The sequence below is a fragment of the Ulvibacter litoralis genome (assembly GCF_900102055.1).
In the GTDB taxonomy this organism is placed as follows: Bacteria; Bacteroidota; Bacteroidia; order Flavobacteriales; family Flavobacteriaceae; genus Ulvibacter; species Ulvibacter litoralis.
Map to the genome: position 1 here is coordinate 979,429 of NZ_FNBA01000001.1, position 115,343 is coordinate 1,094,771.

Sequence of the window (115,343 nt, forward strand, 5' to 3'; positions counted from 1 at the left end):
TCCAACGTATTTTGCCTGTCCTATGTTTTTTTGAACCTCGATAAATGTGAATTTTTTATCTTTCTGAAAGTTATTGCTACTAATCGAAAAAGGGTTGGTTTTATAATAGTCCCATTCACTTGCATACTTTCTCAGAAAAAGGGAGGCACTGTGTTTTTTGTCGGTAAAGAAATGGGTGTCGGTATCCCAATATACCTTTGTATTAGTTGTTTCAAGCAACTTCTGAAAGATGTGTTGCTCGGCATTATTTAAAGCGTTAAAACCAATAAAGATATGCTGCTTTTGGCCAAAATTCTGAATATAAGATTCCACATCATTTGCAGCTTTGCGATAGACCATCCCTTGATAGCCTAGTTTTTCTTTTAATAGATCGGTTTTTAATGTTTCATAAAAAGCATGTAAACTATTCCAAAACTTTAAATAGTTCTCAATAAGAGGTGTTTTTTGATCCTTAACATACCAATGGTTGATGTCTTGAATATTGCTTAGGTAGGTAAAAAAGGATTTCGGCTCAATTAAAAATCGGTCTATTTCATTAAAATCACCAATAAGCGTCGTTGCCCAAGTGGTGTATATTTCGAAGCTTTCTTTCTCTTGACTACTCTCTGTTTTTAAGTAGGCTTCGTAGCTTTTGAATAAAAGCTCGGTAGTATCTATAATTTTTAAGTCTGAAAGTTCTTCTATAAACTCTTCAATACTTATAATTTTTGGCGCGAAAAATGTTTTGGTCGCATTCTCCCGAAGTAAGTTTAATAAGAAGCTACCTGCACGTTTACTAGGTAGAATAAGTGTTAAAGAAGAAACATCGTCATGTTCTTTTTGAATGGATTGAATGGTTTCTTCTAGGAATGTTTGCATTCTATAAAAATAAAAAACGCCCCCATAAATGGAGGCGTTCTTCTTATTTATTTTTAGAGAATTATTATTTTCTCAAAGAAATTTCAACACGTCTGTTTTGTTGTCTTCCTGCTTTAGTAGCATTCGTTGCAATTGGTCTAGCTTCACCATATCCAATTGAAGATAATCTGCTACCACTCATACCGATTGTAGTTAAGTAAGTTCTAACTGAAGAAGCTCTACTGTCTGAAAGCTTTTGGTTAGTTGCGTCACTACCTTGGCTATCTGTATGTCCTTCGATTACGAAGTTAGCATTAGGATATTCTTTCATGATATCAGCGATATTTTGAAGAACAGCGTAAGACTCTTGACGGATAGTAGATTTTCCTAGGTCAAACAAGATTGTTTTAGAGTAATCATTTAATTGCTTAATGATTTCAACAGAAACTTCAGGACAACCTTTGTTCGCTACAGTTCCAGGAACTTCAGGACAAGCATCGTCTTTATCGAATACACCGTCACCGTCTTTATCAGACCATGGGCAACCTTTGTTTTCTTTAGGACCAGCTTCGTTAGGACAAGCATCGTCTGGATCGTTAACACCATCACCATCAGTATCTACGATAGGACAACCGTTGTTAGATTTTGGACCAGCTTCAGTTGGACAACCATCTTGAGCATCAGTGATTCCATCACCATCAGTATCAGGACAACCGTTGTACTCAGCAGTACCAGGAGTGTTAGGACAAGCATCGTTTCTATCTTCGATTCCGTCACCGTCAGTATCAGGACATCCGTTGAATTCTGGTAAACCAGGAGTTTCAGGACATTCGTCATCTTTATCATATATTCCGTCACCGTCAGTGTCTTTTCCACCAAACTTAAACATAATACCTGCAGAGTGTTGGAAGTGAGTACGACCGTAGTTGTCTTCGAAAGCGTGCTTGTAAGTAGATTGTAAATCAAGAGCTAAGTTTTCAGCTAACCAAAATTTGAAACTTACTAAACCGTTAGCAGTACCAAATCCGATATCGTCAACCCAAGTGTAACCCCCACCAAGACCAAGAGAAGGATCAAACCATCCACCTGGACCAGCAATAAGGTCTCTAAAGCTATATTTAATTTCACCATCTACACCGTAATAGGTAAGATCGTCAACTGGTACATCACCAATTGTTTCAATTCTGTTGATTGTTCCAACTGCAGCAAATGTAAATCCGCTACCTACATATCTACCAATAGATAATTTTGAAACTGAAGGAAGTATGTTCCAGTGGTCATCTACGTTAAAATACTCTTCAAAAAGGTCTCCTCTTAGTGGAGAACTATCTGCTTGACCGTCTGCAAGCCCAATTGGGAAAAGGTCAACAGCGTTTGCACCAACCTCGATTGCCCAAGGATTGTTTTCGTCTTGAGCATTTGCAACACCAACTGTTAAGAAGATAAGTGCAGCAACTAAAATACTGTTAAGATGTTTCATATTCGATTGTTTAATTTTTTTAAGTGTTAATTATGAGCAAAAGTAAGTTGTTAAAACTTATAAACAAAAGCAAATCTATTAAAATTTTTATAAATATCAAGCTATTTGCTTCCAAATAAATGTTCTTACGGTTTAATTATATCAAGTCGTTTACCAATTTTTATAAAAGCTTGAATGGCTTTGTCTAAATGTTCTTTTGTGTGAGCAGCAGAGAGTTGTACCCTAATTCGAGCTTTATCTTTTGGCACTACAGGGTAGAAAAAGCCAATTACGTAAATTCCTTCTTCCAATAATAAATCTGCCATCGTTTGCGAAAGCTTTGCATCATAGAGCATTACAGGTACAATCGCAGAGTCTCCATCTACAATGTCAAATCCAGCAGCTTTCATGCCTTGCTTGAAATAATTTGTGTTTTGCTCTAGCTTATCTCTCAAAGTAGTGTCGGTAGAGAGCATATCAAATACCTTAATAGATGCACCTACAATCGCTGGCGCTAATGAATTTGAAAATAAATAAGGTCTAGAACGTTGACGAAGAATTTCAATAATTTCTTTTTTTCCAGTGGTATAGCCACCCATGGCACCTCCTAAAGCTTTCCCTAACGTTCCAGTAATAATGTCAATTCTGCCCATTACTCCTTTTTCTTCTAAGGTTCCACGACCTGTTTCGCCTATAAAACCAGCAGCATGACATTCATCAATCATTACTAAGGCATCATATTTATCGGCCAAATCACAAATTTTATCTAATGGCGCTACAATACCGTCCATAGAGAAGACACCGTCGGTCACAATAATTTTAAAGCGTGCATTCTTTTCATTTGCAGCAATTAATTGTTGTTCCAAATCTGCCATGTCGCTATTTTGGTAGCGATAGCGAGCAGCTTTACACAGACGCACTCCATCAATTATAGATGCATGGTTTAATGAATCTGAAATAATCGCGTCTTCAGGACCTAGTAAAGGTTCAAAAACACCTCCGTTAGCATCAAAAGCGGCAGCGTACAAAATCGTATCTTCCGTTTGGTAGTAATCGGCAATTTTTTGTTCTAGTTCTTTATGAATATCTTGAGTTCCGCAGATAAAACGAACGGATGACATTCCGAAGCCATGTGTATCCATTGCATCTTTCGCTGCTTGAATAACTTCTTTATTTGAAGACAATCCTAAATAATTGTTTGCACAAAAATTAATTACCTCTTCTCCTGTTGAAATTTTAATCACAGCATCTTGTGGAGACGTAATAATGCGCTCTTTTTTATAGAGACCATTGTCTTTTATATCTTGAAGTTCTTGTTCTAAATGCTCTTTTATCTTTCCGTACATAATTTTTTATTCTAAGCGTTTTAAGGGACAAATTTATACTTTATTTATTACAATTTCTTGTTCGTGGGTGTAGACCACTATTTTTTCTGAAAGTTGCATGCCCATCTCCTCTAAAGCGTGTCCGTAACTATTTATTTGATCTTCGTGATGGTAATTGGGCGCCCCTGTTTTGTAATCGACGATGGTGACTAACGTATCAGAATGAAAATTTAATCGATCGGGACGAATTAGTTGCCCAGATTTTGTGATAATATCGCGTTCCATTTTTACATCATCCCCCTTCGAGAATAATTTTTTTAATTCTGGGTGCGAAGTAATGGCACGAACTCTTTTGTGAATTCGTTCAAGTTCTTCGGAAGTATAAATTGAGCGTTCTTTTAAGGCTTCAAAAACAGGGGTAATGTCTTCTTCTGAAGCGATTTCGGCCATTATATCATGAAGTAAGTTTCCTTCTGAAATGGCCAATTGCGTATCGGTATCCCACAACGCACTTTCTCTCGTTACTATTTTTAAATGATGGTCTGAAGGGGCAGTTGCTATAAATATGGGAACAGTTTGTGTTAACGTTTCTTCTTCAGAAGGACGGAGACTTCTTACTGCATTTCCAAATTCATAAAAAGGTTGTTCTGGATTCCAAGTTCCCGTTTGTTTCAGAAAAGCCGCAAAAAAATCATGGTAGGTAGACAGGCCTCCCGACTTCTTTTCCGAAGGGAATTCAGTAAAAACATACAATTGCTCCGCCGCACGCGTCAAACTAACATATAACAAATTGATATTATCGAGCGCCAACGTATTGTGGTGCTCATTATATAGGTGTTCGCCATTTTCTCCAAAATTGACTAACTCTTTGGAATAATTAATAGGTGTCTCTTTAAAATTTTTGCTCAATTCGTCCGGAACAGGAAACCAAACCGAGTCTCTTTTTCCATCGTACACATCAATGGTGGCAAAAGGAAAAATTACGACTGGAAATTCCAATCCTTTTGATTTGTGGATGGTCATAATTTGAACAGCTTCGGTCCCTTCATTTGCGGGAATCGATGCTTTGTCTTTCTGAACTTCCCACGTTTCTAAAAATGCTAATTTTGTCGCTTGCGGTTGTTGCTCAAACTCGAAAACAACATCCATAAAACTAAACAAATAAGCATCAGCTTTATCCTGAAGGTGAAGGCTTCGGACACAATACTCGCAGCTTTCATACAACGAAAGGGATTGCAGTGCTTGGAAACTAAAATCGACGTCAAAGTCTTTCAGCTTTGCTTCAAATTCTAATGTTGAAATTCCTAAAAACTGCGTAAAAAAGGTATGCTTCGCTTCCGTTACAGAAAGGTGTTTGTGTAGAAAGTCTAGTACATTAATTTTTGCTTCGTCGTTGTCTGGAAACAAACTCAATCTCAAAATAGCGACCAAGCATTGAACAAACGGCGACGATTGTAATAGTAACGTTTCCGAAGAAATTACACGGACTTCTTTTTCCATTAAATAACTCCCAATAAAAATACCGTCGTCTTTTTTCCGAGTTAGAATACAGATGTCTTTTTCCGAAAAACCACGCGTTTTTAGGTCGAGAATCGTTTCGTAAATACGTTGTGAATACACTTCGTTTTGATCTGCCTTCTTTTGCTTTTCAAGAAATTCTAATTTTACGTAACCTCCTTTTTTAGCATTGGTTTTTTGATGGTTTCCAGAAGTGTAAAGTGCTTTGTGAATAGGATCTTCAAAATGATCTGCCATAAAGGTGAAAAAGTCATTGTTAAAATTGATAACGGTTTCACAGCTTCTGTAATTTGTTTCGAGATTTAACACCTCTTTTTCGACACTTGGAAACGGATTTGTTGCGCCATACAACTCCATAAATTGCTCTGGCAACCCACCGCGCCACCTGTAAATAGATTGTTTGGCATCTCCCACAAGTAAAGCAGAACCTGTTTTTTGCTGCAAATCTTGTTGCGAAAGTGCATTTTCTACCAACGGAATAAGGTTTTCCCATTGCAGTTGTGAGGTATCTTGAAACTCGTCAATAAAAAAGTGCCTGTATTTTTCACCCAGACGTTCGTAAATAAAAGGTGCTGGCTGATCTTTAATTTCAGTATTTATCAAAGCGTTAAATTCTGAAATTGGAAGTGTGTTTTTTTCTTCGTTTATGTTTTTTATTTCTTGTGCCACCAAGTTGATCACAAATAAGGGTGTTAGGTTTTTAAGGATGGAAGAAATAAGTTTTAATTGAAAGATGATTTTTTTTGAAAGTTCAAAATTTTCAACAAAATATGGGGTGAGTCCGTCAATAGTTGCTGCAATTTCAGGACTTTTTTTAAGTGTGGTAGCCGTATAAAGGGGAGAAGTGCTAAAGTTGGTTTGCCAAGCAGTGTCAAATGATAGATTGGTTTCTCCTTGCTGAAGTTTTTGTAAATACTTCGGAAAAGAACTTCGGTTAAAATGATTGTCTTCGAGTCCAGCGTCTGCTATTTTTTGAATGGTTTCTGAAGCAATTTGAAGTAATTTTTCTGAAAGTGTTTTTTTCTTCTGAAGCAATTCAGACTTAAAAGTAGTAAAGTCGTCTAACGATTTTTCTTTCAATGCGGCCACGTGTGAAGCTTCATTTTCACGAAACAATAAGCTCGCAGCAGAAATAATGTCTTTGGAAATGTCCCACGATTTGTCGTCGTCGGTTTTTTCGAGTGCAAAATCTAAAAGCGTCCGTGTAATTTTTGGGTCTTCTCCCGCTTTGCTAATCAATTGATCTACTGCTTCGGCTAACATTTGAGAGGTGTCTAAAGTAACCTCAAAACTGGACGATAATTTTAAATCTCGTGCAAAAGTTCGAATCAGTCGATGGTTGAAGCGATCGATGGTTTCTACGCTAAAACTTGCATAATGGTGTAAAAGATGTTTTACAATTTTTTTGGATTGTTCATGAATATCCGAAACCGAGCGGTCTAGTTCTTTCGAAAGTTGCAAAAGCATTGCAGGCGGCTCGGTAAGCACTTTGGTTTCTGAAAAAGCAATTAAATTTTCCAAAATACGCTGCTTCATTTCGGCAACAGCTTTGTTGGTAAAGGTGATTGCTAATAAATGTTGGTAATAACTATCTGTTTTAGATTGAAGGATCTGACTAAGATATTCTTTTACTAAAGTGAATGTTTTTCCACTCCCAGCCGAAGCATTGTAAATTTTAAAAGGCACTGAATTTTCCAAAAAGACTTTTTTACTAAATTAATTAAAAGAAGCTTCTTATATCGCTATAATTAGAAATATCTATAGCATTATCAAAATCTTATAAATTTTATAACATATTAAAAGGGTGATATTGCGTAACTTTGGGCTAACAAAATACTAATTTTTAAAACACGTACTATGTCTTTTGAATTACCACAATTAAAATATGCGTTCGACGCATTAGAGCCAAATATAGATGCTAGAACCATGGAAATACACCACGGAAAGCATCATCAAGGATATACCAACAATTTAAATGCTGCAATTGAAGGAACCGATTTAGAAGGAAAATCAATTGAAAACATATTAATTAACCTTGATATGGACAACAAAGCTGTTCGTAACAATGGTGGTGGTTTTTACAACCACAGTTTGTTTTGGGAAGTAATGTCACCCAATGGTGGTGGAATGCCAACAGGACATTTAGCAGAAGCAATTAACGAGGCTTTTGGAAACTTTGATTCTTTTAAAGAAGCTTTTTCTACCGCGGCTAAAACTCAATTCGGTTCAGGTTGGGCTTGGTTGTGTGTTCATAAAGGTGGAAAAGTAGAAGTTTGTTCTACACCAAATCAAGACAATCCATTAATGCCAGGTGTAAACTGCGAAGGAACTCCAATTTTAGGATTGGATGTTTGGGAGCACGCTTACTACTTAAACTACCAAAACAGACGTCCAGATTACGTATCTTCATTCTTTAATGTAATTAACTGGGAAGAAGTTTCTGCTCGTTACGAGAAAAATAAATAGGACTTTATTCTAAGAATACGTCTTAACAAAAAAGCCTTTCACTGTTTTAGTGAAAGGCTTTTTTAATGGAATAAAACTAATGTGAGGTTAGTTTAAATAAAAAAAGGTAAACTGAAAGTCTACCTTTTTTTGCCCCAAATCTACCATGAACTTAACCTACTTATGCTATGGTATGATTCAAATATATGACATATTTAAGTTGCTATTTTCAACTTTTAGACAAAGCACCCGTTTTTTCGTTAAAAGGCGAATTTTCAGAATATTAACACTTTAGAAGGACCTTTTTTGGTCTAAAAAAGACCTTCAGAAAGGCATTTCAATGTTAACTTAATGTTACGTAAATGTAAAATTAAAGTATTTTTCATATCTTTGTACTTTAAAACGAATGAATTATGAAGAATGAAGAAAGTAAAGTATACTTATTAAAAGTAGAATATTCAGTCATTGATGTAAAGAAGAAAAAGAAAAAAGTGATCCAAAAAAATCAAAAGATGTTTATGGTTCGTGATCTAGAATCTTTAGACGATAAGTTTAAAGAGCTTCAAGGATCTTTGATTGAAGTAAATAAAGAAGGTAAGAGCACATTTATAGGACAGGTAGTGAATTCTCTTAAAAAATACGGAAGTAACTGTCATCAAACATATCTTTCAATTTTAAGAGCTTAATAGGTTAAGTTAGTTCTCTGACTTAAATTCTGCAATTTGATTTTCAAAAGTTCCACTATCCTTTAACGCACACAAATTTCCGTCTGGATCAAAAAATTTAGCGACGGTTCCCCAAGTGTGTTCTTGATAATCTACCTCAATTTTTTTTGAGATTAATTTTTCCGACATGAATTTTACATTCGGAACATTAAGTCGTAGGCACGTTTTTAAACGTTCAGACTCAACTTGTGTTCCACTGTATGAATCGTCTTTTTCGACCATTAGGTATGAAGCGCCAAAAGAAAAACAGGTTAACTGTTCATTTTCAAATAATTTGGTAAGTTCAAGTATGTTTTCATAAAAAGAAACACATTGCTCGTATTGGATTGTGTAGAGAATAATTCCTGTTCTGTCAAATTGCATCTTGAGTTTTTAGCGTCTTTACAAGTTCACACAAACTATTGTAAAATAAAAAAGGTAAACGTTAAGTTTACCTTTTTTGCCCCAAATCTACCATGAACTTAACCTACTTATGCTATGGTATGATTCAAATATAGTACTTAAGATACTATCTAAAGCGGATTTTTCCTACTTTTAGATAAAGTGATTGAATTCTCGATGAAAAGACCCTTTTTGTGCGTTTTATGTAAGATTAATACGCCCTTTCTGGATTTCCTTCAAAGAAATTAATGTATGCTCTATTCACCACACGATTTCCACCATTCGTAGGGTAGTTTCCTGTAAAATACCAATCTCCTAAATTGTCAGGACACGCTTTATGAAGATCATCTACCGATTGAAAAATTAATTTCACATCCGCTTTGATGCTTTCATCACTAATAATTAGTGCAATTTTATCTGAAAGCTCTTCATCTGTAAAAGGAGCGTATAATTCCTTAACGTGGTTTATTACTTCTGAATCTACCAATTCAATTTGCTTTTTACACTTATGATAGATTTCTTCTACAATAGCATAGGTGCCACGATCTTTATGAAGCTCAAGTGCTGCTTGGAAAGCAACAAGGTGCTCTAATCGTGCCATATCAATACCGTAACAATCTGGATAACGTATTTGTGGTGCCGATGAAACAACAACTATTTGTTTCGGATTTAACCTGTCAAGCATTTTTAAAATACTCTTTTTAAGCGTAGTTCCTCTTACAATACTGTCATCTATAATAACGAGGTTGTCTGTTGGTTTTACAACACCGTAAGTAACATCGTAAACGTGTGCAACAAGATCGTCTCTACTACTATCGTCAGAGATAAACGTACGTAGTTTTACATCTTTAATGGCGATTTTTTCCGTTCTAATCTTATGTGCCTGTATTTGCTGAAGACGTTCTACAGTTAACGAGTCTTTTTCTTTAAGAATGGCTTCGTTCTTTTGTTTGTTTAGCTCGTTTTGAGCCGCATCAAGCATTCCGTAGAAAGAAGTTTCCGCAGTATTAGGGATAAATGAAAACACTGCATTTTCAGTGTCATGATCGATCGCTTTTAAAACTTTCGGCATTACCAAACGCCCTAGCTCTTTACGTTCTTGATAGATTTCGGCATCACTTCCGCGAGAGAAATAAATACGTTCAAACGAACATGATTTGCGTTCTAGGGGTTCTAATATTTGCGAAACATTCATAGTTCCGTCTTTTTTCAGTAATAAGGCACTTCCCGGTTCTACTTCCTTCACTTTATCGAAAGGAACATTAAACACTGTTTGGATTACGGGTCTTTCCGAAGCAACAACAATAACCTCTTCATCTTGGTAATAATATGCAGGTCTAATTCCGGCAGGATCACGCATTACAAACGCGTCACCGTGTCCTAATAATCCAGCCATTGCATAGCCTCCATCCCAATCTTTAGCAGATCTTCGTAAGATTTTAGCAAGGTTTAGGTTTTTAGCAATATAAGGAGAAGCTTCTCTTTTGTTCATCCCTTCTGCTTTGGCTTTTTTGTATAATTTACGAACTGCATCGTCTAAGAAATGTCCAATTTTTTCCATTACGGTAATGGTGTCGGCTTTTTCTTTAGGATGCATTCCTAGCTTTACTAAGTTGTCGAAAAGCTGCGTAGTATTGGTCATATTGAAGTTTCCTGCAATAATTAAATTACGATGCATCCAATTATTTTGTCGAAGAAAAGGGTGGACTGTTTCGATGCTATTACCTCCAAAGGTTCCGTAACGTACGTGTCCTAAAAACAACTCTCCTAAATAAGGAATGTTTGTTTTTTGTGCCGCTACATCATTTTTAAGCTCTGGAAAAGCTTCAAATTCTTGATTGATTCGCTGATTGATTTGCGCAAAAATATCTTGTATGGGTTGCGCCGCATTGGATCGGACTCTACTAATGTAACGCTCACCTGGGTTTACGTCCAACTTTATACTTGCAAAACCAGCACCGTCTTGACCGCGATTGTGCTGTTTTTCCATCATTAAGTACATTTTATTTACACCGTAAAAGGCTGTACCGTATTTTTTTTTGTAGAATTCTAATGGTTTTAACAATCGTACCATTGCTATTCCGCACTCGTGTTTTAACGCGTCACTCATTGTGTTGCCATGTCGAAAAAATGTTCCCCGACCCAAGGGTTATTTTTTCTTTAATTTAATTATTATATCCTAATTTCTTTCCTCTTGGGTCAGGACTAAGAAATTAGCCAAACAAAAAGCGCCCATAAGGGCGCCTGTATTATTTTAATTCAATATCAAATTGAGTTAAACTCTTAAATTGCTGTAAACGTTGATGCACTTCTTTTTTGGAAAGTTGTGTCATTCGTTCCGTTCCAAATTTTTCTACACAAAATGAAGCCAGCGCCGATCCGTAGATAATCGCTGTTTTCATATTTTCAAAACTGAAATCTCCTGTTTTTGCTAAAAACCCAGAAAAACCTCCTGCAAATGTATCTCCAGCTCCCGTAGGATCAAACACTTCTGCTAATGGTAATGCGGGTGCATAAAACATATCATCTTTATGAAATAATAAAGCACCGTGCTCTCCTTTTTTAATAACAACAAACTTAGGTCCCATCTCCATAATCTTTTTAGAAGCATTTACCAAAGAGTATTCTCCCGATAATTGTCTTGCTTCTTCATCGTTAATGGTAATTACATCAACCTTAGCGATTACTTGCTTTAATTCGTCTAAAGCACAATCCATCCAAAAATTCATGGTGTCTAAAACAACCAGTTTTGGAGCTTTCATTTGATTAATCACACCTAGTTGGACGAGTGGATGTAAGTTTCCTAACATAACAACTTCGGCATCTTTATAGTCTTCTGGAACAACAGGGTTGAAATCTGCCAATACATTTAGCTCAGTTGCTAAGGTATCGCGCGTATTCATATCGTTGTGGTATTTTCCGCTCCAGAAAAAGGTTTTTCCGTCTTCCACAACTTCCAATCCTTCCACATTCATCCCTTTGTCTTCTAACATCGTGATGTATTCCTTTGGAAAATCGCCACCAACAACAGAAACAATGGCTCCGTCAACATTAAAGTTTGAAGCAGACAGTCCGATATAGGTTGCTGCGCCTCCTAAAATTTTATCAGTTTTTCCGAAGGGAGTTTCAATAGCATCAAATGCAACGGTTCCAACAATAACAAGCTTACTCATATTTTTTGCCCGCGTAGACGGGTATTTTTAAAAGTTAAATCTCAATTAATCGAATTCAATTTATTTTAAATTAGTTCAATTAATTGAGGGTGCAAAGATACTGTTTTGTAGAGATAAAAGCCAACTGTACGGAAGGGTTTATTTTCTTCCAAAATCGGCAGGAATTTCACCCCAGGCTTTGGTTTCCCATTTTACAATAGTAGTAGTGTAGGTGTTGGTTTTTAGCCAGGTTTCAGCACGTGCTAATAACTCGAAAACAGCTTTATTTTTCGCAGTCTGCTTCAGTTTGGTATTGCATTTTTTCTTTTTTATCCAACCCATGGCAATGCGAGAATCGGTATAAAGAATTCGGTCGCTTTGTTGTTTTTTCAGAAATGCGAGTCCGTGCACCAAGGCTAAAAATTCACCTATATTATTGGTTCCTTGTTGAAAAGGGCCTTGATGAAACAGTTGTTTATGCGTTTGAGTGTCTACGCCGCGATATTCCATAATCCCTGGATTCCCACTAGAAGCGGCATCTACCGCGATAGAATATAAGTTTGGTTCCCCAATTTTGGCTAAATCTACTGCTGAAAGTGTTTTTTTCTTCGGTCCTTTTCCTTTATAATCGGCATACTCTTTATTATATGCCGTTTTGGCTTGTGCAAATGTGGGAAACGACATGTATTGAGCACCTTTAACCCCTTTGATGGATTTTTGGCACTCTTTCCAGCTTTTAAAAATCCCGGGAGGATTTCCAAACCAAACCACATAAAATTTTCCGTTTTTTGCCATATCATGCCCGCGCAGGCGGGGAACTCATTAATTTATATCCGCGATGGCGGGTATTTTTTATTTCACCTATTAACTTGACCGTATTACTTCTTCTATCACCTTCGGAAAGTGTTCGTATTCTAACGCATGTATTTTTTTTGCGACTGTATCTGGCGTATCTTCTTCGGAAAGTGCCACGCTTTTCTGAAAAATGATCGCTCCTTCATCGTAATTTTCGTTTACATAATGAATGGTAATTCCAGTTTCAGCTTCTTTATTTGCGACAACAGCTTCGTGTACATGATGTCCATACATTCCTTTTCCGCCGTACTTCGGAAGCAGTGCTGGGTGTAAATTAATGACTTGGTTCGGAAACTCTTTCAGAATAAGTTCAGGAAATTTCAATAAAAAACCAGCGAGTACAATACAATCGACATGCGTATCTTTTAATACTTGTAGCACTCCTTCCGAAGAAAAAAGTGCTGTTTTGTCAAAATGTAATGATTTGATATTTAGGTTTTTAGCACGTTCTAAAACTTTGGCATCCTTCTTGTTTGAAAGCACAAGAACAACCTCAGCAAAATTACTTTGTTGAAAGTATTGAATTACGTTTTGAGTATTGGTACCGCTACCCGAAGCAAAAATAACTATACGCTTCTTCATTTTAGAGTTTCTTTGGAAGTTTACAGAAGTAATTAAAATAATAAATCACAAAAGTAAGGTAATAGAGTTTTACTTCGCTCAAAATTGTTTAAATTGAATAATCTTTAATAAAAAACTAAAATCTTCAAGAAAGATTGCGTGTATAAAGGAAACAAATCGTTTTGATTGTTATATTTATACCTCACAGTTCACATTTTGAATTTAAAGTAGTGTTTTCAATTAAAAAATTTTATTTTTGCCTCTTATAATTAAATTAAAAAACAAAATTATGTCAGACATTGCATCAAGAGTAAAAGCTATCATCGTTGATAAATTAGGTGTAGACGAAAACGAAGTTGTAAATGAAGCAAGCTTCACAAACGACCTAGGAGCAGACTCACTAGATACGGTAGAGCTTATTATGGAATTTGAAAAAGAATTTGATATTCAAATCCCAGACGATCAAGCTGAAAACATCGCTACAGTAGGTCAAGCAATCTCATATATCGAAGAAGCTAAAAAATAAACCATCTCTATGGAATTAAAGCGAGTTGTAGTTACAGGCCTTGGAGCCCTTACCCCTATTGGTAACAATATAAATGAATATTGGGACGGCTTAGTTAATGGGAAGAGTGGTTGCGCACCTATAACATATTTTGATGCTGAAAAGTTCAAAACAAAATTTGCTTGCGAAATTAAGAATTTCGATCCACTAGAGCATTTTGATAGGAAAGAAGCCCGAAAATTAGACCGATTTGCCCAATATGCACTTGTTTCTAGTGATGAAGCAATTATAGATGCAGGATTTGATCTTGATACGATAGACAAATTTCGCGTTGGTGTTATTTGGGGAGCAGGTATTGGAGGCTTAGAGACTTTTCAAGATGAAGTAATAAACTTTGCAGAAGGGGACGGAACACCGCGTTTCAACCCCTTCTTCATTCCTAAAATGATAGCCGATATTGCCCCTGGTAATATCTCTATCAAACATGGGTTTATGGGACCTAACTATACGACGGTTTCTGCCTGTGCTTCTTCTGCCAATGCAATGATCGATGCACTAAACTATATACGTTTAGGACATTGCGATATTATTGTAACAGGAGGAAGTGAAGCTGCTGTAACCAAAGCTGGTATGGGTGGTTTTAATGCCATGCACGCACTCTCAACACGAAACGATAGTCCAGAAACAGCGTCAAGACCTTTTGATGCGACTCGAGACGGTTTTGTATTAGGGGAAGGTGCTGGAGCGCTTATTTTAGAAGAATATGAGCACGCGAAAGCAAGAGGCGCAAAAATATACGCCGAAGTTGTAGGTGGCGGAATGTCAAGTGATGCCTACCATATGACCGCTCCACATCCTGACGGAATAGGAGTAGAACGCGTAATGATTAATTGTCTTGAAAACGCAGGATTAAAACCTGAAGATGTAGATACAATTAATACACACGGAACGTCTACACCTTTAGGAGATGTAGCCGAATTAAAGGCAATTACAAAAGTATTTGGCGATCATGCCAAAGACATTAATATCAACTCGACAAAATCGATGACGGGACACTTATTAGGAGCTGCAGGTGCTATTGAAGCCATTGCCTCTATCCTAGCCATGAAACATGGTATTGTGCCGCCAACAATTAACCATACCACAGTTGATGAAAATATTGACCCATCTTTAAACCTTACCTTAAATAAAGCTCAAAAGCGAGATATTAAAGTAGCGCTGAGTAATACCTTTGGGTTTGGAGGGCATAATGCTTGTGTTCTTTTTAAAAGACTGGACGAATAATTTAAATGGCATCCTTTAAAAACATATTTAATTCTCGTACTGAAAAGAACGGGGATTTTTTTTTCCATATAAAAAGAATTATAGGTTTTAAGCCAAAAGACATTACTTTTTATGAGGTTGCCTTTACACATCGCTCCACAAATGAAAAGAATAGTGCTGGAGAGCCTCAAAACTACGAACGTATGGAGTTTCTGGGCGATGCTATGTTGAGTAGTGTAATCGCAGCACACCTCTTTAAAAAAGTACCTGGCGGAAACGAAGGATACCTCACTAAAATGCGCTCTAAAGTAGTGAGTAGAGAACATTTAAATGAGTTAGGACGCGATCTTGAACTTATTAAATTGGTGAAAACAACCATTCCTATTGAACAATTTGGAGGAAACATTCACGGAAATGTGTTTGAATCACTCGTTGGGGCTATTTATTTAGACCGCGGCTATCCGTATTGTGAAAAGTTTATCAATAAACGGGTTATAAAACCCTATGTAGATATTGAAAAACTTGAAGGCAAAATTATTAGCTACAAGAGTCTTTTTATAGAATGGTGTCAAAAAAATAAAAAGAGCTTTAAGTTTTCTGTTTATGAAGACACTGGAAATGATGCATTAAAGCACTTTGCAGTTAAACTTATATTGGAAGATAAAACGGTAGGAAAAGCAAGAGCTACTTCAAAAAAGAAAGCAGAAGAAAGTGCAGCCAAACGTGCATATTATAAGCTTCAAACTGCTATAGACAAGGATTTTTAACGAAAACGTTTTCGTGAATATTCACATAGATTTTACATTCTGAACACTTAGAATACCAAAACAATCGCTATTTTTATTAATTCATTAAAAACCATGGCGACACACAAACTTTTGTTAGATTATGAAGAGAAAGAGAAGTACTCTTTACTTGCCATACATTGTAGCGAAGAAGCCTATAAAGTAGCCTATTTGCTAAATAAACACCTAGGGTTGCAATTAAAAAGAGAGGTTTTAGATCTGGACTATTCGAGAGAGAATATCGATATTTCTTATCCATTATTTAAGTTTGACGATAGTTTCGAATACACCACTTTTTATTTAGTAGCGAATAAATGTAAATCGATAGTTGCTGTTGAAGCGGTTACAACTAGCCTTTTTAGTGAAGATACTTCGGAAAAAACCGTCACTAATTACTTACTTCCGGAGTTTAAAAAAGTTGATTTCTTTCTGAAAATTCATTCTGAATATGACGTTTATCCACTGCAGGATATCATCGGAGAAATAAACAAAATAAAACAAATAATATCTGCTTATCACTTGGAAGCAGAATCAATAAAATCAAAAAATAATTTAATTTTCGACTAATGCCAAACCAGAAAAGAACAAAAATAGTAGCCACGTTAGGACCTGCAACAGCTGAGAGAGAAATCCTCAAAAAAATGATTCTGGAAGGAGTAGACGTCTTTAGAGTCAATTTTTCGCACGCCAATTACGATACGGTTATTAAAAACATAACAACCATTAGAGAGTTAGGAGTAGAACTAGATACCACTACAGCTATTTTAGGCGACTTACAAGGTCCTAAATTACGTGTAGGTGTGATGAAGGAAGAAGTGGTGGTAGAGCCTGGAGATTTAATTTCTTTTTGTACTGGAACCGAGTTTGAAGGAACTAGTAAGAAAGTGTATATGAATTACGATAACTTTCCGAAGGACGTAAAAAAAGGGGAACGCGTTTTATTAGACGACGGAAAACTGATGTTCGAAGTGGTTGAAACCAACGGAAAGGATGAAGTAAAAACAAAAGTGATTCAAGGTGGTCCGTTGCGCTCTAAAAAAGGAGTAAACTTACCTAATACCAATATATCACTACCTGCATTAACAACTAAAGATAAAGAAGATGCCATTTTTGCCATCTCACAAGATGTAGATTGGTTGGCTTTATCTTTTGTACGTCATGCTGAAGATTTAAAAGAACTTCGCGCTTTAATTGAAGCAAATTGTGACCATAAAATTCCAATTATCGCTAAAATTGAAAAGCCTGAAGCTGTCGCAAATATAGATTCTATTGTAGCACACTGTGACGGATTAATGGTCGCACGTGGTGATTTAGGAGTGGAAGTTCCGGCAGAAGAAGTTCCGTTAATTCAAAAAGAATTAGTGCGTACAGCAAAAAGAGCTCGAATCCCTGTAATTATTGCAACTCAAATGATGGAAACCATGATTTCATCACTTACGCCAACAAGGGCAGAGGTAAACGATGTTGCCAATTCGGTAATGGACGGAGCCGATGCTGTGATGCTATCTGGAGAAACTTCAGTAGGGAAATATCCTGTTGAGGTAATTCAAAAAATGGCTAATATTTTACGAAATGTTGAAAATTCACCATTAATACGAGTGCCACAACAACCGCCACACATCAAAACCAATCGATATATCACAAAATCTATTTGTTACCACGCTGCACATATGGCGAATGAAATTGAAGCAAAAGCAATTTGTACTCTTACCAATAGTGGATATACAGCTTTTCAAATTTCGGCTTGGCGTCCAGCAGCGCATATTTTAGTGTTTACATCGAATCGTAGAATACTATCTCGTTTAAACCTTTTATGGGGTGTACAAGCGTTTTATTACGATAAATATGTGAGTACAGACGAAACTGTAGAAGATGTAAATAAAATCGCTTGTGATCGTGGTTTTGTAGGTAAAGGAGAATATTTAATCAATCTTGCCGCAATGCCAATCGTTGATAAAGGGATGGTAAATACATTACGCGTTTCGCAGGTGTAATTTTTTAATTTCAATGTTGAAGATGATAGTATCTTCAAAATAAGATAAAGTAAAAAGGCTCGAACTACTTCGAGCCTTTTTTAATTGGTACCACCTCCATTTTGAACAGTAAGGAACATCCTCCAAAACCAAAAACTAATTTATAGTTTCAGACTGTATTGTTATCCATTAACAAAGGTTTGAAGAGGATGCCATTACTCATCAACTTGGTTAGTAGTTGTCGTTATCACGATCCTGTTTCCACTATAATGCGTTTGAAATCGTGTATAGTTTAAACGGAGTGGTATTGTTGTTATCACCATAGAGCACTTCTTTGGTATTCAAGTTTAATATAATTTTGACGCCTGCTCTGTTTAGGTCTGAAAGATATATTGCATTATTATCTCGTTTCATTTCTTGGTACATAAATCTTGAAGTACCATTATCATCATATTCTTCCCAAGTTCCGCTTTTGTTTGTGTAAAAACCGACTACAGTTCCGTTTTGGTCACAAAATTCTATTTCAGAGATGCTACCTAATCCAGAGTTAGGAGGAGAACTTTGTTGAGTCGTACTTGAGGTATCATCTCCAGGATTTGTGTTGCCTTGATTGCAATCGTTATTAAGAGAAATATTAGTAGTGGCACCTATACCCTTAGTCACTTTCAGTGTACCTGTAACAATTTTTGGTATTCCGCTAGGAACTGGATCACCTTTGCTATCCACTGGGATATAGTGTTTTTCTATTTTCCACACTTGTACTTCAGGAGTTGCTATTAGTGTAATTTTACCCTCACAGCCTTTAGGAACTGGTACTTCTCTTTTAATTTCCCAGCACTGTTGTTCTGTTACGGTCGTTGAATTCCCAGAGGTTAGGGTTGTTTCTAGTTTGGCTGCTAATTCGAATTCGATAGAAGCAGAGGCGACACCTTCCACCCCAACAGAAACGGATGATCTAACGGCTGTGCTTATTCCTATAGTAGTAGCCGCATCAAAACTTTGTGTTGCACTTGCTTCAAAACAACCACTAACGGTTCCTTCCATTTTTGGAGCTCCATTTACATTTGTATTGGTGCCAGTTGCAGCAACTGCGATTGTTTTTTCAACATCTTTACTTAATACTCTTGGGTTTTTTAAAACTGTTTTTGATAGCGCATATTTAAAATTTAAAATTTCTAACGAAGAAATATTATTATCTAAGCCCCAATCTACCAAATTGTAAGTGCCTTCTTTAAATGGATTATCTTCATTACTTCTACCTCCCCAATCTGCATGGTCATAAGCAATAACATTTAGAGAACCTATCACAATTAGTTTACTGAAACAATCATAACAAACCATACTATTGTTGTCAACTTTTTCAGCACCAAAACCCTGAAAAACTTGATTCGTGTATATATTCCCGGTATCGTTTAAAAAGTAAGCCACAGGTTCATCAAAAGGGATGGTTTCAATTTTTATGGCACTCGCTAAATCATTCCAACCATTTAGGTGAGAATAATTACCAGGATACAAGGTGATTTTTCTACCTTGGTACCCTTCAGTTTCATAAAGAATTACTTTCCTACCAAGGGGTACCGCAATTCCTGTAGTCCGATTATTCATGTTGCTTAAATTAGGCATGTTTTGGGTGATTACCTTTTTAGCACCATTAAAATATTCATTAAAATTGTCATGTTCAAAAAGCGTTACTTCTTTCAGGTTGTTATTGTGTGGATTACTGTTTAGAATAGGTCCGAAAATCGTTTTTTGAGCATTTACATTGCTAATTGATACTATGCAGAATAGAAATAACAAGAGCCCTTTTACGATTACATACGGAGGCGTTTCGGTTTTCTGATGTTTTTTTGCTAGAGTTTTCATAATTGAAAATTTAAGTTGTTAAATGGATATGTGTCTCTGTAAGACAGGGTCTAAATAACAACCAATCAAGCTTTTAAAAAACAGATATAGGACGAGTGGATGGGATTTCTGTCCGAAAGGGATAGAATTCTTTTCGAACGAAAAGACGTTAGATGGTTTGCAGTCTTTGCAATAATTTTTCTTTATAAGACTTACTTACAGGAATGACTTTTTTACCGATTACAATATGCGTAGTGCCTAATTCATCGATTTGAGATAGATTTATGATAAACGATCTATGAACCCGCATAAAATGTTTGTTTGGAAGTTTCAGTTCCATATCTTTTAATGTAATCACAAGGACATATTCTTTTTCTTCTGAAAAAATTCGGCAGTAATTACGCTCAGCTTCAATATAGCGTATGTCCTTGATTTCAACCTTTACCATGCTGTCATGATGCCGAACAAAAATAGAATCTGTTAAGACTTCTAAATCTTTTTCAATACGATCTGCCGCGACTTGTGTTGAAACATTCTTTTGACTTACCACCAAAGCAATGGTGCGTTGTAAATCTAATTTTCTAAAGGGTTTTGAAATAAAAGCAAAGGGATGTGTTTCTTTAGCCCTACTAAAATGAGCTTCGTCGCTATTGGCAGTTAAGTAAATAACGGGAATATTACAAAACGCTTGCATTCTCTTTACCGTTTCAATTCCATCAATCGAACCCTTAAGGTTGATATCCATTAACACAATATCGGGCGTGTTTTCTTTTATATGTATAAGAGCTTCCTCTCCTCTAGGAATAATGCCTGTAACCTCATATCCTAATTTGGTGAGTTCTAAAGAAATGTTCGCAGCGATAAGCATTTCATCTTCTACGATTAATAGTTTCGTTTTTTCTTGCATTAGGCAGCTTTGTTGCGTTTAAAATTAAAAACATACGATGTTCCGAGCGCTGAAGATTCTGTTAATTCTCCATTGAGTTGTTGTGTTAATAGGTGTATCAGCTGAGTGCCGAACCCAGAACCTTTTGGAGTATCGGTTTCTGTCTTCCCCACACCATTATCAGCAAATTTAAGTGTTAGTGAACCCGTTGTGGTTTTGAACAAGCTAATTACAATCTTCCCTTTTTTGTCCTTCGGAAAGGCATATTTTAACGAATTTGTCAATAATTCATTAACGATTAACCCAATGGGAACAGCAGTGTCAACATCAAGATCAATGCGTTCCATGTCACATTCAACTTGGATCTTATTTTCGGAGTCAAAACCATCTAAAACTTCTTCCACTAAACTAGTAAAATAATCTTTCATGTCAATACTGCCCAAATTCTTTCCTTGATATAGTTTTTGATGAATAATTCCCATGGATTGTACGCGATTTTGACTTGCGATCATAGCATCTTTTGAAGCAGAATCTTTCAGTTTTGACGATTGGAGCGCTAAAAGACTTTTTACCATTTCGAGGTTGTTCTTTACACGATGATGAATTTCTTTGAGAAGCAGTTCATTTTCGGCATTTTTTTGAGAAATTACTTCAGTGGCTTTTTTGTTCTTTCGATAAAAGAAAAAGAGGAGAAATAGGAGTATGGAAAGCAATGCTACAATCCCAATGATTAAGTTTTGAATATTGTTTTTTTGAACTAATAACAATTCTTGTGCAGCTATCGCTTCGTCTTTTTTCTCAGTTTCATATTTAATAATCATCTCAGACTTCAGAAGGTGAATTTTTTCTGAATCTTGTTTCGCTTTAATGTGCATAGCAGAGTCTCTCATGGCCAAAGAGAGATTGTATTCGCCTAGCATTTGGTAACATTTAGAAAGCGTTATATAGTATTCAGGTACTTTTTCTATTTCTGAATGCTCTTTCCCCTTTATTCCAGCAATGAGATGTGGCAAGGCTTCTTTGTACTTTTGTTGAAGAAACAACTCCCGACCAATATTATATCTAAAGTAATCGGTGTTTTCTTTTCCTCCTAATAAAATATTATCTTCCCAAGCTTTTTTGTAAAAATCCAGCGCTCGGTCGTGTAAATTTTGGTCCGAATAGATATCCCCTTTGGTCTCATACGCTGCTACCAATATGTCTTTGCTTTGACTAAAATCGTTGGTAGAGGCCATTTCGATAGATTGATCTATATACTGCATCGCCTTTTCATAATTTTCTAGCATGCGGTAGGCATCACTGGTATACCATAACACAGAACAAGCCACTAGATATTCACGATTTTTCAATAAAATAGGATAGCTTAATTCTGAATATTCAATTACTTTCTCTGGTTCTTTTGTGTATTTATACAATGCTGCAATTTGCGCGTACGACTCAGCCAACCAAGCGTCATTATTTGTTTCTTCAAAATATTTAATGGCTTTTAAAATAGCACGTTCCGCTTTATCGGGTTCCGCATTGTTAATATAATCCATAGAAATTCCGATATAGCCTTCATGAACGGACTGAAAATCTTTTGCATTTCTGAAGGCTTCAATCGCTCTCTCTTGATGAATTATAATAGAATCAGAATGATATAGGGTATTATTTAAATAGTGCCAATTTGAGATATAGGTGTGAATTTTCCCTAGTTTGTTGTAGTCTTTTTTTCTTTTAGCACGTCGTACTATTTTTTCTGAAATAGACACATAGCTCGTGTCACTTTCAAATCGATTTTGGTCAAGCCAGCTAATAGCCGAGTCGAGCGACACATTAGATAAATCATTTTCTTTTTCTTGTGCGAGGGTAGTGTATGTTTGAAAGAAAAGGAATAAAAAGAAACCAAGAACCGTTTTCATGCTCTGTTTTTTAGTCTACAAACACGTAGCGTTCAATTTTTAGTTTTTCTGAATCTGGTTTGGTAATTATAAAACCATGGCCAGAACCTTCCCCGCGAAAACGATAGGTAATCGTATCTAATTTATTGTTTGTTCGTTTAACAAGTAAGTCGCTAGTCCAAACCTCTTTTGGTTTTGTGGGCGCTTCTATTGTTTCTGAAGGAATGCCTTTCGGATTAGGAAAGGCTAAGCTTTTTGGAGTATCGAATAGGTTTTGAGCAATATAATATCCTTCGTGCCATTTTGCTGTGGGTAAAGTGATGGTTTCGCTATACCCTTCATGAAAATCAGGTCCATTTTCTTTTTGCTCGTAGTGTACCACATTGTTTTTCGCTTTTAATTGCGCCACATAATCGGCCACCGAAACTCCTTTTACAGGCATGGGATACCGAGATAAATAACCACTAAAACAATAGCCTTCGAGTCCGTTGAAGGTCACAGGTTGCATGGTTCCTTCAATATGTTCAACCGAAATAGTCGCTTGTGTGGTTTGAGGATGTACAGTAACCATACTTCCGTAAGGCATTACCGCCAATTTATCGCTAGTGGTGGTGTTTGCTTTCCGAAGTGATAATCCGCTGGCTGCCATGACGTAGAATTCGGTTTGGTTTTGTGAAGTTGCTTCGGAAACTGAAACTGTTTCAGATAGCTCGTTTGTTGCCTCTTTCGTAGGATTTTTACAGGCTCCAAGTATCATAAAAAAACTGGCTGCTACTCGTAAAAGAACTCTTTTTTTCATAACCTTTCATTTTATACCTAAGATACGGATCTTTCCGAAGAAAACATAAAACGACAAGATATCAATACTATAGAAATAAAAAAACCCGCAACATAACGTTACGGGTTTTCAATTAAGCGATAAAAGGACTATTCAATCGCTTCTGTTTTTTCAATTTTCATGCGATCCCCCTCTTGTGTAATGTGAACGGTTGTTGTGAAACCTTTTGTTTTATATACGTAGGCTATTTTTTGTAGCGTATTGTCTTTTCTAGACACTTGAAGCTCGCTGGTCCAAACGTCTTTTTCAGGTTTGCTATCTTTAATTACTTGCTCATCTTTCCCTTTTGGGTTTGGAAAGTCAAATTCTTTTGGGAAATCGAACAGGCGTTGCGCTACAAAGAAAGCTTCGTGCCATTGCTTCGTTGGAAGTACTAAGGTTTCTGTGTTGGAAGGTTTACTGGCGGTACCACCTACACTTTCAGTATAGGTCACCTCTGGGAATACAATCTGTAATTCTTCAGCATATCCTTTGGCTTTGCTATTTAATTCTGGAGGGAAAAACTTCGATAAGTACCCGTTAAATGCGAATCCTTTTTTGTGATTGAATTCGACCTCGTCCATACCGCCTTTAATTCCGGCAACATCCATGGTGGTGTTTTTTTCGGGAGTAACAATCTTGACTTTGGTTCCGTAGGGCATTTTAGCCAAACGTTCACTGTTTAGGTTGTTAAAGGCTCGTAAGCTTAGGCCACTAAAGGCAGTGACATATAAATACTCGGGGGTTTCAACGGTTTTAGAAGTGTCTGCTAATGCAAGATCATTCGTTGATTCAAGAGGTTTGGTTTCTGAAGTCTCATTTTTGCAAGAAGCAAATACAAAGGCAACGGCTAAGGCAATAAAAACTACTTTTTTCATAACGTAAAGGGTTTAGTTAATAATTAATACAAGTAGTTTTTTTACATATTTTTAAAAGTCAAATTTAAGTTGAACGTCAATAGTCTCTTTTGTAACAACGCTTTTTTTCTTCTTTTCGTTGTTGAGGTTCGATATAGAGATTCCCAATAAACGTACCGAATCTTTCATCTTTTCTTGAAATAACAATTCTTTAACAGTTTCAAGGATAAGCTCCTTGGACGATACATACAACGATAAGGTTTTGCTTCTAGTTTGTAACGTAAAATCACTATACTTAATTTTAAGGGTGATTGTTTTCCCTGCGATTTTACTTCGAAGCAGTCGTTTTTCTACTTCGGTGGCGATATCGTCAAGCCGTTCTAACATGTAAATTTCACTGGCGATATTCTCGTTAAATGTGCGCTCGGCAGCCAACGATTTTTGGGTTCTGCTAGGTTTCACAGCACTGTTATGAATCCCACGAACGATGTAATAATAGTAAGCACCACTTTTTCCGAAGTGCTCATTTAAATAGGCTTCAGTTTTGGTTTTTAAATCCTTTCCAGTAAAGATTCCCAAACGATACATTTTCTCTTTGGTGACTTTTCCAACGCCGTAAAACTTTTTGACATCTAAGCCTTCTAAAAAATCAATGACCTCTTCAGGATTAACGGTTTTTTGTCCGTTAGGCTTGTTAATATCGCTTGCGACTTTGGCAATGAATTTATTGATTGATATTCCTGCGGAAGCATTTAAGCCCGTCTTTTCTTTTATTTTCTGCCGAATTTCCTGCGCAATCATGGTGGCACTAGGATTCCCTTTTTTGTTTTGAGTTACATCCAAATAGGCTTCGTCTAACGAAAGGGGTTCGACCAGGTCTGTATATTCTAAAAAGATATTCCGAATTTTGGTAGAAACCTCTTTGTAGCGTTTAAAATCGGATTTCACAAAAATTAAGTGCGGACACAGCCGCTTGGCCATTGCACCACTCATGGCGCTTCTCACCCCAAATTTTCGAGCTTCATAACTAGCAGCACTTACCACGCCACGAATTTCACTGCCACCCACCGCAATTGCTTTATCGCGCAATTCGGGATTATCCAACTGCGCGACAGACGCGTAAAACGCATCCATATCGACATGAATAATTTTTCGAATGGGCAAATCGGTTTCCATCTTGTAAATTTAATACCTTTATGCTAAGATTTACTAGTTCGAGCACATTCAAATACTAGTTTCTGAAATCTATTTTAAAACGCATTTATGCCAAAAACAGCCATACTTTTAGGATCTACAGGGTTAACAGGAGGAATACTTCTAGAAAAACTACTTGCAGACAATCTATTTGAAAAGGTGATTCTCTTTTCTCGAAGCTCGGTAGGAGTTACACATCCTAAACTAGAAGAACACCTCATTGATTTGTTTCAGTTAGAAAAACACAGTTTCGACTTTAAAGCCGATGTTGTTTTTTGTTGCATCGGGACTACAAAATCTAAAACGCCGAACAAGGAAACCTATCGGAAGATAGATTACGGAATTCCTGTAACGGCTGCAACGCTTTGCAAACAGAACGGCATTGACCGATTTATTGTTATTTCTGCTATGGGTGCAGATGCCAATAGTTCGGTGTTTTATAATAAAGTAAAAGGTGAAATGCAACGCGATGTGCTTCAGCAAAACATACAACATACCTATATTTTGCAACCATCATTGCTTGGTGGAAAACGCTCTGAAAAACGTTTGGGGGAACGTATCGGACAACTATTTATGGGTGTTTTCGGATTTTTACTTCCGAAGAATTATAGCCTCATTGAACCAGAAACCATTGCTACAGCTATGCGTATTCTCGTTGAAAAAGAACATTCAGAAGCAATTATTACTTCCGCAAAAATCAAAGAAATAGCGAATGGTTGAAATAGAACGTAAATTTTTAGTGGCTTCGGAAGATTTTAAAGACCAAGCGTCAACGCAAACACGAATTGTACAAGGATTTTTAAACACAGATCCCGAGCGTACGGTACGCATTCGCATTAAAGGCGACAACGGGTTTATAACGGTAAAAGGAAAATCGAATGAAGCGGGAACCACACGTGTTGAATGGGAAAAGGAAATTCCTGTACACGAAGCGGAACAGCTCTTATTGTTATGTGAAGAGGGAATTATTGAAAAAATCCGCTATGAAATAAAAGCTGGAAATCATATTTTTGAGGTGGATGAATTCTTCGGAAACAATGCAGGATTAATTGTTGCTGAAGTGGAATTAACTACAGAAAACGAAGCATTTAATAAACCTAGTTGGTTGGCTGAAGAAGTAACGGGTGCGATACAGTATTACAACTCCCAATTGAGTAAACACCCCTATAAAAGCTGGTAATTTTAAATTTTAGAACGTATGAAATCAATTGTTTTTCTTCTTTTTGCACTAATTATAAGCAGTTGTGGAACAAAAGTACAGCGAGAATATATGATGGAACCCTGTCCTGAAAACGTAAAACCTTCCGCAGCAAAACTTAAAAAAGAACTCAACACCAAAGGCTTTCAAATTTTTGATTATGTAGATCAAAAAACGGGAGATACGGTACTGATGCAACAATATTTCATTGCTTTTCTGAAAAAAGGTCCGAATCGGTCACAAACAAAAACGGAAGCAGACAGTTTACAGGCTTTGCATTTAGCGCATTTAGGAAACATGTATGAAAAAGGATTTGCCGATATTTCTGGTCCTTTTGGAGACGATGGTGACATTCGAGGAATTACCATTTACAATGTTCCTACGCTACAAATGGCCGATAGCTTGGCACACCTCGATCCGATGGTGCAATCGGGACGTCTAGAGATAGAACTTCATCCTTGGTGGGCAGGAAAAGGATTTCCATTGCGGTAACGGTTATTTTAAAAGCGTTGGGTCTGTTAAGATGCCACGAAGATTGTTAATTACTAAATGACTTAATAGCTCTTGGGGAGCGTATTTGCTTTTAAAATCGTTGTCTTTAAGAAAGGAGTCTAATTTTAGAAGGTGCAGTTCACAAAACAAATTAAGGTTGACGTCTTTCCGTATTTCTCCTGCTTTTTGTGCTTCTTCTAAAAGGCCTAAAATTCGATTAAATACAATTTCTCGTCTTTTTTGTTCGTATTGTTTGTGCGATTGTACATGGTACTTTTTCAATTCGAAGAAAAACGCAGAATCATACGCAATAACTTGATTGATAGCGTATCTGTAAATTAAAATAACCTTTTCAATAGGTGTTTTCTCTTTAGCGATGATACGGTCAATTGTTTTAAAATGACCGTCAAAAATACTGTCAATAGTTTCTTTTACTAAACAGTTTTTGCTTTTAAAAAAGGTGTAGAGAGTTTTTTTAGAGATGTTTAAATCGGATGAAATATCATCCATTGAAACACTTTTTACACCAAAGTTTTTAAACAACTTTAGAACTCTAGTTAAGATGTAATTTTTATCGTTCGACATTTCTTTCTTTTAAAAGAATCCCCGTTTGCATTGCTGCAAAACAGGGATACTTATCAACATGAAAAATTATTTCCAACCACCACCAAGGGCTTCATAAAGAGTAACCACAGTGGTTAGTTGTTGTAATTTGCTATCAATTACATTAAGTTCTGCACTTAAGGCGCTTTGTCTTGCTGTTAAAAGATCTAAGTAGGTTGCAAAACCATTGTTAAGTAACTCTTCAGAATTGCTTTCAGCAGCACGTAAAGAGGCAACTTCTTGTTGACGGAAGGTGTATTTTTTAGTTTCCGAGGTATATGCATACAATGCATTTGAAACTTCGTTACCAGCAACTAACAAGGTCTTTTTAAAGTTTAATAAGGCTTGTTCTTGTTGTGCTTTCGCCACTTCAAACTGAGTTCTAATTTTTCGCTGATTAAAAATAGGTTGGGTTAAGCCACCTACTAAATTTGCGAACAACGAATTCGTGTTAAACCAATTGTCTAATGTTAAGCTTTGGAGTCCACCAGATGCGGTAAGCGTTAATGAAGGGTAGAAACTGCTTCTTGCGACGTTGGTTAATTCAAATGATTGCATTAAGTTGTATTCGGCAGCCATTACATCGGGTCTGTTGCCTACTAAAGAAGCAGGAAATCCAGTTTTAATGTCTTCAGAAATAACTTGTGCATCTAATTTGTTGCGTTCAAAATGCTGTGGCGATTTTCCTAATAGAATACTCAAGGTGTTTTCAGTTCTAAAAATAGCTGTTTCAATGTCTATTTCTAACGCTTTTGCATTGTTGTATTGCGCGATGTATTGGTCAACAGCTACTAGAGTTACTTGTCCTGCATCTTTCAATGCTTTAATCGTTTCCACACTTTTTTCGCGTGCCGCAATCGTTTCTCGTGTAATTTCTAATTGTGCATCTAAGGCTACTAATTGATAGTATGAAGCTGCAATGTTTGAAACTAAACTTGTTTTTACTGCCTGATGTGCCGCCACACTTTGTAAGTACGACGCTTGATTTGCACGTTTATTGCTTCTAATTTTTCCCCAAATGTCGGCTTCCCAGGACAAGGTTCCTGAAAGATCAAACTGATCGATATGGTCTTGCCCTAAGCTGCTAAGTAAAGCGCCTTGCTGTCCATTTTCAGAAAAATAAGAGCGAGAAGCAGATGCAGCACCTGTAAGTGTTGGGAAGTACCCAGCATTGGCTTGCTTAACATACGCTTGCGCAGCCGCTATTTGTTGGATTGCAATACGAATGTCGATATTGTTCTCCAATCCTTCTTCAATGTATTGTGTAAGGTACGAATCGTTAAATAAGTTTTTCCACGATACATTCGCGATAGATAAACTATCGGAAGGTAATTGATCGGTTCTATATAAATTTTGAGTTTCTACGACTGCTGGTCGAGTGTACTCTTTTGCTACAAAGCAACTTTGCATCGTCATTGAAATAACGATTACAAGAAGTAATCTAAATAACAGTCTATTTTTCGGTAGTGACTTCATATCTGTTTAGTCTTCTATAGTTTGAATTGCGGGTTTGCTAGAAACTTTTTCTTGCAACCACTGAAATAAGATAAATAAGATTGGAATGACAAAGACTCCTAATAAGGTTCCTATCAACATTCCTCCTGCAGCACCAGTACCAATAGAATTGTTCCCTTCTGCTCCAACTCCTTTAGCTAATACCAATGGCATTAATCCTAAGATAAAAGCGAACGATGTCATTAAAATTGGACGTAAACGTGCTTTTGCACCGTGAATAGCTGCATCAACAATGGTCTCTCCGTTTTTTCGCCGTTGTAGTGCAAATTCGACAATTAATATGGCGTTTTTGGCGAGCAGTCCGATAAGCATGATCAATGCAATTTGAAAGTAGATGTTGTTTTCCAATCCGAAAAATTTAGTACTTATATACGCTCCAAATACACCAAATGGAATGGAGAATACCACAGCAAACGGTAACAAATAACTTTCATACTGTGCACTTAATAAGAAGTACACAAATAAAATACTTAGTATAAAAATGAAGGTTGTTTGGTTTCCTGCACTTACTTCTTCTCGTGTTAATCCAGAATATGCAATGGTATAATTACTGGGTAATTTTGCAACTTCTTCTTCAATCACTCTAATGGCATCCCCTGTACTATATCCGTCGTTTGTAGCACCCGTTATTTTTGTTGAGTTAAATAAGTTGAAACGCGTTACCGATTGCGGTCCATACACTCGTTTTAACGTTACAAACTGTGTAATGGGCGACATTTCACCAGAATCGGTTCGAACATACATATTGTTTAATGCATTAGCATCTGCTCTATCGTCTGGTAACGATTGAATATACACCCTAAATTGTTTCCCAAATTTTGAGAAATCGGAAGCATACACCCCTCCAACATATCCTTGCAAGGTGGAGAAAATACTATTAATTGGCACTCCTTTTTCTTTCGCTAAAGGCACATTAATTTCCATTTCATATTGTGGATATTTTGTGTTGAAAGAAGATTGTGCATATTTAATTTCTGGATGACTCATTAATGCCATCGCAAACTCCTTATTCGCTTGGTCTAAATCTGTAAATTCGCCACCAAACTTATCTAATAAGTTTACTTCAAAACCTGCCGAGTTACCAAATCCACGAATACTTGGTGGTGAGAAAAAGATAATAGTAGCTTCAGGTATGGTCGATGCAACACCAAATAATTTACCTGTAATAGCTTGTGCCGAAAGGGATGGATCTTCACGTTCGTCCCAGTTTTTAAGCTTTATAATTCCGAAACTGTAATTACTACCAGCACCACTAATTAAACTACGCCCTTTAATAAAGTTTACGGCTACAATTCCGTCGATACCATTAATTTTACTGTATAAATCTCTTGAAACAGCATCTGTTCTATCTAACGAAGCACCTGCGGGTAATTCTATATTTGCAAAAATAATCCCTCTATCTTCATTTGGTACAAATCCTGTTGGCGTTGTTTTTGACGCGTAAAAAATTCCTATAACTGCCAAAACTAATAATAAGGCAGGTACCCATTTGCGTTTGTATAAAAACTGAAGTGATTTTCCGTAGCGCTCTACTGTAGCATTAAATCCGCGATTAAAAAGTGTATAAAAACGTTTTAATGGGCTTTTCCCTTTTAACTCTTCATCATCTTTATGTGCTTTTAATAATAGGGCACATAAGGCCGGACTTAAGGTCAAGGCATTTACTGCGGAAATTAAAATCGCAATAATTAAAGTAACTCCAAATTGCTCATAGAATACACCTGTTGGACCAGAGACAAAAGTAACCGGAATAAATACGGCTGCCATTACCAATGTAATAGATATAATAGCGCCAGAAATTTCGTTCATGGCTGTGAGCGTCGCTTTTTTAGGACTCTTTTCTCCTTCATCTAGTTTTGCATGGACGGCTTCTACCACCACAATAGCATCATCTACCACAATACCAATAGCCAGCACTAATGCGAATAGTGTTAACAGGTTAATGGAGTATCCAAAAACACTTAAGAAAAAGAACGTACCTATAATGGAAACTGGAACTGCAATGGCCGGAATCAAGGTAGATCGGAAATCCTGTAAGAAGAGAAATACCACTAAGAAAACCAATAAAAAGGCTTCTAATAAGGTGCTAATTACTTTTTCTATAGAGGCATTTAAAAACAAACTCGTATCGTAAGGAACAAAAACATCCAATCCTTCAGGAAGGTCTTTCTTTACCGATTCTAACGTAGTTTTGATGTTTTCAATAATTTCTCGCGCATTCGAACCTTTGGTTTGGAAAATCCCCATAAATACAGCAGGGTTTCCTTTACTCATAGCATTTGCCGAATACGATTGTGCATCAAGTTCAATGGTTGCAACATCGTTTAAGCGAAGAAACTCTCCGTTTCCTAATGCCTTAATAATAATGTCTCCATATTGTTTTACCTCTTTAAAACGACCACTATACGTTAATGTGTACGAAAATGCTTCTCCGTTATTTTGTCCTAACGATCCTGCAGCGGCTTCTAAGTTTTGCTCCTGTAGAGCGGCTGTAATGTCGGATGGAATTAAACCATAAGCGGCTAATTTCTCTGGCTTCAACCAAACGCGCATCGCATAGTCTTGTTGTGAGAATACACTAACATCTCCAACACCACTAATACGTTGCATTTCTGGAATTACGTTTATTTTTAAGTAATTCTGAATAAACGTAGCATCATACTCATCGTTTTCTGAATACATCGAGATAAACATCAACGCACTTGTTTCTTGCTTTTGAGTGGTTACCCCTGTCTGAATTACCTCTTGTGGCAATAATGGATTTGCTCTTGCAACACGGTTTTGAACGTTTACAGCAGCAATATCTGCATCTATTTCCTGATTAAAATAAACGGTGATTTCGGCAGTTCCGTTGTTAGAAGCTGTAGAAGTGATGTAGGTCATTCCTTCCACACCGTTAATTTGTTCCTCGATAGGAATAATAACACTTTCTAAAACGGTTTCTGCATTGGCTCCTGTATACGATGCCGACACCTTAATTGTAGGTGGAGCAATGTCTGGATACTCCTCTATGGGTAAACTTGATATACTGATAACACCAAGTACAACTATGATAATAGAGATTACTGTTGAAAGAACGGGTCTTTCAATAAATGTTTTTAACATAATGACTGGGTTCTAATTAGTTTTTAAATAATACTTTGATAGGCTTAACGATGCTATCATAGGCTACTTCTTGAGGTGTAATTGGCATCTCATTACGAAGTTTTGCAACCCCTGAAACAATAATTTTATCACCTTCAGCAATACCAGATTCAACAACGTATAAATTATCTACGGTTGCTTTCACTTTAATCATTGTTAAGGCTACTGTATTATTTTCTTTTAATTTGAAAGCCATGATGTTTCCTTGTTGTTCGTAAGTTGCTTGCTGCGGAATCACAATTGCATCTTCATATACCACAGGAATTTGAATTTTTCCACTATTCCCGTTCGTTAACAATTGGTTTGGATTGTCGAAGACAGCTCTGAAGCTTACGGTACCCGTATTTGAATTAATTTGTCCTGAAGAAGTTTCAATTTTTCCTTTTTCTGAATAGGTTTTTCCATTTGCAAGAATCAAGTTCACCTCAGGGTAATTTGCAATTTTTTCTTCTAGGTTTTTTCCTTCGGTATTTTGAAGAAAATCTAAATAATCAGACTCATTCAAAGTGAAAAAAGCATACACTTTTTGAATGTCACTTACAACCGTTAAAGGAGTTTGGTCGTTCGGACTTACCAATGAACCTTCTCTAAATTGAATCGCACCTACATATCCATTCACAGGACTTCGTACGGTTCCATACCCGATATTGGCAGCAACACTGTTATAACTAGCTTTACTTTGAGCTAAATTTGCTTTCGCCGTTTCTAACTGAACAGCACTAATAATGTTTTTTTCTACCAACGGAATCAATTTGTCAACTTCTACTTGAGCTGCATTTACTCGCGCTTTTGCAGCACCTGCATCCTGACTCAACGTTTGCGTTTCTAATTGGAATAAAACTTGTCCTTTGGTAACCTTCTCACCTTCATCTACCAATACTTTCTGAACGTATCCAGAAACTTTAGCCCTTACTTCACTGTTAATGATTCCTTCAACATTGGTAGGATAAGTATTGTATCCAGTTACAGTACTCTTTTGTATTTTGGATACAGGAATAGCGGGTGGTGGTGCTTGTTGCATGGCGGTAGCATTCCCTTCCTTGTTTCCACAACTCACAATAACTAAGAATAAGCTTAGTCCTAGGATAGTATATAATGTAGTGCGTTTCATTTTTTAATTTAATTTAGTAATTCGATTTATTGTCCGTTAATTTTGATCTTAATTCTTCTATGGAAGCACTTGCTTCATCTATAAACTTTATATAATTATCATGAAAATTTAATTCGAATTTTTCCTCTTCTGTTTCATGTGTATTAAAAGCCTCTTTGTAATTTTTAATTTCTAGATGTAAGGACTTTACTTCTTTCCATTCGTTTATCATCGTATCAATATGTTGAACTATCATATCACTATTAATGGTAAAGTATTTTTTACGATCTCCTGTCTTAGTGAAGTACACAATCTTTTTCAAATCTTGTAAATGATTAAGATGTGTGGAAATGGTACTTTTACTTGCACATAAAATAGTCACCATATCCTCAAATGTGGCTCCTTTTTTACCTGTAAGAATTATATAAGACAAAATGCGTGCGGCCACAGGAGCCAACTGCTCTCTGTTTTCTAAATGCACCCCTAGCTTTTCAACCAAGGCCATTTTTTCTTTACAATTATTGTTTTTCATTTTTAAATGATTTTATTAATAATTGGCACACTCAAATAGAGAAACCAATATAAATTCTCTGCAAAGATATTTTTTAGTTCTGAACAAACCGAACTAACCGAAGTTAAATTGATGTTAAATGAATTTAACGTAGATAAATGGTTAGGGTTTTACTTTGAAGCTTGTAGTATTTCCACCTGTTGTTTTACTTCATTTCCTTCCTCGTCGGTTGCTGTGAGTAGGTATATACCAGGTTTAGGCGCGAAAGTGATTTCATGAAAAGTTTCTGTGCTTCCCATGAAAGTAGTGTCTAAATACCAAAAAACAGTAGTTTCTGGAGTGCGGTGTGCAAGTTTAAAAACAACATCGTTCACATTTTCATCAAAAGTTTTCGGAAGTAATATGGTTTCATTTTTCTTCGGAAAGATAAATTCCATTTTACGTTCCCCTTCTTGTAAACATTCCGAAGCAAAACTTGGAAGTGTAATGTATTCAGGATGCAATGGAGCGTAATAGTATTCTAACACAGGAGGCAATGTAAACCAACTTTTCTGCTTCATTTCTGAAAGCGGATAACAGGAGGAGTTTACGCGTTTTTTTTCCGAAGCATTTAAAAAAACAGTTTGATGATACGGACAGCTACTTGTTTTAGTTCCTTCTTTCGGAATCCATTCTGAAGCAACATCTTCACAAAACACACCCGCCAAATAACCACTTTTTTTACACACATTCGCTTCAATAAGTTCGTCATAGGGTACGTCAAACCATTCGCTTTTCGGAAGCGCATCCAAAACATCGAATAAAATTGGTGCCGCAGCTTGTACTCCTGTTAATCCTGGACGCCCTTCTCCATCGGCATTTCCTACCCAAACGCCAATGGCATATTTTGGAGTAACTCCCACTGCCCAAGCATCTTTAAATCCGTAGCTGGTTCCTGTTTTCCAAGCAATGGGTTGCGAATTGCTAAAAAAGCTCCAATTTTCCTCTCCCGTTGGTCTGTTTACCTTTTGAAGTGCTTCTAAGGTATTATAAATAGCACCTGCATTAAATATCGGCGCTACGTTTTTCACGGTTCCAAAATCGCCCGTTTCCCCGTTTATATAAATAGGTTCGATAAACTCAGTTGCTCTATACTCGCTAGAAGACCTATTAAAATAATTTAATGTAGAAGCCATTCCCGCATAGGCTTTTGTGATGTCCCACAACGAACTTTCGGCACCTCCTAAAATGAGGGTCAATCCGTAATGATTCGCAGGCTTTTTTATTTGGCTGAAGTTTAATTCTTGCAGTCTATTATAAAAACGATCCAATCCGTACGACTGAAGCATCCGCACTGCCGGAATGTTCAACGACCGCGATAATGCCTCACTTGCCGGAACAGCGCCGTGAAATTGTTTGTCAAAATTTTCTGGACTGTACCCGTTAACCACGGTAGGAATATCGGCAATTAACGTATTTGGCAACAACTCGCCACTCGACAGTAGTGCCGAAAACAAAAATGGTTTTAAAACACTTCCCGTACTTCTAGATTTAGCGATAATATCTACATAGTTGTTGTTTTCACGCGTGGTAGGCGCATTTCCAACATAGGCCAAAACTTCTCTTGTGTTTACATCCAAAACAAGTACCGCAAGATTGTTAATTTGGTTTTGCCGCAATTGCTTGTGATGCGTTTTTGTAATGTTGTTTATTTTCTTCTGAAGGGAATACAGAACAGTCGTCTCTACACGTTTTCCTCTGTGTTCCTTCCGAATTTTTTCGGTTAAATGCGGTGCGATTTCAGGAAGCGGAAAAGGTTTTCCAGGAAGGTGTTCGTCCAATGCCAAATTGTATGTGGTCTGATCTATTTTTCCTTTCTGAAAAAGCTTCAGAAGCAAACGATCTCTTTTCTCTTTTAAGATAGCTTCATTCTTTCCAGGAAATATCAAAGAAGGTGCATTTGGTAACACCGCCAATGCAGCCGATTGTCCCCAACTTAATTCTGAAGCTGGAATCCCGAAGTACCGCCAAGAAGCCGTTTCAAGTCCAACCACATTTCCGCCGAAGGGCGCATAAGAAGCATAAAACCCAAGAATCTCTTCTTTTGAGTACCCAGCTTCTAAACGAGTTGCTTGCATAATTTCAATCAACTTTTCAGCATAATTCCGTTGTTTATTCTTTCGAGAAATCCGAATCACTTGTTGTGTCAAGGTACTTCCACCACGTCTTTTGTTGGTGGTCATGTTCTGCCATAACGCCTTCGAAATTGAAATCGGATTGAAGCCTGGGTGCCGATAAAAATATTCGTCTTCAAACAACAAAATAGACTGTTCAAAACGATAGGGAACCGAATCCATTTTAGGAAAACGCCACTGTCCGTCGTCGGCAATACGTGCGCCTAACATTACGCCTTCGCTACTTTCCACAACCGTAGCTGTCGGAACCTGAAACAATTCCGAAGGCAAACAAAACAACCATATCGCAAAAAGAATTCCCCCAAAACTAAGTTTGAGTTTGTGCTTTTTGAAGAATGTGGCACTTGTTTTTTTCATGTAGATGATGACTTACATCCTCGCGAAAGGATGTTTAAAATGTATGTTTTTTAGATAGTAAATAGGTCTCGACTGCGCTAACATCCCATCCATAGCTCCCCTTTGAAGGGGAGCTATGGATGGGATGTTTTTTTACTGTTCTACAGTAACCCACATTCCTTTGTTACGGGCATAATAAGTGTTGTCGTACATCGCTTCGGTTTGTGTTCCTGGCAAGTAGTACTTTCCTAAATAAGAAGCATTCAGTTTTACCATAAACACTTTCGTCTTTTTAGCGTCTAGATCGAAGTAGAAATTCACGCGATCGTCTCTAATGTCTGTATAACGTGCATTTCCAGAAGCACCGCCACCAAGCTCTGTAAAGCTTGTGTTTACAATTTCCCAACCACTTGGAAAAATCTTAGTAAGCGCCACATTGCCTACCCAATCGTTAGAGGTGTTTGTAACGGCTACTTTTGCAGTAATTTCAGTTCCTTGACGCAGTTTCGACACATCGATGGCGTTTCCTTTGCCATCAAAATACTCCGATTTAATAGAGAGTTTTCGCTGCTCGGCAAGTTCATCGCCCAATGGGAGCTTTCCTTTTTGCGCCAAGGTAATATAGACAACATTTCCTTTTTTGTTGGTAACACTAACTGTGTTTTGTCCCATGGTAAGTCCTAATTCTCGTTGCGCAATTACACGTTCGGTTTTAACAGTGGTGCTTTTTCCGTCTTTGGTAAAAGTTAACTCCATTGCTTTCCCACCGTTTTTCTGAATCATTTTTCCCATCGCTAACAGTCCGTAGGCAGTTTCTTGGGTGCTATACCAACGTTGAGACGACAATTCTTTCGCTACCGAAACAGCCAATTCACGTTGTCTTGTATCTCCCGTTGCAACCATGGTTTCTAACGCCATCGCTTTATTTCTGAAAGGCGATCCGTACGTATAGTAATCGTAATTTTGAGGGACAAAGTTGATGTTCGCCGTTTTTGAAAGCTCACTGGCGACATTGTTTTTCCCGGCCAACGCATAGGCTGCCGCCAAACGCCATTTGGCATCGTTACTCAAGTTTTTAGACTCTCTAAGACGATTCATGGCAGCCAATTCTGGTTGTCCCGCCAAAGCCAAGGTGTACAAACGGTAGGCTTGAATTAGACTACCGTTGTAACGAGCATCGTTATTTCGCCATTGTCTCGCTTCATTTTTTTGATAGCGCAACCAATTACTCATAAAAGTGATTGGCAATGCATATCCTTTTTGCTTGGCTTCTAGCATAAAATGTCCTGCGTAGTTGGTTCCCCAAGCATCTGCTTGACGTTCTCCCGGCCAATAGCTCAATCCGCCATCGCCACCTTGAAAATGACTTAAGCGTTGAACTGCTGCTTTGATATTCTTTTCAATCTCTTGTTTTTTGTCATACGTAATGTCGAATACTTCGGCTAAATAAAGCTGTGGGAAAGCTCCCGAAGTGGTTTGCTCGATACAACCGTGCGGATAGCGAATTAAGTATTCCATACGTTTTCCAAAGTCCATTGGCGGAACCGTAGAGAATTCTAACGTTGCACCATTGGTTCCTGAAACGCCAAAGGTTGAAAAGTTGAGGGTTTCACTTCCGTTTTCGGTAAGTGTGTATTGCGTTGTTTTTTGTGAAATCGGATTCGGATTTTCCACATCAATTTCTACCGAATATTTTGCAGTTTCGCCATTTCCAGAAACAGAAACATCAATGGTTTGAAACGCTGTTGAAGGCAATACTTCAAAATCGAAATTCACGATTTGTTCGCCAGGTTCATCAAACGTAATTGTTTTTGAAACGCCATTTAGTGGTTTTAACGCAGTTCCTAATTGTAACGAAACTGTAGCTGTTTTCACCTTTTTTTCCATCGCAAAAACCGTGACTGGTAACGTAACTATTTCGCCAGGCGATAGTTTTCTAGGCAATGAAGCCAATACCATTAAGGGTTTGCGAACAGGCGTAGTTTTATCTGCACTTCCATAAGCGCTTTTTGAATTTTCACCAGCAATCACCATGGTTCTTACCGATCCAATATAGTTTGGCATTGTAATTTTATGTTGCGCTTTTTGCCCTGCTTTTAAGGTAAAAGGCCCTAAATACTGCACCACAGGCTTAAAGCGATCTGCTTTTCGGTTTTTAGCACCCGCAGCTGCGTCACCACCACCAATCGCATAAATATTATCCACGCTTCCCGAATACGCACCAATTACATAATCGTACATGTCGAAAGTTTTAACACCCAAGGCTTCACGCGTATAAAATGCATTGTGAATTTTTGGAGTTATATAACGGGTAAGATCTAGTAAACCTTCATCGACCATGGCGATGGTATAGGTCATTGGTTTTTTATTTTCTTCGGAAACGGCTACTGTAAAAGTCTCTTCTGGTTTTAATACGTCGGGCATTTCTAACTTCGGAAGCAGCACCGTTGAAGGATTTTCTACCAAGAGAGGAATGACACCGTACAGACGAATCGGTAAATCGTTTTTGGTTTGCGCGTGCGGCTGAAGCAGCGAAATATTGACATAAATATTAGGTGCCATGTCTTTGGTAATCTTGACAGTGGCTTTTGTTTCGCCTTTTTTAGTTTCAATCCATTGAGTGCCTAACACTTCAGTACCATTTTCAATACTAAGTAGTGCGCGTCCTTCACTTCCTGAAGGGAAAGTAATTACCGCTTCATCGCCTACATTGTATTTTTCTTTATCTGCAGAAAACACCAACATTTTAGAGCTTTCTGAACTTCCGTCATTAGGAGCTTTCCACCAGTTTCTGTAAAAATAAGTTATGCGTCCTGTTGCGTGTCCGCTTTGCTTGTCGATAACGCGTATCAAGTAACGACCGCCTTCTTCTTCAGGAATATTCACCGTGAAATCTGAAGTTCCATTCGAGCCAGTAGTCACCGAAAACTCTTTTACAGGACGGTGTACCGTTGCATTTTCGTACCGTGATAAGTTATCGCTTCCGCGATTCCACCACCAGCGCCATTCAATTTTAAAAACTTTTACATCCAATTGTCGTCCTGGACTTGCGTTTCCTTGCGCATCAACAGAAGCGACCTTAAACACGGTGTTTTCATCTGTAAAGTACGAACCGTATCGATGTGCTTCAGGAGAGCGCAATCCAACAAAATGACTGTAAGGAGCGAGGTTTTTAGAAAACACATCCAGAGAAAAGTCACCACCACCTTCAAACACTTTGGTTAAAAATGTAGCGCGTAGCATTCCTGGAGCTTTCTCGCTGAGGTCAATTTTTTTATTGAAAGTTACAGCACCTTCCGAAGATAAGTTTGTTGCAATAATTGGAATTTCTATTTCACTAAACGACCGAATAGGATCGTTGAACACATACTTTTCAAACTTTGGAAAGGCTGTATTTGTAGCACGAAGTGTAGCATCCATTTCAATTTTCAGATTCCGAGCAGGCGCACCGTGTAACCAGAGTCCGTTGGCAGTTCCTTTAATTGCTTTGCTAGCATCTAAAATTTCATCTTCAAAATCGAGCTTTATTTTCAGTCGGTTGGGTTTTATGGTCGCTACTTTAATAGATTCCGAAAATTGAACGCCACCAACAGTTACGGTTGCATTCCAGTTTCCTGTTGGTGCAGAAGCTTCCGTGGTAATTGGGAAATAGTAAAACCCATCTTGAATCTGCCCGTTTACCGTAGTACTTTCCGAAGCAGACAAAACGGTACGTTGTACTAATTTTCCGCGTGCATCGGTAACCTCTAATTTTACGGGATGATTTTTAGGCAACGGATTGGCAACATCGTTCAGCACAAAAGTTAAATGAATTGAATCTCCAGGACGATAGGCACCTCTTTCGGTGTACATAAACCCTTTAAGTCCTTTTTGTAGTTGCTTTCCAGAAACATTAAAATTACTAAGTGAAAGCGCATTTCCATCTTCTAATTTGGTATAGGCGAAGTTTCCATTTTTTTGAGCTACTGCGAAGGCAATTGATTTGCTGCTGTCGTAAATAGCAAACCCTTCAGCGTCTGTCGTAACCGTTTCTATAAACTGTTGCTGAAAGTTATATAGTTTGATTTTAGCACCACTTTCAGGTTGGGTGGTTAATAGGTTGTTGGTTACGAAATGGAACGATTTGTTGTTTCCTTTTTTAACGATGAGACCTAAATCGGAACCTAATACATTGGTCGAAGCAAACCTATCTTCAGAGTAATACGCATCGTGACAGGGGTTGTCTTGTTGCCTCCAGTTGTAGGTTGTTCTACGCCAGTTGTACAATTCGTTATCCCAATAGCGTTCTTCACGTTCGTCTTCATCGCTGTCGGTACTAGTAGTAGAAGCTTCTTCGTAATACATGTCGTCATAATACTCATCTTCGTCTTCCTCGGTAGTTTCCGAAGTGCTTACAGAACAATCATAATTAATATATTCCTTTTTAAAACTTAGTTCTACACGGTATAAAGCGCCTGGATCTGCGTTGAAGAATTCAGATAAATTAATAGCGTGTGCTTTCCACAAGCCGTTATTTTCCATTCCTTTATTCTGAAGGGAAATCGTTTTTTTGGCGATTCGTCTTCCAACAGGCTTTAAGTTATACGAGCTTGAGTTGTCTAGGTTTGATGATTGTAAAAACTGAAGCACATTGTCTTCAAATATTTTAATAACGCGTACATCTACTTCGGAAAGGTTTACAGCTTCGAAATAAAGGGGTGTGCTTGCAGCATTTGGCAGAATTACCCCTTTTGAAAGCAAGCGAACGGCGGGTTTTAATTGCTCAAACGAAATAAGTTCTGAAAATTCCTTTTTCAATTTGAAGCCTTCCGTATTTTTAATTCCGTTAAACAGTGTTACACGTACGTTTCCAATAATGCGATTGGAAGGATAGACATGAAGCACATTTCCATCGACATCAAAACGAAGATTTTCTGCGCCTTCAATTGTTACCAACCCTGCAAAATTTTGATTTTCTTGAATCGGGTCTGAAAAGTTAATCGACAAAGAAGCTTGAGGGGCTGCTGTGCTTTTTACGTTTACAACGGTGAAATTGTTTTGTCCTGGGATATCGAGTGTGTTTTCACCTTTAGCGTCGGCTTTAATTGCTTTTCCGTCCCACGAAACAGTTATTTTACTGTCTTCAACCGAACGCTGAATGCTATCGATCACGAAATGAAAGTACATGGCATCGGTACTTTCCGAAGGCCAAGTAACAGAAAGGTTTTTTCCGTTTTGAGAGGCGTTCATCAGTTGTTTGGCTTTTTCTGAAGAGATAATATCGCTGGTTTCAATAACCCCTTCAATAAATTGCCACTTTTTGTCGTACGACTGAAGGTTTCCGAGGTTTAGCTTGAAATTAGGTGCAATGGTTTTAAAGCTGAAAGTGTAGTTTTTGAATTCATTAGAAATGTCTTCGTACAATTTGCTCAATTTTACCGTAACGCGATATTCAGTATCGGCTTCTAGGTGTGTGGTAGGTTGAAATAAGAGGGTTGTACCGTTCTCTATGGTTAGTTTTCCTTCCGTTTTCGGACTTATTTGAAGGTATTCGGAAGGGATTTCTTGGGTAATTTCAAATTGCGTTAATGGTTTTGATAGTTCGATGCGAATAGGGTCAGCAATCGATTTGTTTCCGTAGGAATTAAACGAAATGTACTCTTTAAATTTAAAAAGGTTGTCAGTTTCGGAAGAATCATTTTTTTTGGTACATGCAGCAATAGCAAGGAATAGAATTAGAAATAGAAGGCGTTGAGCGGTTTTCATGAACGATGGTTTTAACAAGATTAAAAGTACAGTAAAATGTAATGTTTGCCAATACCAAGTCAGATTCAATTTTCCTACGTATCAAGGAAATGAATGACTAACTTTAAGAATTAAGGGAGGGAGATATTAGTTTTTTAACGGCGTAATTTCCAGTATGGTATATGTGTTTTTAACATTTAGCAATAGTTTAACAAAAAGTGTGTTCACATCAGGGTTTAAAATTCATCTGCAAAAAACTCATACGCACGCTCTACTTTACAGATTCTTACTTTGTACCATTGATACCATTTGGTTTTTCCTGTTTCTTGTACTTTCAAATGGTCTAGGTTGGCTTTCCAATTTTTAATGGCTTCCAAAGATTCCCAATAACTGACTGTTATCCCAAGAGAGTCACGAGCACTTTCAATTCCGAGAAACCCAGGTTGTTGTTTGGCAAGTTTTTCCATGGCAATAGCGGTTTCTTGATACCCCTCGGTCGTTTCAGAAAGAAGGGATGTGAAAATAACAGCGTAGTAATCTTGTTTCATATTAGTCTTTATAGATTTTAATGGTGAGCTCTCCTTGTGCATTTATATGTGCTCTGTACATTCCGGCAGTATTAAATTCCATCGCAATGTTTCCTTGGTTATCAATACCGATAATACCGCCATCGCCTCCAAGCGCGGGCACTTTTTCTTGAATTACGATTCTTGCGGCTTCTTGTAAAGTAACACCTTTATATTCCATCATGGCAGAAATATCGTGCGCCACCATCGCACGGATAAAATATTCGCCCCATCCTGTTGAGGAGATGGCACAAGTTGCATTGTTGGCATAGGTTCCTGCGCCTATTATAGGAGCATCTCCAATTCGGTTCCACCGTTTATTGGTCATACCTCCTGTTGAGGTTCCAGCAGCGAGGTTTCCGTGTTTGTCTAACGCAACGCAGCCTACGGTTCCAAACTTTGAGTCCTTACTATAGGGATCGTCAAAAGATACACTTACTGCTTTGTTTTTTTCGCGCTCTTTTACTTTTTGTAACGATTGATATCTTTTTTCAGTGTAGAAGTAAGAAGGGTCTACTAATGAAAATCCTTGTTCTTCAGCAAATGTTTCAGCGCCAACACCACTTAACATAACGTGTGGCGAATCGTTCATGACAGAAAGTGCAAGGTCAATGGGGTTTTTAATTCTAGTTACTCCAGCAACAGCACCAGCGTTCAATGTCGCTCCGTCCATCACAGAGGCATCTAACTCATTTTTTTCGTCGTGTGTAAAAACAGCGCCTTTTCCAGCATTAAATAAAGGAGTGTCTTCTAGAACATTAATTGTTTTGGTTACAGCTTCCATGGCTGTACCACCACCTCTTAAAATTTCGTCTCCTATAAGAATGGCTTCCTTTAATTTTTCCTTATAAGCATTTTCAAGCGAATCACTCATGTTTTTTTTTAGTAAAGTACCTGCTCCTCCGTGAATTACAATGCCATGCATTTCGTCGATTTTTTGCAGTTCACTTGTAGGAATTGTCGTTCTCGATGTTGTTTTTGTATCATTTTTACAGCTGAAAAGCACAAAAAGTCCGATTAAAAGTGTTAAAATTTGTTTCATGAGTAATTTTTTTTAAGTTTTTATAATCTGCCGTCAACCTCAGTAAAATAAGCGCTTGTAGGAATTATTTTGTAAGAAAATAACATATAAAATCCGATTAAAGACACAAATAATTAGATAAACGGTTTTTTAAGTAAGAAATTTCCCTATATTTGAATCAACATCATGCCCCAAATTTGATGCCCCCCAAATTATGAGACTACTTAAACTTAACCTACTTGTTTTATTCGTATTATTAATGGCAACATCTTGTCAAAAAGATGAAAGCTTTACTTCTGAAGAAGCAAATTATTCAATTGATCTTAATCTAGCAAATGAAAATGACTGGGACTTAGCAAATGAGATTCTAGTTTTGGTAAATGAGCATAGAGCAACCTTAGGATTAACACCTATTGAAAAAGATCCACAATTCGCTTCTGCATATGCGGTAGATCACTCTAACTATATGATTGAGCAAAACAGAATTAATCACGATAATTTTGGTGTTCGTGTAAAAGCATTAAAAGATAATGGAGCTGAAACTGTTGCTGAAAATGTAGCGTATGGGTACAATACAGCAGAAGATGTTGTAAATGCTTGGTTAAACAGTGAAGGACATAGAGGAATAATTGAAGGAAGATACACTCATTCTGGATTTGGTGTTATTAGAACAGACAAAAACACCTACTATTTCACACAACTTTTCTACAGAAAGTAATAGAAACATAACTTTTTATTTTAAAGCATTTGCCTTATTTTTACGTACACACTCGTAAAAATAAGGCAATGTCAATTAAAAAACCCTTCAATCTTACCAAATGGATTGCAGAAAACCGCGATTCTCTTAAACCTCCCGTTGGAAATAAAAACTTGTACGTCGATTCTGGCGATTATATTGTTATGATTGTTGGAGGGCCTAATGCGAGAAAAGACTATCATTATAATGAAACGGAAGAGTTATTCTATCAATTAGAAGGGACGATTCAAGTTATTATTCAAGAAAACGGAGAACGTCGCGTCATGGAACTAGGACCTGGCGATATGTATCTTCATCCTGCAAAAACACCACACTCGCCTGTGCGTGGTGAAAATTCTATCGGACTCGTAATAGAGCGTAAAAGGTCGGGACAAGGCTACACCGATGGCTTGCTTTGGTTTTGCGACAATTGCAACCATAAACTACACGAAGTTTATTTTGAATTACACGATGTAGAAAAAGACTTTCTACCACATTTCAAAAATTTCTACGCTTCAGAAGCAAATAGAACCTGCGATAAGTGCGGTACGGTCATGGAAACCGACCCTCGATTTGTAGCAGATTAATTCAGTTTCAAAATAAAAATTCTCATAAATAAGGTGCTTATTATAGGTGCTTCGGAAAGAGCCGCGCTTTGGTTTTAATTTCGTAGTAGAATATGTACCTTTGCACTCAATAATTTACGAATAAAAAAACACATATATATGTCTAGCATAGCAACATCCTTTGGGATTGAAAAAGCATTAGAACAACTTGGAATTAAAGAAGTTAATCCAGGAACTTCCACCGGAAACGAATGGTTTTCAGGAGCGGAAACAATTTCATCATTTTCTCCTGTTGACGGAAAACTGATTGGAAAAGTTACTGTTACTACAAAAGAAGATTACGAAAAAGTAATGGAGTCGGCGACTGCTGCTTTCAAAAGCTTTAGAACAATTCCTGCTCCACAACGTGGCGAAATAGTACGTCAGTTTGGAAACAAATTAAGAGAGTTGAAAGAACCATTAGGAAAGTTAGTTTCTTACGAAATGGGGAAATCACTTCAAGAAGGGTACGGAGAGGTTCAAGAAATGATCGATATCTGTGATTTCGCAGTAGGATTATCAAGACAATTAAACGGACAAACAATTCCTTCAGAACGTCCAGGACATGTAATGAGAGAACAATGGCATTCATTAGGAGTGGTAGGGATTATCTCTGCATTTAACTTCCCTGTGGCTGTTTGGGCATGGAACACAGCATTGGCATGGGTTTGTGGCGATGTATGTGTGTGGAAAGCTTCTGAAAAAGCACCTCTTTGCTCAGTAGCTTGTCAAAACATTATCGCTGCCGTTTTAAAAGAAAATAACTTACCAGAAGGAATCTCTTGTATTATCAATGGAGATTACAAAGTAGGTGAAATGATGACTAGCGACACTAGAATCCCATTAGTTTCTGCAACGGGTTCTACACGAATGGGTAGAATTGTTGGTGCGCAAGTAGCACAACGTTTCGGAAAGTCTCTTTTAGAGTTAGGAGGAAACAATGCAATTATCATCACACCCACTGCCGATTTAAAAGTAGTGGTGCCAGGAGCTGTTTTTGGAGCTGTTGGAACGGCCGGTCAACGTTGTACTTCAACAAGAAGATTGATTATTCACGAATCTGTTTATAATAAAGTAAGAGACGCTATCGTAGGTGCTTACGGACAAATAAAAATTGGAAATCCATTAGACGAAAACAATCACGTTGGGCCTCTTATCGATAAAGATGCAGTAAACATGTACTTAAACGCAATTGAAAAAGCGAAAGCGGAAGGCGGAAAAGTACTAATTGAAGGTGGTGTTGTTGAAGGAGAAGGTTTTGAAAGTGGTTGCTACGTAAAACCAGCAATTATTGAAGCTGAAAATCATTATGAAATCGTACAACACGAAACATTTGCACCTATTTTGTATTTAATGAAATACAGTGGAGATGTTGAAAATGCTATCGATATGCAAAATGGTGTTGCACAAGGATTGTCTTCTGCAATCATGACGAATGAAATGAAAGAAGCAGAGAAATTCTTATCCTATGCAGGTTCAGATTGTGGTATTGCCAATGTAAATATTGGTACTTCCGGAGCTGAAATTGGAGGCGCTTTTGGTGGTGAAAAAGAAACTGGTGGCGGACGTGAGTCTGGATCAGATGCATGGAAAGTGTACATGAGAAGACAAACCAATACAGTGAACTACTCAGACGAACTACCTTTAGCTCAAGGAATTAAATTCGATTTGTAGTATTTACAAAAAATAAATTTTTAAGAACCCGTCGGAAGAAAAGTCTTTCGACGGGTTTTTTGTTTCGTAGAACGAAAAAAAATAGCCATACTCCCTAACTGCTTAAAAATCAATATTTTCGCGGTATTTTTTTCCTCATTATTTCCTATCTTGAGGGACATTAACCATTAATCAACCGCCAAATGAGTAAAAAAACACAATACCTTTTGGGTATTTTGCTTACCATTATTCTTGGAACGTATTTTTATTGGACGCTTTGTTGCAGTCAATGTTCGAGTGCTACAAACACCACAGAAATAGTACAGGAAGCTGAAGCAGAATCGCAAGAGTCAACAACCGTTTCAGCACCAATTCCCACTCCTGTAGCCACACGGAATGCTTTTGCCATTACCGACGCCAACGGAGCTTTTTCTTTTACAAGTACTGATAATTTTAATTTTGAAACATCAGGATTTACACCGCTTTCTCCCATTGCTTCCGAAATTGATGCCGGAATAGCGAAACTGCAAACGTATCTTTCAGAAAATAAAAACAAGTCGGTAGCCATTACGGGACTCTTTACTTCTTCTGAAACCAATACGTCTGCGTTTCCAAATTTAGGAATTGCACGAGCCAATGCCGTTAAAAACTATATGGTGTCTAAAGGTCTTTCTTCAAAACAGTTAAATACCTTCGGAAAACTTTCAGATGAATTAATTCCTGAAGGAACCATTTATAATGGTCCGTTAGAATACACTATTGCCACGGCAGATGAAGCTACAGCGGAAGCTTCCGAAGAAGAATTGAAAGCCTTAAAAGCAAAAATTAAAGCCAATCCATTGGTACTGTATTTTGCTTTTGGAGAAAATAGCATTGATCTTTCCGAAGCACAACGTCAAAAAATCGCCGATATCGCGACTTATTTAGATAAGGTTGACGATGCTTCCGTTTCTGTGATAGGACATACCGACAATGTTGGGTCGGGTAGTGCTAATCTGCAAATGGGGCAAGAGCGTGCCAATTTTGTAAAAGATTACCTTGTTACAAACGGAATTCCTGAAACTAAAGTTAAGGCGGGTTCTCGAGGTCCAGATCAACCCATTGCTTCAAATAATACGGAAGCAGGACGGGCTAAAAATCGGCGGACAGTAATTTCATTAAAATAAACTAAAACTAAAATCAAAACATATGAACTGGTGTATATTAATTCCATTGCTAGTAGGCCTTATAAGTGCATACCTCGGGTATTTAATTGGAAAATTAAACTCAAAGAACGATGCAAAACCCTCTGGCGATATTGAGCTTTGGCGCAAGAAAAACATTCAATTAGAATCTGAATTAGCAGCTTGTAAATCGAAACTTTCGGCGGGCGCAGGAAATGTATCTTCTTCTTCAACAGCTTCGTTTGCCGCAGCAGCAACGGCAGCTCCTGTTGTTTTTAATGCTTCTGCAGCCAAGGCTATCTTTGGAAAAACAATTAAACAAGACGATTTAACTGTGGTAGAAGGAATAGGTCCTAAAATTAGAGATTTGTTTCATTCTAACAATATTAAAACGTGGAAAGCACTTTCAGAAACAAGTGTAGATCGTTGTAAGGAAATATTGAAAAGTGGTGGCGAACGTTTTTCTGTTCACAATCCTGGAACTTGGCCACGGCAAGCTAAAATGGCCTATGAAGGAACCTGGCAAGTACTTTTAGATTGGCAAAACGTACTCGATAAAGGAAAAGAGTAGAATGAGAAAAGGGTGTTTAAAACTAATTTAAACACCCTTTTTTATGCTATAAAAGTCCGTTCGCTTCTACCCATTTAAACTTAGCGCTATCTTTTGGAATTGCAATTCGCTCTGCAATTCGAGACATACGCGAAGGCAGTTTCATTAAATAATCTCGTGCTTTTTCGGCATCGTCGGTTAGTGATGTCATTTTATCAATTTTCCAATAGTCGTTTAGTTTTTCAAGAATATCGATATAATCGAAGGTCGTGTACACTCCTAAACGTTGTCCTGCATTTGAAAAGTTTTCGAAAGCACTTGCAATATCTTCTCCAGATTCACGTAAAAACTGAGCAGGCATTACAATTTTTTTCTTCATCATATCTTGAAAAGCCAGCATCATTTCGCTTGGGTCGTATTCAAAAATAATTTTTACAAACTCGCGGTATGCCAAATGGTGTCTCATTTCGTCACCAGCAATCATGCTACACATTTTGCTGAGCATTTTATTCCCTTTTTGTTTGGCCAATTGTCCAACGCGCTTGTGCGAAATATTGGTCGCTAATTCTTGAAAACTTGTATATACAAAGTTTTTATAAGGATCGCGTCCTGTTCCAATATCAAAACCGTCGTTAATTAAGTATTGGGTGGTTTTTTCAACTTCTTTCATGTCTACCCTTCCAGAAAGGTATAAATACTTGTTTAAAGTATCTCCATGACGATTTTCTTCTCCAGTCCAATGGCGTACCCATTTAGACCATCCGTTTTGTCCTACTTGATCTACCCCTTCCACATCCATAAGCCAAGATTCGTAAGTTGGTAATGCTTCTTCAGTCACCATATCACCTACTAAAACAACCCAAAAGTCGTAACTAAGTTCTTTTGCTTCTTCTCTAATTTGAAGAATTTTCTCCATATAATCGTCTCCTTGTAAATTAGGGAGCAAGTCGGTCGGCTGCCAGATGTCTTCTACAGGGATTAAATATTTATCTACAAAACTATCAATCGATTTTTCGACCGTTTGCATTACTTCTAGACGTATGTTTTTTAGTGCCATAATATAAAAACTTAGGTTGAAATTGTACAATACCTATTCAAAGATAAGGAGAAGGAACTTGCTTTTTCTTAAATCTCTGTTTAATTTCTACCTTTTTCGTTAGGATAGAGTGTGTAAACGGGGTCACTCTGCCAATATTTCTTACTATCTACTTCAAGTATCGTTAAAGGACCTTTAAACGCGGCACCTGTATCGAGGTTCCAGACATTGGCAAAATTAACGGGTATTGTTTCTCCAATTCGAGTGACCGGAGTATGGCCGATAAAAATCTCTTTAAAATGAAGTAGTCTTTTAGGGTATTTTGGATGGTTTATTGGAAGGGAAGCGTCTAAGCTGCATACTAGTTCCCACAGGGTTCGATCCCAATACACCATTTTTTCAAAAAACTCATGGGCAGGTCCTTTTTGATTTGTAAATCCAGCGTGTACGTACAATCTATTTTCGTCATCGATGTAGTAATTCTGTAATCCTTCAAAAAAGGAAAGATGTTTTTTTAAAGATGCTTCGGAAAGTTTTTCGTAACTATTTTTGCTTGCTGCTCCGCCATGGGCCAACCAAGTATCGTTATTGTCTTGTGTTGTTAGAAAATTATAAAGCAGTTCTTCATGATTTCCGCGGAGAAAAATACAACGGTGTGTTTCAGAAAAATTTAATAAAAAAGAAACCGTCTCGGCACTTTCACTCCATCCATCTACATAATCTCCTAAGAAAATATATAAATCGTCTGAAGCTTTCGGAATTTTACTTACTACTTGTTGTAATGCTTTTAATCCGCCATGAATGTCTCCAACTATATAGGTTTTATGCATCTTTTGAAACGTAAACGATGATTGATATTACGATGAGAATTGCCAAGACTAAGAAAAATATTTTCCAAAAAGAATACGGTCGTTCTCCAGTTAACGCACCTGTTTGTCCGTTTACAAAAAAGTTGTAACGCTTTCCTTTAAAAACATAGGTGCTCACAAACATTGGAAGTAAAATGTGCTTAAAAGTTTCGTCGCGCAGTCGCATGTTAATGGACGAGACGCGTTGCGTGTCGCCTCCAATATCTCGGCAGGCCCATCGTGTAGCAATATTTCTTGCCTCTTTATTGGCTTCTAAATGTCCCTCTTTTAAGGGTATTGTATATTTTTCGGTGACAAAACCTGCTAAAAAACTACTGTCAAACGGTTGTAATTGCTTTAAATCCCAAAGTGCCACTGCTTTTGGGATGATCCCTGATTTTTGTTTGGAGGCTTTAATCAATGTGTCGTCTACAAAACCACTAATGGAACCACTTGCAGGACTCCAACGGGTTCTTCGTTCGCGGCGACTGCTTCGTTGCCCCTTGCTATTGGTGTACGATACAGTTACATAATAATAGTCACCTCGTTGCCCAGTATAATCGGCAGCTAATTGTGCGTCAAACGTCCAATAGGGACAGTACAATCCTTTTGTATTTTGAGGATCAATGGCTGCTTTTTTTAGATTGTTAGGTGCAAACCACAATCCGTTGACCCATTTTTTGAAAATAAGATGTGCTTTTTTCTGATCGATTTGAAAAGGCAAAACGGCTCCAGGTAGAATCCAATCTTCTTTGTAGGCGTCTTCAATAATAAGCGGCATGGTGCAATAGACACAATGAAGCGATTTGTAGTTTTCTTCCACGTGCTGATTGGCACCACAATTTTTACAATGTAACATCGTAATCTCTTCGCTATGCGATTGAGAGCCCATTTCGTTGAGATACTTTTCGAGCGCTAACTCTTGAAGGTTTTTTTCTGAAGGCGTAATTTGTTCTGTGTGCCCACAATACCCACAATTTAATTCGGTTGTTCCTGGGGCATAGGTAAGTGCTGCGCCACAATTGACGCAGGATTTTTTTTGTAAGGATTCTTGGACAGGACTATCCTCCATGAACTATTAATTTTTTAATACGATTTCAAAAGCTTTCTACGACACGTTTTGTCAAGCTCAGGGTGACAATTCGATTTTTAAAATTAAGCTCCTGGAAGTGGTGGTGGCATGCTTCCTCCTAAAAAGGCTTTCAGCTCTTCCACTTCGTGTAAAGCAGTCCATGCGGCCATTCCTTGTTTCCAAACAAGGGTATCTTTGTTAACGGTTCTGTTGGCAAATAATACTTTTAATTGTTCAAAAGCAACGGGTCCTGCTTGTTGTCCGTTAGCAGCATAAAAATACTGAACAGCTTGTGGCATTGGAGGTGGCATTGCACCTGTTTGTTGCATAGGAGCTTGTTGTTGTCCACCCATTTGCGGACTCATCATTCCGCCCATTTGTTGTGCGAGTACAAAGCCCATTCCCATTCCCATACCAGCGCCAGCTGTACCGCCTTCATTTAGAGCAGCAGCCTCAATAGCTTTTGCCGTTTTAAATTTGGTTAATTTGTCTAGGTCTAATTTGTCAATGCGGCTGTATTCAAAGATTTCCTTTTTAAGATCTTCTGGCATTGAAACGTTTTCAATGAAGAATTTTTCCAATGAAATACCAACACTATTAAACTCAGGTTGCATTACATCTTTACAGGTTTCTGAAAGTTCTGTGGTGTTTGCAGCATACAACTCAATAGGAAGTTTTGCTTCTCCAACCGTATCTGTAAAACGTGTTGCAATTAAACTTTTAAGGTGTTCGTTAATCTCGAAATTGGTGAAATTATTATCAGTTCCAACAATATCTACAATAAACTTACCGGCATCGTTTATTTTAAAAGCATAGGTTCCGAAGGCTCTAATTTCAACCAAGCCGAAGCGTTCGTCGTTTAGGGTAATTGGGTTTTTTGTTCCCCATTTTTCATCGGTAAATAAATGGGTGTTTACAAAATAGACTTCCGCTTTAAACGGACTGTCAAATCCGTATTTCCAACCTTTTAATGTGGAAAGAATGGGTAAGTTTTGAGTGTTTAAAGTATAGGTTCCCGGTGTAAAAACATCGGCTAACTGACCTTCGTTTATAAAAACCGCGGTTTGTCCTTCGCGAACAATTAGTTTCGCTTCGTTTTTTATTTCATTTTGATAGCGCTCAAAGCGATGACATATCGTGTCGTCTGTGTAGTCCAGCCACTCGATGATATCTATAAATTCGTGACTTAATTTCTCTTTTATTTTGTCGAAAATGCCCATGAAAGTAAGGTTTTATATTGTTGAGGTTTAAAGATATAAAATTACTTGTAAAACAGAGTTAATTGTACTTTACTTTCCGAAGTATCCGAATTGTTTCTTTATACGATTGATAGATTTGAGAATTGTAATTTTTTAGAAGGGGTTTTGCTTCAAATAATTTTGATTTCGCTTCTGTAAAATCGTTCAAAAAGCAAATAAGATAAGTGGCAGGAAGGTTTGCTAAATCTTTTTCTTCGGAAGCAATTAAAGGAATGTTCTTCTTTAGTTTTTCTATGAGTGCATTGTTGGTGTTGTAGATATGATGCAATGTTTTTTTATTGAATTGTGGCGGTTCAAAAACAAGTTCCGACTCTATGTGGTGTCCGCCATTTTCTTTAAACTGAATGGTAAGTTCTTCCAAGGGATAGTACTTAAACTGATTGTTTAACCCTAAGTGTACATATTCTACGATTTTGAACTCATCTTCAGAAAAAGAAATACTGACTTCATCCAACGCCGAATAAAACAACCGAACCTGCTCGTTGATAAGCTCAATATCAACCCGCGAATAAAATGTGTTTCCTTTTACCTTTTTGGTGGTTCCCGCCCAGCAAACGACAAACAATTCTTTAAAAACTTTATAATGCGATTCTAGGTCTTTGTGACGATGATTTATAAAATCGATCACCCCATCTAGGGTTAGTTCTATATTGTTTTTAGCGTTGTTTTCAATGGCTTGAACAATTTCTGAGTTCACATCTTTAATTTCAATATCAAAGTCTTTTGGCATCGAAATACTCCCGTCTCTCAGAAAAATAGAACCGCCCCAATATTTCCAGATATTCTTCCGAAGCTGGGTAATTTTTCCGTTGGGCCTAATGGTTACCAAACCGACGACTTTGTCGGGTGGCAGATTGGGAAACGCCACATTTTCATAATTGATAAGCGGCGCATTGGTTAAGTAAGCATTGACTAAATTCTGAATCTTACTATCGTCAAAAAAATCGACGCCGTTAATTTCATTTGTTTCGTCTTCCACCCCAATAACGATATACGAATTGTTGGCAGGATTGCTATTGCTTAAGGCGCAAATGTGTTTTAAAAATTTCGCTTTTCCTTCTTTTGAACCGAGATCAATTTTTCGCTTTTTATCATAGAAACTGCTCTCATCGTTGTGAGCGAGCAGGTTTTTGATAAGAAGTCGTTTGTTAATCATACCATTTCCCGCGTAGGCGGTATTTTTTTAAATTATTTTAAGAAGTCCAAATAGTATTTATCTGGTCGAGTCTATCTGTCCACCAACACAGGCAGAATTGGGGAGACTGTTAATTCTTATTTACAATCGTACTTGAGGCTTGCGCCAAACACATCACGGTCAAATCGGCAATATTTACATGTGGCGGACGCGTAACCGCAAACCAAATAATGTCGGCAATGTCTTCAGGTTGTAAGGGTGAAAATCCTTGATATACTTTCTCGGCACGCTCGGTATCTCCTTTAAAACGAACTTCACTAAATTCTGTTGCCACCAAGCCTGGGTTGATAGCACCCACTTTAATTCCTTTTCCGTTGAGGTCAATGCGCATGCCTTGATTTATCGCATCAACGGCGTGTTTACTGGCGCAGTACACATTTCCGTTGGGATAAACTTCTTTTCCAGCGGTAGAGCCAATATTGATAATATGGCCGCTCTTTTTAGCAAGAAATATAGGAAGTACCGCCTTACTCACGTATAAAAGTCCTTTTACATTGATGTCTAACATGGCATCCCAATCGTCAACATTTCCATCTTGAATGGAGTCTAAACCGTGTGCGTTTCCGGCATTGTTGATTAAAATATCTATTTCTGAAAATTGCTTCGGAAGGTTTTGAATTTTCTCAAATACTGTTTCTTTATCACGAACGTCGAAAGTTAGGGTGTGTACGTTGGTGTTTTTTTGCAATTCTGAAGCGATAGCGTCTAAGCGGTCTTGTCTTCTTCCGCAGAGAATTAAAGAAACGCCATGATGTGCAAATAACGTAGCTGTTGCTTTTCCTATTCCTGAAGTTGCGCCCGTAATGAGTGCGATTTTGCTTTTCATCGTAAATTTTTGTTTAAAAGTAAGGGTTCTAATTTTTTGTACATGTTAAATGAATGCTATAAAAATGAAGTTTATAGCGAATGAGCTATGGAACTTTATGTCCTTGGCTTGCCACTAAAAGTTCAAACCAATCAGAATCTGAAAGTTTTATTGCTTCGGAAGCTACTGCGTTTGTGATTCGGCTCGGATTTGTAGAGCCAATTACGGGATGAATGTTTGCAGGATGTTTTAAAAGCCAAGCGAGTAATAGTTGGTCTTTGGTAGCGGCGTATTTTTCTGAAAGCGTGTCTAAAACGACATGAATTCGTTGTGTTTGTTCGTTTTTTTCTTTAAAAACAGCTCCCAACGGACTCCATGCCATGGGGAGGATATTTTGAAGCATCATATTTTGTAAAGAGCCGTTAAGCATCGCTTCATGAGCTGTAATTGAACATTCAATTTGATTTACAGATACCGTGCTTTTTGAAGCTATTAAAGCTGTTTCGGTAGGAGAAAAATTGGAAACTCCAAACGCTTTAATTTTCCCTTCTGAGGTAAGTTTGTCGACCGCTTTGGCAATTTCATCGGGATGCATTAACGGACTTGGTCTGTGTAATAAGAACAAATCTAGGTAGGAGGCTTGAAGTGCTTTTATCGAGTTTTCGGCACTCCAAACGAGGTAAGCGGCATCGTATTGGTAGTGTTTTAAGGTGTTATTTCGGGTGTTTCCAACGTATTGAATACCAGATTTTGAAATAAGTTGAATGCTTTCTCGATCAATTCCACTGTTTGTAAAAGCCTTTCCAAACTCCTTTTCAGTGGTGTAATCTCCATAAATATCGGCGTGGTCAAATGTTGTAATTCCGCTTTCGAAAGAGTGCAGAAGCGCCTTAGTCATTTTTTTTATAGAAAGCTGGTTTCCCCAAGCTCCCCAGCCCATGCAGCCTTGTACTATTCTTGAAAAGGTATGATTCATAACAGTTTAGTTGTTTTTTGTGCCGTTATAGTTTTCATAATATTTTTGTTTATAGGGAACCATAAAATACCTTTGTTCTCAGAATTAAAAATAAGTTATTTAAACGCATTATAAATTCTCGAAACCCTTTATTTTAAACATATTTTTAACCAATTGTTAACAGCATTTTAAGTAATAAATCTCCAATTTGCGACGTCTTTATAAGACAATACCCCCTTACTGAAAGAAAAATAACATGGAACAAACAACAACTGCCTTAGATATTGGCGCTTTAAATGAAAAAATAGAAAAGGAAAGTGCTTTTGTAGAAATTCTAACTTTAGAGATGAACAAGGTTATTATCGGTCAGAAGCATATGATTGAAAGATTGTTAATCGGTTTGTTAGGACAAGGACATATTTTACTAGAAGGTGTTCCTGGTTTGGCAAAAACATTAGCAATTAACACCCTGTCAAAAGCTGTTCACGGAAGTTTTAGTAGGATCCAGTTTACACCAGATTTATTACCTGCCGATGTGGTAGGAACCCTTATTTATAACATGAAATTAAACGATTTCAGTATTAAAAAGGGGCCCATCTTCGCAAACTTCGTGTTGGCAGATGAGATTAACCGTGCGCCTGCTAAAGTGCAATCAGCTTTGTTAGAAGCGATGCAAGAAAAGCAAGTAACCATTGGGGATGAAACCTTTGTTTTAGACAAACCATTTTTAGTAATGGCTACCCAAAACCCAATTGAGCAAGAAGGAACGTACCCGTTACCAGAAGCGCAAGTGGATCGTTTTATGTTGAAAACAGTTATTCACTATCCAAAAATTGCGGAAGAGCAATTAATTATTCGTCAAAACTTAAAAGGAGCTTACGAACAAGTAAATCCTGTAGTTACCATAGATCAAATTTTAAGAGCGCAAAAAGCGGTTCGTGAAGTGTATATGGACGAGAAGATTGAAAAATACATACTCGACATTATTTTCGCAACACGTTCTCCAGAAAATTATCGCTTGGCCGATTTAAAACCACTCATCAGTTTTGGAGCTTCTCCAAGGGGAAGTATCAACTTGGCAATGGCGTCAAAATGTTACGCATTTATTAAAAGGCGTGGCTATGTGATTCCTGAAGATGTACGTGCCGTTGTTCACGATGTATTACGTCACCGTATTGGAATTACCTATGAAGCTGAAGCGGAGAATGTTACTTCTGAAGACATTATCAACAAGATTGTAAACGAGATCGAAGTACCATAGCATTTAAGATTTTAACTGTACCGATATGCGCTTTGTGTTTCTTTGAAACGATAAGTCGTAGCGCATTTATTGTAAATCGAAAATTGAAAAATGGATACGAAAGAACTTCTTAAAAAAGTACGAAAAATCGAGATTAAAACACGTCGGTTAAGCGATCACGTGTTTGGTGGCGAGTACCACAGTACTTTTAAAGGACGTGGAATGACATTTAGCGAAGTGCGTCAATACCAGTTTGGAGACGACGTTCGTAACATCGATTGGAATGTTACTGCTCGCTATAGTGAACCTTACGTAAAAGTTTTTGAAGAAGAACGCGAACTTACAATGATGCTGATGGCAGATATTAGTGGGTCGGAGTTTTTTGGTACAGACGCACAATTTAAAAACGAAATCATCACCGAAATTGCGGCTACTTTGGCCTTTTCGGCGACACAGAATAACGATAAAATAGGACTCATTTTGTTTTCAGATCAAATTGAGTTGTACATCCCACCTAAAAAAGGGAAGTCGCATGTATTGCGTATTATTCGTGAGTTATTAGAGTTCCAACCAAAAAGTAAAAAGACAGATATCGCCTTAGCGTTAAAGTTTTTAAGTAATGTGATGAAGAAGAAAGCCATTGTTTTTGTGCTTTCCGATTTTATTACCGACGGATACCGTGATACTTTAAAAATTGCATCAGGACGGCACGATGTTACTGGAATTCGCGTGTACGATCGTCACGAAGAAGCCATTCCGAATTTGGGAATGGTGCAAATGGAAGATGAAGAAACGGGCGAATTACTCTTGGTAAATACAGGTTCAAAAAGTGTTCGAAATCAGTACAACGCTTATTACAGAGAATGCGTAAGCTATTTTCAAGAAGCCTTTCTGAAAAGTGGTGCGGGTGCGTTAAGCTGTAGAGTGGACGAAAGTTATGTAAAAAAATTGTTGGGCTATTTTAAACGAAGAGCTTAGAAGCAAACAAAAGGGATAAGAAACGTGTTAGAAAAAAAGAAACATATTAAAAAAGAAGCTCCTGCAGCGTTTGTCCTTACAAATCGCTTCGGAAAGTTTTTCGGTTTTGTAGTTGCTGCAGTACTTTGTTTGTTGCCCAGCAACTCCTTTTCGCAGGTTACTTCAGCCATCGACTCTACAAGTATTAAGATTGGCGAAGAGATTCAATATTCTATTCAAGTACAAGCAGATACAACCGATGTGGTTGTGTTTCCAGAAGGACAAACTTTCATGCCTTTGGAAGTGATTGAATCGTATAAAATTGACACCACTTTTGAAAAAGCCAAATACAACCTTATTAAAAAATACGGATTAACACAATTCGATTCGGGTTCGTATACCATTCCGCAGCAACGGGTAATTATAAACAGCAAGCCTTTTATTACCGACTCGGTACAAGTAGAAGTTCGGGATGTGGTTGTGGATACGCTAACACAAAAAATGTTTGATATTAAACCCGCAATCGAAGTGGATAGACCGCCTTTCGATTATTCTTTTTTGTGGGTTTGGTTACTGCCAATCCTTTTGTTGTTAGCGGTGTTAGGATTCATTTTATTCCGAAGAAAACAAAGAAAAGCAGCCAAAGAAGTGGTGCTTCCTCCGTATGAAGAAGCTTTGGTAGCCCTTAAAAAATTAGACGAATCTGAATTGCTGAAGCAAAACGATTCGAAAGCGTATTACTCGAATCTAACCGAAATTGTAAAGCGTTATTTAGACCGCGAAGTAGATAATTCGGCTCTAGAAAGTACGACAGACGAACTTATCGAGCGATTATTACTTCACAAAGATTCAGGTAATTTTGATTTTGATCGAGAAACCATTCGTCATTTAGATCAGATTTTAAAGCGTGCCGATTTGGTGAAATTTGCCAAAATGCAGCAAGAAACAGGTCAGGTGGAAGCCGATCGATCTACCATTGAAGAAATTATAAACGAAACCCACGAGGTAATTCCGGAGCCTTCAGAAGAAGAGTTATTGGCCAATGAGCAGTACAAGGAAATGCTTCAGAAGAAACGAGTGCGTAAAAATTGGATTCTAGGAATTTCTAGTGTGGTGGCAGCATTGCTTTTATCGGGAATTATCTACGGAAGTGTAAAAGGATTCGACAATTTAAAGGATGCCGTGTTTGGAAACGAAATTAGAGCACTTTCCGAAGGAAGATGGATTAAAAGTGAATATGGAAGTCCGGCCATTATTATTGAAACACCAGAAGTTTTAGTACGAACAGATGTTGAAATTCCAGACGGGGTAAATACCCTAATCAAAGACATGAGCACCTTTAGTTTTGGTGAAAAAGGAGATCCCTTGTATGTAATGGTTACCACGTCAAAATTTTATGAGCCACAGGAGGTGAATCTTGAAGATGCATTGGAAGGTTCGTTAGCAGAATTAGAAAGGGCGGGAGCTACAAATATGGTGGTGAAGCAAGATGATTTTGAGACTGAAAAAGGAATTAAAGGAAAAAGAGCTTTTGGAAAGTTTAATGTCAAAGTTTCAGACACGAAAGTTTTAAAAGAAGAAAGCAGCTATCAATTATTGATTTTTGCACAAAAGGAATCCGTACAGCAAGTGCTTATTGTCTATCAAGATGATGGTAGGTTTGCCGAAGGTATAAAAAAGAGAATCACCGATTCTATTGAACTAGAAATTTCAGAAAGTAAAAACTAATGTTCGAGAATTTTGAATTTGTAAATCCGCAGTTTTTCTGGTTGTTCTTACTACTACCAGTGCTTTTGTTGTGGTATTTCTGGAAAAGAAAAAAACAAACAGCACCCTTAAAAATCTCAAGTATTAAGGGATTTCAAACGGGTAAAAACTGGTTGGCGCGCTTGCGTCCTATGTTGTTTGTATTTCGGTTATTGGCAATTTCAGCATTAATTGTTGCCATGGCGAGACCTCGCACAGTAGATGAGTCTACTCGTATTAAAACAACGCAAGGGATTGATATTGTAATGGCGATTGATGTGTCGGCAAGTATGTTGGCTCGCGATTTACGTCCCAACCGATTGGAAGCATTAAAAACAGTTGCGGCACGATTTATAAATGCACGACCGAACGACCGTATTGGGTTGGTGGAATACGCTGGAGAAAGTTATACTAAAACACCTTTAACGAGCGACAAAAGTATTGTGTTATCGTCTTTAAAGGGAATTGTTTACAACACCATTATTGAAGGTGGAACCGCAATAGGTTCTGGTTTGGCAACAGCGGTAAACCGATTAAAAGAAAGTAGAGCGAAAAGTAAAGTGATTATTTTGCTTACCGATGGGGTGAACAATACAGGATATATAGATCCGAGTATTGCTAGTGAGTTGGCAGTTGAATTCGGAATTAAAGTATATACCATTGGTTTAGGGTCGAACGGAATGGCAATGTCACCGATTGGAATTAAGCCAAACGGATCGTTTCAATACGGAAATGTTCCTGTTGAAATTGACGAAGATTTGCTGAAAGAGATTGCTAAAACAACCGGCGGACAATACTTTAGAGCGACCACTACGACAAAGTTGAGTGAGATTTATGAAGAAATTAATAAACTAGAAAAAACCGATATCGAAGAGTTTAAATACACCAATTACGAAGAGATGTTTCGTCCATGGGTATTTCTAGCACTTGGATTGTTAGGATTAGATTTATTATTGAGATATACGGTTTACAAGAGTTTTGTATAACGTGAATTTTGATACACTGAAAACATTAATTAAAAAATAGAGTAGTTTGTACCAATTAGAACAACCCATATATTTTTACGTGCTTTTCGCCATTCCGGTGGTGGTAGTGCTTTTTCTGTTGGTGATGATTTGGAAAAAACGCACCCAAAAGAAGTTTGCGGATGCTAGTTTATTGAAAAAACTAAGTCCGGAGCGCTCTACGTTTAAATCTATTTTAAAGGTATTGGTGTTAAGTTTGGCCATTGCGTGTATGAGTTTTGGATTGGTAAATCCTAAAATTGGAACTAAAATTGAAGAGGTAAAACGAGAAGGTGTCGATGTTGTTTTTGCGTTAGATGTCTCTAAAAGTATGTTGGCAGAAGACATTGCGCCCAACCGACTGGAAAAATCAAAACAACTGGTTACACAAATAATTAATACCTTAACAGGCGATCGCATTGGGATTATTGGATATGCAGGAAGTGCGTTTCCGCAAGTGCCCATCACGACCGATTTCTCTTCGGCAAAGTTGTTTTTGTCGGGAATGAATACCGATATGGTTTCATCGCAAGGAACGGCTATTAATGAAGCGATTAAAATGGCTGAGACGTATTACAACGACGAAGATCAGACCAACAGAGTATTGTTTATTATTTCGGATGGTGAAGATCACGAAGGAAGCTTTTCTGAGATTGCTTCCGAAGCAAAAAAACTAGGCATTAGAATATTTACTATTGGAGTGGGGACTTTAAATGGAGCTCCTATCCCGATTAAGCGCAACGGAATATTACAATCGTACAAGCGTGACGAGAACGGCGAACAAGTAATCACCCGTTTGGGAGAAGAAACCTTAAAAGGAATTGCAAATGCGGCCGATGGGGAGTATTTAAACGGTGCCAATACCAAAGAAGTGGTAGATAAAGTAAAAGCCATTTTAAATGGAATGGATAAAAAAGAATTTGACTCGAAGCAGTTTACCGATTTTAAAGATCAATTTCAGTGGTTTTTAGGAGGGGCATTATTTTTGCTGATTTTTGATGTATTGTTGTTAGAACGCAAAACGTCGTGGTTAAAAAAATTGAATTTGTTTAATGAAAAATAAGAAGCACATACAACCTTTATTTCTTTTTTTCCTTTTCTTCGGAATGGTAGCAACTACAATGTATGCTCAAGAAAACGAAGAGAAGCAGAAGGAACTACGCCAAGCACAAGAGTATTTGAGTGACGCGAGTTTGGCGCTTCAAAAAGAAGAATTTGTAACGGCTGAAGCGGAATACCGTAAAGCCATTGCGTTAAATCCTTCAGACGAAACGGGAAAGTACAATTTAGGAACAGCGTATTACGGAAAAAGTAAAAATGAAGAAGCCTTAAATCGCTTCAAGCAGGCTGCTTCCGTAGCAACTTCAAAAGCAGAGAAACACAAAGCTTTTCATAATTTAGGAAATACCTATATGAACGAAAAGAAATACACCGAAGCTGTTGAAGCGTATAAAAATGCCTTACGTAACAATCCGACCGATGACGAAAGCAGGTATAACCTAGCGTTGGCAAAAGAAATGTTAGAAAAAAATCCGCCGCAAGACGATAAGGGTGATGACGAAAATAAAGATCAAGACAAGGATCAAGATAACAAGGACCAACAAGATCAAAAAGATCAGGGAGATAAAGACGATAACAAAGACGGCAATCCAGACGATCAAAAAGACAATCAAGACAAAGGCGATCAAAAGGATGATAAGAAAGAAGGCGACGATCAGGACGATAAAGGAAAGCCAGACGAGCCTAAAGATCCTAAAGAAGGAGAAGGAGATAAGCCACAACAGCAACAACCTGTTCCAGGGCAATTGTCTCCGCAACAAGTAGAGAGCTTGTTAGAAGCGATGAACAATCAAGAAAAGAAAGTTCAGGATAAAATGAATGCCCAAAAGCAAAAAGGGGCGAAAGTAAAATCAAATAAAGACTGGTAATGTCATGAAGCTAAAAAATTTCATATATATAGTGATCTTTATGTTTAGCTGCACAATGGTTCAAGCTCAGGTAAAATTTGATGCCAAAGTGAGCAAAAAAAGATTGGGAATAAACGAACGCCTTCGTATTGATTTTGAAATGAATCAAGACGGGGATAATTTTAATCCGCCAAATTTTAACGGATTTAAAGTAGTGGGCGGACCTAACCAAGCGGTGAGTAACTCTTGGATCAACGGAAAAAGAACGTATTCTAAAACATATTCATACTTTTTATCGCCAGAGACTAGAGGAAATGTCACGATTGGACAAGCAACCATAGAAATCGCTGGAGAAACGTATAAAACACTTCCTATCGATGTTGAAGTGACGGCTGCCGTTGCGGTTCCGAAGGATGGAAATAACGCAGACTATGTGGCGAGTGAGAATGTTCATTTGGTTGCTGAGGTTTCTAATTCCAATCCATATTTAAATGAAGCCATTACGGTAGTTTATAAAATGTACGTTTCTAAAGACGTTAGTATTACCAGTAGTTGGCGAGAAATTGACAATCCGAAGTACGAAGACTTTTGGAGTCAGAACATCGATGCACAAGGAAATTATAAAGTGTACGACGGCAAATACAAAGGCGAAGACTATCGCTATGTTGTGTTACGAACCACCGTTTTATACCCTCAAAAAACAGGAAAGTTATCGATAGAGCCTCTTACATTAGACGTTCCGATTGATGTTCCTGGAAACCGTCGCGATTTATTTGGACGTCGATTAACCACGCGTGTCAATAAAACGATATCGGCAGGAAACAGAACCATTACCGTAAAGCCTTTGCCAATTGAAGGGAAACCTGACGGATTTTCAGGAGCCGTTGGTGACTTTCAATTTAAAATGTATTCTAACAAAAATGTGCTAGACGCCAAAGAAGCATTGGAATTAAAAACAACCGTTGCTGGTGATGGAAATTTAAAATTATTTGAACTTCCATCGGTTAACTTACCAAGTGCTTTAGAAGTGTACGAACCAGAAAGAGTTGAAAATGTCCGCACCAATAAAAGAGGAATGACAGGATCTATTACAGATACCTATACAGTTGTACCTCAATTTAAGGGTGTGTATCCAATTAGACCTATTACGTTTTCATACTTCGACCCTAGAACAGAAACGTACAAAACGATTACGTCTAAAGAGATTGTGATTACGGTAGAAAATGGACCTGTTACCGCTCAGACGACTCAAGGTTTGCAAACCCAAAATGGGAATCAAGAAGTGGTTGCTTCAAAAGAGCAGTTCAAGTACATAAAATTAAACGCAGATTTGAAGCCGATGCAGCAAGAAGTCTTTTTTAAATCAACGTTATTTTGGTCTATGGTAGGCGGTCCTTTCTTATTGATTCCGTTATTTATTATCGGCGGAAAGAAACGTAAAAAACGACTTGCTGATGTACAAGGAAATAAACTTAGAAAGGCAGACAAACTTGCGCGTAAGTATCTTTCCGAAGCAAAGAAAAATATTGATAATCAAGTCGTCTTTTATGAAGCTTTAGAGCGAGCTTTTCATAACTATTTGAAGGCGAAATTATCTATTGAAACTTCAGAGTTTTCAAAAGAAAGCATTTCAAAATTGTTGTTAGAGCGTCAAATAGAACCAGAAACAGTTACCGAATTTATAGGGCTGCTTACTAGTTGCGAATTTGCGCGTTACACGCCTACTTCAGACGTGACGATACAATCAGATTACAATAAGGCGGTAAGTACCATTACTGCCATAGATAAACAAATACAGTAACCTTTTCCGAAGAAAAATGAAACAACTACTGTACATACTTCTGTTTTTAGTCTCCTTTTCAAGTGTTGCACAAAATAGTGCTTTGTTTGAGCAAGGGAAAGAACGTTATAAGCAAGAAAAATACCAAGACGCCATTAATAGTTGGTCAAAAATATTAGAAAGCGGAGAGCATTCTGCAAGCCTTTATTTTAATCTTGGAAATGCAAATTACAAGTTAAATAAAATTGGTCCGAGTATTTATTATTACGAAAAGGCACTGCAACTAGCACCCTTAGATAAAGAGATAAAAACCAATTTAGCCTTTGCAGAAAACGCCCGAATAGACGCAATAGAGCCGCTCCCTAAAACAATTTTTGCGAAGTGGTATGCAAGTTTGGCAAGTGTGCTTTCGTATAATGGTTGGGCAATTCTTGCTGTTGTATTCTCAATGCTATTTGTGGTGTTGTTTTTGGTCTATTACTTTTCTACTTCCGAACGAAGAAAACGGTTACTGTTTGTAGGATCTTTATTCTCTGCATTATTTTTAATTGCATCCTTAGTAATGGCATTTCAATTATCGAGTGATGCGTTACACGATAAACCTGCTATTATTTTTGCTGAAAGTGTACAGGTTAAAAGTGAACCAAGCTTAGGAGGCGGTGATGCGTTTAAGCTTCATGAAGGAACCAAAGTTCAGATTATTGGAAGCGAAGACAATTGGGTTCGCATCAAATTAGTGGATGGAAAAGACGGCTGGGTCCCTACAACCGAACTAAAACAGCTTTAGTTTAATATTTAGTTAACAGATAATTGGCAAAAATCTCTTATTTTTGCAATTCTCAAAAATTAACATATTGAAGTTAACCAGTATTTTTTTTCTTTTCATTTTCACTAGTTTTCTAGTAACACCTACGTTGGTGACCTTTTTTGGCCCTGATGCAGATGTTTCTTACTTTTTTTCTATGAGTGAAGAAGAAAACAAGGATAATGGGAAACAAGATAAAGAGGTTAAGACGAAGTTTGAGAATATTTCGCATATAGAAGGGGCTTCAGATATATCGTTATCCTTATCAGTATTGCCTTATCACATTAATTACTGGAATAAAGTTTATTTTGAGATAAACTCACCCCCTCCCGATCGTACTATTTTTGCTAGTTAGTTTATAATTAGCACCTTTCCGACACAATTTTACAAAGATATACGTTGGCTTTTTTATGCAAAAAGGTCAGGTAAATCTATAGCCATAAATAAAATAATTTTTAAAAAAAAAGATACAATGAAAGCGCATACTAAAGAAACACAATTAACAATGACTCCTGAGAAAGCCTTAGCGTTTTTAAAAGAAGGAAATCTTCGATTTCAAAATAACTTAAAAGCGAACAGGAACTTATTACAACAAGTAGATGAAACAAGTGAAGGGCAATTTCCTTTTGCAACGATATTGAGTTGTATCGATTCTAGAGTATCTGCCGAATTGGTTTTTGATCAAGGATTAGGAGATATTTTTAGTGTAAGAATTGCTGGAAATATTGTGAACGAAGATATTTTAGGAAGTATAGAATTTGCTTGTAAATTAGCAGGGTCTAAAATAGTATTGGTGTTAGGTCACACGAGTTGTGGAGCTGTTAAAGGAGCTTGTGATAAAGCGGAGATGGGTAACTTAACAACACTGCTTTCAAAAATAAAGCCTGCTGTTGAAGGAGTAAAAGAACCACAAGATGAAAGTCTGCGTACTTCTAAAAATTTAGAATTTGTAGATGATGTGGCAGAGCTTAATGTACATCATGCCATTGATCAAATTAGAAAGCAGAGTTCTTTACTAGAAACAATGGAAAAAGAAAACCAAATCCAAATTTATGGAGGAATGTACAACGTGACAAACGGTGAGGTAGTCTTTTTTAACAAATAAAAACAGATAACGTATGATGAAAGATATATTTTCAAATTTTAGAGGAAACCTTTTTGGTGGTATTACTGCCGGAATTGTAGCCTTACCATTGGCACTTGCCTTTGGTGTACAGTCTGGTTTAGGACCAGATGCAGGATTGTATGGTGCTATCTTTATTGGGTTTTTTGCGTCTCTTTTTGGAGGAACAAACACTCAAATATCGGGACCAACAGCCCCAATGACCGCAGTGTCAATGGTGGTAATTGCTGGGATTATTGCAGCAAATAATGGAAGTGTAGAACAAGCATTGCCCTATATTTTACTGGTATTTTTAATGGCCGGTATTTTTCAAATAGTTTTAGGTCTAGTAGGTGTTGGGAAGTATATAAAATACATACCATATCCAGTAGTTTCAGGGTTTATGACAGCGATTGGGGTTATCATTTTGATCACTCAAGTGCTTCCTTTGGTTGGGTATTATGCCAAAGATGATGTCGCTTTTATCAACGAATTTAAACCGCAGGCAGAAGAAGTATTGCTCGATAAAATTTTGAAAGACGAAGCAGGTGAGGGAATTCTTGTATTAGAAGACTTTAAAGAAACGGTTCGTCGTGCAGAAAGTATTTCTGAAGAAGAAATTTTAGCCGAAGCAGTAACGTTAGCAAAAGCTGAAAGTTCGGGTGTTATTGGAGCTGTTAAGAGCGCGCCGCGTGCTTTTTCAAATATCAATTGGTTGGAGCTAATTTTAGCACTGTTAACTATTGCTATCATCTATGGGTTTAAGCGAATCACCACAGTGGTTCCAAGTACGTTGGTGGCACTGTTGGTAGTCTCTTGCGGTGCGTATTTTTTAAAGTTAGAGTACTTACCTATTGAGCAAATTCCGGGCGGATTCCCTATGCCAAACTTAAGCATGTTTAGTGAATTTAGTTTTGGACAAATATCACCCTATGTATTTACAGCACTTACGTTGTCCTTCTTAGGAGCGATTGACTCTCTACTTACTTCGGTAGTAGCAGATAACATGACCAAAACAAAACACAAGCCTAATAAAGAATTAATTGGACAAGGAATTGGAAATAGTTTTGCGGCTCTTTTTGGTGGAATTCCAGGTGCTGGAGCAACGATTAGAACGGTTGTAAACATTAACTCTGGAGGAACAACAAAACTTTCAGGAATGGTTGCCGCTTTGTTTTTATTAGTTGTATTATTAGCATTAGGACCAGTGGCTTCTCAAATTCCAGCGGCAGTTTTAGCGGGGATATTAATTACCGTTGGTATTGGTGTAATGGATTATAGAGGTCTTAAGGCAATTCCGAACATGCCAAAAAGTGAAATTGCCATTATGTTAGTGGTATTATTACTTTCTGTTTTTTGGAATTTAGTATATGCTGTAGGAATTGGGCTAATCATGGCTTCTCTTATATTCATGAAAAAGATTGGGGATGCTTCTGCTTCAAAATCGAAGATTGTTCCGTTGTTAGATGCAGATGAACTTTCTATGTCATGGAATGATGAAATAAACTTTCCAAAGACATTAAAAGAGGAAGTTTTTATCAAGCGTTTAGAAGGTCCTTTATTCTTCGGAAACACGAGCGATTTTCAAGAACTGGCAGGAAGTATTCCAGAGACTGCAACACACCTGGTAATTCGAATGGGGAAAGTACCTTATATGGATCAATCAGGATTGTATGCGATGGAAGAAATTTTATTGCGATTGAGTCAGAAGGGCGTAACAACCTTAATTGTTGGTTTGCAATCACAGCCAAGAATAATGATGGAAAACATCGATATTATTCCAGACTTAGTTGCTAAAGAATGTATTTTCAAAACATTTAATACCGCAATGATTTACATTAATGAAAATGTAAAAGATATCGTTAGTTAATTCTTACTAACAGATGTATAAATTAAAGTGCCGAAGTTCAAAAAGAGTATTTTTGAACTTCGGCACTTTTTTATTCTATAGGAGTAGATTGCTCTTGCACGGGAATTGTATCCTGTGGGTTGGTATGTATTTCTTCCTCTTCAGAAGTGCGAAACTCATTTACTTCAGCTAATAAACTAGGCAATACTAAGGGAGCAATAGATGCTATCGGACTGTATAAAAGAGACTCAGATTTTTTTTCTTCAGAAATAAGCAAACCGCTAATACTGGTAGAAGCGTTAATAAACATAAAGATTACACTGATAATAAAAACAAATTTAAACACATTAAAAAGGCCTCCTAACAATTTATTTAAGAGTCCTAAAGCTGCAAAATCGGCAATTTTGGTCAGTAGCTTTCCAGCCAATGAAATGACAAATACGATGGCTAAAAAGGTAATAGCAAAAGCGGCTAGATTAATGGTTTGTTCGCCCCAACTAAATGATTTTGCCAAGTACGAAGCGGCAAAGTGTGAGAAGTAAATGGCGCCATATACTCCAGCTATTAGGCCTACTAATGAGGCGAGGGCCACAAAAAGACCTTTTTTAATACCTGTGTAAAAAGCAATTAAAAGAATAACACCTAAGATAATATCGACCACACTCATAGAAAGTATTTTGAGTAAAGATACTAAAAGTGTTTCGTAAGAAATGTATCTTTGTAGCTTCACGAAAAAGAACCCATTTAAATTAGGTGTGAGGATATAGTTATGGCAAGAGATGAACAATTAAAAGAACGATGGGAAGCAGTAATCACATTGCTTAGCAATCGCTTTGCCGATGGGGATAAACTAGACCTTGACGCCATTATTTATTTAGTGGGGGTTCAAGAGTTAGGACAATTACACCGAAAGTTTAAAAAAGACGACAAATTAAATCTAATGCACATTGCTATTTGTCGTTTGTTAGAGCCTTTTGGGTATTATGAGTTTGAGTATTATGACGAAGAAGGATGGCCTCATTATAAGGTTTTGGAACAATTACCGCCTTTAAAAGCAGGAGAACAAAGTGTTTTAATGAAAGATGCCATTGTTCAATACTTCCTCGAAAACGAAGTTATCCAATAACAAATAAAACCGTAGTTTTACAAGCTGAATAACCGTACGATGTTAGAAGAGATTAAAAAACATATTGCCGAAGTAGCAACTTTTACAGCCACTTCAAAAGAAGAAATAGAAACATTCCGAATCAAATATTTAGGACAAAAAGGACTTCTGAAAACTTTTTTTGCTGAATTTAAAAACGTTCCGAACGAACAGAAAAAAGAATTTGGACAGGTTGTAAATGAACTTAAAACAACTGCTGAAGCAAAAGTAAACTCCTTAAAAGAAGCACTAGAAAGTAGTGAAGAGTCTAAAGGAATTTACGGAGATCTTTCGAGACCCGGAGAAGTTTTAGAGCTGGGGTCTAGTCATCCTATAACCCTTGTAAAAAATAAAATCATCGAGATTTTTTCTCGCATAGGGTTTAATGTTTCTGAAGGTCCAGAAATTGAAGACGACTGGCATAACTTTACAGCCTTAAACTTACCAGAATACCATCCAGCTAGAGACATGCAGGATACGTTTTTTATTCAAACCAATCCAGATGTTTTGTTGCGTACGCACACCTCTTCGGTACAAGTACGTTACATGGAAAACAACAAACCGCCTATCCGAACTATTTCGCCAGGGCGTGTGTATAGAAACGAAGCTATTTCGGCACGTTCACACTGTTTTTTCCATCAAGTGGAAGGTTTGTATGTAGATAAAGGAGTAAGCTTTGCAGATTTAAAACAAACGCTTCAATACTTCACCACAGAGATGTTTGGGAAATCTAAAATACGTCTTAGACCTTCTTACTTTCCATTTACCGAGCCAAGTGCTGAAGTAGATGTGTATTGGGGATTAGAGACGGAAACAGATTATAAAATGACCAAAGGAACTGGTTGGTTAGAGATTATGGGCTGCGGAATGGTAGATCCTAATGTTCTTGAAAACTGCGGAATAGATTCTGAAGTCTATTCAGGTTTTGCTTTCGGAATGGGAATAGATCGTATCGCATTGCTTTTAAATCAGATTCCAGACATTCGTATGTTTAGTGAAAATGATATCCGTTTCTTAGAGCAATTTAAAAGCTCATTATAATTTAAGAAGCTAAAGAGCTATGAGAAAAGACATTGAAATTCCTGAAGTGAAAGATGTGTATGTTGCAGCGGTATTAGATTTTAATGAAGATCATAAAACAAACGACTGGAACGCGTACATTATAAACGATAGTGCTGAAGCAATAGAAACAGTGCTAATTATAACGCAAGGGTACGACGATAAAGATATGACGGCTCCATTGCGTCATACCATTAAGATGGTACCTGCAAAAGGATATGCGCGTATTGAGTATTTAGAAAATAGCGTCCTGCGATTGAATAACTTTTTCACCATTACCTATTTTCAGGGAACTAAAATGTACGACAAACGTTTTGAACTGCCCGCTAACTCGGTGCTCAAGGATAATACAGTGCAGTTGCCTGTTATGACTAAAGAAGGCGTTTTAGCACGATAATATATCGATATAATGAAGCAAAAAAGCCGTCTTACATCTGTAAAGCGGCTTTTTTGTGAAATAATAAGACCTGTTTAGAGGCTAATTTAATTTTTCCGTTAACTTTTTAAATACCTTTTTTGGATCTTTATTTTCATAAAGAATACTGTACACCGCATTAATAATAGGTGTTTTGGCTTTTTTATTCTTTTTTAATTGGTTTAGTTCGTAAGCACTTTTGGTTGCATAATAGCCTTCAGCAATCATACTCATTTCCATTTGAGCACTTTTTACCGTATACCCCTTCCCAATCATATTTCCGAACATTCTATTTCGGCTAAAAACAGAATATCCTGTTACCAATAAATCACCTAAATAAGCCGAGCCATTGATGTCTCGTTTCATTTTATGTACTTTTTTCACATACCGCTTCATTTCTCGAATTGCGTTGCTCATTAGGACACTTTGAAAGTTATCGCCATAACCCAATCCGTGTGCAATTCCGGCGGCTAAAGCGTAAATATTTTTCAGCATAGCAGCGTATTCGGTGCCTATAACATCATCGCTGATAGAACATTTTATATAATCACTGCGTAAGTATTTTGCAACAGTTTCGGCTTTTTGAGTGTCGGCCGAAGCAATGGTTAAGTATGAAAGACGCTCTAAAGCAACTTCTTCTGCGTGACAAGGTCCTGTAATAACACCAATGTCATTAAATGGAATTTTATAATGCGTGAAAAAATGATCGCCAACAATTAAACTTGTTTCAGGAACAATCCCTTTAATTGCTGAAAATATAATTTTACCCTTTAATGAGGCAGTTAGTTTCTCTAATTCAGCGTGCACAAAAGCAGAAGGTATCGCAAAAATAAGATAGTCAGCGTACTCAACCATTTCATTAATATCGTTGCTTAATTTTAATTGAGAGACGTTAAACTCGACCGAGCTAAGGTAATTTGGATTGTGTTGTTGTTGTTTGATATGCTCCAACGCATAAGGACTTCGCATATACCAACCCACTTCTTCTAGGTTTTCACATAACATTTTCACAATGGCTGTAGCCCAACTCCCACCTCCAATAACTGCAAATTTTGGTTTACTTGACATATTCTGAGTTTGATCTATTCAAAAATAAGGAAATATGTACATACTATCGTTAAAATTAGGGTATCAAATTGTGAAAATGATAGCACGAAAATATTCTTTTTTCTACAAAATTTTCAATGCATTGTAAAACTTTCCGAAGTAAAATCGATTTAAAAAATCACAATAAAAAGCTGTTAATCAAATAATTATAATTTTGGCACATGTTTTGAATTTCAATAGATATAATTTTTAAATCTATTCGTATGAAAACACTAAAACTAATTTTCGGACTAACACTAGTTGCCTTCTTGGCATCTTCTTGTTATCAAGAGGTAATTGTTGAAGAGACTCACACTACAACAGTACCTACAATTACATTAGCTCAGTTGGTTTCTTCGTACGATTTATGGTACGTAGATATTGATCGCTCAACGGGAAGTGGCTACATTCCTTTTATGCAAATAGCCTTTACCATGTCGTTTAAAAACGGAACAGTCTATGCCAATAATAATCTTGTAGGCATCGGAAGTCAAGGAAATGGTCTTGGTATCCGAACTGGATATTACGATACGTTTAACGACACGCTGGAAATCTCGGATGATATTGACGGTTTTTACGGTTTTGAAGTAACACAACGAAGCACGAATGAGATTGAATTGTACAACAGACGTGAAAATGTTTCTTACGTTTTAGTTGGGTACCAAAAAGGAACCTTCAATTACGATACATTATTTTACGACAACATTCACTACTTTTTACAGGAATACCTTACTTGGGAAAAAACCTATACGAGCGAATATGGAGCCATAAATGAGTTTGATTATGAGAACTTTGTGCAATTTTTACCAGGCGGTGGAGAGGGTAACTTTTTAAGCTCTCAAGACCCAAATGGAACCAACCCAAACAGTGTGTATTGGGACTATTCTGGAATCTATAATGTGGACGATGTATCGGGAAATCCGTACCTGAAATATTTAACACTAGATTATGATTTTCTAGGCAATGAATATTTTGAGCTGAGCGTTATTAATGACAGAACGGTCGAGTTGTTTCACCCAATGTCTGGAACTCTATATCGTTTTACTGGACGTGGATACATTCAGTATAAAAACAAAAGAAAATTAAGAGAATCGAAAGCTACTATTGCAGCGCAAATGATAAAAATTAGTAGCTTCTAAAGTATATATAAATTTTTGGTTGGTTAGTTAGTTGAAAATCGTCCCACTGTTCTGCAGTTGGGGCGATTTTATTTTTACTTCGGAAAGTTTTTCGGCTATTTTGAATTTGTAACCAATGATTTAAAATAACTCAAATCGAAGTTCAATCCGAAACGAACTGTGGTGTATTTCTGATCTGCAATTCCCTTCTGAAATCCGAGTTCATAATTTACCATCGAATTGAATGTTGTTTTAAGCGTAGAACGCACCAAAGCAGGTCTGTCGCCATCTCTCACAAAACCGCTGTAGCCACCAAAAGCATTTTTAAAAACAAAATGATTGAAGTTTAAGTCAATTCCGGCGCCGTACAAAATAGCATCGTTTTGACGAAAATCGGTTCTATGTGTTTGGTACACGTACAATCCACCCATTGCATAAAGGCGCATAGAAGGTAAAAATGAACTTCCCAATGCAATTTCTTTTCCAGCTGAAAGGTCAAAAAAGTATCCAGGCGAATCGGTATATCTCGCTTCTTCTAATTTTGTTCCTGAAGCAGTTCGCAGGTTAATTGTAAGTAGTAAATCTGGTAAGCTTTTATGGTTTTGCAATAGCTGAATGTAGGTTCCAACATAAATGTCTCCTCCGGCAGTTCCTTTACCGTCTGTAGTTTCAATTTTGCGATCTAAAAGCGTTGCCTCATCTACGTTGTAAAATTCAATAGGCACTACACTCACAAACAATCCTACTTTTTTAGCCTGCAACGGCACGTACAATTCAGTATAAAAGTTGCTGGTTTGATCGCCATCGCTCGAATGGTTTTCGAAAGCGACTTTTAAGTTTAATTGGGAGGGAAGTATTCCTGTTTTAATTTCAGGAACAGGCAAAGCATTGGGTCCCATAAAACCGGGAGTAATAACGATGTGTTGTTGCGAAAAACTAAACTGACTCTGAATTAAAAAAAAGGCTGTTAAAACAAGCAATTTAGTAACCTGTGAAAGACGTACTCTTGTGTTTTTTTTCATAATGAGTGTTGGTTGATTCAAAAAATCAAGAGCCTATTTGTAAAAATTCATTTCGTCGATATACTTCCAAACGGTTTCTGGTAGCATGGGGCGAATGTTCTTTCCTTCCTGAATGCTTTTTCGAATAAAAGTAGACGAAAGTTCCATAATAGGAGCGTTCACTTTGTGAATATGTGGGTGATTGTTAAATTGTGTTTCAATAGTTCCTTGGGAAACTCTAGGATAAACATACAACGAATATCGCTCTAAAATAACCTCGTAGTTTTTCCACTTATGAAAGCTTTTTAAATTGTCTTCACCCATAATTAAACAGAAGTCGAAATCGGGGTGTTTTTCTTCTAAAAGAATCAAGGTGTTTACCGTATAATTAGGCTGTTCCAGTCCAAACTCGATATTGCTAGCCTTAAGTTTTGGATAGTCTTCAAGCGCAATACGAACCATTGCTAAACGATGATGGTCGTCTAATAAGGTGCTTTTCTTTTTGTGTGGATTGTGCGGCGTTACCACCATCCAAACTTCATCTAAATCACTAAATTCAACCATATAATTAGCAATGGTTAAATGCCCTATATGAATTGGATTAAAGGTTCCGAAATAGAGTCCGATGCGTTTTTTAGAAGCCATTTATTCTTCTTCTTCTGAAATAGGTTTTGCAATAAATTCTGAAACTAAATTCTTCGCTTCTGCCAAGGCAGTGGTTAGGTCGTCGTTTTGAATAATATAATCAAATTGCGGTGCTGTAGCAAGCTCTACGGAAGCTTTGGCAATACGCATGTTTATTTTATCGTCGTCTTCCGTTTTGCGTTTTTTCAAGCGAATTTTAAGCTCGTCAATACTTGGAGGTTTCACGAAAACCGCTAAGGTTACATTCGGAAACTTCTTTTTAATGCGCAAACCACCTACCACGTCAATATCAAAAATCACGTTTTTACCCATTGCCCAAAGACGTTCTACTTCTGTTTTTAAGGTTCCGTAAAAATTATCGCGATAGACTTCTTCCCACTCTAAAAAATCACCGTTTTTAATGTGTTGTTTAAAATCTTTCAAATTGATAAAATAGTAGTCTTCACCGTGTCTTTCGTCGCCTCTAGGTTCTCTAGAAGTAGCCGAAACAGAAAATGCTAGATTGAGTTCTTCTTGTTTAAGCAAGTATTGTACAATGGTGGTTTTTCCACTTCCTGAAGGTGCTGAAAAAACAAATAATTTGCCTCCTTTCATTACAAAACGTTTAAAGCTTGTTCTTTAATTTTTTCTAATTCGTCCTTCATTTGAACCACTAACTGCTGCATAGGAGCAAAGTTGGCTTTAGAACCAATGGTATTTATTTCACGACCAATTTCTTGGGTGATAAACCCTAATTTTTTCCCATTAGAATCGGTAGATTGTATGCTTTCGTTAAAGTAATTAAGGTGGTTTTTTAAACGTACCTTTTCTTCAGTGATGTCGTATTTTTCAAGATAGTACACAAGTTCTTGTTCAAAACGATTCTCATCCACTGTTTCTTTCAAGTCGCTTACTGCTTTGTGTAAACGTTCTCTTACATTTTCAATACGTTGTGGATCGATAGCAATTACTTCTTCAAGCAAGGCTGCAATTTTCTCAGCGCGCATTAAAAAGTCATTTTCTAATACTTTCCCTTCATCAGAGCGGTATTTGTTGATGTTTACTAAAGCTTCATCAATCGCTTCAATAATCACTTTAAACTCGGCTTCATCAACCTCTTCACGTTCCGTTTTAAGTGTCTCAGGCATTCTAACGGCCATTTTCAACAACTCCACTTCGTCGCCAGCAACCACATTCCGAAGCTGATTCATGTATTCTTTTACAAGTGTTTCGTTTAGTTTAGTTGTGGTTGTTTCACCAGTAACTTCAACATATAAATTAAAATCTACTTTACCACGTTCTAACGATTTTGCAAGCATAGTGCGAATTACAAGCTCTTTCTCTCGATACATGGAGGGAACACGTGTGTTTAAATCCAAGTTTTTGCTGTTAAGCGATTTAACTTCTACCGTGATTTTTTTAGATGGTAATTGCACCATGGCTTTACCATAGCCAGTCATAGATTGAATCATATACAGATTTTAGAATGGCAAAGGTACTAATTTTCAAGTTCAGACGTAAAGCGAAGGCTGCAATACTACGAATGCTCTTATTCGTCTTTTAAAAAAGCTAACGTACGCTGTTCACTATAGTACAAATGATTGTTGATGTGAAACCCTACGTGACCACCATATTTAGGTGTTTCTAGGAAGACATGTTCAGATTCGGAAGCAATTTTATACGGGTAACAATCGGGCGATAAAAAGCTGTCATTTAGCGCGTTTAATATAAGCACAGGAACAGTAATGTGTTTCAAATACGGAAGACTACTGCTTTTTTCATAATAATCGTACGCATCTTTGAAGCCACCAGCCGGGGCGGTGTATAGATTGTCAAACTTAAAAAGAGAGGTGATCTTTCGATAGGTTTTTGGCGTCATTCTTTTCGGGAATCGTGCCATTTTCCGCTTGTATTTTTTACGTAAATCTAGGATAAAAGTGGTGCTATAGACTAAGTTTCTACGTTTTTCGAGGGCTTCAAGAGAGCCTCTTAAGTTGATGGGCGTAGAAATAGCCACTCCTTTTTTTACTTGCTTCGGAAGGTTTTTTTGTTCTCCTAAATACTTCAACACTAAATTACCACCAAGGCTAAAACCAATAAGGTGAATGTGTTGGTATTTCGATTTTTTCAGAAGGTATTCAACCACAAAAGCCAAATCGGATGTGTCTCCCGAATTGTACGATGAAAACAACAAATTATCCTCACCGCTGCAGCCACGATGGTTCATGGCAACTACATCCCATCCGTTTTCGATAAGTAGTTTTGCTTGTCCTTTGATATAACGTCGCTGTGCATTGCCCTCTAAACCGTGCAAAAGAATGGCAACTTTTTCTGTTTTTTCTTCGGAAAAGGACCAATCTACATCTATGAAATCTTGATCTGGAAGTTGTAAGCGTTCTCTTTTTTGAACCAATTTCAGGTCTGGACGTAATTTGGCTGAATAAATAGTAGAAAAATGACCATTTTTAAAAGGAAGCTTCGGTTGGAAATTACTTTTTACTAGAGGCATGAGGTTTCTAAAAATTTATGCAAAATCTAACAAAATTAGTATGCAGGCATAGCAAAAGTAGGTTAAATTTGTAAAAAAAATTTAGATGTATACAAAAGAATTTGAAATCCGTTGGAGCGATGTAGATGCCAATCTTCATTTAAGAAACAGTGCGTATATTGATTTTATGAGTCACACGCGTATGAGTTTCTTTTTAGAGTACGGTTTTGGTCAATTGCAATTGTCAAAATTAAATTTAGGGCCTGTTGCACTTTACGAGCACATGTATTATTTTAAGGAAGTATTTCCAGGAAATCCAATTCGCGTTTCGTTACAATTGAAAGGTATTTCTGAAGACGGAATGTTTTTCGAATTTAGACACAACTTTTACGACAGCTCGAATAAAAACGTTGCCCGTTGTGAAATGATGGGCGCTTGGATTAATTTAAAAGAACGAAAATTAACCGGATTGCCTGAAGATTTATTGGCCAATTTAAGTGGTTTGGATAGAACCGACGATTTTAAAATATTGACCAAAGAAGACACACGCCGTTACGGACAAGTTCCTCAAGACTTGGAATAAATAATAAAGAGCCAAGAAACTAGACTTTTGACCTGAATCTTGGCTCTTATCTTTTGTTGTGGAGTATTTAGACTCTTTACTATTCAGAGTCGTAGAAAAACTGCTCTTTTACTATTTTTCCATCTTTTACTTGGTACACGCCAATTTCTGACATCTGACTGCGTTGACCGCTTTCTTTGTGTGTGGTGTCCATATCGAAACGAACACTGAACCAATTATCGGCTACAATTGGCTGACTCGCATTGCTGCTATGTACTTCAAAGGTTTCGTTCCACCATTCTCCTTTTTTGGCAATTTCTTCCATGCCTTTTGCGGTAGGGTATTCACCTGTAGCTTCAACACTAACAATATTAGGGCTGTATAATTCTTGGTAGCAACGTGCTTCTTCATTATTGTTGAACCACGTAACTAAATTGTTTGCTATTTCTTCCGTTTTCATCGTAAGGTTTTTAAAATTAGAGAACTAAAAATACAATTTTTTTTAATTGTCTGTGTCATTAAAAGGTTACGAATCAATTAATTGATGGATTGTTTCTTTCTGAATAACGGTTTTTTTTGAGAAGATAAAAAGACACCCACAAAAATGAGCAAGGCAGCGCCAGCACGCAGCGGAGTAAGTGCATCTGAACCTATGGCTATCGCAAATAACACGGCAATTAACGGCTGCAAATAAATAAATGCACCGATGGTTGAAGGACTTAATTGCTTGAGGGCATAGATGTTAAATAGATAGGTTAAAACCGTGGTTCCAATCACCACAAAAGCTAGTTTCCAAATAGCGTCAAAGTCAAGATCTGTCCAGGCAACAGCGGTGAATTCTGAGAGTCCGATTGGTAAATTGATCAGGGTTGCAAATAGAAACAAAAACTTCATTAATGTAATGGAGCTGTATTTTGCCGTTAACGGTTTCACCATGATAAGGTAAATGGAGTACGAGGTTGCATTTACAATAAAGAGCAAGTTCCCAACAGGGATGTTTGGAGCATTGGCTTGCGTTTTAGCGCCAAATAGAATCAATACCAATGCGCCAGCTAATCCTAAACCAATCCCGATAGACTTTATCCATGTAATTCGTTCGCGTAAAAAGAAAGCGGATAAAATCAACAATAGAACGGGCGATAATGTAATAACTACACTACTGTTTATAGGTGTTGAAAGACTTAGTCCTTTAAAAAACATAAGCATGTTAAGGACCATTCCAAAAAAGGCACAGGCAATAATTCGTCCCCAATCTCTTCGTTCAATTTTTTCGGAAGGATAGAATAAACTAAGAATCCAAAATACAAGACCTGCTCCTACAACACGCAACAAAATAAAACCATAGGGTTCAATTACGGTGGGCATGAGACCTTTGGCAATGGTGTGATTTATTCCATAGATAGTGCTCGCCAAAGTGGCTGCTAGAAGGGCAAGAATTCGTTTGTTCATAGTTTACGAATGAATCGAATTTTTAGCGGCTTCAACTGTTTTTTTACTGTTTCCGATAAAAATTTCAGAAGCATTGATAATTACAGGGCGTTTTAAAAAAGTGTAATGCTCCAAAAGGAGGCTTTTAAAATCTTTTTCGCTTAAGGTTTCGTCTTTTAAGTTTCGCTCTTTGTACAACTTTGCTCTTTTGCTGAAAAGCGCTTCATAACTTCCCGCTAAATCATGTAATTCGTCAAGCTGCTTTACGGTTAGTGGCTCGCTTTTTATGTCTTGTTTCTGAAAGGATTGCGGTAAATCAATGTCTTTCATAATTCGCTTACAGGTATCGCAGGTTGTTAAGTAGTAGATTTTTTTCATTTTGAAGCCTTTTTAGAATCTTATAAAGAAGTACAAAATAACCTCTTTTATAAACAAATTCCTTTAATTTTATCTGAAAATATACAGCGCGATGGAATTTAACTTTGATACAACTTTAAAAAATAGAACACTACTGCTTCAGATTTTAGAAGCACTTTCATTAGACCAATTGAATAAGGTCCCAGAGGGGTTCAATAACAACATTTTTTGGAATATTAAACACGTTGTCGTTACGCAACAATTGCTAGTGTACGGATTGTCTAATTTGCCCATGTTAGTGGCTAGTGAGGATATTGAGATGTACCGAAAAGGCACCAAGGTAGAAGGAGCTGTTTCCGAAGAAGACGTTGAAAAGCTTAAAAAAGAACTCTTCACAACCCTAGAACAAACGCAACTAGATTATAAGGCGGGACTTTTTAAAACGTATACCGAATATACCGTGACCACAAAATCGACCTTAACCAAGGTAGAAGAGGCGATTATTTTCAATACGTTTCACGAAGGAATTCACTTGGGCTACGTTTTAGCTTTAAAACACCTTATTTAATCGCTAAAAAAGGAGCAGCTTCGTCCAGTGGGATTGAAAGCTCTATTGGTCCGTCGGCATAACTTGCAATTTCATATTGATTGTACAATAGCAACAGTGTGTCTTTCGTAAATCCGATGGTTTCCGGAAGCGCAAATTTCTCGTCTTCAAACCAAAATCCGGTCGAATTTATAGATTCGTTTTTCGGAATAGAATGAGCTTCTCTAAATTTAGTTTCGGCGAATGTGGTAAACGCTTCACGATTTTTTAAAAGTTCTTCGGAAGTGATTTCAGCTCCGTTTTTGGAGCGTACATTTAAAAAAGTAACGTGTCCGTATCCATGAGCGCCTCCTGTATAAAGGTAATCACGCATTTCTATGGAAGTCATTTTAGGTGAACGGTAGGATTCTACGATGTTAATTTCGGCAAAATATTCGGCCGACATGTCTGGGAATTCGGCGCTGTGCAATCGGTAGGTTTTTATAAATTCTGAAGCTGCTTCAGAGATGGTTTTTGCTTTCGAAATACTATCGTCGCCAATATGTAAAGCTGTAATAATGTGTTTTTTGATGGCTTCATTAATTCGTTCTGAAGCTTTCGTGTCGTCCATAGCCTCTACGTAATTTATGGTGAGTTCTGGGCACGAAATGGTCTTGCAAACTTCAAAAGAAGCTTCTGTGAAACTTTCCGAAGAGAAATTTACGGGAACCTCTAATTGACAACTTGTTACAGCAAAAAAGAGGACGATAATAGCTAATATTCTGTTATTCATTCGTTAAAAATAAACAAGATTTAATAATAAAGGTTTAAAGATTTACTTTTGTTTTAAAATAGAATATAATGAAGTTCAACACCAAAGCAATTCACGGCGGACAACACGATGTAGATCCAGCATACGGAGCGGTAATGCCTCCTATTTACCAAACAACGACTTATTCGCAAACCACACCTGGAGGTCATAAAGGATTTGAGTATTCTAGAAGTGGAAATCCGACCAGAGCTGCGTTAGAACGTGCTTTTGCGAGTTTAGAAAATGGGAACTACGGAATGGCTTTTGGAAGCGGTTTAGCGGCGATTGATGCTGTTTTGAAATTATTAAAACCTGGCGATGAGGTGGTTTCTACTAATGATTTATACGGAGGGTCGTACCGACTGTTTACCAAGATTTACGAAGACTTTGGAATTAAATTTCACTTTGTTGGAATGGGAAATGCGAGTAACATTGAAAACTTTATTACAGAAAAAACAAAATTGATTTGGGTTGAAACACCAACCAATCCAATGATGAATATTATAGACATTAAAGCGGCGGCGGCAATTGCAAAAAAACACAAAGTACTTTTGGCGGTAGATAATACCTTCGCAACGCCTTACTTACAACAACCTTTGGAGCTAGGAGCCGATATTGTAATGCACAGTGCTACAAAATACCTTGGCGGACATAGTGATGTGGTGATGGGTGCTTTAATTGTGAAAGATAAGGAACTGGCAGATCGTTTGTATTTTATTCAGAATGCAAGCGGCGCAATTTGTGGGCCACAAGATAGTTTCTTAATGCTTCGCGGACTTAAAACACTGCATGTTCGTATGCAGCGTCATTGTGAGAATGGAAAGAAGGTTGCAGAATATTTGGCAACACACCCTAAAATTGAAAACGTATATTGGCCAGGGTTTGAAAGTCATGCCAATCATGAAATTGCAAAAGCGCAGATGAATGATTTCGGCGGAATGATTTCGTTTGTAACCAAAGGCAATAATTACGAAGATGCAATTAAGATTGTTGAAAATCTTAAACTATTTACCCTTGCTGAAAGTTTAGGAGGCGTAGAGAGTCTGGCAGGACATCCAGCGAGTATGACACACGCAAGCATTCCGAAGGAAGAGCGCGAAAAAACAGGTGTTGTAGATGCCCTTATCAGGCTCAGTGTTGGAATTGAAGACGCAGACGATTTAATTGCAGATTTGGAACAAGCAATAGGATAATACGTTTGAAATATAAAGACATAAAAAAGCCCATCTGTTACGGATGGGCTTTTTGTATATCGTAAATCTTTGTTTTAATCTAAGTAGTAAATGTACCCTAAGTTTAACCAGTAAATCCAGTCGTTCGCTTTGTTTTCTGGAACTTCTACCAGTCCGTTGTTGTCAAAGCTAGGATTTAAACCATCCACCCAGTTCGAAAAATAAAACTGCCAACGGCTGTCAAGCATTAAATCACTTAACGGAGTTAATTTATAGCGAATACCAACACTGGTTACTAATCCCCATGTGTTTCCTGGTTCTTGCTGAAAGGCGTTTAAATATTTATCTGGAGTTGAAATAGGCGTGTTTAATGGTCCTAATTCTGAATGTACTTCTGGATCAAAACTAACCCAGTGTAACCCCATACTAATAAAAGGAGCTATTTTATAATCGCCAGCTGCATAATCACGTATGCTAAGTGGGAAGTATTCTAATTGTGTTCCAATATCGAAAACGGTTGTAGAACCCTTCATACCTCTTAGTTGCTCTGCAGTTATAGAAGTTTTGTCAGGATCTACCCAAGGACCATAATGAGAGAAATTGGTTTTATGGTAATCAATTTCATTTCTAATCTTGAAGTGATCGTTAAAATAAGTCGCTTTTGTATAACAGTTACAATCTGCTCGATATGAAAAGTTTATATAGTGAACCAATCCAATACCAATACCCACGTTTTGAGAATTGGTTTCGAAATCGTTTCGAACTCCATAATCTGAGTAAAAAGCAACGGGACCAGTTATAATTCCTAGCTCGTTTGAGAAACCAAGTTGGCTATAAACGTCTTGTTTTGAGAAAGCAAGAAGTAAAAATACCAATAGCAAATTTCTGGTATTCATTGTAAATTAGGTTTAGTTTGAGACGCAACAAATATATAAAAACATATGAAACAGAGAAATTTAATGTCGATATTTCGCTTATTTATATAATTTTAGACAGTTTATTTTTCACATTAAACATATATTTGTCCTCTTAAATAACGAAAACGTTTTCAATAAATTATTTATACATGAAACAAAGTATTAAAGACTTCATTTCCAGTGTTGAGAAAATGAATCCTAACGAACCTGAATTTCTTCAAGCTGTTACTGAAGTTGCAGAAACGGTTATCCCTTTTATAGAGGAAAATGAAAAATATCAAGGTAAAAAATTATTAGAACGAATGGTCGAGCCAGAACGTACGCTTATGTTTAGGGTGCCTTGGACAGATGATTCGGGAGAGATACACGTAAATAGAGGGTATAGAGTAGAATTTAACTCTGCTATTGGACCGTACAAAGGAGGATTGAGATTTCACCCTTCTGTAAACCTTAGTATTTTAAAGTTTCTAGGTTTTGAACAAGTTTTCAAAAATAGTTTAACTACACTTCCTATGGGAGGTGGTAAAGGAGGATCTGATTTTGACCCTAAAGGTAAAACGGATTCTGAAGTAATGCGTTTTTGTCAAAGTTTTATGACAGAACTTTCAAGACATATCGGACCTAACACAGATGTTCCTGCGGGAGATATTGGTGTTGGTGGAAGAGAAATTGGATATATGTTTGGTCAATACAAACGTCTTAGAAACGAATTTACAGGAGTTCTTACTGGTAAAGGTCTTTCATTTGGAGGGTCGTTAATTCGTCCAGAAGCAACAGGTTACGGAAACGTTTATTTTGCTAAAAACATGCTTGCTACAAAAGGAGAAAGCTTCAAAGGTAAAACAGTAGTAATCTCTGGATCTGGTAACGTGGCTCAATATGCAGCTCAAAAAGCAATGGAATTTGGAGGAAAAGTAGTTACTTTTTCAGATTCTGCTGGATATATTTATGACGCAGAAGGTTTCAATGAAGAGAAACTTGCTCACGTTATGGAACTTAAAAATGAAAAACGTGCTCGTATTAAAGAGTATGTTGCTAAATATCCTTCAGCAACTTATAGTGAAGGAAAACGTCCGTGGGAAGTAACATGTGATATCGCATTGCCTTGTGCTACTCAAAACGAATTAAACGAAGAAGAAGCAAATACATTGGTGAAAAACGGATGTATGTGTGTAAGTGAAGGAGCTAATATGCCTTCTACACCAGATGCTATTGAAGTATTCCAAAAAGCGAAAATTTTATTCGCACCAGGAAAAGCTTCAAATGCTGGAGGTGTTGCAACTTCAGGATTGGAAATGTCTCAAAATTCATTGCGTTTAAATTGGACAGCTCCAGAAGTAGATGAGAAACTTCATACAATCATGAACGATATTCACGCAGCTTGTGTGCAATACGGAAAAGATGGTGATGGATATGTAAATTATGTAAAAGGCGCAAATGTTGCCGGTTTTGTGAAAATTGCGGAAGCAATGCTTGCTCAAGGTGTCGTTTAAAATCCTTTTTTACTTATATTTTTGAAAAGGTTGTCTTTAAAAGGCAACCTTTTCGATTTAAATGGCGCAATAAATTCTTAGATAGTTTGTTATATTTTTCAAACCCACGCAATAGCTTATGAAGCATTTTGTAGTTATTTTTTTGTTTTTAGCAAGTCAGTTCACATTCGCTCAGAACTATGAGGACCGTTGGACCGACTATTTCTCGTATGTTTCAGTAAAAAGTATTTCTCAAGGGAACGACAAAATCTATGCTGCTTCTGAAAATGCTATTTTTATCTACGATCTTTCTACCAATGAAATAGAAACAATTTCAACTGTTAATGGATTGTCTGGTGAATCTATTTCTACCATACATTATAGTGAAAATAATAACCTTCTAGTTATTGGTTATGAAAACGGACTGATGGATGTTGTTATTGATGACGAAGAAAACGTACTTACCGTGGTTGACATCTTAGACAAACAAACCATTCCTCCAAACGTAAAACGAATCAATCACTTTAACGAATACAATAACATCTTATATATTTCAACGCAATATGGAATCTCTCTTTTTGATCTGTCTGCGCTAGAGTTTGGAGACACCTATTTTATTGGAGATCTAGGAACTCAAATAGACGTTGCACAAACAATAGTACAAGAGCCTTATATTTTTGCAGCAACCGCTCAAAATGGTATCAAAAGAGCCATGGTAGCTGATGATAATCTTATCGACTATCAAAATTGGGATCCAATCATTCCTTCTGGAGGGTTTAAAGGTGTTCAAGTATTAGAAGAAGAACTTTATGTAGCACAGGAAAGCAATACGGTTTCTAGAATGGATGTGGATGGAGGACTGACCAATGTTGCGAACTTTAGTGCTGCAATTGTTGGTTTTAAATCAAACAACAACATTTTAACCATTACAACCACCACCGCTATTCAAGCCTATTCAGTAGGATTTGTTTTAGAAGGATCGGTTACAAACATTCCGAATTACACCTATACATTGCAGTCGGGATATGCCTTCAAAGATACTTTTTATTTAGGAACAGCTACGCAAGGCATGTTTAAAGTTTCATTTAGCAACACGCAGGTAGAGCAAATTTTACCTGATGGTCCGTTGTTGAATAAACCGTTTGCTATAGACGCATCTCCAGGGCAGTTATGGGTTGTTTTTGGAGAGGTTACCACAACGTATAATCCAGATCCAGAAGACTATAGAGGAATTAGTAATCTACGAGAAGGAGTTTGGACAAACACTTCTTACAATGAACTCTCAGACACTTTTGGCGGAAAAGTAATTAGTGATTTAGTGAAGGTAACCATTAACCCAAACGATCCGAATGAAGCGTATGTTTCATCGTTTAAAAAAGGACTACTTAAATTGGAAGGGCAAGAACCCGCTTTTTTTTACGATCAAGAGAATAGCGCCTTAGAATTACCAACCTTTATCAATCCGCCAGAAGCAGTTGGAATCCGTTTGTATGGCTCCGAATTTGACCGAGAAGGCAATCTTTGGTTTGTACAGTCACTTTATAATAATGGCCTTTTAAAATTAACACCTAGCGGACAAATTCAAAAAATAGACATTACCTCTATTATTGATGGAGAAGGAGAACAAGCTCTTACCGATTTAGCCATTACAAGAGAAGGAAACATCTTTTTTGGTACGGCACAAGGAGGTTTAATAGGGTACAATCCAAATAGCAACCGATTTAATAGAATACAAGAAGGGGTTGGAAATGGAGATATTCCTAAATCTAATGCTAGAACACTTGCGGTAGATAATCAAAATAGATTGTGGATTGGAACCAGCAAAGGACTTAGGGTACTTTATAATGTAGGTGGATTTTTTGAAGAAGACGCCGATATCGATGCACAACCAATTATTATTTTAGAAGATGGAGTGCCACAAGAGTTGCTTTACGAATTGTTTATAACCGATATTGAAGTAGATGGTTCTAACAATAAATGGATTGCCACTTCTACATCAGGCGTGTTTTACTTGTCTGCGAACGGACAAGAAACATTACTCCGATTTACAAAAGATAATTCGCCACTGCCCACAAATAACGTTCAAGACATTTCGATCGACTCGTTTACTGGAGCGGTGTATTTTGCAACAACTAATGGATTAGTCGCATATAACGGAACTGCTACTGCACCAAGAGACAATCTAGAGAATGTATATGCTTTTCCAAATCCAGTGCGCCCAGGTTTTACAGGAAATGTAACCATAGACGGCCTTACTGCCGATGCGAATGTGAAAATTACCGACATTGAAGGAAACCTTGTTTTTGAAGAAACCTCTGAAGGAGGAAGTGTGCTTTGGGACACAACTGCCTTCGGAAAGTATCGCGTTGCTTCAGGAGTGTATCTCGTATTAATAACGACAGAAGATGCGCTTGAAACAAAAGTTTCTAAAATAATGGTCATTCGATAATGGTTGTCACAACCAAAGCAATTGTGTTTTCAGCTTTAAAATTTGGAGAAGCAGACCTAATCGTCACTTGTTTTACCGAAAAAGAAGGTGTTAAAAGCTATTTACTTCGAGGCGTATTGAAGTCTAAAAAAGGAAAATTAAAAGCTTCTTACTTCCAACCATTAACCCAATTAGAAATTGTAGCCTTTCATAAAAATAAAGGGACGCTAGAACGGATGCAAGAAGCAAAGGTTTTTTTGCCCTACCAAAGTTTACATACTAATGTGGTAAAAACGGGCGTGGTAATGTTTCTTTCTGAAATGCTTAAAAATTGCATTAAAGAAGAGGAACCCAATCCAGATTTATACGAATACCTCGAAAATGCGTTTGTTTGGCTCGACAATCATGATGACATCGCAAACTTTCATATTCTTTTTTTACTGAAGCTTTCAGCACATTTAGGGTTCTTTCCAGATACTTCAACAATTGAAGCTCACTATTTTAATTTATTAGAGGGCTGTTTTCAGCAAAATAAAACCAATTCGTATTGCGAAAATGAGGCGGTAGTTCGTGATTTTAAGCCTTTTTTCGGCATAAATTTTGATGCCATCTCGCAGATTAAACTAACCAAAAAAGCCCGTTTAGATGTTCTAAACATGTTGTTGCAGTACTACCAATTACATGTTCAAGGATACGCTAAGCCTAAATCTCTTTTGGTGCTCAACCAACTATTTAACTAACCTATGAGATTTTTAGTATTTCTATCACTAGCGCTTTTTTCAGTCATTACAAGTGCTCAAACCATCCAAGTTCTAGATCAAAATACCCAACAACCTATTTCTGGAGTGGCAATTTTTAATCATGAAAAAACCAAAAGTGGTGTTACCGATTTTGACGGCTTTGTGAGTATTTCAAACTTTGAAGCTTCAGAAGAAATTACGTTTCAACACATTTCACACGTTTTGCTACGGTTTACTAAAAAAGAAATTCAAGACGGTGGTGGAATCGTATATCTTTCCGAAGATGCCAGCAAGCTAGATGAGATTGTGCTTTCTGTTTCAAAATTTGGTCAACAAAAACGGGACATTCCGCAGCAAGTTTTAAGCGTAACAAGTGACGATGTTCTTTTTTCGAATCCGCAAACCGCTGCCGATTTATTAAAAAGTACAGGACAAGTATATATTCAAAAAAGTCAGTTGGGTGGCGGAAGCCCAAACATTCGTGGTTTTTCGACCAATCGATTGCTAATTACAGTGGATGGCGTTCGTTTTAATACGGCAATTTTTAGAAGCGGAAATGTGCAAAATGTAATTTCTATCGATCCTTTTTCTGTGGAAAGTACCGAAGTGGTTTTAGGACCTGGATCTGTTGTATATGGAAGTGATGCGGTTGGAGGAGTGATGAATTTTTATACCAAGAAACCTAAATTTTCTTTTGTTGAAGGGACTTCGGTATCCGGAACTGCGGCGGCGAGATATGCAACGGCAAGTGAAGAAAAAACAGGGCATTTCGATTTCAATATCGGTACCAAAGAGTGGGCGTTTTTAACAAGTGTGACTTATAGTGATTTTGGAGATCTTAGAATGGGAAGTAACGGCCCGGACGATTATTTAAGAAACGAATACGCCGCAACCATAAATGGAGAAGATGTAGAGGTTATAAACGATAATCCGTTGGTGCAAGTAGCCACAGGATATCATCAAATTAATACGATGCAAAAGGTGCGTTATATGCCTTCTGAAAAATGGGATTTTAATCTAGGCTTATTTTATACAACAACGGGAGATTACCCGAGATACGATCGTTTAATTCGCAAGAAAGACGGAAATCTTCGTGCTGCCGAGTGGTATTATGGTCCGCAAGAATGGCTTTCTGGAAATTTTCAAGCGCGAAATACTGCCTATGCTGGTGGTATTTATGACGAAAGTTTGATAACCGTTTCGTATCAACGTTTCAAAGAAAGCAGACACGATCGGGATTTTGGAAAAACAACCTTGTTTGAAACGGAAGAAAATGTTTCAGCGTATAGTGCTGCGTGGGATTTTGAGAAAGATTTTACAAACGGGAAGTTCAACTATGGAGTGGAGTATGTGTACAACAAAGTACATTCCGAAGGAAAACAAACAGAAATTACCAACGGAATTTCAACACCTGACGCCTCTCGCTATCCAGACGGATCTAGCTGGCAATCGATGGCTGCGTACAGTAGTTTGCAGTATAATTTAGCTGAAAAATTATCGCTTCAAGGAGGATTGCGCTACAACCATATTATTGTAGCTGCTAGTTTTGAAGATGGGTTTTACGACTTACCTTTTGAAGAAGCAAATATCAATACAGGTGCTTTAACAGGAAGCATCGGACTTGCATGGAATCCTAGTAAAACGTTAGGATGGCGTGCCAATTTCGGAACCGCATTTAGAGCTCCGAATATAGATGATGTTGGGAAGATTTTTGACAGTGAACCAGGAAGTGTTGTGGTTCCGAATCCAAATTTAAAACCTGAATATGCCACAACTGGTGAAGTGGGTGCTACGCTAAATTTCGAAGATGTAGTGAAAATAGACCTAGCGACCTATGTAACGCACCTAAAAGATGCGTTGGTGCGTCGTGACTTCGAATTAAACGGAGAGACAGAGATTGAATACCAAGGAGAACTGAGCAATGTTCAAGCCATTCAAAATGCTGCCAAAGCGAAAGTGTATGGTTTTGAAGCAGGTTTGGAGGTTAATTTTTGTGAGCAATTGCAATTTACGTCTCAATACAATATCACCGATGGGTTTGAAGAAGACGATAACGGCGAGCATTATCCGTTGCGAAGTGCTGCGCCACAATACGGTAATAGCCATTTGATTTTTAAAACGAATAAATTAAAGTTTGACGCTTTTGTGGAGTACAACGGACAGTTCGATTATCAAGATTTAGCACCGAGTCAGCAAGCAAACGATTATTTATACGCCAAAGATAGTAATGGTGATCCGTATGCTCCGAAATGGCATACGTTGAATTTTGGTGCGCAATATTCGGTTACAGAAGCACTTCAGTTAAACGCAGTGTTAGAGAATATTACCGACCAGCGGTACCGTCCTTATTCTAGCGGAATTACTGCGGCGGGACGAAATCTAATTGTTTCAGCAAATTATAAGTTTTAAAAAAGAATAGAAACTAAAAATTGGTTTGCTACATGTACTGTAGTATTTCATTTAAATTCGCGCGGTGCAATTATTACTACTTATCGGCTTAATTTTTTTAAGCGTTCTACTTACAAAGAAAAAGCTTATTACAAGCAATACAATCCGTTGGGCAACCCGATGGGTGCTCTCTGTTGCGCTTCCTGCAGTAGCGTTAATGGCAATTCCTTCACTCGAAATAAACAAACAACTGGTGACGCCTATTTTGGCGCCTTTACTAGTTTTCTTTGTTTCTGCTGCGGTGTTTTTTATTGGGTTTAAGGCTATTTTTTCTTCGGAAGAACGTTTGGTTTTGGCACTTTTAGGCGGATTGGGAAACACGTCTTTTTTAGGGTTTCCGTTTATTAGTTTTTTCTACGGAATGGAACATTTATCGTATGCGGTGGTGTACGATCAAATAGGATTTTTACTATTAGTGACCGTTGCTCAAGTGTTTATTGCGAAGCAAAAAGATGAATTAGACGTAAAAGGAATTTTAAAACGAATTCTTTTATTTCCTCCGTTTATTGCATTATGTATAGCCTTATTTATTCCTAGCGATTTCTTTTCTGAAGCAATTACTAGTATTTTAAAAATGTTAAGTGCTTCATTAAGCCCAGTCGCCATGGTGATTGTAGGATATCAAATTGCGATGCATGTAGATTTTGTTTTTACCAAGAGTATGTTTTATGGAATTGGGTATAAGCTACTTGTGGCGCCGATGCTTATCTTTGTACTGTTCTATTTTTTCAATGTTGAAACACAGGTTTTTAAAGTCACGATTATTGAAGCTGCAATGGCACCGATGGTAACACCTGCTATTATTTTAACGAATTATAAAATAGCACCAAAACTTACTGCACAGATAATGTGTTGGGGAATTATTTTTTCGTTTGTAACCGTTCCATTATGGTATTGGTTTTTAGAGATTGTATAAAAAGATTTAGAAATGGCTAAGAAAGGAAAAGAGAAGAACACAAAAAATAAGGCAAAGCATTCTAAATTGATGCAACGAAAAACCGACAAAGCGCGAAAGGAAAAGAGCACCCGTTCTGAAAAATTAAAAGCGATTATCCAAAAATCAAAAGAAAAAGAAGAAGGGTTGGAATAAATTTAAACAATCAACTTGTTTTTTAATTCATTGATTTTCAATAAAATAAAAGTTTACAAACGTTTACAAGCAACTTTAAACGAAAGTAAGCACGTACTTACCTATTCTCACAAAAGTCTCATCCTATGTTTGCAGTGTTGAATCATTCAGGTTCAATTCATCTTAACTGTTTAACATTAAAATATAGAAATTATGAGCACACTTAAAAACAAAGTACAGTTGATTGGAAACTTAGGAAACGACCCAGAAATCATCACCTTAGATTCTGGAAATAAATTAGCAAAGTTCAATATTGCGACCAACGAAACGTACAAAAACAAACAAGGCGAGCGTGTTACTGATACCCAGTGGCACAATGTAGTCGCTTGGGGCAAAACCGCAGATATTATAGAAGCTTATGTCACCAAAGGAAAAGAAGTTGCTGTGGAAGGTAAACTTACCTCAAGAAGCTACGAAGACAAAGAAGGACAGAAACGTTTTATCACCGAGGTTGTTTGTAATGAAATCTTGATGCTTGGAGGAAAATAAGAATCAATTTCGCCGTCGGGATACCTTGTTCCGACGGCGTTTTTTAGTCTTGATTGTTTATTTTTACCGATATGACCCAAAGCAGCAAACTTCACGAATTACTTAAAGTCCATTTTGGATACGATACCTTCCGGCCCAATCAATTGCAAATTATTGAAAACGTGTTAAATGGAAGCGATACGCTTGCCATTATGCCTACGGGTGGCGGAAAATCGTTGTGTTTTCAACTACCTGCTTTGTATTTGGAAGGAACGGCCATTGTCGTTTCTCCCTTAATTGCTTTAATGAAAGATCAAGTTGATGCACTTACCGCCAACGGAATAAAAGCGACCTTCTTTAATTCGAGTCAGCCGCAAGCCGAGCAACAACAATCCTTAGAAGATTTAAAAGATGGAAAGCTAACGCTATTTTATGTAGCGCCTGAAAGCTTATTCTTGATTGAATCGATTTTGAGAGAGATTAAAATTAGCTTGTTTGCCATCGATGAAGCCCACTGTATTTCATCTTGGGGGCACGACTTTAGACCTGCTTACACCAAACTCGGAATTTTAAAAGCCTATTTTCCTCAAACACCTATTATTGCCCTAACCGCAACCGCCGATAAGGCAACCCAAGATGATATTATTACACAATTGGGTGTCCCAAATGCAGATAAGTTTCTTTCTTCTTTCGATCGTAAAAACTTGTACTTGGATGTTCGTTCGGGACAAAACAGACTCAAACAAATTTTAGACTTTCTGAAAAACAAATTAGACGAAAGTGGAATTGTGTATTGCCTAAGCAGGAAAAGTACGGAGTCCTTGGCTGCAAAATTAAAATCGGCAGGATTTAAGGCAGCGGCTTACCATGCTGGATTATCGGCTGACGACAGAAGTCAAATTCAGGAAGATTTTTTAAACGATCAAACGCCTATTATTGTCGCTACCATCGCCTTCGGAATGGGGATCGATAAAAGTAATGTTCGTTGGGTAATTCATTACAATATGCCTAAAAACATTGAAGGCTATTACCAAGAAATTGGACGTAGTGGGCGTGATGGTCTGCCCGCACACACCGTATTGTTTTACAGTTTTGCAGACGTAATTCAACTACGAAGGTTTGTACAAGGAACACCAACGGAAGCATTTCAATTGGCAAAATTAGAGCGAATGCAACAGTTTGCCGAAGCCTTAAGTTGTCGCCGTCGTGCCTTGCTTTCGTACTTCGGGGAAACGCTTGTCGAAGACTGCGGAAACTGCGATATCTGCAAATCGCCCCCCAATTATTTTGATGGAACATTGTTAGCACAAAAAGTATGTTCCGTAATTACGAGATTACGAGAGCAAGAAGCATTGGGAATGGTCATCGACGTACTTCGTGGGGCACAAAACGCTGCCGTCTTGGAAAAAGGCTACCAACAAATTAAGACCTATGGCGCTGCCAAAGATGTTTCTTGGCTCGATTTGCAACAGTATATCATTCAGTTGTTAAATCAAGGTGTTTTAGAAATTTGGTTTCACGAAAATGGACGCTTGTTATTAACGCCATTAGCGAAACAAGTTTTATTTGAAGGTGCTAAAATTCAGTTGGCACATTTAAATCAACGAAAGGAAATTGCGAGTAAAACAGAAGCGGAAGAAACGAAAACAACCAGTCTTTTAGATAAACTGAAATTGTTGCGTTCGGTGTTAGCCAAAGAAATGGGCGTTCCTGCTTATGTGGTTTTCAGTGATGCAAGTTTGAATGATATGGTTGAAAAACTGCCAAGCAATGAAGACGAGTTTGCGATGATTAGTGGTGTTGGACAAGCAAAATTAGACAACTATGCCGAATCCTTTCTGAAAGTGATCAATACCCATCAACAAACGCTTCAGAAGAAACCTAAGAAGACCAAAAAGAAAGGTGCTAAAAAGGGAGAAACGCACAAAATTACCTTCGAGTTGTTTGAGCAAGGACTTTCCGTAGAAGAGATTTCAGAAAAAAGAAATCTTACAGAAAACACTATTTATGGACATCTCATGAAAATGCATCAACTAGGAAAAGAGATAGATCTTTTTAAATTGATTTCTTCGGAAGAGATTGAAACCATTCAAAACGCGAAGGGAAAAGTAGAAAATCCGGAGGCACTTAAATCGTATTTCACTCACTTTGAAGAAAAAATCCCATATTGGAAAATTAAGTTCGCGTTTTCACTTCTTGAAAATTAATTTGGAAAGAAGTTAAAAAATACTGCATATTTGCACCACAATGAAAAACACAAAGTTACATATCGATCCAATAGGACTGAATTTTCAGTTTGAATATCGTGCGATGAAAGATTCGTTACAACGATGTAGGGCGTTTTGTACTAAGTTTTGAAGTAATTTACTTAAAAACACAGCTATAATTTGAAGCGCCCATTCTATGAGGCGCTTTTTTTATGAATTTTTTTTAGAAACTAAGTTTATTGAAGATTAAAAAGAAAAAATAGCATTGAACTCTAAGCAGCAGGTACCCAAACGATTGCAAAAAAGTTCAGATATCCGAAAAATTCGGACAGGGATTTAACTGCCTAATTCCAACATAAAACACTGATAATCAAATAAATAAAAGTTATTTTTTATTTGGAATTTAAAAAAAAGGGTTCATCTTTGCACCGTCCAAAACAAACAAAGGTTTTGGATTTTTACAAACAATACAATTATTAATTAAAAACAAGAAGCTATGTATTTTATACTAAATACACCACAAAAAAGCGAGTGTGATTTTACACATACGCATCAGCTTCGGAATTTTAAATAGAGACTACTCTTCTATGAAAACATCCGAAGCAATCTAAACTGTTTCGGATTTTTTTAAGTCTTTTTTTAAAGGCGCTCAATACTTCCGTTACGGTTTCAAAATGAAATTTCAGATTTATTTCTGAAGCAATCAACTTAAAAAACCAACATGGAAACACCTAACATTTATTTGTTTAAAGCATTAGACGCATACCCATACGAGCTTGAAAAAGCTGCTGAAGCATTAAATTATGCCTTGTCATACGATTCAGAAAATGTAAAAGCTTTGTGCTTACTTGGAAAATTGTATAGTGAACAATTAAACGATTACAACACAGCTAAAACCTATTACGAACGTGCTCTAGCGAGTAGATTAGATATTCCGGAAGTCTATCCAGAATACATACGAGTTTTATTGTTAAACGACGATTATGACGAAGTACAAAAGTTAATCGACTTTGCTCTAACTGTTAAAGGAATTGATACTGCGGGAATTTATCTAGCCCAAGGACATTTATTTGAAAGCAAAAACGAGTTTGATTCGGCTGTCGAAGCTTTTAAAGAGGCGAAACAATACGCAATGAACAATGATTTTACAGACTATGTGAGTGCAGAATTAAAAAGAGTTCGTAAAAAGTTGAAAGTTGAAAAAAAGAACGCTAAAAAAGCTGTTGAAACAATAGAGATTCCGAAAGAAAAGGAAGCCACGAATACAAACTGGTTCCGCAATCGATTGAATAGTTTGTTGTAATACATTCCTGCTTTTGCAGGAATACAGTACTGTAGTTCAAAGGCTAGAGCACCTCACTGTCTATGAGGAAGGTACGGGTTCGAGTCCCGTCGGTACTGCACCAGGCAGGTCTAGTTGGGTGTTTCTGTATGGCACTATTGTGCAAGGCTTTGCAGCGATGTATCAAGCACTTGTGTACAACTTGATCTGGAGGTTTTGACTGTTCGCCAAAAAATAGTCGCGACTCTGTGGGTCGTGGGTTCGATTCCCACTCCGTTTAGGCGGATAGTTCAGTTGGCTAGAACAACAGATGTGGATGCGCCGGTTCGATTCCGGTCTTAAGCTTGAGGAAACTCTTGGCTTTTGTAGCTCAGCGGGTAGAGCACTACACTTTTAATGTAGGATATGGACTCAAAATCCATTCTCAAAGAGGATCAACTTTTAAAAACGATCGACAGCCTGTCACGCTGTAACTGTGATAAAATAGTAAAGGAAGACTCGGTTTTTAATTCTTCGGAAGAGAAAACAGTCTGAAACGTACTTTGAAATACAACTGCATTTAATCGGGAAACTATGGCTTTTTCGCAGCTAAATGGTGTGTTATATGCTTTCTTTTTTCTGAAAGTATTTTCATTCTCTTTGGTGCTTAAAACCCTTAATGAAATGGTTAAGTGCATTGTGTTTCCTTACAGGAAGGATGACTTTTCCTTTACTGTTTTTATAAAAATGAAATGCGCGTTAGGGACCTGCCTGCGGAAGGCAAGTAGCAGCGGGATTCCCATCATAGCTTCAGCTAAGGAGGGATATAGCGAATAGCCCGGCCTTTTTAAAGCGGAAGCAAAAAAAGGAACGCCCAAAATAAACATACACCAAAGCAGCACCGGTAGCTCGAAATGTATGTGCGTACCCCTTGACGGGCGGTACTTAATTAAAGTGGAATATTAAAAAGTAGAAAACATGAAAAGAGTAAGAATCAATGCCGGAAAAGTAGGTTTGGTTTTCAAAAAAGGAGATTATGTACGTGTACTTACAAAAGGAGTACACTGGATGGGTTGGAATTGCAACGTAAAAGTCTACGACTTGTCGCAGCCAATTAACGTAATGCCGATTGCAATTGAGGTGTTGCTTGAAGATGAAAAATTGAAAGCGATGTTACATGTGGTTGAAGTAAAAGATAACGAATTGGTTGTAGTAACTAAAAACGACAGATACAACCAAGTACTTACCACAGGACGTTATGTGTTTTGGAAGGGCTTTGTAACCTACGAGTTTACAGTTGTAGATTTGGATAAAATTTACATTACCGAGAAAATAAACAAGGCGTTGTTTAGTAATTACGAACTGAACAAGCACATTCGTGTGTTTGAAGTAGCTGCTTACGAAAAAGCAGTCTTGCTTGTGGACGATGTGTTTGTAAAAACCTTAGGAGGCGGTACATACCGTTTCTGGAAAAATGACACGACCATTAAAATAGCTAAAGTAGATATGCGTCAGTTGCGATTAGAGGTTGCTGGACAAGAATTATTAACCAAAGACAAAGCTGCCATCCGTATTAACTTTGATACTTTGTACAAAGTGGTGAATATTGAAAAGGCAGTCTTGGAAAATAAAGATTTTGAAAAGCAATTGTATGTTGCCTTGCAATTAGCGTTGCGTACCTATGTGGGGACGTACACGTTGGATGAGCTTTTAGAAAACAAAACAGAAATTGCTAAAGCTGTGTTTGAAGACACAAAAACAGCAGCGACCAAGTTGGGAGTTTCTATTATAGACTGTGGAATTCGTGATGTAATTTTGACCGGTGAAATGAAGGACATTATGAACCAAGTGTTGGTGGCTCAAAAAAAGGCGCAAGCCAATGTGATTTCAAGACGTGAAGAAACGGCTTCGACCAGAAGTTTGTTAAACACGGCTAAATTGATGGAAGAAAACGAAATGCTTTACAAGTTGAAAGAAATGGAGTTTGTAGAGACCATCGCCAGTAAAATTGGTGAGATTACGGTTTCTGGTAACGGGGGAATGGTAACACAGTTGAAAGATATTTTTGCTGTGAGAAGCTAATCCGTATGAGACTGAATGCGCTGAGAAAATTTTTCAGCGCATTTTTTATTTATGAAGCTTTAACTGAATTCGTTTTCGTGCAACATCAACTTCCAGGACTTTTACAATAATTTGCTGGTGCAAATGAACGTATTCGCTCACGTCTGAAACAAACGAATCTGATAGGTTTGACACGTGAATTAATCCGCTTTCTTTGACTCCAATATCTACAAAACACCCAAAATTAGTGATGTTATTTACGATTCCAGGTAACAATTGCCCTTCCTGTACATCTTGAATGGTTTTGATGTTTTGGTTAAACGTAAATACTTTGGCTTCTTCCCGAATGTCTAATCCCGGTTTTTCCAATTCGCTTAAAATATCTTTTAATGTTGGGAGTCCGATGGTGTCAGTACAGTATTTTTCAGGTTTGATCTTTTGAAGTAAAGACTTATTTCCTATAAGTTCTGAAACAGCTACTTTTTCATCTTTCGCCATTTTTTGCACTACGGAATAACTTTCAGGATGCACAGAAGAATCGTCTAACGGATTTTTGGCGTCTTTAATTCGTAAGAACCCTGCGGCCTGTTCGAAGGCTTTTCCGCCCAATCTCGGCACTTTTTTTATTGCTGTTCGAGAGGGAAATGCCCCATTTTCATCCCGATACGAAACAATATTTTCGGCCAGTTTCGGACCAATTCCAGACACATAACTCAGTAAGGAAGTACTTGCGGTATTGACATTAACACCCACGGCATTCACACAATTTGCAACCACAGTGTCTAATGACGTTTTCAATTTTCCTTGATCTACATCGTGCTGGTATTGTCCTACACCAATAGACTTCGCATCAATTTTCACCAACTCGGCCAATGGATCTTGTAACCGACGTCCGATAGAAACCGAACCACGAACCGTAACATCGAAATTAGGAAATTCGTCCCGCGCAATTTTAGAGGCTGAATAAATAGAAGCGCCGGCCTCACTCACGACAAACACTTGAATATCGCGATTAAAACGTATTTTTCGGATCACCGCTTCCGTTTCTCGTGAAGCAGTTCCGTTTCCAATAGCAATGGCTTCAATTTTATAGGCATCGACCAATGAATTTATCTTTTTAATCGCACCCGTAACATCATTTTTAGGCGCGTGCGGATAAATATTTTCATTGTGTTTGAGGCTACCCTGTGCATCCAAACAAACAACTTTACAACCTGATCTAAATCCAGGGTCTATCGCCAATACTCGTTTTTCGCCCAAGGGTGAACCGAGTAATAGTTGCTTTAAGTTTTTAGTAAACACAAGTATGGAAGCGGCATCTGCCTTTTCTTTGGCAAGCTGAAGCGTTTCATTAGACAAGGCAGGAAATAACAATCGTTTGTAAGCATCTTCAATCGCTAAACGAATTTGAGTTGCGCATTCGTTTTGAGAACGAATGATTCGGTTTTCTATATTAGACAGTGCTTTCTCGTCGTCTATTTCAATTTTTAAGCGAATAAATCCTTCCGAAGTAGCTCTTAAAATGGCCAATAAACGGTGTGACGGAATTCTACTTAAACTTTCGTTCCAGTCGAAATAGTCTTTAAATTTCTGTGCTTTTTCGTCGTTGGCTTTTGTTTTTACCACTTTAGTGGCAATTAAAGCATAGCGTTCTAGTTGATTTCGGAGTGTGTTTCGAATGTCGGTACGTTCGTTGATCCATTCAGAAATAATATGTCGGGCACCTTCTAAAGCTTCTTCTTCGGAAGCTATTTCGCCTTTTACAAACCGCAAAGCTGTAGCATCAAGATCGTTGTTAGACTGGCTCATAATCATTTTTGCCAGTGGCTCCAATCCGTTTTTACGCGCCGTTTCTGCCTTTGTTTTTCGCTTCTTTTTGAAGGGTAAATACAAATCTTCTAAGGTGATCAGGTCGGTGGTGTCGTTTATTTTTTTCTGAAGCTCAGGCGTTAGCGCATCTTGTTCTTCAATCGCTTTTAGAATGGTCGCTTTTCGTTTTTCTAAGGTTTCAAATTGTTCTTTACAGTTTACAATAGCTTCAATTTGTACCTCGTCTAAATTTCCAGTTCGCTCTTTTCGGTAGCGAGAAATAAACGGAATGGTACAATCTTCATTCAATAATTGAACGGTGTTTTTAACACTTTCTGAAGGAAGTTCGGTGTGGAAAATGATGTACTGAAGTAGTTGTGACATACCTTAAAATTACAAGCGATTTTTAAGGCAACAAGATACTGAAAAGCTTCTTTTTTCTATTGCTGAAATGCGGTTAATTGCAACGGTTATTTCAGTAGTTTTTGAAGAAACCCTTCCTTTCTACGCACGGCAACTTCAATGTTTTTACCGTCATTCATTTGTACGTATCCGCCTTTGCCTTTAAGGTATTTTTCAACGTAATTTAAATTGATAAGATGTGATTTGTGAATTCTGAAAAAATTCAGTGTTGGTAATACATCTTCAAAATGTTTTAAGGTTTTTGAAGCTGTTAAATGCTCACCGTTTTTTAGAGTAATATGAGTATAGTTGCCGTCCGATTCGCAACGAATTATTTCAGAAATAGCTACAAATACAAAACCGTCTAAGGTCGGAATCGCCATTTTTTTAAGTCCTTCCGTTTGTGTGGAGAGGTTGTGAAACAACACTTTGAGTTTGTTGGTGGTTTCTTCTAATGAATTCTTCTTCTGAAACTTTAGAACAGCCGCATCAAAATCGATTTTAGTAATCGGTTTCAGAAGGTAATCCAAAGCCGAATATTTAAAAGCATCAATTGCGTAGTTGTTGTGTGCGGTGGTGAAAATTACCTCAAAAGGAATGGTTGCTAATTTGTCTAAAAGATCAAAACCTGTCTGATCGTGTATTTGAATGTCTAAAAATACCACATCAGGTTGTACGGCTTCAATGGCTTTTATTCCGTCGTCCACTGTCGTATAAGTACCAAGTAATTGAATCGTACTTTCGTAAGGAACCAGCAGTTTTTTTATGCGCTCGGCGCAATGTGCTTCGTCGTCTATAAGGAGGGCTTTTAGCATAATTTTGAGTTAGAAACGGACTTCTAAAGGCAAGGTTAATTCTACTTTTACACCTTGTTCTTTGTCGCTAATTTTAAAGTTACTTTGTAGTTTTTGTAATGAATTGATAATATCTAATCGCGTTTTTGTGATTTTTATTCCCATGGAATTTTTTGTTGAATTTTTTTCACTTTCAGCTCTTCCTACGCCATCATCTTCAATTGAAATTACTAAGCTGTCTGTGTTTTTATGAACGTTGATAGTAATGGTTCCTTCGCTTTCTTTTTTTGAGATTCCATGCCAAATACTATTTTCAATAAAGGGTTGAGTAATTAGTGGCGGAACTAAAGTATCTTCCGAATCGATAGAAGGATCGATGTGAATAGAATACGTTAGTTTGTGTTTTAGACGAAGCGATTCTAGTTGCATATAGAGCTCCATTAATTCTAATTCTTCAGCAAGCGGAATCCATTTTTTTTCTGAATTTTCTAAAATAGAACGCATCAACTTCGAAAACATCGCTAAATACTCGTTGGCAGTATCGATGTCGTGAGTTTCCATATAATTGCTGATAGAATTTAGTGCATTGAAAATAAAGTGCGGATTCATTTGCGATCGCAAGGCTTTCAGTTCTGTTTCTGAAACTTTAGATTTAAAATCAGCACTATTTTTTTGTTCAATCGCATCGCGCCTCTTTTTGTAGAGAAAATACCCAATTATGGCGGCTAGGAGTATAAATATTCCACCAATAAGAAGACCTTTCTTGATTAGTTGTTGTCTTTTTAGTTCATCGTCGGCAATGGTTTGTTGGCGCTCTAACTGAAACTGCATTTCTTTCCGAGTTAGTTCGGCTCTTTTTTCTTCATTAATCACACTATCTCGTAATACAATGTGTTTTTGGTAGGCGTTGAGTGCTTTTTCGTACGCTCCTTTTTCTTTGTAAATAATGCTAAGTGCTTCCCATGAATCGGACTCCCAATCTAACGCTTTAGAAGCTTCCGCAAGTTTTAATGCTTCAAGACTATTAGATTCTGCAGCATCATATTCTTTCAGTAACATATTGATGTCTGCGATGTTATTTAGTGTCGCAGCTTCAACGTGGGAATTTTGTTGATCATGTGCAAGTACTCTGGCTTCATTGTAATATTCTAATGATTTTGGGTAGTCTTTTTTCCGTTTATACGCCAGGCCAAGATTATTGATAATGGAGGAAATGTAGAAATCTACGTTTTCAGCTTTGGCAAGTGTTAATGCCTCTTCTATATACTGAATGCCTTTGTCTATTTGGTCGGTTTCAGTATAGATGAGTCCTAGGTTTGTGAGCCCATTGATCTCGTTAATAGTGCTGGTTGCTTTTTTGGATAGTTTTAAATATTCCTCATAGCTGGAAATTGCCTTGTCATATTGTTTTAATTCGGCATAAATATTCCCTAGGTTGTTATGTAAACTTGCAATGAAAACGGGATCTAACGTTTGTGAAATTTTAAGTGCTTTCAAATAGCTTTCCATCGCTTTTACATAATTGGCCATCGAATAATACAACGTACCTTCTTGGCGTAATGCAAATCCGACCCCTTTTTTCCAATCAAGTTGGTTTGAAATGTCTAAAGCTTCAGCGACATAAGGAAAGGCTTCGTTTGGAGTATCGTAGGTCATATTCCAAGCGGTATTTATTAATAACTTCACCCGAATGGTATCTTTTTTTGGATGTGTTTTTAACTCGTTCCGAAGCGAATCTAATACACTGTTTTGCGCACTGCTCGAGAGTACAAATAGCAAAAAACATAGACACAAACAGAGGAATGTTCTAGAAGGCATTAAGGTGAGGTTAGTTGTTTTTTTAAAGTTATAAAATTTGAACGTTTATCCCTTTAATTACGACGTAAAATTGTGAAAAATACCCGTTTGCTAATTCAAACTAGTAAACATCGTACGTGAGTATTATCTTTAAAAGGAAGATTTATGAAGTAAAACAAATTGTTATGAGAAAATTCGCACTTAGTTTCTTGGTAATGCTCCTTTTTTGTTCGTCGTATGCGCAATTAAAACCGATTGATGTTCCTGAAGTTTGGGAAACAGAAGTTCTTGACTTTCCCACTCCTGGATGGAATTTGTTTTCTCGCGTTACCTATACCTTTAATTCAATTTGTTTGCCAACGGAAGCACTTGCAGAGGCATTAAATGTAACAACAGGAACCATCGAGAATGCTTCTTTTTTAGAGATTAGTTATAATTCAGATAATTTACCATCAGTAAGTATGGGCTCTAATTGGAATAGTACGACAAATCAATTTGAAGAAATTATTAGAACTACCTATGCTTATTCTGGAACAGTACTGCAAAGTGAAACCTATGCTTTTAAAGTAGGAAGCGCTTGGGAAGATTCTAATCGAAAACGATATACCTACGATTCGAATGGATTGTATGACGAAATTTTTGAAGAAGATTGGGATGGTAGCAGTTGGGTTCCAAATAAGAAAGAAACCTACACGCACAATGCTTCTGATTTATTTCAGGAGATTGTATTTTCAGAGTATGTGTCGGGTGGCTATGTCAATAACAAGCGAGAAACCTACACAAGCTATGTTGGCGATAACCTCACTGAAATGATTAAAGACGATTGGAATGGAAGCGCTTGGGAAGCCGATGAGAAAGAGGAATACAATTACGATGCGTCCAATTTCTTAGTGGAGTCTCTTTATTATGAATGGGACGGTTCGGAATATGATTTAGATGCTAGAGAAGTTCGAACCAACAATGCGCAAGGACAACCTACGGAAAGAGTCGTACAAAACAGAATGGGAAGTACGTGGCAGGACGAAACTAGAGGCACAAGAAGCTATCCGCCTTGTGCGTTGGCTATTTCTGAAGCAATGGGGGTTGATTTTAAGATGTATCCTAATCCAGCTTCTGAGCAGGTTATAGTCACTTTAAAAGAACAAACAGCCGCTACGATTCAGATTGTAGATAGTCAAGGAAAAATGCTTTACAATGCGCAATTTGAAGGGATAAGTCAGACGGTGCCTGTTTCAAAACTAAGCACAGGAATTTACTTTATAACCCTCACTACCGATCACGGAACCACCACCAAAAAAATGGTGAAACGATAAGGATTAATTTATCGTTGCACCATTTTCAACTCCGTCGGTATCTGGGTTTACAAACACCAATTTTCCGTCTAGAGGAAGTTGGATTTGAGAAAATAAAGGGTAGCAGCAGCTTCACAAAATAAAAGGTAAGAGGTATGAAATGGAGCCGTTACATTTTGATGATGCGATAATATTTATCTCGCATATTGAAATAACCAAAGTATAAGTTGTTATTGTGAAAGAAAACGTCTTCCGCAGTAATACGGTCAATATCCTTTTTGTACTCTTCTATTTTATCAAAGACATCAACCTCCACTTCTTTCTTTACATAATTGAAATCTTTATCGAAGTGAGTATTAAAAAATGTCGATTTAGTTGCTTCATGCATATTATAAGAATAAAAAGTAGGGTTGAATACCATAATTGGCATTCCACCAACACCAGTATTACCCACAGAGGTAAAGCCGCCGCCGCCCATCATCATCATTCCGCCACCGTTATTAGCAACAATTTTATATCCGCCAATGGTTGCAGTATATCCTGACGGGGTTTCATAAATGGTAATTCCCAATTTCCCAGAAGATACTTTTCTAAGAAATTTTGATGTTTCCTCCATTTCTCTTCGGTTTACAAAAGGAATAGCAGTCCCACCTTCCTGAATAATTGGAGAATTTTTTATTGCGATGGGTACTTCCTTTTCTAAATAGTATTCTTTGATGATTTCGCCGTCAAAATTTTTCACCTCAATCTTCATTTCCTCTTTGTTGCTTCCAAGTTGAATAATGTTATTGTCTAAAATAAATGAGTTGTATCTGGCAAATTCTTTTACCCTACCCTCAGGATATTTAAAAAAGTGGGTTGATAATTCTAAGGTTTTAAGGTCTAAAATAAAAAGACTGGTATTAGATTGCTCGTCATCATCAAATGTTAAATAAATTTTATTTTCATTCTGATAAAGCTTGGTTTTACTGGCCGCCTGCTCTATTGTAACGGGCACTCTATTGTCAATTTTTGTAATATTAGATTCTATTGGCGCAAAAAACATATGGGATTTTCTAGCTAATAACTTTTGATCTTTTTCAGGATCTCCAATTTCAACGGTATGTAAAATTTCAGGTTTTAGATCATTATTCAATGTCCGCAAGATAAATGCGTTTTCCGTGGTTGCAGAAATGATATAAGGTTGATTATTATATCGAACTGTTTCTAGAAATTTTTCATTGTCAAATTGAAAGTCTACTTCTATGCTTTCTCCTTGTTGTTTGTCAAAATCTATACTGAGGACGGCAAACTTCTTATACGAATTATTAGAAGCTAACAAATAATATTTATTGCCTATAACTTTATAATCTAGAAAGTTGTTGTATTTACTTTTAAGCGCATCTGTTTCAAAAGCTTTAATAAATTGAAAATTCTTATCAAATAACTTTGCGTATACCGTCTTTTTTTCAACTAAAACAAGAGCAAGATCCCCATTCATACTATTTGGCAATGAATAAGCATCTTTGTTTTTTATTAAATAATTACTTTCCTCAATTTTAAAAGAAAGCACCTCTTCTTGAGCATGAGTTAGAATTACAGCAAAAAATGCCATTATTGTTAATGCTACATTTTTTTTCATAAGTATGATTTGGGATAAAGGAATTAATTTATCGTTGCACCATTTTCAACTCCGTCAGTATCTGGATTTACAAACACCAATTTTCCGTCTGGAGTTTCTGTCATTAAAATCATTCCTTCGCTATCCACACCACGAAGGGCGCGAGGGGCAAGGTTGACCAATACGGTTACTTTTTTACCTACAATTTCTTCAGGCGTAAAACTTTCAGCAATTCCAGAAACAATAGTACGTACATCAATACCCGTATCCACTTTTAAGACCAATAACTTCTTTGCTTTTGGCATTTTTTCAGCTTCAATAATGGTTCCAACACGCATGTCAAGCTTGGTGAAATCATCAAACGTACAGGTGTCTTTTTGAGGGGTAACGGTTCTATTTGCTGCTTCGTTCATCTTTTTACTCGCTTCTAATTTTTCTAATTGTGCTTTTATTTGCTCGTCTTCAATCTTACTAAAAAGTAATTCGCCTTTTCCAATGGTATTCCCCGCTGGAAGTAAGTTTTCTTTTTCAGTAACATCATTCCAAGTTAGTGCTTCGGAAAGTTCTGTAAGACCTAACATTGTTTTCAATTTGTTAGATGTAAACGGAATAAAAGGTTCGCTTAAAACCGCCAATGCGGATGCAATTTGCAAGGCAACGTACATTACTGTTTTGGTTCGTTCTTCGTCCGTTTTAATAGTTTTCCAAGGCTCTTCGTCGGCAAGGTATTTGTTTCCTAAACGCGCCACATTCATTAATTCTGTTTGGGCTTCACGAAAACGGTAGCGTTCAATAGAACTTTCAATCACCGCTGGATAGGCTTGTAATTCTTTCAATGTTTGTACATCGATATCCGTAAAATCGGAAGCTTCTGGTACAACGCCATCGTAGTATTTGTTGGTTAACACAACCACGCGATTGATGAAGTTTCCGAAGATAGCCACCAACTCGTTATTATTTCTCGCTTGGAAATCATTCCACGTAAAATCATTGTCTTTCGTTTCTGGTGCGTTTGCAGTCAATACATAACGCAACACATCTTGTTGGTTTGGAAATTCTTCCAAATATTCGTGCAACCAAACCGCCCAGTTTTTACTCGTCGAGATTTTATTTCCTTCAAGATTTAGAAATTCGTTTGCCGGAACATTATTAGGTAAAATATAAGTCCCATCAGCTTTTAGCATGCTCGGAAAAATGATACAGTGAAAAACAATATTGTCTTTCCCTATAAAATGAAGCAATTTCGTGTCTTCGTCTTTCCAATACGGTTCCCAATCTTTTCCTTCGCGCTCTGCCCATTCTTTGGTCGCAGAAATGTAACCAATAGGAGCGTCAAACCAAACGTAGAGTACTTTACCTTCGGCACCTTCAACAGGAACGGGAATTCCCCAATCCAAATCGCGAGTTACCGCACGCGGACGTAAACCATCATCAATCCACGATTTACATTGTCCGTACACATTTGTTTTCCAATCTTTTTTATGAGAATCTAAAATCCATTCTTTCAACCAAGGTTCGTATTGGTCTAAAGGTAAAAACCAGTGTTTAGTTTCTTTTAGGGTAGGTACAGCTCCCGTAATCGCACTTTTCGGATTGATTAAATCGGTTGCATTATGAGAGGTTCCGCAGTTTTCACATTGGTCGCCATAACTTTCTTCATTTCCACATTTCGGACAAGTTCCTACCACAAAGCGGTCTGCCAAAAACTGATTGGCTTCAGCATCGTACAATTGCTCGGTAACTTCTTCAATAAATTTTCCGTCGTTGTAAAGTTTCTTGAAGAAATCGGAGGCCGTATCGTGGTGCACTTTTGCAGACGTACGCGAGTAATTATCGAAGGATATTCCGAAGTCTTCAAACGATTTTTTAATAATCGCATGGTACTTATCCACCACTTGTTGCGGTGTAATCCCTTCTTTCTTTGCTTTAATCGTAATAGGCACACCGTGTTCATCACTTCCGCAGACAAAAGCTACATCTCTGTTTTGAAGGCGTTGAAAACGTGCGTAAATATCTGCAGGCACATATACTCCCGCCAAATGACCAATATGAACCGGTCCGTTGGTGTAAGGTAATGCAGCAGTAATCGTATATCTTTTTGGGTCTTGACTCATAATTTTTGGAAAAGCACAAAATTACGGATAAATGTGCTAATTTGTGTGCTTTAGTATTTTTAGATTTTTCAAAAAATGATCACACCTCCTTCCTTACAAAAAGGCGACACTATAGCGATTGTTGCTACTGCCAGAAAAATAACGACGCAAGAGTTACAGCCTTTTTTGGCGTTGCTCTCCCAATGGGGACTTTCTTACGTTTTAGGAAGCACTATTAATGCGGAAGACCATCAGTTTGCAGGATCTGATGCCTTGCGAACAAAAGACCTTCAGAAGTACCTAGACGATCCTAAAATTAAAGCGATTTGGTGTGCGAGAGGTGGTTATGGAACGGTTCGGATTATTGATGCGTTGGATTTTTCAGCTTTCAGAAAAAATCCGAAATGGATCATTGGGTATAGCGATGTAACGGTGTTGCATTCGCATCTAAATGGCTTCGGAATTGAAACATTGCACGCCGATATGCCGTTGGAATTGACCCTTAAGTCTGAAGCTACGCGGACTACTGTGCATGAGGCGCTCTTCGGAAAGAAGTACGTTATTGAAGCTGCTTCAGAAAAAAGAAATAGACACGGCACGGCTGAAGGGGAATTGGTGGGTGGAAATTTATCGATTTTATATTCGCTACTCGGAAGCCCTTCAGACATACAAACTGACGGAAAGATTTTGGTGATTGAAGATTTGGACGAGATGTTGTATCACATAGATCGTATGCTACAAAATTTGAAGCGAAACGGACTGCTTAAAAATCTCAAAGGACTCATTGTTGGCGGAATGAATGCCATGCGTGACAATACCATTCCTTTTGGCAAAACCGCTGAAGAAATTATTTTGGACGCTGTTTCAGACTATAATTATCCAGTTTGTTTTAACTTTCCGGTAGGACATGTACCCGACAACAGAGCATTGATTTTAGGTAGAAATGCAAAATTACAAATCACAAACACAAGTATTACCCTTGATTTTTTTCACTAATCACAAAACCAAATGGCGTATCACAACGAATTAGGAAACATTGGCGAACAACTTGCGGTAGATCATCTCTTGGCTAAGGGGTATGTGATTTTGGAGCGTAATTTTAGATTCCAAAAAGCTGAAATTGACATTATAGCCCAAAAAGGGGACACCATTGCAGTTGTAGAAGTGAAAACGAGAAACAGTACCTTTTTTGGAGATCCTCAAGAGTTTGTCACCAAAGGAAAAATTAAGTTGTTGGTCAAAGCAGCGAACGAGTATGTCGTGTCTAACAACCTACAAGAAGAAGTTCGATTTGATATTATCGCGGTATTGAAAAACAAAACAACAGAAGAAATTACGCATTTTGAAAATGCATTTTATCATTTTTAACCTCTTTTGGTGGTAAGAATTTACACTACTTAGGTGTAAAGGGTCAACTTATGCTTGACACTTCTCTTTTACAAGCTCTCTAATTTTATACAAAAGAACAATCTGAAGAAAAACAGCTGGAATTAAAAATAGATACCCGAGCCAAACCAAAAATATAGTGACAAAAAAGAAGGAGCTAGCAATTTTTAACCCACCTGTAACAGTAGCGAGTTTGCCAGTTGAAGGAGCGATTCGAAGTAACACAAACCCGAAAAGTAGTCCCGCTAGTCCGTAAAACAGAGAATGAATTAGTACAACGTATTCGATGTAAAACAGTTCGTGGTAGAGTGAAATCATATCATAGAGGTAAAAAACAACATTGATTACTATTAATGCCAAGGCAGCGATTTTAAGTAAGTACTCATTGAAGATCTTACCAACGATATAAAACCCATGTATAAAGTACATGTAACACGCGAGAATAATAAATTTTAGACTTATATACCCGCCTTTTCCTAGGATGAGGTCTTCTTCATAAAAGCGGGCGTAATCTACTGCAAATTCTACAAACCCAGTTAGGAAATAGATAAGGCCACAAATCCATGCAATATTGAGATGTGTTTGAAAAAAAGCTGCTTGTCGCGAGTTTATAATTTCAGGAAAAATAGAGTTGTTGTTTTTCGTATCTGTTTCAGAAGCCGTTTTCAATTCATTAAAATCAAAGTCTAAGACATTAAATATCGACTTTAAGGTATAGCTTCTGGGTGTTACTTCTCCAGCTTCAATTCGTTGTATGGTTCGAACATTAATGTTGCATAAATCAACAAGCTCTTCTTGGGTAAGTCCTTTTTGCTTCCGAAGTTCTTGTATTTTTTGACCAAGTTCAGGCTGTCTCATAACGAATAAATTTATAGGGCAATACTACGATGGAAGTAGAAATAGCACAAAATTTTGAACTGAATTATACCCGACATTCTCCCGACATTTCGATAAAACACAAGCCTAGCACCTTATTAATACTCTTGCAAACTGAAGTTAGCTCTTCAATGAAACGATGTGATAGGGATGATTGTAATTTTAAAATTACTGTTTCTCTCTTTTTAAAAACGGGCAAGTTTACTTAGAAGGTGCTTCCAATAATTTTATAAGTTCTTCGGTACTTTCAGGCTTTGCGATGATTTGCTTTTTTTCGTCTAATAAGAAAAAACTAGGCGTTGAATCTACGGCGTATTTGTTTCCGATTTCATTTTCCCACTTACCCAGTCCTAAAACATTGGTGAAGTCTGGATAATCATAAATTCTGTTTTTCCAATCATAGGGTTCCTCTTCCAATCCTACTGCAATAACTTTTACCGAACCAGGCTCAAGACCTTTTAAAGAGGTGTGCAATTTTGGCATTTCCTTTAAACAATGTGAGCAAGCGCTACTCCAAAAAGCAACTACGTATTTTTGGGCACCTTCAACAGTGTAGAGTGATTCAGATACTGTTTTTCCCTCTTTTTCTTCATTCCAAGAAAAATCGGGTGCTTTTACGCCAATCGATAGGTTTTTAAACAAAGTAAGTTCTCGAACCATTTCAGTATCGTTAAGGGATTGACTCACCGGAATTAAATAATTTTCAGCAATATAATTGGCGGTCGGAATTCGGTTTACATCTACAAATTTTTCCCATAACCGTTGTAATAAAGCTTGCTGAAAAGAAGGTTCCGTATTTTGAATCTGCCCAAAAACAGTATCAATGTTGTTTTCATAAGCGGTTGGAAGGTTGTCGTCCTTGCCTACAAAACCTTGAATGTAATTGAAGCAATACGCTCCTAAAAATCGAGACGACTGAAGGGTTGTATTGTTAAAATCGATGTTTTTAAAATAGTTTGTTTTCGCGTTTGCAATGTATTCTTCAATCGTTTCTGGTTTCGATGGAATGTACGGTTTGTTAGCTTTAATAAAATGAGAAGCGATGGTGCCTTCACTTGCGTTTTCAAATTCATTCTGAAGGGTTTCTAATACCTGAAATGATTTTTTTACAGCCTTGTATCCATTCGCATACTGTTTGTTGATTTCAGTTTGAACCTTAGACATTTCAGCTTCATACGAAGCCAAAAGCATGTTTTCATTAGAGGCCGTATAAACCGCTCCTTCACTTTCAGTAAACGTAAGTTCAATGTCTTCTTCGCCATTGTAAATAATATCAAAATTGAATATCTCCTGAGGGAGCGCATATACCAAACGATACATTCCTTTGGTAACGGTACTATCTAATTGAAGGGTGAATTTTCCTTCTTTATCAACTTCAGTATTCGTTGTGTAAAGCGAATTAGTAGGCGACACCTTATATAAAATTGCCCATTTAAAATCTTCAGCAGGACTAAACGTTCCTTTTATAGTGTGTTGTGCAGTAGCAAACAACGGAAAAAGTAAAGCGGTAAAAAGTATTTTTCTAAACATAACTGTAAATATAGGTAATGTAGTTAAGGTTTTGTTTTAAACAAGAATTAGACCATAAAAATTGATATTGCTTGTAAAGCCCTTTCTACAGAATTTATATGATCGAAAGTGATAAGCAATCGTAAGCCACTTCGAGTTTGTTTCTCCTTCATAGTGAAAATGTTTGAATGACTTTGTGCTAGTTGAAGCACTCTTGAGAAAGAAGGACTTTGGTAAAAAGCACTTTGCTGATCGGCAATAAAATATCCTATCATTTTCCCTTTTTTCATAAGAAGTCGCTCCACACCTATACTGCTCGCAATCCATTTTATTCGAACACTATTTAGCAACGCAACCACCTGTTCTGGGATTTCACCAAAACGATCGACTAACTCAGCTTCAAATTTTTGTAATTCAGCTTCTGTTTTAAGATCTCCTAATTTGCTGTAAAGATTTAAACGTTCTGTAATATTGTTTACATAATCGTCTGGAAACAACAATTCGAAATCAGTATCGATCACGGTTTCTTTTACAAATACCTTGTCTTCAGGGTTTGTTTCTTCATACAAGCCTTTAAATTCTTTCTCTTTCAGTTCTTCAATGGCTTCCGCAAGAATTTTTTGATAGGTATCGAAACCAATTTCATTGATAAATCCGCTTTGTTCTCCTCCTAGAATATCTCCAGCACCGCGAATTTCCAAATCTTTCATGGCAATGTTCAATCCGCTACCCAATTCACTAAACTGCTCCAATGCTGTAATACGTTTTCGGGCATCGTCGGTCATGGCAGAATACGGCGGTGTAATAAAGTAACAGAATGCTTTTTTATTGCTACGACCTACACGACCTCGCATTTGGTGCAAGTCGGAAAGCCCAAAATTATTGGCGTTGTTAATGAAAATTGTATTGGCATTTGGTACATCTAAACCACTTTCAATAATGGTGGTAGAGACAAGCACATCAAATTCGTTGTTCATAAATGCAAGCATTAATTGCTCTAGTTTTTTTCCGTCCATTTGTCCGTGACCAATTCCAATTTTAGCATCGGGAACGAGTCGCTGAATCATTCCGGCAACTTCTTTTATGTTTTCGATACGGTTGTGCACAAAAAATACTTGTCCGCCACGCGAAATCTCATATCTCACGGCATCGCGAATGCTTTCTTCGGAAAATCGAATTACATTGGTTTCGATAGGATAACGATTTGGTGGTGGCGTGGTTATTACCGAAAGATCTCTAGCAGCCATCAAACTAAATTGAAGCGTTCTCGGAATAGGAGTTGCAGTAAGCGTTAAGGTATCTACGTTTTCTTTAATCGTTTTTAATTTGTCTTTTACAGCAACCCCAAATTTTTGTTCCTCGTCAATAATAAGCAATCCAAGATCTTTAAAATCGACAGCTTTGTTCACCAACTGATGGGTTCCAATCACAATATCCAGTTTTCCGCTGGTTAAATCTTCTAATACTTTTTTACGCTCTTTTGCGGTTCTAAAACGGTTGAGGTAATCTACAGTCACTGGCATTTCTGCGAGTCGTTCAGAAAAGGTTTTGAAATGCTGAAACGCTAAGATGGTTGTAGGCACAAGTACCGCAACTTGTTTCCCGTTATCTACTGCTTTAAACGCAGCTCGAACAGCAACTTCTGTCTTTCCGAAGCCAACATCACCACACACCAATCGATCCATAGGACGATCACTTTCCATATCGCGTTTAATATCGTCGGTGGCAGTTACTTGATCTGGGGTGTCTTCATAAATAAACGACGATTCTAATTCATGTTGTAAATACGAATCTGGATCGTAGGTAAATCCTTTTTGCAAGCGTCGTTTCGCGTATAATTCGATAAGATTGAAGGCAATAAGCTTGACTCTTGCCTTTGTTTTTTGTTTTAAAGTTTTCCAAGCTGCACTTCCTAGTTTGTAAATTTTTGGAGGCGCTCCATCTTTCCCGTTGTATTTCGAAATTTTATGAAGCGAATGAATGCTGAGGTATAAAATGTCGCGTTCACCATAGATAAGTTTGATGGCTTCTTGTTTTTTACCTTCCACATCAATTTTTTGGAGTCCGCCAAATTTTCCAATTCCGTGGTCAATATGCGTTACATAATCGCCAATTTCGAGGTTGGTAAGTTCTTTGAGGGTAATGGCTTGTTTTTTAGCATACCCATTTTTAAGTTGAAATTTATGATACCGTTCAAAAATTTGATGATCGGTATAACACACATTTTTATTTATAGCGTCTATAAACCCTTGGTGAAGTGGGAATACCACCGTTTCGTATTGTGTAACTTTTTGATCGGCATCTTCAAAAATATCGTGAAAGCGTTTCGCCTGTTGTTCGCTACTACAGAAAATATAGTTTTTGTATCCTTCGGAAGCGTTTGCGTTTAAGTTGTCTATTAGCAAATTAAACTGTTTGTTGAAAGAAGGCTGTGGCAGTGTGTTAAACGTAATATTGCTATTTGACGATGATGTATCTTTATTATTGAGTGTAACAGTAGTAAATTCTGAAAGTTGTAGTTGAAGTAAAGACGCGGTACAGAACAGTTGTTCGGGTGGCGCCATTTTCACTTCTCCTTTTGCTTCATTAAAAGCGGTAGTTGCTTTTTTGAAAAGACTGTCGATACTTGAGTTAAAAAGCTCTTTGTTTTTTAAGAAAACAACCGTTTTTGAAGCGATATACTTTAAAAAACTCTCGCGACTTTCGTCCACCATTTTGTTTTCTACATTCGGAATGATAGAAATCTTTTTCAATTGGTCTAGCGACAATTGTGTTTCTACATCGAAGGTTCGGATGCTATCGACATCGTCTCCAAAAAACTCAATACGATACGGTTCGTCATTGCTAAAGGAGAACACGTCTAAAATTCCACCGCGAATAGAAAACTCACCAGGTTCGGTCACAAAATCGGTGCGTTTAAAGCGATATTCGAATAGAACCTCGTTCACAAAATCGATGGATAAGCTATCGTCAACGGCAATTTTTAAGGTGTTTCGTTCCAATTCTTTTCGAGTCACTACTTTTTCGAAGAGTGCTTCAGGATAGGTAACAATTAGCGACGGTTTTTTTCGAGAATTGATTCTATTTAATACTTCCGAACGAAGTAAAATATTGGCGTTATCGGTTTCTTCAATTTGGTAGGGTCTGCGGTAGCTTCCAGGGTAAAATAAAACATGCTGATCGCCCAACAAGTTTTCAAGGTCGTTGAGGTGATACGCCGCTTCTTCTTTATCGTTAAAAATAAGGAGGAAGGGTTTTTCCGAAGTTTTAAAAACACTCGCGGTTACTAACGAAACGGAAGATCCGACGAGTCCAGAAACAGTAATATTTGGTTCAGAATTGGAAATAGCATCCCCTAGTTTTCGGGTTTGCGAAGACTTTGCAAAAAGCGAAGTAACAAGGGCTTTGCTCATAGGCTTCAAAGGTAATTTAACGGGCTAGTTTTTCAAAACCAAAGCTTCATTTATTACAGTAATATGCTTCTTTTTTATTTCTGAAAGGTATCGTGCTTGTGTTTATAGGAGATGCGCTTGTTTTATCTTTTTGTTATTTTTTTGAAAGTTGTATTTTTTTCCGAAGTAATTACAAGGATAATATGAATTACAAATTTTATATTTGCAGTATAAATTTGAACTATGTCATTTACAGATCTATTTGAAAGCGGAGAACATAAAAGAAACCTTGGACATTTTGCGTCTATAGCAAATATAGCTTCAGTGGACGGAGCCATTAATGCTGAGGAAGAAAAAATGTTGAAACGTTTTGCCCGAAAGTTAGATATTGAGGAGGCGGAATATTTAGAGGTGTTAAAAAACCCTTCTAAGTATCCAATCAATCCTCCAAATAATTCAGAGAAGCGTTTAGAGCGTATGCACGACTTATTTGAAATGGTTTTTGCAGATCACGAAATAGAAGACAACGAGCGTGTTTTAATTGAAAAATATGCTATCGGGTTAGGGTATTCGGAAGCTTTAGCTGAAAAACTAATTAAGCGATCTATCGAAATTTATAGTGGAGGTCTTGATTTGGAAGACTACCAATATCTTCTTAATAAGAAATAATCGTTTTAGCGCATCAAGCTATCGACTCTAGAAAATAATTCTTTTTTAGTATATGGTTTTGATAAGAAAGATGACGCCCCAGCTTTGAGGGTGTTTTCTTGTTCTTCTTTCATGGAACTTCCGCTTACTACTAAGATAGGGATTTCATTAAGTGCTTTGTTGGCGTTTGTTCTAATTTTCAGGATAAGATCGTTTCCAGTCATGTCTGGTAACATCGATTTAAGGAGTACTAGGTTGTACTTTCTTTTTTCAAGTATTTCTAATGCTTGCGCTCCGTCTTTGGCAATGTCTATTAAAAAACCATCATCGTTGTCGAGAAAGGTTTTCATAATAAGCATTTGATTGATTTTTTCGTTTTCTACCACTAAGATTCGCTTGCTCAACACAATTCCTGTCCCTTTTGGAACGGATTTCTTTTGGTGCTTTTTCTTTTCTCGTACTACAAAAGGCAATGTGATTTGATAGGTTGTCCCTTCGCCCACGGCACTTTCAATTTTTATCGTTCCATTTAGTACTTTGGTCAGTTCTTTTACAATTTTTAGGCCTAACCCTTCGCCCATTGGTCCGCTCTCTGCAAATTCAAGCTGATGGTATGAGTCGAAGATATAAGGAAGGTCGTCTTTGTGAATTCCTTTTCCAGTATCTGTAATGGTAAAAAGCAAAGATGCAGTTGCGGTTTCTTTCACCATCTTTTTTAGTGAAATAGTGATAGAAATAGACCCTTCTTTTGTGTTTTTAAATGCGTTTTCAATAAGGTTAAAAAGAATTTGATTTAACCGTGTAGGATCACCAGATAGACGCGTAGGAACGTTTTTGTCTATTTGCTGAAGTAATGCAACAGTTTTAGTATCGTATTTTAATTGAAAATGCTTTAATAAGCTGTTTGTTATTTGTGTGAGGC

Annotated in this window: 100 protein-coding genes and 1 tRNA gene (2 of these 101 only partly in view); 48 read left to right on the plus strand and 53 right to left on the minus strand. The window is 37.3% G+C overall.

All coding sequences use genetic code 11. The features are described from left to right. The 4 genes from BLQ00_RS04545 to BLQ00_RS04560 all read right to left on the minus strand — a co-directional run. Positions 1–858 carry the beginning of a PD-(D/E)XK nuclease family protein gene (locus BLQ00_RS04545; protein ID WP_093141079.1) on the minus strand. The gene continues 1,869 nt to the left of window position 1, outside the view, so 858 of the gene's 2,727 nt are visible here — the first part of the coding sequence; it begins with the start codon at positions 856–858; the stop codon falls past the left edge of the window. A gap of 64 nt (positions 859–922) precedes the next feature. Then, positions 923–2,317, minus strand: coding sequence for an OmpA family protein (locus BLQ00_RS04550; protein ID WP_093141082.1), 1,395 nt, complete (start codon positions 2,315–2,317; stop codon positions 923–925). Positions 2,318–2,442: 125 nt separating this feature from the next. Continuing rightward, positions 2,443–3,642 carry a glycine C-acetyltransferase gene (kbl, locus tag BLQ00_RS04555; protein ID WP_093141084.1) on the minus strand — a complete coding sequence of 400 codons (1,200 nt, stop codon included), beginning with the start codon at positions 3,640–3,642 and terminating at the stop codon, positions 2,443–2,445. 33 nt (positions 3,643–3,675) lie between these two features. Beyond that, positions 3,676–6,837: a UvrD-helicase domain-containing protein gene (locus BLQ00_RS04560; RefSeq protein WP_093141087.1), complete on the minus strand. Its 3,162-nt coding sequence runs from the start codon at positions 6,835–6,837 to the stop codon at positions 3,676–3,678. A 159-nt stretch (positions 6,838–6,996) separates the two neighbouring features. Between BLQ00_RS04560 and BLQ00_RS04565 the strand changes: the two genes are divergently transcribed. Then, positions 6,997–7,605: a superoxide dismutase gene (locus BLQ00_RS04565; protein ID WP_093141089.1), complete on the plus strand. Its 609-nt coding sequence runs from the start codon at positions 6,997–6,999 to the stop codon at positions 7,603–7,605. A gap of 392 nt (positions 7,606–7,997) precedes the next feature. After that, positions 7,998–8,270, plus strand: a complete 273-nt coding sequence (locus BLQ00_RS04570) for a hypothetical protein (RefSeq protein WP_093141091.1) — start codon at positions 7,998–8,000, stop codon at positions 8,268–8,270. A 9-nt stretch (positions 8,271–8,279) separates the two neighbouring features. Here BLQ00_RS04570 and BLQ00_RS04575 read toward each other — a convergent pair whose 3' ends face one another. From BLQ00_RS04575 to purN, 5 genes are all read right to left on the minus strand, one after another. Next, positions 8,280–8,672 (minus strand): VOC family protein, encoded by a 393-nt coding sequence (locus BLQ00_RS04575; RefSeq protein WP_093141093.1) that lies wholly within the window; start codon positions 8,670–8,672, stop codon positions 8,280–8,282. 229 nt (positions 8,673–8,901) lie between these two features. Further along, positions 8,902–10,800, minus strand: coding sequence for an amidophosphoribosyltransferase (locus BLQ00_RS04580; protein WP_093141096.1), 1,899 nt, complete (start codon positions 10,798–10,800; stop codon positions 8,902–8,904). 139 nt (positions 10,801–10,939) lie between these two features. After that, entirely contained in the window at positions 10,940–11,863 is a 924-nt protein-coding gene (locus BLQ00_RS04585) for a PfkB family carbohydrate kinase (RefSeq protein WP_093141098.1), read from the minus strand. Between the two features lie 138 nt (positions 11,864–12,001). Further along, positions 12,002–12,637: a ribonuclease H1 domain-containing protein gene (locus BLQ00_RS04590; protein WP_093141101.1), complete on the minus strand. Its 636-nt coding sequence runs from the start codon at positions 12,635–12,637 to the stop codon at positions 12,002–12,004. Between the two features lie 69 nt (positions 12,638–12,706). Further along, complete coding sequence (gene purN, locus BLQ00_RS04595; protein ID WP_093141103.1) at positions 12,707–13,279, minus strand: phosphoribosylglycinamide formyltransferase; 573 nt, start codon at positions 13,277–13,279, stop codon at positions 12,707–12,709. Between the two features lie 268 nt (positions 13,280–13,547). Between purN and BLQ00_RS04600 the strand changes: the two genes are divergently transcribed. The 5 genes from BLQ00_RS04600 (at position 13,548) to pyk (ending at position 17,805) form a co-directional block, all read left to right on the plus strand. Further along, positions 13,548–13,784, plus strand: coding sequence for an acyl carrier protein (locus tag BLQ00_RS04600; RefSeq protein WP_093141106.1), 237 nt, complete (start codon positions 13,548–13,550; stop codon positions 13,782–13,784). A gap of 9 nt (positions 13,785–13,793) precedes the next feature. Next, positions 13,794–15,047: a beta-ketoacyl-ACP synthase II gene (fabF, locus tag BLQ00_RS04605; RefSeq protein ID WP_093141108.1), complete on the plus strand. Its 1,254-nt coding sequence runs from the start codon at positions 13,794–13,796 to the stop codon at positions 15,045–15,047. A gap of 5 nt (positions 15,048–15,052) precedes the next feature. Next, on the plus strand, positions 15,053–15,793 hold the full coding sequence (gene rnc / locus BLQ00_RS04610) for a ribonuclease III (protein ID WP_093141111.1): 741 nt from the start codon (positions 15,053–15,055) through the stop codon (positions 15,791–15,793). A gap of 93 nt (positions 15,794–15,886) precedes the next feature. Beyond that, positions 15,887–16,378, plus strand: a complete 492-nt coding sequence (locus BLQ00_RS04615; RefSeq protein WP_093141113.1) for an IPExxxVDY family protein — start codon at positions 15,887–15,889, stop codon at positions 16,376–16,378. Then, positions 16,378–17,805, plus strand: coding sequence for a pyruvate kinase (pyk, locus tag BLQ00_RS04620; RefSeq protein WP_093141116.1), 1,428 nt, complete (start codon positions 16,378–16,380; stop codon positions 17,803–17,805). The genes BLQ00_RS04615 and pyk overlap by 1 nt, the downstream gene beginning before the upstream one ends. 243 nt (positions 17,806–18,048) lie before the next feature. On the opposite strand, the gene BLQ00_RS04625 is transcribed toward pyk, so the two are convergent. From BLQ00_RS04625 to dinB, 6 genes are all read right to left on the minus strand, one after another. Beyond that, a complete protein-coding gene (locus BLQ00_RS04625) occupies positions 18,049–19,647 on the minus strand; it encodes a beta/gamma crystallin-related protein (RefSeq protein ID WP_093141119.1) in 1,599 nt (532 codons plus the stop codon). Between the two features lie 148 nt (positions 19,648–19,795). After that, entirely contained in the window at positions 19,796–20,533 is a 738-nt protein-coding gene (locus BLQ00_RS04630) for a LytR/AlgR family response regulator transcription factor (protein ID WP_093141121.1), read from the minus strand. After that, the gene (locus BLQ00_RS04635; protein ID WP_093141124.1) at positions 20,533–22,413 is read right to left on the minus strand and encodes a tetratricopeptide repeat-containing sensor histidine kinase; all 1,881 of its coding nucleotides are present in this window, start codon (positions 22,411–22,413) and stop codon (positions 20,533–20,535) included. The genes BLQ00_RS04630 and BLQ00_RS04635 overlap by 1 nt, the downstream gene beginning before the upstream one ends. Before the next feature lie 10 nt (positions 22,414–22,423). After that, entirely contained in the window at positions 22,424–23,191 is a 768-nt protein-coding gene (locus BLQ00_RS04640) for an SH3 domain-containing protein (protein WP_093141126.1), read from the minus strand. Between the two features lie 128 nt (positions 23,192–23,319). Continuing rightward, positions 23,320–24,087 carry an SH3 domain-containing protein gene (locus tag BLQ00_RS04645; protein ID WP_093141129.1) on the minus strand — a complete coding sequence of 256 codons (768 nt, stop codon included), beginning with the start codon at positions 24,085–24,087 and terminating at the stop codon, positions 23,320–23,322. Positions 24,088–24,138: 51 nt separating this feature from the next. Next, the gene (gene dinB, locus BLQ00_RS04650; RefSeq protein WP_093141131.1) at positions 24,139–25,242 is read right to left on the minus strand and encodes a DNA polymerase IV; all 1,104 of its coding nucleotides are present in this window, start codon (positions 25,240–25,242) and stop codon (positions 24,139–24,141) included. Between the two features lie 87 nt (positions 25,243–25,329). Between dinB and BLQ00_RS04655 the strand changes: the two genes are divergently transcribed. From BLQ00_RS04655 to BLQ00_RS04665, 3 genes are read left to right on the plus strand one after another with little or no spacing between them, the layout of a single operon-like run. Further along, positions 25,330–25,980 (plus strand): NAD(P)H-binding protein, encoded by a 651-nt coding sequence (locus tag BLQ00_RS04655; protein WP_093141134.1) that lies wholly within the window; start codon positions 25,330–25,332, stop codon positions 25,978–25,980. Continuing rightward, a complete protein-coding gene (locus tag BLQ00_RS04660) occupies positions 25,973–26,440 on the plus strand; it encodes a CYTH domain-containing protein (protein WP_093141136.1) in 468 nt (155 codons plus the stop codon). The genes BLQ00_RS04655 and BLQ00_RS04660 overlap by 8 nt, the downstream gene beginning before the upstream one ends. Positions 26,441–26,458: 18 nt before the next feature. Beyond that, positions 26,459–26,950, plus strand: coding sequence for a YciI family protein (locus BLQ00_RS04665; RefSeq protein WP_093141139.1), 492 nt, complete (start codon positions 26,459–26,461; stop codon positions 26,948–26,950). A 3-nt stretch (positions 26,951–26,953) separates the two neighbouring features. On the opposite strand, the gene BLQ00_RS04670 is transcribed toward BLQ00_RS04665, so the two are convergent. From BLQ00_RS04670 to BLQ00_RS04710, 9 genes are all read right to left on the minus strand, one after another. Further along, positions 26,954–27,535, minus strand: a complete 582-nt coding sequence (locus tag BLQ00_RS04670) for a TetR/AcrR family transcriptional regulator (RefSeq protein WP_093141141.1) — start codon at positions 27,533–27,535, stop codon at positions 26,954–26,956. A gap of 66 nt (positions 27,536–27,601) precedes the next feature. Then, on the minus strand, positions 27,602–29,029 hold the full coding sequence (locus tag BLQ00_RS04675; protein ID WP_093141144.1) for an efflux transporter outer membrane subunit: 1,428 nt from the start codon (positions 29,027–29,029) through the stop codon (positions 27,602–27,604). A 6-nt stretch (positions 29,030–29,035) separates the two neighbouring features. Beyond that, complete coding sequence (locus tag BLQ00_RS04680) at positions 29,036–32,173, minus strand: efflux RND transporter permease subunit (protein WP_093141146.1); 3,138 nt, start codon at positions 32,171–32,173, stop codon at positions 29,036–29,038. A gap of 16 nt (positions 32,174–32,189) precedes the next feature. Then, a complete protein-coding gene (locus BLQ00_RS04685; RefSeq protein ID WP_093141149.1) occupies positions 32,190–33,323 on the minus strand; it encodes an efflux RND transporter periplasmic adaptor subunit in 1,134 nt (377 codons plus the stop codon). Between the two features lie 13 nt (positions 33,324–33,336). Beyond that, complete coding sequence (locus BLQ00_RS04690) at positions 33,337–33,834, minus strand: GbsR/MarR family transcriptional regulator (RefSeq protein ID WP_093141151.1); 498 nt, start codon at positions 33,832–33,834, stop codon at positions 33,337–33,339. Between the two features lie 149 nt (positions 33,835–33,983). Then, positions 33,984–36,344: a penicillin-binding protein 1C gene (gene pbpC, locus BLQ00_RS04695; RefSeq protein WP_093141154.1), complete on the minus strand. Its 2,361-nt coding sequence runs from the start codon at positions 36,342–36,344 to the stop codon at positions 33,984–33,986. 132 nt (positions 36,345–36,476) lie between these two features. Beyond that, the gene (locus tag BLQ00_RS04700; protein WP_093141156.1) at positions 36,477–42,068 is read right to left on the minus strand and encodes an alpha-2-macroglobulin family protein; all 5,592 of its coding nucleotides are present in this window, start codon (positions 42,066–42,068) and stop codon (positions 36,477–36,479) included. Positions 42,069–42,283: 215 nt separating this feature from the next. Then, complete coding sequence (locus BLQ00_RS04705) at positions 42,284–42,595, minus strand: antibiotic biosynthesis monooxygenase family protein (protein WP_093141159.1); 312 nt, start codon at positions 42,593–42,595, stop codon at positions 42,284–42,286. A gap of 1 nt (position 42,596) precedes the next feature. Then, positions 42,597–43,655 carry an isoaspartyl peptidase/L-asparaginase family protein gene (locus BLQ00_RS04710; protein ID WP_093141161.1) on the minus strand — a complete coding sequence of 353 codons (1,059 nt, stop codon included), beginning with the start codon at positions 43,653–43,655 and terminating at the stop codon, positions 42,597–42,599. A gap of 193 nt (positions 43,656–43,848) precedes the next feature. On the opposite strand from BLQ00_RS04710, the gene BLQ00_RS04715 reads away from it, so the two are divergent. The 5 genes from BLQ00_RS04715 to BLQ00_RS04735 all read left to right on the plus strand — a co-directional run bounded on the left by BLQ00_RS04715 (position 43,849) and on the right by BLQ00_RS04735 (position 48,362). Then, positions 43,849–44,352, plus strand: a complete 504-nt coding sequence (locus BLQ00_RS04715; protein ID WP_093141165.1) for a CAP domain-containing protein — start codon at positions 43,849–43,851, stop codon at positions 44,350–44,352. Positions 44,353–44,420: 68 nt separating this feature from the next. Continuing rightward, entirely contained in the window at positions 44,421–44,957 is a 537-nt protein-coding gene (locus tag BLQ00_RS04720; protein ID WP_093141167.1) for a 3-hydroxyanthranilate 3,4-dioxygenase, read from the plus strand. Between the two features lie 138 nt (positions 44,958–45,095). After that, positions 45,096–46,649, plus strand: a complete 1,554-nt coding sequence (gene amaB, locus BLQ00_RS04725; RefSeq protein WP_093141170.1) for an L-piperidine-6-carboxylate dehydrogenase — start codon at positions 45,096–45,098, stop codon at positions 46,647–46,649. A 182-nt stretch (positions 46,650–46,831) separates the two neighbouring features. Then, on the plus strand, positions 46,832–47,794 hold the full coding sequence (locus BLQ00_RS04730) for an OmpA family protein (RefSeq protein WP_093141172.1): 963 nt from the start codon (positions 46,832–46,834) through the stop codon (positions 47,792–47,794). A 22-nt stretch (positions 47,795–47,816) separates the two neighbouring features. Continuing rightward, entirely contained in the window at positions 47,817–48,362 is a 546-nt protein-coding gene (locus BLQ00_RS04735; RefSeq protein WP_093141175.1) for a hypothetical protein, read from the plus strand. A 46-nt stretch (positions 48,363–48,408) separates the two neighbouring features. On the opposite strand, the gene BLQ00_RS04740 is transcribed toward BLQ00_RS04735, so the two are convergent. From BLQ00_RS04740 to BLQ00_RS04770, 7 genes are all read right to left on the minus strand, one after another. After that, positions 48,409–49,398 carry an acyl-ACP desaturase gene (locus BLQ00_RS04740; protein WP_093141178.1) on the minus strand — a complete coding sequence of 330 codons (990 nt, stop codon included), beginning with the start codon at positions 49,396–49,398 and terminating at the stop codon, positions 48,409–48,411. 80 nt (positions 49,399–49,478) lie between these two features. Next, positions 49,479–50,207 (minus strand): metallophosphoesterase family protein, encoded by a 729-nt coding sequence (locus tag BLQ00_RS04745; RefSeq protein WP_093141181.1) that lies wholly within the window; start codon positions 50,205–50,207, stop codon positions 49,479–49,481. Beyond that, positions 50,200–51,297 carry a TFIIB-type zinc ribbon-containing protein gene (locus tag BLQ00_RS04750; protein ID WP_093141184.1) on the minus strand — a complete coding sequence of 366 codons (1,098 nt, stop codon included), beginning with the start codon at positions 51,295–51,297 and terminating at the stop codon, positions 50,200–50,202. Before BLQ00_RS04750 ends, BLQ00_RS04745 begins: the two co-directional genes overlap by 8 nt. Positions 51,298–51,380: 83 nt before the next feature. Next, positions 51,381–52,517, minus strand: a complete 1,137-nt coding sequence (locus tag BLQ00_RS04755) for an SPFH domain-containing protein (protein WP_093141187.1) — start codon at positions 52,515–52,517, stop codon at positions 51,381–51,383. Between the two features lie 58 nt (positions 52,518–52,575). Beyond that, positions 52,576–53,712: an ATP-binding protein gene (locus BLQ00_RS04760; RefSeq protein ID WP_093141191.1), complete on the minus strand. Its 1,137-nt coding sequence runs from the start codon at positions 53,710–53,712 to the stop codon at positions 52,576–52,578. A gap of 109 nt (positions 53,713–53,821) precedes the next feature. Next, complete coding sequence (locus tag BLQ00_RS04765; RefSeq protein ID WP_093141194.1) at positions 53,822–54,577, minus strand: SDR family NAD(P)-dependent oxidoreductase; 756 nt, start codon at positions 54,575–54,577, stop codon at positions 53,822–53,824. 85 nt (positions 54,578–54,662) lie between these two features. Continuing rightward, positions 54,663–55,532, minus strand: coding sequence for an aldo/keto reductase (locus tag BLQ00_RS04770; RefSeq protein WP_093141197.1), 870 nt, complete (start codon positions 55,530–55,532; stop codon positions 54,663–54,665). Between the two features lie 235 nt (positions 55,533–55,767). On the opposite strand from BLQ00_RS04770, the gene BLQ00_RS04775 reads away from it, so the two are divergent. The 11 genes from BLQ00_RS04775 (at position 55,768) to BLQ00_RS04825 (ending at position 67,922) form a co-directional block, all read left to right on the plus strand. Further along, entirely contained in the window at positions 55,768–56,772 is a 1,005-nt protein-coding gene (locus tag BLQ00_RS04775; RefSeq protein WP_093141201.1) for an AAA family ATPase, read from the plus strand. Positions 56,773–56,862: 90 nt separating this feature from the next. Continuing rightward, positions 56,863–57,729 (plus strand): DUF58 domain-containing protein, encoded by an 867-nt coding sequence (locus BLQ00_RS04780; RefSeq protein ID WP_093141204.1) that lies wholly within the window; start codon positions 56,863–56,865, stop codon positions 57,727–57,729. 24 nt (positions 57,730–57,753) lie between these two features. Beyond that, the gene (locus BLQ00_RS04785) at positions 57,754–59,436 is read left to right on the plus strand and encodes a DUF4381 family protein (RefSeq protein ID WP_093141207.1); all 1,683 of its coding nucleotides are present in this window, start codon (positions 57,754–57,756) and stop codon (positions 59,434–59,436) included. Next, a complete protein-coding gene (locus BLQ00_RS04790; RefSeq protein WP_093141209.1) occupies positions 59,436–60,440 on the plus strand; it encodes a vWA domain-containing protein in 1,005 nt (334 codons plus the stop codon). The genes BLQ00_RS04785 and BLQ00_RS04790 overlap by 1 nt, the downstream gene beginning before the upstream one ends. Positions 60,441–60,486: 46 nt before the next feature. Next, positions 60,487–61,521, plus strand: a complete 1,035-nt coding sequence (locus tag BLQ00_RS04795) for a VWA domain-containing protein (RefSeq protein WP_093141212.1) — start codon at positions 60,487–60,489, stop codon at positions 61,519–61,521. Then, on the plus strand, positions 61,511–62,386 hold the full coding sequence (locus BLQ00_RS04800) for a tetratricopeptide repeat protein (RefSeq protein WP_093141214.1): 876 nt from the start codon (positions 61,511–61,513) through the stop codon (positions 62,384–62,386). Before BLQ00_RS04795 ends, BLQ00_RS04800 begins: the two co-directional genes overlap by 11 nt. Before the next feature lie 4 nt (positions 62,387–62,390). Continuing rightward, positions 62,391–64,166 carry a BatD family protein gene (locus BLQ00_RS04805; protein WP_093141217.1) on the plus strand — a complete coding sequence of 592 codons (1,776 nt, stop codon included), beginning with the start codon at positions 62,391–62,393 and terminating at the stop codon, positions 64,164–64,166. 16 nt (positions 64,167–64,182) lie between these two features. Then, the gene (locus BLQ00_RS04810; RefSeq protein ID WP_093141220.1) at positions 64,183–64,932 is read left to right on the plus strand and encodes an SH3 domain-containing protein; all 750 of its coding nucleotides are present in this window, start codon (positions 64,183–64,185) and stop codon (positions 64,930–64,932) included. Between the two features lie 67 nt (positions 64,933–64,999). Beyond that, complete coding sequence (locus BLQ00_RS04815) at positions 65,000–65,305, plus strand: hypothetical protein (RefSeq protein WP_093141222.1); 306 nt, start codon at positions 65,000–65,002, stop codon at positions 65,303–65,305. A gap of 117 nt (positions 65,306–65,422) precedes the next feature. Then, positions 65,423–66,055: a carbonic anhydrase family protein gene (locus BLQ00_RS04820; protein ID WP_093141225.1), complete on the plus strand. Its 633-nt coding sequence runs from the start codon at positions 65,423–65,425 to the stop codon at positions 66,053–66,055. A 16-nt stretch (positions 66,056–66,071) separates the two neighbouring features. Beyond that, complete coding sequence (locus BLQ00_RS04825; RefSeq protein ID WP_093141229.1) at positions 66,072–67,922, plus strand: SulP family inorganic anion transporter; 1,851 nt, start codon at positions 66,072–66,074, stop codon at positions 67,920–67,922. 70 nt (positions 67,923–67,992) lie between these two features. Here BLQ00_RS04825 and BLQ00_RS04830 read toward each other — a convergent pair whose 3' ends face one another. Beyond that, entirely contained in the window at positions 67,993–68,568 is a 576-nt protein-coding gene (locus BLQ00_RS04830; RefSeq protein WP_093141232.1) for a CvpA family protein, read from the minus strand. Between the two features lie 102 nt (positions 68,569–68,670). Here BLQ00_RS04830 and BLQ00_RS04835 point away from each other — a divergent pair, with 102 nt between their 5' ends. From BLQ00_RS04835 to BLQ00_RS04845, 3 genes are read left to right on the plus strand one after another with little or no spacing between them, the layout of a single operon-like run. Continuing rightward, positions 68,671–69,027, plus strand: a complete 357-nt coding sequence (locus tag BLQ00_RS04835) for a hypothetical protein (protein ID WP_093141235.1) — start codon at positions 68,671–68,673, stop codon at positions 69,025–69,027. A 39-nt stretch (positions 69,028–69,066) separates the two neighbouring features. Then, complete coding sequence (gene pheS / locus BLQ00_RS04840) at positions 69,067–70,086, plus strand: phenylalanine--tRNA ligase subunit alpha (RefSeq protein WP_093141238.1); 1,020 nt, start codon at positions 69,067–69,069, stop codon at positions 70,084–70,086. Positions 70,087–70,105: 19 nt separating this feature from the next. Further along, positions 70,106–70,501, plus strand: coding sequence for a hypothetical protein (locus BLQ00_RS04845; RefSeq protein ID WP_093141242.1), 396 nt, complete (start codon positions 70,106–70,108; stop codon positions 70,499–70,501). Between the two features lie 81 nt (positions 70,502–70,582). On the opposite strand, the gene BLQ00_RS04850 is transcribed toward BLQ00_RS04845, so the two are convergent. Further along, positions 70,583–71,587, minus strand: coding sequence for an NAD(P)H-dependent glycerol-3-phosphate dehydrogenase (locus tag BLQ00_RS04850; protein WP_093141245.1), 1,005 nt, complete (start codon positions 71,585–71,587; stop codon positions 70,583–70,585). 242 nt (positions 71,588–71,829) lie between these two features. Here BLQ00_RS04850 and BLQ00_RS04855 point away from each other — a divergent pair, with 242 nt between their 5' ends. Beyond that, on the plus strand, positions 71,830–72,744 hold the full coding sequence (locus tag BLQ00_RS04855; protein WP_093141248.1) for a nicotinic acid mononucleotide adenyltransferase: 915 nt from the start codon (positions 71,830–71,832) through the stop codon (positions 72,742–72,744). A 95-nt stretch (positions 72,745–72,839) separates the two neighbouring features. Here BLQ00_RS04855 and BLQ00_RS04860 read toward each other — a convergent pair whose 3' ends face one another. The 5 genes from BLQ00_RS04860 to BLQ00_RS04880 all read right to left on the minus strand — a co-directional run bounded on the left by BLQ00_RS04860 (position 72,840) and on the right by BLQ00_RS04880 (position 76,857). Continuing rightward, positions 72,840–73,745, minus strand: coding sequence for a hypothetical protein (locus tag BLQ00_RS04860; protein WP_093141251.1), 906 nt, complete (start codon positions 73,743–73,745; stop codon positions 72,840–72,842). A 33-nt stretch (positions 73,746–73,778) separates the two neighbouring features. Continuing rightward, positions 73,779–74,369, minus strand: coding sequence for a nicotinate (nicotinamide) nucleotide adenylyltransferase (gene nadD / locus BLQ00_RS04865; protein WP_093141253.1), 591 nt, complete (start codon positions 74,367–74,369; stop codon positions 73,779–73,781). Further along, entirely contained in the window at positions 74,370–74,963 is a 594-nt protein-coding gene (gmk, locus tag BLQ00_RS04870) for a guanylate kinase (protein ID WP_093141256.1), read from the minus strand. Then, positions 74,963–75,820 carry a YicC/YloC family endoribonuclease gene (locus tag BLQ00_RS04875; RefSeq protein ID WP_093141259.1) on the minus strand — a complete coding sequence of 286 codons (858 nt, stop codon included), beginning with the start codon at positions 75,818–75,820 and terminating at the stop codon, positions 74,963–74,965. Before BLQ00_RS04875 ends, gmk begins: the two co-directional genes overlap by 1 nt. 77 nt (positions 75,821–75,897) lie before the next feature. Then, positions 75,898–76,857: a YheT family hydrolase gene (locus BLQ00_RS04880; RefSeq protein ID WP_093141261.1), complete on the minus strand. Its 960-nt coding sequence runs from the start codon at positions 76,855–76,857 to the stop codon at positions 75,898–75,900. 85 nt (positions 76,858–76,942) lie between these two features. Here BLQ00_RS04880 and BLQ00_RS04885 point away from each other — a divergent pair, with 85 nt between their 5' ends. Further along, positions 76,943–77,419 carry an acyl-CoA thioesterase gene (locus BLQ00_RS04885; protein WP_093141264.1) on the plus strand — a complete coding sequence of 159 codons (477 nt, stop codon included), beginning with the start codon at positions 76,943–76,945 and terminating at the stop codon, positions 77,417–77,419. A 79-nt stretch (positions 77,420–77,498) separates the two neighbouring features. On the opposite strand, the gene BLQ00_RS04890 is transcribed toward BLQ00_RS04885, so the two are convergent. From BLQ00_RS04890 to BLQ00_RS04900, 3 genes are all read right to left on the minus strand, one after another. Next, entirely contained in the window at positions 77,499–77,858 is a 360-nt protein-coding gene (locus tag BLQ00_RS04890; protein ID WP_093141266.1) for a nuclear transport factor 2 family protein, read from the minus strand. A 77-nt stretch (positions 77,859–77,935) separates the two neighbouring features. Further along, entirely contained in the window at positions 77,936–78,847 is a 912-nt protein-coding gene (locus BLQ00_RS04895; protein ID WP_093141269.1) for a DMT family transporter, read from the minus strand. A 3-nt stretch (positions 78,848–78,850) separates the two neighbouring features. Next, positions 78,851–79,204: an arsenate reductase family protein gene (locus tag BLQ00_RS04900; RefSeq protein ID WP_093141271.1), complete on the minus strand. Its 354-nt coding sequence runs from the start codon at positions 79,202–79,204 to the stop codon at positions 78,851–78,853. Positions 79,205–79,295: 91 nt separating this feature from the next. Between BLQ00_RS04900 and BLQ00_RS04905 the strand changes: the two genes are divergently transcribed. Continuing rightward, positions 79,296–79,751 (plus strand): DinB family protein, encoded by a 456-nt coding sequence (locus BLQ00_RS04905; protein ID WP_093141274.1) that lies wholly within the window; start codon positions 79,296–79,298, stop codon positions 79,749–79,751. On the opposite strand, the gene BLQ00_RS04910 is transcribed toward BLQ00_RS04905, so the two are convergent. Then, entirely contained in the window at positions 79,744–80,502 is a 759-nt protein-coding gene (locus BLQ00_RS04910; protein WP_093141277.1) for a DUF3298 and DUF4163 domain-containing protein, read from the minus strand. The two genes, BLQ00_RS04905 and BLQ00_RS04910, sit on opposite strands and share 8 nt — an antisense overlap. Before the next feature lie 68 nt (positions 80,503–80,570). Here BLQ00_RS04910 and BLQ00_RS04915 point away from each other — a divergent pair, with 68 nt between their 5' ends. Beyond that, a complete protein-coding gene (locus tag BLQ00_RS04915; protein ID WP_093141279.1) occupies positions 80,571–81,713 on the plus strand; it encodes a cystathionine gamma-synthase in 1,143 nt (380 codons plus the stop codon). Between the two features lie 74 nt (positions 81,714–81,787). On the opposite strand, the gene BLQ00_RS04920 is transcribed toward BLQ00_RS04915, so the two are convergent. Next, positions 81,788–82,588: a THC0290_0291 family protein gene (locus BLQ00_RS04920; RefSeq protein WP_175445413.1), complete on the minus strand. Its 801-nt coding sequence runs from the start codon at positions 82,586–82,588 to the stop codon at positions 81,788–81,790. A 170-nt stretch (positions 82,589–82,758) separates the two neighbouring features. On the opposite strand from BLQ00_RS04920, the gene gdhA reads away from it, so the two are divergent. The 10 genes from gdhA (at position 82,759) to BLQ00_RS04965 (ending at position 94,902) form a co-directional block, all read left to right on the plus strand. Beyond that, positions 82,759–84,102, plus strand: a complete 1,344-nt coding sequence (gene gdhA, locus BLQ00_RS04925) for an NADP-specific glutamate dehydrogenase (protein ID WP_093141282.1) — start codon at positions 82,759–82,761, stop codon at positions 84,100–84,102. Positions 84,103–84,220: 118 nt separating this feature from the next. Next, positions 84,221–86,530, plus strand: a complete 2,310-nt coding sequence (porZ, locus tag BLQ00_RS04930; protein WP_093141284.1) for a type IX secretion system anionic LPS delivery protein PorZ — start codon at positions 84,221–84,223, stop codon at positions 86,528–86,530. Then, positions 86,530–87,249, plus strand: coding sequence for a DNA repair protein RecO (gene recO / locus BLQ00_RS04935; RefSeq protein WP_093141287.1), 720 nt, complete (start codon positions 86,530–86,532; stop codon positions 87,247–87,249). The genes porZ and recO overlap by 1 nt, the downstream gene beginning before the upstream one ends. A gap of 3 nt (positions 87,250–87,252) precedes the next feature. Beyond that, positions 87,253–89,658 (plus strand): TonB-dependent receptor, encoded by a 2,406-nt coding sequence (locus BLQ00_RS04940; protein WP_093141289.1) that lies wholly within the window; start codon positions 87,253–87,255, stop codon positions 89,656–89,658. A 64-nt stretch (positions 89,659–89,722) separates the two neighbouring features. After that, complete coding sequence (locus BLQ00_RS04945) at positions 89,723–90,613, plus strand: AEC family transporter (protein ID WP_093141292.1); 891 nt, start codon at positions 89,723–89,725, stop codon at positions 90,611–90,613. Between the two features lie 12 nt (positions 90,614–90,625). Then, positions 90,626–90,787 carry a hypothetical protein gene (locus tag BLQ00_RS17545; RefSeq protein ID WP_175445414.1) on the plus strand — a complete coding sequence of 54 codons (162 nt, stop codon included), beginning with the start codon at positions 90,626–90,628 and terminating at the stop codon, positions 90,785–90,787. Positions 90,788–90,979: 192 nt separating this feature from the next. Further along, positions 90,980–91,315, plus strand: a complete 336-nt coding sequence (locus BLQ00_RS04950; RefSeq protein ID WP_093141294.1) for a single-stranded DNA-binding protein — start codon at positions 90,980–90,982, stop codon at positions 91,313–91,315. Positions 91,316–91,386: 71 nt separating this feature from the next. Further along, the gene (gene recQ / locus BLQ00_RS04955) at positions 91,387–93,501 is read left to right on the plus strand and encodes a DNA helicase RecQ (protein ID WP_093141297.1); all 2,115 of its coding nucleotides are present in this window, start codon (positions 91,387–91,389) and stop codon (positions 93,499–93,501) included. A 721-nt stretch (positions 93,502–94,222) separates the two neighbouring features. Next, positions 94,223–94,804: a tetratricopeptide repeat protein gene (locus BLQ00_RS04960; protein ID WP_093141299.1), complete on the plus strand. Its 582-nt coding sequence runs from the start codon at positions 94,223–94,225 to the stop codon at positions 94,802–94,804. A 25-nt stretch (positions 94,805–94,829) separates the two neighbouring features. Further along, positions 94,830–94,902: transfer RNA gene (locus BLQ00_RS04965), tRNA-Asp, on the plus strand. A gap of 315 nt (positions 94,903–95,217) precedes the next feature. Here BLQ00_RS04965 and BLQ00_RS17710 read toward each other — a convergent pair. Beyond that, positions 95,218–95,460 (minus strand): hypothetical protein, encoded by a 243-nt coding sequence (locus BLQ00_RS17710; protein ID WP_139149362.1) that lies wholly within the window; start codon positions 95,458–95,460, stop codon positions 95,218–95,220. A gap of 280 nt (positions 95,461–95,740) precedes the next feature. Between BLQ00_RS17710 and BLQ00_RS04975 the strand changes: the two genes are divergently transcribed. Then, on the plus strand, positions 95,741–96,844 hold the full coding sequence (locus BLQ00_RS04975) for a slipin family protein (protein WP_093141304.1): 1,104 nt from the start codon (positions 95,741–95,743) through the stop codon (positions 96,842–96,844). Positions 96,845–96,889: 45 nt separating this feature from the next. Here BLQ00_RS04975 and BLQ00_RS04980 read toward each other — a convergent pair whose 3' ends face one another. The 3 genes from BLQ00_RS04980 to BLQ00_RS04990 form a co-directional block, all read right to left on the minus strand. Continuing rightward, positions 96,890–99,016, minus strand: a complete 2,127-nt coding sequence (locus BLQ00_RS04980; protein ID WP_093141307.1) for a Tex family protein — start codon at positions 99,014–99,016, stop codon at positions 96,890–96,892. Between the two features lie 86 nt (positions 99,017–99,102). Next, entirely contained in the window at positions 99,103–99,849 is a 747-nt protein-coding gene (locus BLQ00_RS04985; RefSeq protein ID WP_093141309.1) for a LytR/AlgR family response regulator transcription factor, read from the minus strand. Between the two features lie 9 nt (positions 99,850–99,858). After that, positions 99,859–101,646 (minus strand): tetratricopeptide repeat-containing sensor histidine kinase, encoded by a 1,788-nt coding sequence (locus BLQ00_RS04990; RefSeq protein WP_093141312.1) that lies wholly within the window; start codon positions 101,644–101,646, stop codon positions 99,859–99,861. Positions 101,647–101,810: 164 nt separating this feature from the next. Here BLQ00_RS04990 and BLQ00_RS04995 point away from each other — a divergent pair, with 164 nt between their 5' ends. After that, positions 101,811–102,938, plus strand: coding sequence for a T9SS type A sorting domain-containing protein (locus tag BLQ00_RS04995; protein WP_139149363.1), 1,128 nt, complete (start codon positions 101,811–101,813; stop codon positions 102,936–102,938). Between the two features lie 148 nt (positions 102,939–103,086). Here BLQ00_RS04995 and BLQ00_RS05000 read toward each other — a convergent pair whose 3' ends face one another. Together BLQ00_RS05000 and metG are read right to left on the minus strand one after the other, a co-directional pair. Then, complete coding sequence (locus BLQ00_RS05000) at positions 103,087–104,538, minus strand: hypothetical protein (RefSeq protein ID WP_093141317.1); 1,452 nt, start codon at positions 104,536–104,538, stop codon at positions 103,087–103,089. A gap of 23 nt (positions 104,539–104,561) precedes the next feature. Beyond that, entirely contained in the window at positions 104,562–106,631 is a 2,070-nt protein-coding gene (gene metG, locus BLQ00_RS05005; RefSeq protein WP_093141320.1) for a methionine--tRNA ligase, read from the minus strand. Positions 106,632–106,706: 75 nt separating this feature from the next. Between metG and BLQ00_RS05010 the strand changes: the two genes are divergently transcribed. Both BLQ00_RS05010 and BLQ00_RS05015 read left to right on the plus strand, forming a co-directional pair. Beyond that, positions 106,707–107,606, plus strand: coding sequence for a S66 peptidase family protein (locus tag BLQ00_RS05010; RefSeq protein ID WP_093141323.1), 900 nt, complete (start codon positions 106,707–106,709; stop codon positions 107,604–107,606). Between the two features lie 12 nt (positions 107,607–107,618). Further along, positions 107,619–107,978 carry a YraN family protein gene (locus BLQ00_RS05015; protein WP_093141325.1) on the plus strand — a complete coding sequence of 120 codons (360 nt, stop codon included), beginning with the start codon at positions 107,619–107,621 and terminating at the stop codon, positions 107,976–107,978. Between the two features lie 48 nt (positions 107,979–108,026). Here BLQ00_RS05015 and BLQ00_RS05020 read toward each other — a convergent pair whose 3' ends face one another. The 3 genes from BLQ00_RS05020 to mfd form a co-directional block, all read right to left on the minus strand. Then, positions 108,027–108,854: a helix-turn-helix domain-containing protein gene (locus BLQ00_RS05020; protein ID WP_093141328.1), complete on the minus strand. Its 828-nt coding sequence runs from the start codon at positions 108,852–108,854 to the stop codon at positions 108,027–108,029. Positions 108,855–109,073: 219 nt separating this feature from the next. After that, positions 109,074–110,402: a TlpA family protein disulfide reductase gene (locus BLQ00_RS05030; RefSeq protein WP_093141333.1), complete on the minus strand. Its 1,329-nt coding sequence runs from the start codon at positions 110,400–110,402 to the stop codon at positions 109,074–109,076. Positions 110,403–110,449: 47 nt separating this feature from the next. Beyond that, the gene (gene mfd, locus BLQ00_RS05035) at positions 110,450–113,794 is read right to left on the minus strand and encodes a transcription-repair coupling factor (protein WP_093141335.1); all 3,345 of its coding nucleotides are present in this window, start codon (positions 113,792–113,794) and stop codon (positions 110,450–110,452) included. Positions 113,795–114,016: 222 nt separating this feature from the next. Here mfd and BLQ00_RS05040 point away from each other — a divergent pair, with 222 nt between their 5' ends. Further along, positions 114,017–114,442: a tellurite resistance TerB family protein gene (locus BLQ00_RS05040; RefSeq protein ID WP_093141338.1), complete on the plus strand. Its 426-nt coding sequence runs from the start codon at positions 114,017–114,019 to the stop codon at positions 114,440–114,442. A 5-nt stretch (positions 114,443–114,447) separates the two neighbouring features. Here BLQ00_RS05040 and BLQ00_RS05045 read toward each other — a convergent pair whose 3' ends face one another. Next, positions 114,448–115,343 carry the 3' portion of an ATP-binding response regulator gene (locus BLQ00_RS05045; RefSeq protein ID WP_093141340.1) on the minus strand. It continues 625 nt past the right edge of the window, so 896 of the gene's 1,521 nt are visible here — the last part of the coding sequence; the start codon falls outside the window, past its right edge; it ends in the stop codon at positions 114,448–114,450.

Coding starts and splice junctions, on each gene's coding strand:
- BLQ00_RS04710 (WP_093141161.1), bottom strand. CDS start 43,655: ATGAAACAAATTTTAACACTTTTAATCGGACTTTTTGTGCTTTTCAGC.
- BLQ00_RS04995 (WP_139149363.1), top strand. CDS start 101,811: ATGAGAAAATTCGCACTTAGTTTCTTGGTAATGCTCCTTTTTTGTTCG.
- BLQ00_RS04675 (WP_093141144.1), bottom strand. CDS start 29,029: ATGAAGTCACTACCGAAAAATAGACTGTTATTTAGATTACTTCTTGTA.
- BLQ00_RS04850 (WP_093141245.1), bottom strand. CDS start 71,587: ATGTCAAGTAAACCAAAATTTGCAGTTATTGGAGGTGGGAGTTGGGCT.
- BLQ00_RS04895 (WP_093141269.1), bottom strand. CDS start 78,847: ATGAACAAACGAATTCTTGCCCTTCTAGCAGCCACTTTGGCGAGCACT.
- BLQ00_RS04565 (WP_093141089.1), top strand. CDS start 6,997: ATGTCTTTTGAATTACCACAATTAAAATATGCGTTCGACGCATTAGAG.
- BLQ00_RS04665 (WP_093141139.1), top strand. CDS start 26,459: ATGAAATCAATTGTTTTTCTTCTTTTTGCACTAATTATAAGCAGTTGT.
- BLQ00_RS04905 (WP_093141274.1), top strand. CDS start 79,296: ATGGAATTTAACTTTGATACAACTTTAAAAAATAGAACACTACTGCTT.
- BLQ00_RS04780 (WP_093141204.1), top strand. CDS start 56,863: ATGGATACGAAAGAACTTCTTAAAAAAGTACGAAAAATCGAGATTAAA.
- BLQ00_RS04760 (WP_093141191.1), bottom strand. CDS start 53,712: ATGATTAACAAACGACTTCTTATCAAAAACCTGCTCGCTCACAACGAT.
- BLQ00_RS04810 (WP_093141220.1), top strand. CDS start 64,183: ATGAAACAACTACTGTACATACTTCTGTTTTTAGTCTCCTTTTCAAGT.
- BLQ00_RS04735 (WP_093141175.1), top strand. CDS start 47,817: ATGAACTGGTGTATATTAATTCCATTGCTAGTAGGCCTTATAAGTGCA.
- BLQ00_RS04700 (WP_093141156.1), bottom strand. CDS start 42,068: ATGAAAACCGCTCAACGCCTTCTATTTCTAATTCTATTCCTTGCTATT.
- BLQ00_RS04800 (WP_093141214.1), top strand. CDS start 61,511: ATGAAAAATAAGAAGCACATACAACCTTTATTTCTTTTTTTCCTTTTC.
- BLQ00_RS04910 (WP_093141277.1), bottom strand. CDS start 80,502: ATGAATAACAGAATATTAGCTATTATCGTCCTCTTTTTTGCTGTAACA.
- BLQ00_RS04640 (WP_093141126.1), bottom strand. CDS start 23,191: ATGAAAAAAAGAGTTCTTTTACGAGTAGCAGCCAGTTTTTTTATGATA.
- gmk (WP_093141256.1), bottom strand. CDS start 74,963: ATGAAAGGAGGCAAATTATTTGTTTTTTCAGCACCTTCAGGAAGTGGA.
- BLQ00_RS04765 (WP_093141194.1), bottom strand. CDS start 54,577: ATGAAAAGCAAAATCGCACTCATTACGGGCGCAACTTCAGGAATAGGA.
- BLQ00_RS04885 (WP_093141264.1), top strand. CDS start 76,943: ATGTATACAAAAGAATTTGAAATCCGTTGGAGCGATGTAGATGCCAAT.
- BLQ00_RS04630 (WP_093141121.1), bottom strand. CDS start 20,533: ATGCAAGAAAAAACGAAACTATTAATCGTAGAAGATGAAATGCTTATC.
- purN (WP_093141103.1), bottom strand. CDS start 13,279: ATGAAGAAGCGTATAGTTATTTTTGCTTCGGGTAGCGGTACCAATACT.
- BLQ00_RS04755 (WP_093141187.1), bottom strand. CDS start 52,517: ATGGGCATTTTCGACAAAATAAAAGAGAAATTAAGTCACGAATTTATA.
- recQ (WP_093141297.1), top strand. CDS start 91,387: ATGACCCAAAGCAGCAAACTTCACGAATTACTTAAAGTCCATTTTGGA.
- BLQ00_RS17710 (WP_139149362.1), bottom strand. CDS start 95,460: ATGCACTTAACCATTTCATTAAGGGTTTTAAGCACCAAAGAGAATGAA.
- BLQ00_RS04570 (WP_093141091.1), top strand. CDS start 7,998: ATGAAGAATGAAGAAAGTAAAGTATACTTATTAAAAGTAGAATATTCA.
- BLQ00_RS04635 (WP_093141124.1), bottom strand. CDS start 22,413: ATGAAAACGGTTCTTGGTTTCTTTTTATTCCTTTTCTTTCAAACATAC.
- BLQ00_RS04740 (WP_093141178.1), bottom strand. CDS start 49,398: ATGGCACTAAAAAACATACGTCTAGAAGTAATGCAAACGGTCGAAAAA.
- BLQ00_RS05015 (WP_093141325.1), top strand. CDS start 107,619: ATGGCGTATCACAACGAATTAGGAAACATTGGCGAACAACTTGCGGTA.
- BLQ00_RS05000 (WP_093141317.1), bottom strand. CDS start 104,538: ATGAAAAAAAATGTAGCATTAACAATAATGGCATTTTTTGCTGTAATT.
- BLQ00_RS04670 (WP_093141141.1), bottom strand. CDS start 27,535: ATGTCGAACGATAAAAATTACATCTTAACTAGAGTTCTAAAGTTGTTT.
- BLQ00_RS17545 (WP_175445414.1), top strand. CDS start 90,626: ATGGCTAAGAAAGGAAAAGAGAAGAACACAAAAAATAAGGCAAAGCAT.
- BLQ00_RS04600 (WP_093141106.1), top strand. CDS start 13,548: ATGTCAGACATTGCATCAAGAGTAAAAGCTATCATCGTTGATAAATTA.
- BLQ00_RS04645 (WP_093141129.1), bottom strand. CDS start 24,087: ATGAAAAAAGTAGTTTTTATTGCCTTAGCCGTTGCCTTTGTATTTGCT.
- BLQ00_RS04805 (WP_093141217.1), top strand. CDS start 62,391: ATGAAGCTAAAAAATTTCATATATATAGTGATCTTTATGTTTAGCTGC.
- BLQ00_RS04880 (WP_093141261.1), bottom strand. CDS start 76,857: ATGCCTCTAGTAAAAAGTAATTTCCAACCGAAGCTTCCTTTTAAAAAT.
- BLQ00_RS04625 (WP_093141119.1), bottom strand. CDS start 19,647: ATGAAAACTCTAGCAAAAAAACATCAGAAAACCGAAACGCCTCCGTAT.
- BLQ00_RS04915 (WP_093141279.1), top strand. CDS start 80,571: ATGAAGTTCAACACCAAAGCAATTCACGGCGGACAACACGATGTAGAT.
- gdhA (WP_093141282.1), top strand. CDS start 82,759: ATGAAACAAAGTATTAAAGACTTCATTTCCAGTGTTGAGAAAATGAAT.
- mfd (WP_093141335.1), bottom strand. CDS start 113,794: ATGAGCAAAGCCCTTGTTACTTCGCTTTTTGCAAAGTCTTCGCAAACC.
- pheS (WP_093141238.1), top strand. CDS start 69,067: ATGTTAGAAGAGATTAAAAAACATATTGCCGAAGTAGCAACTTTTACA.
- BLQ00_RS04960 (WP_093141299.1), top strand. CDS start 94,223: ATGGAAACACCTAACATTTATTTGTTTAAAGCATTAGACGCATACCCA.
- BLQ00_RS04835 (WP_093141235.1), top strand. CDS start 68,671: ATGGCAAGAGATGAACAATTAAAAGAACGATGGGAAGCAGTAATCACA.
- BLQ00_RS04575 (WP_093141093.1), bottom strand. CDS start 8,672: ATGCAATTTGACAGAACAGGAATTATTCTCTACACAATCCAATACGAG.
- BLQ00_RS04680 (WP_093141146.1), bottom strand. CDS start 32,173: ATGTTAAAAACATTTATTGAAAGACCCGTTCTTTCAACAGTAATCTCT.
- BLQ00_RS04705 (WP_093141159.1), bottom strand. CDS start 42,595: ATGAAACAAGATTACTACGCTGTTATTTTCACATCCCTTCTTTCTGAA.
- recO (WP_093141287.1), top strand. CDS start 86,530: ATGGTTGTCACAACCAAAGCAATTGTGTTTTCAGCTTTAAAATTTGGA.
- pbpC (WP_093141154.1), bottom strand. CDS start 36,344: ATGAAAAAAACAAGTGCCACATTCTTCAAAAAGCACAAACTCAAACTT.
- BLQ00_RS04860 (WP_093141251.1), bottom strand. CDS start 73,745: ATGAAAAAAAACACAAGAGTACGTCTTTCACAGGTTACTAAATTGCTT.
- nadD (WP_093141253.1), bottom strand. CDS start 74,369: ATGGCTTCTAAAAAACGCATCGGACTCTATTTCGGAACCTTTAATCCA.
- BLQ00_RS04685 (WP_093141149.1), bottom strand. CDS start 33,323: ATGAAACGCACTACATTATATACTATCCTAGGACTAAGCTTATTCTTA.
- BLQ00_RS04890 (WP_093141266.1), bottom strand. CDS start 77,858: ATGAAAACGGAAGAAATAGCAAACAATTTAGTTACGTGGTTCAACAAT.
- BLQ00_RS04920 (WP_175445413.1), bottom strand. CDS start 82,588: ATGAATACCAGAAATTTGCTATTGGTATTTTTACTTCTTGCTTTCTCA.
- BLQ00_RS05020 (WP_093141328.1), bottom strand. CDS start 108,854: ATGAGACAGCCTGAACTTGGTCAAAAAATACAAGAACTTCGGAAGCAA.
- BLQ00_RS05010 (WP_093141323.1), top strand. CDS start 106,707: ATGATCACACCTCCTTCCTTACAAAAAGGCGACACTATAGCGATTGTT.
- BLQ00_RS04985 (WP_093141309.1), bottom strand. CDS start 99,849: ATGCTAAAAGCCCTCCTTATAGACGACGAAGCACATTGCGCCGAGCGC.
- metG (WP_093141320.1), bottom strand. CDS start 106,631: ATGAGTCAAGACCCAAAAAGATATACGATTACTGCTGCATTACCTTAC.
- BLQ00_RS04990 (WP_093141312.1), bottom strand. CDS start 101,646: ATGCCTTCTAGAACATTCCTCTGTTTGTGTCTATGTTTTTTGCTATTT.
- BLQ00_RS04585 (WP_093141098.1), bottom strand. CDS start 11,863: ATGAGTAAGCTTGTTATTGTTGGAACCGTTGCATTTGATGCTATTGAA.
- amaB (WP_093141170.1), top strand. CDS start 45,096: ATGTCTAGCATAGCAACATCCTTTGGGATTGAAAAAGCATTAGAACAA.
- BLQ00_RS04550 (WP_093141082.1), bottom strand. CDS start 2,317: ATGAAACATCTTAACAGTATTTTAGTTGCTGCACTTATCTTCTTAACA.
- dinB (WP_093141131.1), bottom strand. CDS start 25,242: ATGGAAACCGATTTGCCCATTCGAAAAATTATTCATGTCGATATGGAT.
- BLQ00_RS04820 (WP_093141225.1), top strand. CDS start 65,423: ATGAAAGCGCATACTAAAGAAACACAATTAACAATGACTCCTGAGAAA.
- BLQ00_RS04950 (WP_093141294.1), top strand. CDS start 90,980: ATGAGCACACTTAAAAACAAAGTACAGTTGATTGGAAACTTAGGAAAC.
- BLQ00_RS04750 (WP_093141184.1), bottom strand. CDS start 51,297: ATGGAGGATAGTCCTGTCCAAGAATCCTTACAAAAAAAATCCTGCGTC.
- BLQ00_RS04615 (WP_093141113.1), top strand. CDS start 15,887: ATGGCGACACACAAACTTTTGTTAGATTATGAAGAGAAAGAGAAGTAC.
- BLQ00_RS04730 (WP_093141172.1), top strand. CDS start 46,832: ATGAGTAAAAAAACACAATACCTTTTGGGTATTTTGCTTACCATTATT.
- BLQ00_RS04655 (WP_093141134.1), top strand. CDS start 25,330: ATGCCAAAAACAGCCATACTTTTAGGATCTACAGGGTTAACAGGAGGA.
- BLQ00_RS04770 (WP_093141197.1), bottom strand. CDS start 55,532: ATGAATCATACCTTTTCAAGAATAGTACAAGGCTGCATGGGCTGGGGA.
- rnc (WP_093141111.1), top strand. CDS start 15,053: ATGGCATCCTTTAAAAACATATTTAATTCTCGTACTGAAAAGAACGGG.
- BLQ00_RS04590 (WP_093141101.1), bottom strand. CDS start 12,637: ATGGCAAAAAACGGAAAATTTTATGTGGTTTGGTTTGGAAATCCTCCC.
- BLQ00_RS04900 (WP_093141271.1), bottom strand. CDS start 79,204: ATGAAAAAAATCTACTACTTAACAACCTGCGATACCTGTAAGCGAATT.
- BLQ00_RS04845 (WP_093141242.1), top strand. CDS start 70,106: ATGAGAAAAGACATTGAAATTCCTGAAGTGAAAGATGTGTATGTTGCA.
- kbl (WP_093141084.1), bottom strand. CDS start 3,642: ATGTACGGAAAGATAAAAGAGCATTTAGAACAAGAACTTCAAGATATA.
- BLQ00_RS04720 (WP_093141167.1), top strand. CDS start 44,421: ATGTCAATTAAAAAACCCTTCAATCTTACCAAATGGATTGCAGAAAAC.
- BLQ00_RS04830 (WP_093141232.1), bottom strand. CDS start 68,568: ATGAGTGTGGTCGATATTATCTTAGGTGTTATTCTTTTAATTGCTTTT.
- BLQ00_RS04790 (WP_093141209.1), top strand. CDS start 59,436: ATGTTCGAGAATTTTGAATTTGTAAATCCGCAGTTTTTCTGGTTGTTC.
- BLQ00_RS04980 (WP_093141307.1), bottom strand. CDS start 99,016: ATGTCACAACTACTTCAGTACATCATTTTCCACACCGAACTTCCTTCA.
- BLQ00_RS05030 (WP_093141333.1), bottom strand. CDS start 110,402: ATGTTTAGAAAAATACTTTTTACCGCTTTACTTTTTCCGTTGTTTGCT.
- BLQ00_RS04660 (WP_093141136.1), top strand. CDS start 25,973: ATGGTTGAAATAGAACGTAAATTTTTAGTGGCTTCGGAAGATTTTAAA.
- BLQ00_RS04825 (WP_093141229.1), top strand. CDS start 66,072: ATGAAAGATATATTTTCAAATTTTAGAGGAAACCTTTTTGGTGGTATT.
- BLQ00_RS04580 (WP_093141096.1), bottom strand. CDS start 10,800: ATGAGTGACGCGTTAAAACACGAGTGCGGAATAGCAATGGTACGATTG.
- BLQ00_RS04855 (WP_093141248.1), top strand. CDS start 71,830: ATGAAAACACTAAAACTAATTTTCGGACTAACACTAGTTGCCTTCTTG.
- fabF (WP_093141108.1), top strand. CDS start 13,794: ATGGAATTAAAGCGAGTTGTAGTTACAGGCCTTGGAGCCCTTACCCCT.
- BLQ00_RS04775 (WP_093141201.1), top strand. CDS start 55,768: ATGGAACAAACAACAACTGCCTTAGATATTGGCGCTTTAAATGAAAAA.
- BLQ00_RS04875 (WP_093141259.1), bottom strand. CDS start 75,820: ATGATTCAATCTATGACTGGCTATGGTAAAGCCATGGTGCAATTACCA.
- BLQ00_RS04715 (WP_093141165.1), top strand. CDS start 43,849: ATGAGACTACTTAAACTTAACCTACTTGTTTTATTCGTATTATTAATG.
- porZ (WP_093141284.1), top strand. CDS start 84,221: ATGAAGCATTTTGTAGTTATTTTTTTGTTTTTAGCAAGTCAGTTCACA.
- pyk (WP_093141116.1), top strand. CDS start 16,378: ATGCCAAACCAGAAAAGAACAAAAATAGTAGCCACGTTAGGACCTGCA.
- BLQ00_RS04940 (WP_093141289.1), top strand. CDS start 87,253: ATGAGATTTTTAGTATTTCTATCACTAGCGCTTTTTTCAGTCATTACA.
- BLQ00_RS04745 (WP_093141181.1), bottom strand. CDS start 50,207: ATGCATAAAACCTATATAGTTGGAGACATTCATGGCGGATTAAAAGCA.
- BLQ00_RS05040 (WP_093141338.1), top strand. CDS start 114,017: ATGTCATTTACAGATCTATTTGAAAGCGGAGAACATAAAAGAAACCTT.
- BLQ00_RS04975 (WP_093141304.1), top strand. CDS start 95,741: ATGAAAAGAGTAAGAATCAATGCCGGAAAAGTAGGTTTGGTTTTCAAA.
- BLQ00_RS04690 (WP_093141151.1), bottom strand. CDS start 33,834: ATGAAAAACAATAATTGTAAAGAAAAAATGGCCTTGGTTGAAAAGCTA.